General features: G+C 67.1%; 109 protein-coding genes, 1 tRNA gene and 1 pseudogene. 61 read left to right on the top strand and 50 right to left on the bottom strand.

Annotated elements, in window-relative coordinates; all coding sequences use genetic code 11:
* The first annotated feature begins 497 nt into the window (after window positions 1-497).
* Complete coding sequence (locus AB0M15_RS33775; protein WP_363827605.1) at window positions 498-800, top strand: MGMT family protein; 303 nt, start codon at window positions 498-500, stop codon at window positions 798-800.
* Here the strand turns inward: AB0M15_RS33775 and AB0M15_RS33770 are convergent, their stop codons facing one another.
* Window positions 801-1,415 (bottom strand): PIN domain-containing protein, encoded by a 615-nt coding sequence (locus AB0M15_RS33770; protein WP_363827602.1) that lies wholly within the window; start codon window positions 1,413-1,415, stop codon window positions 801-803.
* Between the two features lie 3 nt (window positions 1,416-1,418).
* Window positions 1,419-2,051, bottom strand: coding sequence for a helix-turn-helix domain-containing protein (locus tag AB0M15_RS33765; RefSeq protein WP_363827599.1), 633 nt, complete (start codon window positions 2,049-2,051; stop codon window positions 1,419-1,421).
* A gap of 126 nt (window positions 2,052-2,177) precedes the next feature.
* Between AB0M15_RS33765 and AB0M15_RS33760 the strand changes: the two genes are divergently transcribed.
* From AB0M15_RS33760 to AB0M15_RS33750, 3 genes are all read left to right on the top strand, one after another.
* Window positions 2,178-5,402 carry an ATP-dependent DNA helicase gene (locus AB0M15_RS33760; protein ID WP_363827596.1) on the top strand — a complete coding sequence of 1,075 codons (3,225 nt, stop codon included), beginning with the start codon at window positions 2,178-2,180 and terminating at the stop codon, window positions 5,400-5,402.
* Window positions 5,402-8,623, top strand: coding sequence for an ATP-dependent DNA helicase (locus tag AB0M15_RS33755; protein WP_363827593.1), 3,222 nt, complete (start codon window positions 5,402-5,404; stop codon window positions 8,621-8,623). The genes AB0M15_RS33760 and AB0M15_RS33755 overlap by 1 nt, the downstream gene beginning before the upstream one ends.
* Window positions 8,624-8,711: 88 nt before the next feature.
* Window positions 8,712-9,089 (top strand): peptidase inhibitor family I36 protein, encoded by a 378-nt coding sequence (locus AB0M15_RS33750; RefSeq protein WP_363827590.1) that lies wholly within the window; start codon window positions 8,712-8,714, stop codon window positions 9,087-9,089.
* Between the two features lie 42 nt (window positions 9,090-9,131).
* Here the strand turns inward: AB0M15_RS33750 and AB0M15_RS33745 are convergent, their stop codons facing one another.
* From AB0M15_RS33745 to AB0M15_RS33735, 3 genes are all read right to left on the bottom strand, one after another.
* Entirely contained in the window at window positions 9,132-9,257 is a 126-nt protein-coding gene (locus AB0M15_RS33745) for a hypothetical protein (protein WP_363827587.1), read from the bottom strand.
* A gap of 33 nt (window positions 9,258-9,290) precedes the next feature.
* Window positions 9,291-9,854, bottom strand: a complete 564-nt coding sequence (locus AB0M15_RS33740) for a Uma2 family endonuclease (protein WP_363827584.1) — start codon at window positions 9,852-9,854, stop codon at window positions 9,291-9,293.
* A gap of 282 nt (window positions 9,855-10,136) precedes the next feature.
* Window positions 10,137-10,634, bottom strand: a complete 498-nt coding sequence (locus AB0M15_RS33735) for a hypothetical protein (protein ID WP_363827581.1) — start codon at window positions 10,632-10,634, stop codon at window positions 10,137-10,139.
* Between the two features lie 253 nt (window positions 10,635-10,887).
* Between AB0M15_RS33735 and AB0M15_RS33730 the strand changes: the two genes are divergently transcribed.
* Entirely contained in the window at window positions 10,888-11,484 is a 597-nt protein-coding gene (locus tag AB0M15_RS33730) for a helix-turn-helix domain-containing protein (RefSeq protein ID WP_363827578.1), read from the top strand.
* On the opposite strand, the gene AB0M15_RS33725 is transcribed toward AB0M15_RS33730, so the two are convergent.
* Both AB0M15_RS33725 and AB0M15_RS33720 read right to left on the bottom strand, forming a co-directional pair.
* Window positions 11,481-13,232 (bottom strand): IucA/IucC family siderophore biosynthesis protein, encoded by a 1,752-nt coding sequence (locus tag AB0M15_RS33725; protein WP_363827575.1) that lies wholly within the window; start codon window positions 13,230-13,232, stop codon window positions 11,481-11,483. The genes AB0M15_RS33730 and AB0M15_RS33725 overlap by 4 nt on opposite strands.
* 2 nt (window positions 13,233-13,234) lie before the next feature.
* Entirely contained in the window at window positions 13,235-13,825 is a 591-nt protein-coding gene (locus tag AB0M15_RS33720) for a GNAT family N-acetyltransferase (RefSeq protein ID WP_363827572.1), read from the bottom strand.
* A 139-nt stretch (window positions 13,826-13,964) separates the two neighbouring features.
* On the opposite strand from AB0M15_RS33720, the gene AB0M15_RS33715 reads away from it, so the two are divergent.
* A complete protein-coding gene (locus AB0M15_RS33715; protein ID WP_363827569.1) occupies window positions 13,965-14,645 on the top strand; it encodes a GPP34 family phosphoprotein in 681 nt (226 codons plus the stop codon).
* A 48-nt stretch (window positions 14,646-14,693) separates the two neighbouring features.
* Here AB0M15_RS33715 and AB0M15_RS33710 read toward each other — a convergent pair whose 3' ends face one another.
* Both AB0M15_RS33710 and deoD read right to left on the bottom strand, forming a co-directional pair.
* Entirely contained in the window at window positions 14,694-15,254 is a 561-nt protein-coding gene (locus AB0M15_RS33710) for a hypothetical protein (protein ID WP_363827567.1), read from the bottom strand.
* Between the two features lie 20 nt (window positions 15,255-15,274).
* Entirely contained in the window at window positions 15,275-15,988 is a 714-nt protein-coding gene (deoD, locus tag AB0M15_RS33705) for a purine-nucleoside phosphorylase (RefSeq protein ID WP_343982980.1), read from the bottom strand.
* 43 nt (window positions 15,989-16,031) lie between these two features.
* On the opposite strand from deoD, the gene nudC reads away from it, so the two are divergent.
* A complete protein-coding gene (gene nudC, locus AB0M15_RS33700) occupies window positions 16,032-16,955 on the top strand; it encodes an NAD(+) diphosphatase (RefSeq protein WP_363827564.1) in 924 nt (307 codons plus the stop codon).
* A gap of 4 nt (window positions 16,956-16,959) precedes the next feature.
* Here nudC and AB0M15_RS33695 read toward each other — a convergent pair whose 3' ends face one another.
* Window positions 16,960-17,199, bottom strand: coding sequence for a mycoredoxin (locus AB0M15_RS33695; RefSeq protein WP_363827561.1), 240 nt, complete (start codon window positions 17,197-17,199; stop codon window positions 16,960-16,962).
* A gap of 110 nt (window positions 17,200-17,309) precedes the next feature.
* On the opposite strand from AB0M15_RS33695, the gene AB0M15_RS33690 reads away from it, so the two are divergent.
* The 4 genes from AB0M15_RS33690 (at window position 17,310) to AB0M15_RS33675 (ending at window position 20,751) form a co-directional block, all read left to right on the top strand.
* Window positions 17,310-19,430 (top strand): ATP-dependent DNA helicase UvrD2, encoded by a 2,121-nt coding sequence (locus AB0M15_RS33690; RefSeq protein ID WP_363827556.1) that lies wholly within the window; start codon window positions 17,310-17,312, stop codon window positions 19,428-19,430.
* A gap of 396 nt (window positions 19,431-19,826) precedes the next feature.
* Window positions 19,827-20,045, top strand: a complete 219-nt coding sequence (locus AB0M15_RS33685; RefSeq protein ID WP_363827553.1) for a hypothetical protein — start codon at window positions 19,827-19,829, stop codon at window positions 20,043-20,045.
* Between the two features lie 151 nt (window positions 20,046-20,196).
* Window positions 20,197-20,484 (top strand): WhiB family transcriptional regulator, encoded by a 288-nt coding sequence (locus AB0M15_RS33680; RefSeq protein WP_343982990.1) that lies wholly within the window; start codon window positions 20,197-20,199, stop codon window positions 20,482-20,484.
* Between the two features lie 48 nt (window positions 20,485-20,532).
* On the top strand, window positions 20,533-20,751 hold the full coding sequence (locus AB0M15_RS33675) for a hypothetical protein (RefSeq protein WP_363827548.1): 219 nt from the start codon (window positions 20,533-20,535) through the stop codon (window positions 20,749-20,751).
* 124 nt (window positions 20,752-20,875) lie between these two features.
* Here the strand turns inward: AB0M15_RS33675 and AB0M15_RS33670 are convergent, their stop codons facing one another.
* Window positions 20,876-21,787 (bottom strand): LysR family transcriptional regulator, encoded by a 912-nt coding sequence (locus AB0M15_RS33670; protein WP_363828245.1) that lies wholly within the window; start codon window positions 21,785-21,787, stop codon window positions 20,876-20,878.
* Window positions 21,788-21,915: 128 nt separating this feature from the next.
* On the opposite strand from AB0M15_RS33670, the gene AB0M15_RS33665 reads away from it, so the two are divergent.
* Window positions 21,916-22,659, top strand: a complete 744-nt coding sequence (locus tag AB0M15_RS33665; protein WP_363827545.1) for a glucose 1-dehydrogenase — start codon at window positions 21,916-21,918, stop codon at window positions 22,657-22,659.
* 14 nt (window positions 22,660-22,673) lie between these two features.
* Window positions 22,674-23,687, top strand: a complete 1,014-nt coding sequence (locus AB0M15_RS33660) for an alcohol dehydrogenase catalytic domain-containing protein (protein WP_363827540.1) — start codon at window positions 22,674-22,676, stop codon at window positions 23,685-23,687.
* 1 nt (window position 23,688) lies between these two features.
* On the opposite strand, the gene AB0M15_RS33655 is transcribed toward AB0M15_RS33660, so the two are convergent.
* Window positions 23,689-24,213: an NUDIX hydrolase gene (locus AB0M15_RS33655; protein ID WP_363827537.1), complete on the bottom strand. Its 525-nt coding sequence runs from the start codon at window positions 24,211-24,213 to the stop codon at window positions 23,689-23,691.
* Window positions 24,214-24,223: 10 nt separating this feature from the next.
* Window positions 24,224-24,955 carry a hypothetical protein gene (locus AB0M15_RS33650; RefSeq protein ID WP_363827535.1) on the bottom strand — a complete coding sequence of 244 codons (732 nt, stop codon included), beginning with the start codon at window positions 24,953-24,955 and terminating at the stop codon, window positions 24,224-24,226.
* A 104-nt stretch (window positions 24,956-25,059) separates the two neighbouring features.
* Here AB0M15_RS33650 and AB0M15_RS33645 point away from each other — a divergent pair, with 104 nt between their 5' ends.
* The gene (locus AB0M15_RS33645) at window positions 25,060-25,227 is read left to right on the top strand and encodes a hypothetical protein (protein ID WP_363827532.1); all 168 of its coding nucleotides are present in this window, start codon (window positions 25,060-25,062) and stop codon (window positions 25,225-25,227) included.
* Between the two features lie 6 nt (window positions 25,228-25,233).
* On the opposite strand, the gene AB0M15_RS33640 is transcribed toward AB0M15_RS33645, so the two are convergent.
* Together AB0M15_RS33640 and AB0M15_RS33635 are read right to left on the bottom strand one after the other, a co-directional pair.
* A complete protein-coding gene (locus AB0M15_RS33640) occupies window positions 25,234-26,553 on the bottom strand; it encodes an AarF/ABC1/UbiB kinase family protein (RefSeq protein WP_363827525.1) in 1,320 nt (439 codons plus the stop codon).
* 122 nt (window positions 26,554-26,675) lie between these two features.
* Entirely contained in the window at window positions 26,676-26,834 is a 159-nt protein-coding gene (locus tag AB0M15_RS33635) for a DUF5679 domain-containing protein (protein ID WP_012922897.1), read from the bottom strand.
* 505 nt (window positions 26,835-27,339) lie between these two features.
* Between AB0M15_RS33635 and AB0M15_RS33630 the strand changes: the two genes are divergently transcribed.
* From AB0M15_RS33630 to AB0M15_RS33615, 4 genes are all read left to right on the top strand, one after another.
* A complete protein-coding gene (locus AB0M15_RS33630) occupies window positions 27,340-27,876 on the top strand; it encodes a M48 family metallopeptidase (protein WP_363827520.1) in 537 nt (178 codons plus the stop codon).
* 381 nt (window positions 27,877-28,257) lie between these two features.
* The gene (locus AB0M15_RS33625; RefSeq protein ID WP_363827513.1) at window positions 28,258-30,450 is read left to right on the top strand and encodes an MMPL family transporter; all 2,193 of its coding nucleotides are present in this window, start codon (window positions 28,258-28,260) and stop codon (window positions 30,448-30,450) included.
* A gap of 419 nt (window positions 30,451-30,869) precedes the next feature.
* Complete coding sequence (locus AB0M15_RS33620) at window positions 30,870-31,364, top strand: hypothetical protein (protein WP_363827507.1); 495 nt, start codon at window positions 30,870-30,872, stop codon at window positions 31,362-31,364.
* Window positions 31,365-31,443: 79 nt separating this feature from the next.
* Window positions 31,444-31,791 carry a hypothetical protein gene (locus AB0M15_RS33615; protein ID WP_363827501.1) on the top strand — a complete coding sequence of 116 codons (348 nt, stop codon included), beginning with the start codon at window positions 31,444-31,446 and terminating at the stop codon, window positions 31,789-31,791.
* A 4-nt stretch (window positions 31,792-31,795) separates the two neighbouring features.
* Here AB0M15_RS33615 and AB0M15_RS33610 read toward each other — a convergent pair whose 3' ends face one another.
* Window positions 31,796-34,051, bottom strand: coding sequence for an FdhF/YdeP family oxidoreductase (locus tag AB0M15_RS33610; RefSeq protein ID WP_363827494.1), 2,256 nt, complete (start codon window positions 34,049-34,051; stop codon window positions 31,796-31,798).
* A gap of 146 nt (window positions 34,052-34,197) precedes the next feature.
* Here AB0M15_RS33610 and AB0M15_RS33605 point away from each other — a divergent pair, with 146 nt between their 5' ends.
* The 14 genes and pseudogenes from AB0M15_RS33605 (at window position 34,198) to AB0M15_RS33540 (ending at window position 48,334) form a co-directional block, all read left to right on the top strand.
* The gene (locus AB0M15_RS33605; RefSeq protein ID WP_363827485.1) at window positions 34,198-34,932 is read left to right on the top strand and encodes an SDR family NAD(P)-dependent oxidoreductase; all 735 of its coding nucleotides are present in this window, start codon (window positions 34,198-34,200) and stop codon (window positions 34,930-34,932) included.
* A gap of 16 nt (window positions 34,933-34,948) precedes the next feature.
* Window positions 34,949-36,253, top strand: coding sequence for an MFS transporter (locus tag AB0M15_RS33600; protein WP_363827477.1), 1,305 nt, complete (start codon window positions 34,949-34,951; stop codon window positions 36,251-36,253).
* A gap of 23 nt (window positions 36,254-36,276) precedes the next feature.
* Window positions 36,277-38,124 carry a helix-turn-helix domain-containing protein gene (locus AB0M15_RS33595; RefSeq protein WP_363827469.1) on the top strand — a complete coding sequence of 616 codons (1,848 nt, stop codon included), beginning with the start codon at window positions 36,277-36,279 and terminating at the stop codon, window positions 38,122-38,124.
* Between the two features lie 177 nt (window positions 38,125-38,301).
* Complete coding sequence (locus AB0M15_RS33590; RefSeq protein WP_363827463.1) at window positions 38,302-39,084, top strand: P-loop NTPase; 783 nt, start codon at window positions 38,302-38,304, stop codon at window positions 39,082-39,084.
* A gap of 31 nt (window positions 39,085-39,115) precedes the next feature.
* Window positions 39,116-39,214 (top strand): annotated as a pseudogene (locus AB0M15_RS33585) (prepilin-type N-terminal cleavage/methylation domain-containing protein); the annotation flags it as partial.
* Between the two features lie 495 nt (window positions 39,215-39,709).
* On the top strand, window positions 39,710-40,147 hold the full coding sequence (locus AB0M15_RS33580; RefSeq protein ID WP_363828242.1) for a prepilin-type N-terminal cleavage/methylation domain-containing protein: 438 nt from the start codon (window positions 39,710-39,712) through the stop codon (window positions 40,145-40,147).
* Window positions 40,148-40,396: 249 nt separating this feature from the next.
* Window positions 40,397-41,491 (top strand): type IV pilus twitching motility protein PilT, encoded by a 1,095-nt coding sequence (locus AB0M15_RS33575; RefSeq protein WP_363827457.1) that lies wholly within the window; start codon window positions 40,397-40,399, stop codon window positions 41,489-41,491.
* Window positions 41,488-42,813: a GspE/PulE family protein gene (locus AB0M15_RS33570; protein WP_363827454.1), complete on the top strand. Its 1,326-nt coding sequence runs from the start codon at window positions 41,488-41,490 to the stop codon at window positions 42,811-42,813. Before AB0M15_RS33575 ends, AB0M15_RS33570 begins: the two co-directional genes overlap by 4 nt.
* A complete protein-coding gene (locus AB0M15_RS33565) occupies window positions 42,810-44,015 on the top strand; it encodes a type II secretion system F family protein (protein WP_363827450.1) in 1,206 nt (401 codons plus the stop codon). Before AB0M15_RS33570 ends, AB0M15_RS33565 begins: the two co-directional genes overlap by 4 nt.
* Window positions 44,015-44,458, top strand: a complete 444-nt coding sequence (locus tag AB0M15_RS33560) for a type II secretion system protein (protein ID WP_363827447.1) — start codon at window positions 44,015-44,017, stop codon at window positions 44,456-44,458. The genes AB0M15_RS33565 and AB0M15_RS33560 overlap by 1 nt, the downstream gene beginning before the upstream one ends.
* Window positions 44,449-45,081: a prepilin-type N-terminal cleavage/methylation domain-containing protein gene (locus AB0M15_RS33555; RefSeq protein WP_363827444.1), complete on the top strand. Its 633-nt coding sequence runs from the start codon at window positions 44,449-44,451 to the stop codon at window positions 45,079-45,081. Before AB0M15_RS33560 ends, AB0M15_RS33555 begins: the two co-directional genes overlap by 10 nt.
* Entirely contained in the window at window positions 45,078-47,009 is a 1,932-nt protein-coding gene (locus tag AB0M15_RS33550) for a hypothetical protein (protein ID WP_363827441.1), read from the top strand. The genes AB0M15_RS33555 and AB0M15_RS33550 overlap by 4 nt, the downstream gene beginning before the upstream one ends.
* A 50-nt stretch (window positions 47,010-47,059) precedes the next feature.
* Complete coding sequence (locus tag AB0M15_RS33545) at window positions 47,060-47,698, top strand: response regulator transcription factor (RefSeq protein WP_363827438.1); 639 nt, start codon at window positions 47,060-47,062, stop codon at window positions 47,696-47,698.
* Between the two features lie 24 nt (window positions 47,699-47,722).
* Window positions 47,723-48,334: a DUF2064 domain-containing protein gene (locus tag AB0M15_RS33540; RefSeq protein WP_363827435.1), complete on the top strand. Its 612-nt coding sequence runs from the start codon at window positions 47,723-47,725 to the stop codon at window positions 48,332-48,334.
* Window positions 48,335-48,723: 389 nt separating this feature from the next.
* Here AB0M15_RS33540 and AB0M15_RS33535 read toward each other — a convergent pair whose 3' ends face one another.
* The gene (locus AB0M15_RS33535) at window positions 48,724-49,263 is read right to left on the bottom strand and encodes an NUDIX domain-containing protein (protein ID WP_363827432.1); all 540 of its coding nucleotides are present in this window, start codon (window positions 49,261-49,263) and stop codon (window positions 48,724-48,726) included.
* Window positions 49,260-50,555 carry a zinc-dependent metalloprotease gene (locus AB0M15_RS33530; RefSeq protein ID WP_363827429.1) on the bottom strand — a complete coding sequence of 432 codons (1,296 nt, stop codon included), beginning with the start codon at window positions 50,553-50,555 and terminating at the stop codon, window positions 49,260-49,262. Before AB0M15_RS33530 ends, AB0M15_RS33535 begins: the two co-directional genes overlap by 4 nt.
* 158 nt (window positions 50,556-50,713) lie before the next feature.
* On the opposite strand from AB0M15_RS33530, the gene AB0M15_RS33525 reads away from it, so the two are divergent.
* The 6 genes from AB0M15_RS33525 (at window position 50,714) to AB0M15_RS33500 (ending at window position 56,742) form a co-directional block, all read left to right on the top strand.
* Window positions 50,714-51,139 carry a molybdenum cofactor biosynthesis protein MoaE gene (locus AB0M15_RS33525; RefSeq protein ID WP_363827426.1) on the top strand — a complete coding sequence of 142 codons (426 nt, stop codon included), beginning with the start codon at window positions 50,714-50,716 and terminating at the stop codon, window positions 51,137-51,139.
* A gap of 30 nt (window positions 51,140-51,169) precedes the next feature.
* Complete coding sequence (locus AB0M15_RS33520) at window positions 51,170-51,409, top strand: hypothetical protein (protein WP_328327667.1); 240 nt, start codon at window positions 51,170-51,172, stop codon at window positions 51,407-51,409.
* Window positions 51,406-52,443 carry a PDZ domain-containing protein gene (locus tag AB0M15_RS33515; RefSeq protein WP_363827422.1) on the top strand — a complete coding sequence of 346 codons (1,038 nt, stop codon included), beginning with the start codon at window positions 51,406-51,408 and terminating at the stop codon, window positions 52,441-52,443. The genes AB0M15_RS33520 and AB0M15_RS33515 overlap by 4 nt, the downstream gene beginning before the upstream one ends.
* Window positions 52,431-53,039: a PPA1309 family protein gene (locus tag AB0M15_RS33510; protein ID WP_363827419.1), complete on the top strand. Its 609-nt coding sequence runs from the start codon at window positions 52,431-52,433 to the stop codon at window positions 53,037-53,039. The genes AB0M15_RS33515 and AB0M15_RS33510 overlap by 13 nt, the downstream gene beginning before the upstream one ends.
* The gene (locus AB0M15_RS33505) at window positions 53,036-56,011 is read left to right on the top strand and encodes a UPF0182 family protein (RefSeq protein WP_363827416.1); all 2,976 of its coding nucleotides are present in this window, start codon (window positions 53,036-53,038) and stop codon (window positions 56,009-56,011) included. Before AB0M15_RS33510 ends, AB0M15_RS33505 begins: the two co-directional genes overlap by 4 nt.
* A 140-nt stretch (window positions 56,012-56,151) precedes the next feature.
* Window positions 56,152-56,742, top strand: a complete 591-nt coding sequence (locus AB0M15_RS33500; RefSeq protein ID WP_363827413.1) for a hypothetical protein — start codon at window positions 56,152-56,154, stop codon at window positions 56,740-56,742.
* Between the two features lie 77 nt (window positions 56,743-56,819).
* On the opposite strand, the gene AB0M15_RS33495 is transcribed toward AB0M15_RS33500, so the two are convergent.
* Together AB0M15_RS33495 and AB0M15_RS33490 are read right to left on the bottom strand one after the other, a co-directional pair.
* Window positions 56,820-57,839 carry a hypothetical protein gene (locus AB0M15_RS33495; RefSeq protein ID WP_363827410.1) on the bottom strand — a complete coding sequence of 340 codons (1,020 nt, stop codon included), beginning with the start codon at window positions 57,837-57,839 and terminating at the stop codon, window positions 56,820-56,822.
* 199 nt (window positions 57,840-58,038) lie between these two features.
* Window positions 58,039-59,004: a GNAT family N-acetyltransferase gene (locus AB0M15_RS33490; protein WP_363827407.1), complete on the bottom strand. Its 966-nt coding sequence runs from the start codon at window positions 59,002-59,004 to the stop codon at window positions 58,039-58,041.
* Between the two features lie 106 nt (window positions 59,005-59,110).
* Between AB0M15_RS33490 and AB0M15_RS33485 the strand changes: the two genes are divergently transcribed.
* Window positions 59,111-59,184 (top strand) — tRNA-Met (locus AB0M15_RS33485).
* Window positions 59,185-59,660: 476 nt separating this feature from the next.
* Here AB0M15_RS33485 and AB0M15_RS33480 read toward each other — a convergent pair.
* A complete protein-coding gene (locus AB0M15_RS33480) occupies window positions 59,661-60,062 on the bottom strand; it encodes a PPOX class F420-dependent oxidoreductase (RefSeq protein ID WP_363827404.1) in 402 nt (133 codons plus the stop codon).
* Between the two features lie 64 nt (window positions 60,063-60,126).
* On the opposite strand from AB0M15_RS33480, the gene AB0M15_RS33475 reads away from it, so the two are divergent.
* From AB0M15_RS33475 to AB0M15_RS33445, 7 genes are all read left to right on the top strand, one after another.
* Window positions 60,127-61,074 carry an alpha/beta hydrolase gene (locus AB0M15_RS33475; RefSeq protein ID WP_363827401.1) on the top strand — a complete coding sequence of 316 codons (948 nt, stop codon included), beginning with the start codon at window positions 60,127-60,129 and terminating at the stop codon, window positions 61,072-61,074.
* Window positions 61,071-61,874 carry an amidohydrolase family protein gene (locus tag AB0M15_RS33470; RefSeq protein ID WP_363827397.1) on the top strand — a complete coding sequence of 268 codons (804 nt, stop codon included), beginning with the start codon at window positions 61,071-61,073 and terminating at the stop codon, window positions 61,872-61,874. The genes AB0M15_RS33475 and AB0M15_RS33470 overlap by 4 nt, the downstream gene beginning before the upstream one ends.
* 88 nt (window positions 61,875-61,962) lie before the next feature.
* Window positions 61,963-62,238 carry a YggT family protein gene (locus AB0M15_RS33465; protein WP_363827388.1) on the top strand — a complete coding sequence of 92 codons (276 nt, stop codon included), beginning with the start codon at window positions 61,963-61,965 and terminating at the stop codon, window positions 62,236-62,238.
* A gap of 130 nt (window positions 62,239-62,368) precedes the next feature.
* The gene (locus AB0M15_RS33460) at window positions 62,369-63,061 is read left to right on the top strand and encodes a hypothetical protein (protein ID WP_363827380.1); all 693 of its coding nucleotides are present in this window, start codon (window positions 62,369-62,371) and stop codon (window positions 63,059-63,061) included.
* Window positions 63,058-63,810 (top strand): cobalt transporter, encoded by a 753-nt coding sequence (locus tag AB0M15_RS33455; protein ID WP_363827374.1) that lies wholly within the window; start codon window positions 63,058-63,060, stop codon window positions 63,808-63,810. Before AB0M15_RS33460 ends, AB0M15_RS33455 begins: the two co-directional genes overlap by 4 nt.
* 16 nt (window positions 63,811-63,826) lie before the next feature.
* On the top strand, window positions 63,827-65,617 hold the full coding sequence (locus AB0M15_RS33450) for a hypothetical protein (protein WP_363827366.1): 1,791 nt from the start codon (window positions 63,827-63,829) through the stop codon (window positions 65,615-65,617).
* A gap of 1,450 nt (window positions 65,618-67,067) precedes the next feature.
* Window positions 67,068-68,609, top strand: coding sequence for an Ig-like domain repeat protein (locus AB0M15_RS33445; RefSeq protein ID WP_363828239.1), 1,542 nt, complete (start codon window positions 67,068-67,070; stop codon window positions 68,607-68,609).
* Here AB0M15_RS33445 and AB0M15_RS33440 read toward each other — a convergent pair.
* A complete protein-coding gene (locus tag AB0M15_RS33440; protein WP_363827357.1) occupies window positions 68,581-69,420 on the bottom strand; it encodes an endonuclease/exonuclease/phosphatase family protein in 840 nt (279 codons plus the stop codon). The genes AB0M15_RS33445 and AB0M15_RS33440 overlap by 29 nt on opposite strands.
* On the opposite strand from AB0M15_RS33440, the gene AB0M15_RS33435 reads away from it, so the two are divergent.
* Window positions 69,419-69,592, top strand: a complete 174-nt coding sequence (locus tag AB0M15_RS33435; protein ID WP_363827350.1) for a hypothetical protein — start codon at window positions 69,419-69,421, stop codon at window positions 69,590-69,592. The genes AB0M15_RS33440 and AB0M15_RS33435 overlap by 2 nt on opposite strands.
* Window positions 69,593-69,595: 3 nt before the next feature.
* On the opposite strand, the gene AB0M15_RS33430 is transcribed toward AB0M15_RS33435, so the two are convergent.
* From AB0M15_RS33430 to AB0M15_RS33420, 3 genes are all read right to left on the bottom strand, one after another.
* Complete coding sequence (locus AB0M15_RS33430; RefSeq protein WP_363827341.1) at window positions 69,596-69,973, bottom strand: hypothetical protein; 378 nt, start codon at window positions 69,971-69,973, stop codon at window positions 69,596-69,598.
* Between the two features lie 79 nt (window positions 69,974-70,052).
* Window positions 70,053-72,275: an FUSC family protein gene (locus AB0M15_RS33425; protein WP_363827335.1), complete on the bottom strand. Its 2,223-nt coding sequence runs from the start codon at window positions 72,273-72,275 to the stop codon at window positions 70,053-70,055.
* 57 nt (window positions 72,276-72,332) lie between these two features.
* Window positions 72,333-73,223 (bottom strand): LysR family transcriptional regulator, encoded by an 891-nt coding sequence (locus tag AB0M15_RS33420; protein ID WP_363827329.1) that lies wholly within the window; start codon window positions 73,221-73,223, stop codon window positions 72,333-72,335.
* Between the two features lie 58 nt (window positions 73,224-73,281).
* Here AB0M15_RS33420 and AB0M15_RS33415 point away from each other — a divergent pair, with 58 nt between their 5' ends.
* The 3 genes from AB0M15_RS33415 (at window position 73,282) to AB0M15_RS33405 (ending at window position 75,223) form a co-directional block, all read left to right on the top strand.
* Entirely contained in the window at window positions 73,282-74,169 is an 888-nt protein-coding gene (locus tag AB0M15_RS33415; RefSeq protein WP_363827325.1) for an NAD(P)-dependent oxidoreductase, read from the top strand.
* Between the two features lie 23 nt (window positions 74,170-74,192).
* Window positions 74,193-74,618, top strand: coding sequence for an SgcJ/EcaC family oxidoreductase (locus tag AB0M15_RS33410; protein ID WP_363827317.1), 426 nt, complete (start codon window positions 74,193-74,195; stop codon window positions 74,616-74,618).
* Window positions 74,619-74,776: 158 nt separating this feature from the next.
* Complete coding sequence (locus tag AB0M15_RS33405) at window positions 74,777-75,223, top strand: excalibur calcium-binding domain-containing protein (RefSeq protein WP_363827310.1); 447 nt, start codon at window positions 74,777-74,779, stop codon at window positions 75,221-75,223.
* 18 nt (window positions 75,224-75,241) lie between these two features.
* Here the strand turns inward: AB0M15_RS33405 and AB0M15_RS33400 are convergent, their stop codons facing one another.
* Window positions 75,242-75,568: a putative quinol monooxygenase gene (locus AB0M15_RS33400; protein ID WP_363827302.1), complete on the bottom strand. Its 327-nt coding sequence runs from the start codon at window positions 75,566-75,568 to the stop codon at window positions 75,242-75,244.
* A gap of 57 nt (window positions 75,569-75,625) precedes the next feature.
* The gene (locus AB0M15_RS33395; protein ID WP_363827295.1) at window positions 75,626-77,836 is read right to left on the bottom strand and encodes an RICIN domain-containing protein; all 2,211 of its coding nucleotides are present in this window, start codon (window positions 77,834-77,836) and stop codon (window positions 75,626-75,628) included.
* Between the two features lie 140 nt (window positions 77,837-77,976).
* Between AB0M15_RS33395 and AB0M15_RS33390 the strand changes: the two genes are divergently transcribed.
* Window positions 77,977-78,966 carry a LacI family DNA-binding transcriptional regulator gene (locus tag AB0M15_RS33390; protein ID WP_363828236.1) on the top strand — a complete coding sequence of 330 codons (990 nt, stop codon included), beginning with the start codon at window positions 77,977-77,979 and terminating at the stop codon, window positions 78,964-78,966.
* Between the two features lie 5 nt (window positions 78,967-78,971).
* Here the strand turns inward: AB0M15_RS33390 and AB0M15_RS33385 are convergent, their stop codons facing one another.
* The 3 genes from AB0M15_RS33385 to AB0M15_RS33375 all read right to left on the bottom strand — a co-directional run bounded on the left by AB0M15_RS33385 (window position 78,972) and on the right by AB0M15_RS33375 (window position 81,148).
* Window positions 78,972-79,166 (bottom strand): hypothetical protein, encoded by a 195-nt coding sequence (locus AB0M15_RS33385; RefSeq protein WP_363827288.1) that lies wholly within the window; start codon window positions 79,164-79,166, stop codon window positions 78,972-78,974.
* Window positions 79,167-79,461: 295 nt separating this feature from the next.
* A complete protein-coding gene (locus tag AB0M15_RS33380) occupies window positions 79,462-80,238 on the bottom strand; it encodes an ABC transporter permease (RefSeq protein WP_363827285.1) in 777 nt (258 codons plus the stop codon).
* Between the two features lie 10 nt (window positions 80,239-80,248).
* The gene (locus AB0M15_RS33375) at window positions 80,249-81,148 is read right to left on the bottom strand and encodes an ATP-binding cassette domain-containing protein (protein ID WP_363827282.1); all 900 of its coding nucleotides are present in this window, start codon (window positions 81,146-81,148) and stop codon (window positions 80,249-80,251) included.
* A 96-nt stretch (window positions 81,149-81,244) separates the two neighbouring features.
* Between AB0M15_RS33375 and AB0M15_RS33370 the strand changes: the two genes are divergently transcribed.
* Together AB0M15_RS33370 and AB0M15_RS33365 are read left to right on the top strand one after the other, a co-directional pair.
* Complete coding sequence (locus AB0M15_RS33370; protein ID WP_363827279.1) at window positions 81,245-81,982, top strand: TetR/AcrR family transcriptional regulator; 738 nt, start codon at window positions 81,245-81,247, stop codon at window positions 81,980-81,982.
* Entirely contained in the window at window positions 81,951-82,484 is a 534-nt protein-coding gene (locus tag AB0M15_RS33365; RefSeq protein WP_363827276.1) for a helix-turn-helix domain-containing protein, read from the top strand. The genes AB0M15_RS33370 and AB0M15_RS33365 overlap by 32 nt, the downstream gene beginning before the upstream one ends.
* Before the next feature lie 4 nt (window positions 82,485-82,488).
* Here AB0M15_RS33365 and AB0M15_RS33360 read toward each other — a convergent pair whose 3' ends face one another.
* The 10 genes from AB0M15_RS33360 to AB0M15_RS33315 all read right to left on the bottom strand — a co-directional run bounded on the left by AB0M15_RS33360 (window position 82,489) and on the right by AB0M15_RS33315 (window position 90,169).
* Window positions 82,489-83,118 (bottom strand): nucleoside/nucleotide kinase family protein, encoded by a 630-nt coding sequence (locus tag AB0M15_RS33360; protein WP_363827273.1) that lies wholly within the window; start codon window positions 83,116-83,118, stop codon window positions 82,489-82,491.
* Window positions 83,109-83,885 (bottom strand): urease accessory protein UreD, encoded by a 777-nt coding sequence (locus AB0M15_RS33355; protein WP_363827271.1) that lies wholly within the window; start codon window positions 83,883-83,885, stop codon window positions 83,109-83,111. The genes AB0M15_RS33360 and AB0M15_RS33355 overlap by 10 nt, the downstream gene beginning before the upstream one ends.
* Window positions 83,869-84,585, bottom strand: coding sequence for an urease accessory protein UreG (gene ureG / locus AB0M15_RS33350; protein ID WP_363827268.1), 717 nt, complete (start codon window positions 84,583-84,585; stop codon window positions 83,869-83,871). The genes AB0M15_RS33355 and ureG overlap by 17 nt, the downstream gene beginning before the upstream one ends.
* Entirely contained in the window at window positions 84,578-85,228 is a 651-nt protein-coding gene (locus tag AB0M15_RS33345; RefSeq protein WP_363828233.1) for an urease accessory UreF family protein, read from the bottom strand. The genes ureG and AB0M15_RS33345 overlap by 8 nt, the downstream gene beginning before the upstream one ends.
* Complete coding sequence (locus AB0M15_RS33340; protein ID WP_363827265.1) at window positions 85,225-85,434, bottom strand: hypothetical protein; 210 nt, start codon at window positions 85,432-85,434, stop codon at window positions 85,225-85,227. The genes AB0M15_RS33345 and AB0M15_RS33340 overlap by 4 nt, the downstream gene beginning before the upstream one ends.
* A 162-nt stretch (window positions 85,435-85,596) precedes the next feature.
* Complete coding sequence (locus tag AB0M15_RS33335) at window positions 85,597-87,300, bottom strand: urease subunit alpha (RefSeq protein WP_363827262.1); 1,704 nt, start codon at window positions 87,298-87,300, stop codon at window positions 85,597-85,599.
* Window positions 87,293-87,571: an urease subunit beta gene (ureB, locus tag AB0M15_RS33330; RefSeq protein ID WP_363828230.1), complete on the bottom strand. Its 279-nt coding sequence runs from the start codon at window positions 87,569-87,571 to the stop codon at window positions 87,293-87,295. The genes AB0M15_RS33335 and ureB overlap by 8 nt, the downstream gene beginning before the upstream one ends.
* Before the next feature lie 145 nt (window positions 87,572-87,716).
* Window positions 87,717-88,019 (bottom strand): urease subunit gamma, encoded by a 303-nt coding sequence (locus tag AB0M15_RS33325; RefSeq protein WP_363827259.1) that lies wholly within the window; start codon window positions 88,017-88,019, stop codon window positions 87,717-87,719.
* Window positions 88,016-89,668 (bottom strand): hypothetical protein, encoded by a 1,653-nt coding sequence (locus tag AB0M15_RS33320; protein WP_363827256.1) that lies wholly within the window; start codon window positions 89,666-89,668, stop codon window positions 88,016-88,018. Before AB0M15_RS33320 ends, AB0M15_RS33325 begins: the two co-directional genes overlap by 4 nt.
* A gap of 99 nt (window positions 89,669-89,767) precedes the next feature.
* On the bottom strand, window positions 89,768-90,169 hold the full coding sequence (locus AB0M15_RS33315; protein ID WP_363827253.1) for a MarR family transcriptional regulator: 402 nt from the start codon (window positions 90,167-90,169) through the stop codon (window positions 89,768-89,770).
* A gap of 100 nt (window positions 90,170-90,269) precedes the next feature.
* Here AB0M15_RS33315 and AB0M15_RS33310 point away from each other — a divergent pair, with 100 nt between their 5' ends.
* Both AB0M15_RS33310 and AB0M15_RS33305 read left to right on the top strand, forming a co-directional pair.
* Window positions 90,270-91,331, top strand: coding sequence for a substrate-binding domain-containing protein (locus AB0M15_RS33310; RefSeq protein ID WP_363827251.1), 1,062 nt, complete (start codon window positions 90,270-90,272; stop codon window positions 91,329-91,331).
* A gap of 40 nt (window positions 91,332-91,371) precedes the next feature.
* On the top strand, window positions 91,372-91,746 hold the full coding sequence (locus AB0M15_RS33305) for a hypothetical protein (protein ID WP_363827248.1): 375 nt from the start codon (window positions 91,372-91,374) through the stop codon (window positions 91,744-91,746).
* On the opposite strand, the gene AB0M15_RS33300 is transcribed toward AB0M15_RS33305, so the two are convergent.
* Entirely contained in the window at window positions 91,743-93,038 is a 1,296-nt protein-coding gene (locus AB0M15_RS33300; RefSeq protein ID WP_363827245.1) for a hypothetical protein, read from the bottom strand. The two genes, AB0M15_RS33305 and AB0M15_RS33300, sit on opposite strands and share 4 nt — an antisense overlap.
* A 94-nt stretch (window positions 93,039-93,132) precedes the next feature.
* Complete coding sequence (locus AB0M15_RS33295) at window positions 93,133-94,506, bottom strand: FAD-dependent monooxygenase (RefSeq protein ID WP_363827242.1); 1,374 nt, start codon at window positions 94,504-94,506, stop codon at window positions 93,133-93,135.
* 92 nt (window positions 94,507-94,598) lie between these two features.
* Between AB0M15_RS33295 and AB0M15_RS33290 the strand changes: the two genes are divergently transcribed.
* Complete coding sequence (locus tag AB0M15_RS33290) at window positions 94,599-95,219, top strand: TetR/AcrR family transcriptional regulator (RefSeq protein WP_363827240.1); 621 nt, start codon at window positions 94,599-94,601, stop codon at window positions 95,217-95,219.
* Window positions 95,220-95,293: 74 nt separating this feature from the next.
* Here AB0M15_RS33290 and ligD read toward each other — a convergent pair whose 3' ends face one another.
* On the bottom strand, window positions 95,294-96,274 hold the full coding sequence (ligD, locus tag AB0M15_RS33285) for a non-homologous end-joining DNA ligase (RefSeq protein ID WP_363827238.1): 981 nt from the start codon (window positions 96,272-96,274) through the stop codon (window positions 95,294-95,296).
* 85 nt (window positions 96,275-96,359) lie between these two features.
* Between ligD and AB0M15_RS33280 the strand changes: the two genes are divergently transcribed.
* Entirely contained in the window at window positions 96,360-96,725 is a 366-nt protein-coding gene (locus AB0M15_RS33280; protein WP_363827231.1) for a hypothetical protein, read from the top strand.
* On the opposite strand, the gene AB0M15_RS33275 is transcribed toward AB0M15_RS33280, so the two are convergent.
* Both AB0M15_RS33275 and AB0M15_RS33270 read right to left on the bottom strand, forming a co-directional pair.
* Window positions 96,722-97,867 (bottom strand): branched-chain amino acid aminotransferase, encoded by a 1,146-nt coding sequence (locus AB0M15_RS33275; protein ID WP_363827228.1) that lies wholly within the window; start codon window positions 97,865-97,867, stop codon window positions 96,722-96,724. The two genes, AB0M15_RS33280 and AB0M15_RS33275, sit on opposite strands and share 4 nt — an antisense overlap.
* Before the next feature lies 1 nt (window position 97,868).
* Window positions 97,869-99,164, bottom strand: a complete 1,296-nt coding sequence (locus AB0M15_RS33270; protein ID WP_363827225.1) for a helix-turn-helix transcriptional regulator — start codon at window positions 99,162-99,164, stop codon at window positions 97,869-97,871.
* Between the two features lie 796 nt (window positions 99,165-99,960).
* On the opposite strand from AB0M15_RS33270, the gene AB0M15_RS33265 reads away from it, so the two are divergent.
* Complete coding sequence (locus tag AB0M15_RS33265) at window positions 99,961-100,746, top strand: helix-turn-helix transcriptional regulator (protein WP_363827223.1); 786 nt, start codon at window positions 99,961-99,963, stop codon at window positions 100,744-100,746.
* Between the two features lie 169 nt (window positions 100,747-100,915).
* Here AB0M15_RS33265 and AB0M15_RS33260 read toward each other — a convergent pair whose 3' ends face one another.
* Together AB0M15_RS33260 and AB0M15_RS33255 are read right to left on the bottom strand one after the other, a co-directional pair.
* Window positions 100,916-102,253, bottom strand: coding sequence for a S8 family serine peptidase (locus AB0M15_RS33260; protein ID WP_363828227.1), 1,338 nt, complete (start codon window positions 102,251-102,253; stop codon window positions 100,916-100,918).
* Entirely contained in the window at window positions 102,250-103,866 is a 1,617-nt protein-coding gene (locus AB0M15_RS33255; RefSeq protein WP_363827221.1) for a S8 family serine peptidase, read from the bottom strand. The genes AB0M15_RS33260 and AB0M15_RS33255 overlap by 4 nt, the downstream gene beginning before the upstream one ends.
* Window positions 103,867-104,005: 139 nt before the next feature.
* On the opposite strand from AB0M15_RS33255, the gene AB0M15_RS33250 reads away from it, so the two are divergent.
* From AB0M15_RS33250 to AB0M15_RS33240, 3 genes are read left to right on the top strand one after another with little or no spacing between them, the layout of a single operon-like run.
* Complete coding sequence (locus AB0M15_RS33250) at window positions 104,006-105,787, top strand: glycoside hydrolase family 18 protein (RefSeq protein WP_363827214.1); 1,782 nt, start codon at window positions 104,006-104,008, stop codon at window positions 105,785-105,787.
* Window positions 105,788-105,842: 55 nt separating this feature from the next.
* Window positions 105,843-107,504, top strand: a complete 1,662-nt coding sequence (locus tag AB0M15_RS33245) for an FAD-dependent oxidoreductase (protein ID WP_363827211.1) — start codon at window positions 105,843-105,845, stop codon at window positions 107,502-107,504.
* Window positions 107,504-108,976: an ATP-binding protein gene (locus AB0M15_RS33240; protein WP_363827208.1), complete on the top strand. Its 1,473-nt coding sequence runs from the start codon at window positions 107,504-107,506 to the stop codon at window positions 108,974-108,976. Before AB0M15_RS33245 ends, AB0M15_RS33240 begins: the two co-directional genes overlap by 1 nt.
* Here AB0M15_RS33240 and AB0M15_RS33235 read toward each other — a convergent pair.
* The 3 genes from AB0M15_RS33235 to AB0M15_RS33225 are packed head-to-tail and all read right to left on the bottom strand — an operon-like array spanning window position 108,973 to window position 110,370.
* On the bottom strand, window positions 108,973-109,380 hold the full coding sequence (locus AB0M15_RS33235) for a VOC family protein (RefSeq protein ID WP_363827205.1): 408 nt from the start codon (window positions 109,378-109,380) through the stop codon (window positions 108,973-108,975). The genes AB0M15_RS33240 and AB0M15_RS33235 overlap by 4 nt on opposite strands.
* Window positions 109,381-109,424: 44 nt before the next feature.
* Window positions 109,425-110,192, bottom strand: a complete 768-nt coding sequence (locus AB0M15_RS33230; RefSeq protein ID WP_363827202.1) for a phosphotransferase — start codon at window positions 110,190-110,192, stop codon at window positions 109,425-109,427.
* Between the two features lie 25 nt (window positions 110,193-110,217).
* Window positions 110,218-110,370, bottom strand: a complete 153-nt coding sequence (locus tag AB0M15_RS33225; protein WP_363827199.1) for a hypothetical protein — start codon at window positions 110,368-110,370, stop codon at window positions 110,218-110,220.
* Window positions 110,371-110,581 lie beyond the last annotated feature (211 nt).

The raw sequence follows: 110,581 nt of genomic DNA, 5'->3' as shown, positions 1-110,581 counted from the left end.
AACAGACGGTCCCGGCTGCCGCGGTGGTTCACGCGGTGCCGGGCGCCAGGTTTCTCTGGCGGGCGCCGAGGCAGCTCCGCACAACGCCTCAGTTGGCGGCTTCGCGACCACGGCTTGTGGGTGCGAGACCGCTCCAAGAACATCCGCACCGTCGGCTGTGAAGTGGCTGTCAGGTGCGGCTGTGGAGGGTTATGTGGCCGCCGTCCGAGTCAGTGCGGGTTCGGCCGATGGGGCCGTCGGTAGGGCGGAACGATGGGGTGGCCGTCGGCGACGAGGGGATGGCCTGGGCGTCTGTGGCGCGGAGCCGGATCACCGCGCCGATGCGGTTAGCTCGCATTCGGACCAGTGGAACGATGCTGCAGCAGCGGATGCAGTGGGTGTGCACCACGGAGCGGCGCTGGCATGCCGGCATCCGGCACTGGATGTGCTCGGAGGTCCTGCGTCGTCGGCATGTGGTGGAGTGGGACTTTGTCGGAGCTGGTGGATAACGTAGGCGCGTGGATCGGGAGGAGTACGTGGAGGCCGTGCTGGTGGCGGTTGAGTCGATCCCGGCCGGCCGGGTCGCGACGTACGGCGACATCGCCGAGTACGTCGGGCAGGGCGGCCCCCGCCAGGTCGGCGCCGTCATGCGCGAGTACGGCGGAGCCGTCGGCTGGTGGCGAGTCATCCGCGCCAGCGGCATTCCCGCCGACGAGGTAGTAGACCAACAAATCCAACTCCTCCGCGGCGACGGAGTCCGAGTAACCAACGGCAAGGTAAACCTCCGCGAAGTCCGCTGGAATCCCGAAGAGCGGCCGTAGTTACGGCCTCCCGTCCGTGAGGATCCTGCCCAGCTCATCCCCGAAGCCGGGGATGTACCGACCTTTGGCCATCTGCTCCGCCAGTTCGATGGCTGTCTTCTTCGGCTGCCGAAAGCGGCTCGACATCCTCTCCATCGCATCCACGACCCGTTCGGGGACTGCGGTCAGCAGATCCAGCAGAAACCTGTCGGGCGGTACGACGGCGAGCCCGGACGGTACTGATCTAGGTCGGAAATCGCGCGCGTTACTGGTCACCAGATGGGTGGCCTTGACGCCGATCGCGACGGCGAGCACATGACGGTCCTTCTCGTCGCAGGTGAGGCCCGGTACCAGCGGGATCCACTCGTCGCCAGGCCGGCAGGCAGCCGGGAACGTTCTACGCATCTGGCCGATCAGCCGGGGCGCGGCGGCTGTGGCTTCGTCGTCTGTCAGGCCGGCGCGATCTCTCAGCAGCCGTACCGAGTTGCGCAGGACTTCGTCGAGGATCTCGTCCTGCCAGATGGGCCGGAATGCCGATTCGTTCGCGCAGGAGAGCAGCACATCGCGAAGGCTGGGTGGAATCAGTACACAAGCATCGAGGACGCCGATCGCGCGATCCGGACAAGCCGCGGACATCGGTCAGAAGTCCCCGTCCGCATAGCCGCCTTCGGGCATCATCTCAGCCAGCAGCCTTTCACGTTCGTGGTACTGGGCTCGCTCGAGGGCGCGCACGTCGGACAGCAGGAACCGGTGCCGATTCCCGACCAGCCTGTGCGCGAGCCGACCCTCGCGGGCGAGCTTGACGACATAAGGACGCGACACATTGAGTAGATCGGCAGCCTCCTGGCTGGTGATCTCGGTGTCAGGGTTCTCGATGAGCAGGTTGAGTGGGCCGGCATTGAGCGCGGTGATGAACTGGCGCAGCGCGGTCAGTGTCGTGCCGCTCACCTTCACGCTGGTCTTTCCCTGAGTGATCGTGATCTCGTTGCCCCGGTGGATGATCGACTCGACTTCGCCCAGCTGACCAAGACTCGGCCTGTCCACTGACACGACCGACTGCTCCGGCTCGGAAGATGGCCGGCCTGCCAGGGGTGCCGGCCTGCGGACCGGCCGATGGGTCGCCCTCTTGCCGGCGACGGACTTTGCCGTGCCGGTTGGGGTTCTTCTGGTGCGGTTCGGTTGGTCGGGGGATGCGTCGTGTTTGCGCGCGCCCGCTGTTTTTGCTTTGGGGGTGGTGCCGGAGTTGGTCTTTCCGCTCTTGCTGATGGCCATGATGCGCTCCTCTCACCGAGATGCTATCCGAAACATCCGAAACAATCGAAACAGGCGAGCCGCGCTGATCGGAGCGCCGGTGAGTGCCGACTCGGATTTGTCGGTGGGGTCTGATGGGATGGGGGGATGGTCAGTAGAACTGGGTCCAGGTATCGCCTGGTGCGGGGTGACGGGCAGCGGGCTCGGGTCACCGAGGCGCCGGTGCTGGATGCTGATCAGCGCGCTGTGGTGGAGCATCGGGGTGGGCCGTTGCTGGTGCTGGCGGGGCCGGGGACGGGGAAGACGACGACGTTGGTCGAGGCTGTCGTCGACCGGGTGGGGAACCGTGGACTGAAGCCTGATGAGGTGCTGGTGCTGACCTTCGGGCGGAAGGCGGCGACCGAGCTCCGGGATCGGATCACGGCGCGGCTCGGGCGGACGACCCGGGCGATGCCGTCGATGACTTTTCACTCGTTCTGTTATGCGTTGCTGAGGAGGTTCACGCCGGCTGATGCGTTCGACGTACCGCTGCGGCTGCCGTCCGGGCCTGAACAGACGGTCCGGCTGAGCGAGTCGCTCGAGGGTAGTCGTGAGGTCGGGGTGACGAAGTGGCCGGCCAGTTTGCATCCGGCGCTGAAGACGCGTGGGTTCACCGAGGAAGTACAAGCCGTGATCGGCAAGGCGCGGCAGCTCGGGCTCGACCCGGAGGATCTGTCCGCGATCGGGCATTCGGCCAGCCGGCCGGAGTGGGTCGCGGTCGGCGACTTCTTCGAGGAGTACCTGCAGATCCTCGACGCCGAGCAGGTGCTGGACTACTCCGAGCTGATCCACCGCGCGGTCATCCTGGCTGAGCAGCCGCATGTGAAGGCGCGGCTCCGCGAGGAGTTCAAGGCCGTCTTCGTCGACGAGTACCAGGACACCGACCCCGGCCAGACCAAGCTCCTCCAGGCGATCGCCGGCGACGGCCGCGACCTCGTGGTGGTCGGCGACCCGGACCAGTCCATCTACACGTTTCGCGGCGCCGACGTCCGCGGCCTGCTCCGCTTCACCGACGAGTTCCGTACTACGGAAGGCGCCGAAGCCGCCCAGATCGCGCTGGCCACCACCCGCCGGTTCGGCACGACCCTGCAGCGCGTCTCCCGCAACGTCGTCAACCGCCTCGGCGTCCCCGGCACGCTCGACCGCGACACCTTCGAGCGCTTCCGCAACCCCGACGCGAGCTCCTGCGTCTACGGCCCCGGCAAGGTCGAGGCCAACCTGTACTCGACCAGCGGCGCCGAATTGGAGCACATCGCCGACCTCCTCCGCCGCGCCCATGTGCAAGACGGCGTCGGCTGGCACGAGATGGCGGTGCTGGTCAGATCGGGCAGCTGGTCGATCCCGCCCTTGCGTCGCGCCCTGGCTGCGGCGGGCATTCCCGTCGACGTCGCCGGCGACGAGTTGCCGCTGTCACGCGAGCCCGCGGTACGGCCGATGCTGCTGGCACTAAGAGCAGTCGCCGACCCGGCCACGTTGACGGTCGACGTCGTCCGCGCGCTCGCCTTGTCACCGCTCGGCGCGATGGACGCCGGCCAGCTGCGCCGCCTCGCCCGCGTACTCCGCAAGCGTGACCGCGAAGCAGCCGGTGGCCAGCGTCTGCCGCGATCGTCCGACGACCTGCTCCGCGAAGCACTGCTGAACCCGTTGCTGCTCGACGAGCAGGCCTCACCCGCCGAAGCGCGATTCGTCGCCCTCGGCGAAAGGTTGCTGAAGGCAAGAAACATCGTCACGGCAGGTGCCGCCCCCGACGAAGTCATGTGGTCGCTGTGGTCGGAGTCGCCCTGGCTCAGACGGCTGAGAGGCCAGGCGAACAGCGGCGGCGAAGTAGCCCGTGCCGCGAACCGCGACCTCGACTCGCTCTGTGCCCTGTTCGACACCGCGAGCCGGGCCGAGGAGCAGATCGGGTTCAAGGGCGTATCGACGTTCCTCGCCGAGTTGGAGGCGCTGGACATCGCCGGCGACAACCGTTTCGACGCGACGTACCGGGAGGCCGGGGTCCAGCTGATGACCGCGCACCGGTCGAAGGGACTGCAGTGGCGGCTCGTCGTCGTGGCGAGCGTGCAGGAAGGGCAGTGGCCCGATCTGCGCCGACGCGGTTCGTTGCTGGAGCCGGATCGACTCGGGCCGGACGGACTGGTGGAGCCGCTGTCGGCCGGCGCGTTGCTGGCCGAGGAGAGACGGCTCTTCTACGTGGCGATCACGAGAGCCCGGGAGCGGCTGATCGTGACAGCCGTACAGGCGCCCGAGGCCGACGGCGATCAGCCTTCCCGATTACTTGCTGAGCTCGACATTCCTTTGAAGTTGGTGGCCGGAAGACCGCGTCGCCCCTTGTCGCTGCCCGGCCTGGTGGCCGACCTGCGCTGCGTACTGGCCGACCCGGCCTCATCGCCTGCCTTGAAGCGCGTTGCCGCCGACCGGTTGGCGCAGCTCGCCGATGCCGTGGACGACCGGGAGTACGCGCTGGTCCCGACGGCCGACCCACAACGCTGGTGGGGTGTGCGCGAGCGGACCAAGTCGGAGCGCCCGATCACCGATCCCGAGCTGCCGGTGCCGTTGTCGGGGAGCGCGCTGACGACGATCGTCGACTGCCCGCTGCGCTGGTTCCTGCAGCGACGCGCGGGTGGCGAGACGCCCAGTACTTCGGCCATCGGCTTCGGCATGGTGCTGCACACGCTTGCCGACGCCGTCGCGACCGGGACGCTGCCGCCCGACATCGACGAGCTGAACGGCTGGCTCGACAAGGTGTGGACGCAGCTCGAGTTCGAGTCGTCCTGGATCTCCGACCGCGAGCGGGTGGAGGCGGAGCAGGCGTTGCGGCGGTTCGTCGCGTGGCATCAGGGGCGGCCGGATCGGACCCTGCTCGGCACCGAGGTGGAGTTCGACGTACTGCTGCCGGATGAGGACAAGCCCGCGGTCCGGGTGAAGGGCCGGATGGACCGGTTGGAGCAGGACGGCGACGGCGCGATCCGCGTGATCGATCTGAAGACCGGCCGCAACGTGCCGACCAAGCCGGCGCTGGAGCGGCACGTCCAGCTGGCGATCTACCAGCGCGCGATCGAGTCCCGGCAGATGAAGAAGCTGGGCGAGGAGCCGCGGAGTGGTGGTGCTGAGTTGGTTCAGCTCCGGCATGACGACATCGGGCTTCCGAAGGTCCAAGGCCAGGCTCCGTTGGAGACTGACGAGGACGGTCGTACTTGGCTGGACGAGGCGGTCGAGGACGCCGAGTCGATGGTTCGGTCGGAGGAGTTCATCGCCAAGCGCAACTCGAGCTGCGACCGCTGCGACGTCCGCGGCCTCTGCCCCATCCAGCCCGAAGGCCGGGAGATCGTCTGATGAGAGCCAAGCTTGAGACGACGGCCGAGCTGTGTGATCTGCTGGGGATTCCGTTCAGCGATCAGCAACTGCAGGCGATCACTGCGCCGCTCGCGCCGGGCGTGATCGTCGCCGGCGCCGGGTCGGGCAAGACGACGGCGATGGCGGCTCGCGTGGTCTGGCTGATCTGCACCGGGCAGGTCCAGCCGGAGGAGGTCCTGGGTCTCACATTCACCAAGAAGGCGGCCAACGAGCTCGACGTACGGATCCGCGACGACCTCACCAAGGCCGGCGTGCTCGGCTCCACCCTGCCGCGCGACCAGCACCCGATCCTCGCCGCACACCTCCGCAGCAACATCCCCAACTGGGAGCCCGAGGAGCCGGGCGAGCCCGTCGTCTCGACCTACCACGCCTTCGCCGGCACGCTCATCGCCGAGCACGGGCTGCGGCTCGGTCTCGAGCCCGACGTCCGGGTGCTTGCCGACGCGACCAGGTTCCAGCTCGCAGGCCGGGTCGTACGCCGGTCCAACGGGCCGATCCGGTTCGCCTCCCATCACGTGCCGACGCTGGTCAACAGCCTGCTCGCCCTCGACGGGGAGCTCGCCGACCACCTGCTCGGAGCGAACGAAGTACGGGCTCATGACGAGGCCGTGCGGGTTGAGGTCGCCGCCGCGCGCAAGCAGACGGTCGAGGTGAAGAAGCTTGCCGAGACGGCGCTGAAGCGTGGCGAGATCCTGCAACTCGTCGAGGAGTACCAGGCGTACAAGGGCGAGCGTGGTGTCGTCGACTTCGCCGACCAGATGGCGCTCGGTGCCCGGCTGGCCGAGGAGTGCCCAGAGGTTCCGGTGATCGAGCGAGGACGGTACAAGGTCGTCCTGCTCGACGAGTACCAGGACACCTCGGTCTCGCAGCGGCGGATGCTGACCGCGCTGTTCGGCGTCGACGGGCATCCGGTCACCGCGGTCGGCGACCCGTGCCAGGCGATCTATGGCTGGCGCGGCGCCTCCGTCGCGAACCTGGACGAGTTCCCCGAACACTTCAAGAACGCGGACGGTACGCCGGCGCAGCGGTACGTCCTGAGTGTGAACCGGCGGTGTGGCAGCCGGATCCTCGCGGCGGCCAACCAACATGCGGCTGAGCTCTACCAGCAGCACCCGGGCGTGATCCCGCTGGAGGCGCCGCCCGAAGCGCCTGAGGGCGCGATCACGGTCGGCCTGTTCGAGACGCGCTCGAAGGAGATCGAGTGGGTCGCGGACGCGATCGTCGCGGCGCACAAGATGCCGAACCGCCGGTGGAAGGACATCGGCATCCTGATGCGCACGAACACCGACCTCAGCGCGGTCCATGAGGCGTTGATCGCGCGCAAGGTCCCGGTCGAGGTGGTCGGTCTGGGCGGGCTGCTCGCGCTGCCCGAGGTGGTCGACGTCGTCGCCACCCTGCAAGCCGTCAACGATCTGACCGCGAACGCGGCGATGCTCCGCATCCTCACCGGTCCGCGCTACCGGATCGGCCATCGCGACCTCGCCTTGCTGGCCAACCGTTCCCGCGCGCTCGCCGACGCCGGTGATCGCCCGGCCGCGGATGATCTGGTCGCTGCCCTCGACGCGGCGGTGGCGGGGATGGACTCGACCGAGGTCATCTCGCTGGCCGAAGCCGTGGACGATCCGGGGCCGGTCGGATGGGGCTATTCCGCTGAGGCTTTGGAGCGGTTCCGGGAGTTGTCGACCGAGCTGCGTGAGTTGCGTGCGCACTCGGGCGAGCCGTTGCTCGACCTGGTACGCCGGGTGATCAGCACCATCGGCCTCGACGTCGAGCTCACCGCGACGCCCGATCACGTCGACTCCGGCCGGCGCGATCACCTGGCCGCGTTTTTGGATGCCGTGGGCAACTTCGTGTCGACGGAATCGACTGGATCGCTGGACGGGTTGCTGGCGTATCTGGCGGCGGAAGAGGAGTACGCGGCGGGCCTCGACCTCGCCGTACCGAGCGAAGCGGACTCGGTGAAGTTGCTGACCACGCACCGGTCGAAGGGGCTCGAGTGGCCGATCGTGTTCGTACCGACGCTGGTGAACAAGGTGTTCCCGTCGGATCGCGGCCGGAACAAGTGGACGACCAACGCGAAGGTGCTGCCGTGGCCGTTGCGCGGTGACGCCGACACGCTGCCGGACTTCCACGACCTGTCGAACGCGGGGTTGAAGGCCTTCGCCGACGAGTGCAAGGACGTCAACGCGCTGGAGGAGAGGCGTCTCGGGTACGTCGCCTTCACGCGCGCCAAGGAGATCTTGGTCGCCACCGGCCACTGGTGGGGGCCGACGCAGAAGCGGCCGCGCGGGCCTTCGTCGTACCTCGAAACGCTGAAGCAGCACGCGGGAGAGCGGGTCATCGACTGGGCTCCGCAGCCGGATCTGAACGAGGAGAACCCCGAGCTCGCCGAGCAGACGCTCGCGCCATGGCCTGCGCCGTACGACGCAGCGGCGTACCAGCGGCGGCTCGAATCGGTGGCGCTGGTCGAGCAGTCACGCGCGGAAGGTCCGTCGCAGGAGGCGGAGGATTCGCTGCTGCTGGACGAGCAGGCGACGGTCGCGCGCTGGGACTCCGAGCTGGAGCGATTGTTGTCGGAGGCAAAGGAAAGCCGGAGCCGGAAGGCGTACGACGTCGCGCTGCCCGCGTCGTTGTCGGCGACCCAGGTGATGCGGCTGGCGAAGGACCCGGACGGTTTGGCGGCGGACCTGGCGCGCCCGATGCCGCGGAAACCCAACCGGGCGGCGCGATTCGGCACCCGCTTCCATGCCTGGGTGGAGAGCTACTTCGGTCAGCAGTTCCTGCTGGACCCGGACGATCTGCCGGGCGCCGCCGACGAGGGCATCGTCGACGACACCGACCTGACCGAGCTGATGGACGCCTTCCGCGTCGGACCGTACGGCGAGCAGATGCCGTACGAGATCGAAGCCCCCTTCGCCCTGGCGATCGGCGGCCGGATGGTCCGCGGCCGGATCGACGCCGTCTACCAGGTGATCCGCCCCGACGGCTCCCGCGGGTACGACGTAGTCGACTGGAAAACCAGCCGCAGCGAGACCGCCGACCCACTCCAGCTAGCCATCTACCGAGTCGCCTGGGCCGAACTCCTCGGCATCCCCGTCGACCAGGTCGGCGCCGCCTTCTACTACGTCCGCACCGGCGACATCATCCGCCCGGAAAACCTCCCCGACCGCCCCGCCCTGATCACCCTCCTCAACGGCTGACCCTTTCCAGCAGTCTCGAAAGGGTTTGTCCCGCTCGCCGGCTCTCCTACGTTTGAAGCTCAAACAAACGATTGAAGGAGTCATTGTCGTGCGAGCGTTCCTGAAACTTGCCCTGGGCACCGTACTGATCGCGACCGCGCTGACTGCCGCCGTCACCGGCCCGGCACGGGCGACCACCACGTCAGGTACCTGCGGCGCCAACTTCGTCTGCATGTGGGAGGACCCGGGCTTCAACGGCACGAAGTACGTCGACGTCGTCGGCCAGCCCGGCTTCATCGACATCGACTGGTGGGAAGGCGACAACGAGATCAGCAGCGTGAACAACCGCACCGGCTACTGGGTCCGGATGTACGCCAACGACGACGCCACCGGCTTCTTCGGCTGCGTAGCCCCCAACCAGTCCATCGCCGCCCTGACCTTCGACAACGAAATGGAAAGCTTCAGCCTCAACACCACCTGCAACTGACAAGCCGCGTCTGGGCCCGCCGTCCCACTCGGTCGGCGGGCACTACCCAACAAGCTCCCCCGGAACCACCCGCACCGCAAGCGGCAACTCCGCCTCGAACACGTCGTCACCCATCACGACGGCTTGCTCGACATACTGCTCGTCCTTCAACTCCAGCACGGTGAGCATCTGCCCGCACGGTGTCCCGAACTGCCCCGGCCATCATCCGACTAGTTGGGCTGGGGAGAGCGTGACGGGGAAGGGGGAGGTGGTGGTGAAGGCTTCCTCGCCTTGGATGACGGCCTCGCAGACGTAGTGGTCGTCGGCCAGGCGCAGCACGGTGAGCTCCTGGGCGGCGGGATCCAGGAGCCAGTACGCCGGCACGCCGTGCGCCGCGTACAGGCCGCGTTTTGTTACCACGTCGGTGACTCTCGTGGTGGGGGAGAGGACCTCGACGGCGAGGACTGCCTTCTGGGCGTATTGCGGGCCGGCCTCAGCGCGTGACGTGACCAGGATGTCGGGGCGGAGGGAGAGTCTGCGGGTTGGGCGGAAGTCCAGGGAGCCGACGGAGACGAGCAGGTCTGGTGGGCAGGCGTGTTTGAGCGTGACCATCAACGCGACGACGGCCGCTTGGTGTGCTGGTGGTTGCACGCCGGTCACCACCAGCCGCCCGTCGATCACCTCGTACCGCCGGGCGTCCGGCGGCCGAACCGAACTACCGGGCAGCCCGGCGGGTACGGCGTACGTAAGGCCGGCTGCTTCGAGTCTCGCCGCTCTGTCGCTCACCCGACCAGCATCGCGGAAACGGCACGACCCTCGCGAAAGTTATCCACAGCCCCCAACCCAACTACTGAATCACACACCCAGATCTCGAGCCCTACCCCTCTGCCTGGCACACCACCCATCCCGCCTATCCCAGTGACCCTCCCTCCACCGCCCCGGCGGAGGCCGGATGGTTGTGGCGACCTTGAACACTTTGTGGTTGCCGTGAACAAGTAATTTCATGTCCCAGCTCACCGGTTGGTGTTCAAGCTGACCGGTTGGTGTTGGTGTAGGTGCAGCTGACTGTCAGTTGAAGGCGGGCATCGGGCGGTTGTCGGTGGCGATGGCTACGAAGGCCGGCTCCTTCGACGCGGTGTTGACTGCGTCCCACAGGTCCAGGCCGGCTGTAGGTGAGAGGGGCGCCGAGACGATGGCGCCGGTGAAGATGATGCGACGGGGTGCGTAGCAGGCGAGTGGCTGGGCGGGGGTGTCTCCGACCAGCGTCGGTACGAGCGGTTCCGGACCGGCGAGGGCGGCAAGCTTCGCCGTCGACGCCTCGAGGGCGGCGTCCCAGTACGCGTCGTCGGCGGCCGCCAGGAACCCCTCCAGCCCGGCGGCCGCGAGCAGCTCCTCGATCAAAACCGGCGACGGCGCGGCAGGCGGCCCCGGCTGGAAGACGCGCGAACCCCAAGCCAGGTACAGCGGCTCGATCTCACCAGCTCGTCCCTGCGCCCGCAGCGCCTCGAAGACCCGCAGCAGCCGCAGCGACTGCTTGCTCGTGGCAACGGCCAGCTCGCGGAACATCGGCGGCATCCCCACCGCCTGCTCGTCCCCGGACCGCCAGCCAAAGACTGAGCGACCGCAACCTCAACGGCAGCTCCCGCTCGGCCGCGACCCCGATCAGCCAGCGCGCGGCCAGCCAGCTCCACGGGCAGGCGGGATCGACGTACAACTCGTACTCCGGCGCACGGGCCGGACCCTGGCGACGCGTATTCATCAAAGCTCAACTCTCTTCGTCATAGTAGGACTATGATTAAGAGAGTGCTAGATTCCCATCGTGGCTGTCAAGGGAAATCCGGGGCATCGGGAGCGCCAGGCGCTGGCGACGAAGGCGCAGGTCGCGGCTGCCGCGCGACGGCTGTTCGCCGAGCAGGGCTACGTCGCCACCACGATCACGGCGATCTCCGCCGCCGCCGAGATCCCGGCGCAGACGATCTACTCAGCGTTCGGGAACAAGGCCGCCATCCTGGGCGAGATCTCCAGGACCTGGATGCGCGACGCCGAGACCCGGCGGCTGTCGGACGACGCCCTCACCGCCGAGGACCCGATCGATCGCCTCCGCCAGACCGCGCATTGGCACCGGCGCCAGTTCGAGGCCGGGTACGACGTGATCGTCATCTACCAGGAGGCCGCGCGAGCCGATCCGGCGATGGCCGAGGAGATGCGCCGGGTCTGGGCGGCCAGGGAGCACGAGCTCACGAAGTACCTGGCTGCCTTCGAGGGGGAGTTGAAGGTGACCGCGGATCGCGCGCTCGACATCCTGCTCGCCTGTACGGTGCCCGAGGCCTACCGGACCCTCGTCGTCGAGCGAGGCTGGTCGCTCGACGAGTACGAGGTCTGGCTGGGCGATGCCCTCATCGCCCAGCTGCTCTAGAGCCCGGCCAGCGGATTCCGCAGCGTCCCCACGAACTGCAACGAGCCGGCCATGTCCGCCAGGTCGACCATGCTCTGGTTGTTCTTGAGCTGCAGCCGATTCAAGCAGGACAAGGCGAATTCAGGACTGAACAGGTCGTACTTCGCGAACGCCGCCGCCAATTCCGGCGTCGCCTCCTGATAATCCCGCACCGCTGACGCGACCACCGCCCAGAACTCCTCCGGCGACAACCCCTCACCGGCGAGCAAAGGCGACAGGAACCGGAAGATGCAGTCGAAGACATCGGTGAAGATGCTCAACAACTTCTCGTCATCCGGCACGTTGGTGACGCGAACCCTCTCGATCTCTTCGGGAAGCGCGGTCGATGTGCCCAACACCGCGATCTCCTCCGCGATGTCCTTCATCAGGACGCGAACCGGCACACCGTCACGCAGTACCAGGATCAGGTTCTCGCCATGCGGCATGAACACCAGTTCATACGCATAGAAGCAATGCAGCAACGGCACCAGATACGCATCGAGATAAGACCGCAGCCATTCGCGAGCACTCAATCCGGACGACTTGATCAACGCCCCAGCAAGTGACGATCCATGCCGATCGACATGCAGCAACGACGCCATCGTCGCCAGCCGCTCACCCGGAGCCAGCGTCGGTACGGGGCTCTCGCGCCACAGGGCCGACAGCATCTTCCGGTACGCCGAACCCGGGCTCGTCGCCGCTTCGTAGTACCGGTTGTGATACCCGACCGCCGCGATCTCGCGCAGCACGGAAAACCCGTAGCGCTTGAGGATCGCGTCGTTCTCGACCAGGTCGTACACCCAGTCGTTGATCGCCGGCGTCTTCGCCATGTACGCCGGGGAAAGCCCGCGCATGAAACCCATGTTGAGCACCGACAACGCCGTTTTCACGTAGTTGCGCGACGGCTGGGTCCGATTGAAGAACGTCCGGATCGACTGCTGTGCCTGGTACTCGTCGTCACTGGTGCCGAGAAAGACGATGTGCCGCTGAGCGATATCCGCGGCGAACGTGATCGTGGTCTTGTTCTCCCATTGCCACGGATGCAGCGGCATCAGGTGGTAGTCGGCCGGATCGCCGCCGACCGCCCGGATGCGCTCGCTGAACCGTTGCAGCACAGGCGTTCCGAGCTCGTCGCGCAGCAGGTCGTCATAGTTGATCGTCTTGCTGTGCGAGACCGTCGAGCGATCCCGTCGTACCGCGATCCAGACCAGCCGGACTGCCGCGCCGGCCTCGGGCGCGAAGGCGCGATAGTCCTCGACTCCGAACCCGAGCCGTCCGTTGTTCGCCACGAAACAAGGGTGTCCCTCGGTCATCGCGGACTCGGTCGTCTGGAAGTCCGCGCCGGCCAGGTCGGCCGCGGTCAGGTCGTCCTTCGCCAGCTTGTACGCCGAACTGGCGAGCGTACTGCTGATCTCCTCGAGGTAGACCGGGAGCATCTCGGTGCCGATGCCCAGCCGCTCGTGGAACTCGGTGATGAAGTCCAGCGCGTCGATCGGCGCGTCGACGCCGGCCCGCGTCCGGGTGATGCTCGATGCGTCGACTTCCCAATGGTTCAAGGGATAGAGGTCGGCCTCGAAGTAGTACGAGCTCGCGTCGTTCGCGACCGTGTAGCCGTCGCCCGAGGTGGCGGGTTCGAAGAGGCGCTCGTGGGTGAACTCGGCGAGTGCCTTGCGGACCAGGGCTCGGTTCGCGACGGCCCAGGTGTCCGGCTGGAGGTGGGTGGTCGTCATGGTCAGCCTGCCTCGTTCATCCGGGTCGCTTCGGCGTACTGGTCGCGGGTGCAGAAGCTCAGCCAGGCCTGCTTGTCCGGCAGCGTCACGATGCTGTGCTTGCGGAAACCCATGCGCTGGTTGAGTTCCTGGATCTTGGTGTTGCGGACGTCGGGCTCGACCACGACACGATCGACCTGCGGATCGCTGAACAGGTAGTCGAGGATCGTCTCGAACACCGCTCCGGTGAAGCCCCGCACGCGCTGCTCAGGCGGAGCCACCAGCACGTGCATCCCGACATCGCCCGGCGCCGGCTGGTACACCTCGCCGACCGGATCGTGAGCAGGCAGATACCGCTCCATCAGAAACGCCGGCCGCCCGTCATGCATCCCCAGGAGCGCCTGGTGATAGCCGGTTCGCTCGATCCGCTCGTACTCCGCACGTACCTCGTCGAGGGTGGCGGTCAGCAACCCCCAGTACTGCGCATAGGGCTGAGTGACCCAGCTGTGCAGGGTGGGCACATCCTGGTCGAGGTCGAACGCTCTCAGGCTGAGCGTCCCGACGCCGGCGGCGAATCGGCGGAAGCTGGGCACGAAGAACTCCAGTCGCTGCATCAGATGGCGGTTGATTAGCTAAGGCTTACCTTACTAGATATTTGAGTGGGCGCGGAAAGGGGCCCGCCTTGCGGTGGACGCGGAAGGTCGTTCGCGCGGCGGATGTCCGGGTGGGACGAGGCGACCTAGGTTGGATGGCATGTTGATCGCAGAGGACCTCGCGCTGCTCCTGTACGACGACGAGAGCGGGAAGCCCGTCACTGGGTCGCCCGGGCTCGACTATGCGCTCGGTGGAGCCGTGCTGATCGAGTTGACGCTGCTCGGCAAGGTGGACATCGCGGAGACGGGTGACACGGTCAAGGCGGGGCGGCTGAAGGTACTGGACACCACGCCGACCGGGGACGCCGTACTGGACGAGCGGCTCACCTTCCTGGCGGGCAAGCCGGGTGCCCGGCCGAAGGATCTGATGAAGAAGCTGTCGAACAACCTGCGCCGCCAGGTGCTCACCAGGCTGGCCGAGCGGGGTGTGCTCGAGGCGGACAAGGGCAAGGTGCTGGGCCTGTTCCCAGTTACCCGCTGGCCGGCCAAGGACGCACGGCACGAGGCCGAGGTGCGCGCCGGCCTGGAGAACGTCCTGAAGCTGGGCACCCAGCCCGACGAACGCACCGCCGCCCTGATCGCCCTCCTGAGCGCCCTCAACGTCGTCCCCAAGGTCATCACCGACGCCGTCGACAAGAAGGCCCTCAAGAAGCGGGCAAAGGAAATTGCCGAATCCGACTGGGCCGCCACCGCAGTCCGCAAAGCAGTCCAGGAAATGCAAGCAGCAGTAACCGCAGCCATAGTCGTAGCCAGCTCAGCCGGCGCCGCCGGCAGCTCCTGATACGCAAGAACCGCCGTCGAGAGAGCCGACGGCGGTTCTGCGCAGGAACTACTCCGCTTGGCAGTTTGTCTTGCAGGTGCTGTCGACCAGGGTTAGGTGGGCGCCTGGGTCCTCGGTGTCGACCGTCTCGGTGGACCAGTCGACCTGCCAGTCGCCGGCCTTCGTCGTGCGTTCGACGGTGCCGAGTGCGCCGAACCAGTCGGTGATCGGCGTCCGCGGGTTGATGTGCGCGATCTCCAGCACCTTCGGCAGTTGCTTGCCGATCTCTGCCCGCACGTCGGCGATCTTCGCGCCCTTGGCGTGCAGCGACACGACCGGCGGCCGCGGGTGGGCGCCGGTCAGCACCCAGACCGCCACCGTGCCCGAAGTACAGATCGCGTACGTGCCGTCAGCCCCGCACTTGTACCCGCCCTTGGCCAGCCCCGCGACCACCTGAGCAGCGGTGAGGTTCGGCAGTACCGGGTCGTCGGCCTTGGTACTGGTCTCCGACGCCGGCTGCTGGCCGGTCGTGGAGCCTGCTGTCGTGTCCCCGGACGTAGGCGCGTCGGAGGACTTCTTGTCGTCTGATCCGGAGCAGGCCGTAGTACCGATGAGCAGTGCAGCGCTCACCAGTGCGACGGCGACCCGCTTCAGACCGGCACCTCGATCGCAGCATCGAGGGCGATCGTGATCATCTCGGAGAAGGTGGTCTGCCGCTCCTCGGCCGACGTCTCCTCCTTGGTGATCAGGTGGTCCGACACCGTCATGATGCCGAGCGCCCGGCGACCGAACTTGGCGGCCAGCGTGTAGAGCGCCGCCGCCTCCATCTCGATCCCCAGTACGCCGTACTCGGCCGTGCGCGACACCAGGTCCGGCCGGTCGTTGTAGAACAGGTCGCCCGAGAACACCTGGCCGACATGCACGTTCAGCCCGGCCGCCTCAGCCGCGTCCACTGCAGCGCGGAGCAGCTTGTAGTCGGCAGTCGGCGCGTAGTCGATGCCGTGGAAGCGCAGCCGGTTCATCTGCGAGTCGGTGCTCGCGGACATCGCCACGATCACGTCCCGGACCCGGACGGCCTCGGTCAGTGCGCCACAGGTGCCGACCCGGATCAGGGTCTGTACGTCGTACTCGGCGAACAGCTCGTTCGCGTAGATCGAGGCCGACGCCTGACCCATGCCGGAGCCCTGCACGGAGATGCGCTCACCCTTGTAGGTGCCGGTGAACCCGAACATGTTCCGGATCTCGGTGTAGCAGGTGACGTCGGACAGGTAGGTCTCGGCGATCCACTTGGCTCTCAGTGGATCCCCGGGGAACAGCACACGCGGTGCGATCTGTCCCTTCTCGGCAGCGATGTGAATACTCATGCCGGGATGCTCTCATGATCGCCGGGCGAGATACGTTGAAGCCGTGGCCTATTCGATCGTTCCCGGTTCCCTGTCGCTGTCCCGTTCCGTGCTGGACCGAGCTGCCGACCGACGGCGCGACCTGGAGTGGCTGGAGAAGGCATGGGCCGCTGCGGACACCCAGGTGGCCCTGGTGGCCGGTGACAAGCTGGCAGTAGTCGAGGACCGTACGGCGCTCCGCCTGGTACCGCCCGCTGCTGCCCCTGATGGCATCCGCATCTTCCTGGGCGTCGACCGCGTCGCCGGAGCCGGTATGACGGCCGACGGGCGCGCCGTGTTCGCAGTACTGGTCAGCGAAGAGCCAGACGAGTCGTATGCCGGCCTGCGCGAGGTAGGCGGAGTACTGGACGACCGGGAGGCCGGGATCGCGGTCAACGTGGTCGGGCTGGCCAACTGGCACGCAGTACACACCCACTGCGCCAACTGCGGAGCTCATACCGAGGTGATCGACGCAGGCCACGTCCGGCACTGCCCGAACTGCGGCCTCAACCACTTTCCCCGCAGCGACCCGGCGATCATCGTCCTGGTCACCGACGACCAGGACCGCGCACTACTCGGCCGCAACGAGGCCTGGCCCGAGGGCCGCTACTCCACCCTCGCCGGCTTCGTGGAGCCCGGTGAGTCGCTAGAGGCCGCAGTACGCCGAGAGGTCTTCGAGGAGACCGGCGTAGTCATCGGCGAGGAGATCGAGTACGCCGGCAGCCAGCCGTGGCCGCTCCCGTCCAGCCTCATGCTCGGCTTCTACGCCAAGGCCACCGGCTACGCGATCAACGTCGACCAGGACGAGATCGCCGAAGCCAAGTGGTTCAGCCGCGACGACCTCCGCGTCCTGGTCGAGAACGGCTCGATGGCCCTCCCCGGCAACATCTCCATCTCCCGCCGCCTGATCGAAGGCTGGTACGGCGAAGAACTAACCGGCAGCTGGTAGCTGCTCAGGCGACGAGCTTGTCGGCGATCTGGGCTATCGACGGGTTGGTCATCGCGGTGCCGTCGGGGAAGACGATGGTTGGGACGGTCTGGTTGCCGTGGTTTGCCTTCTCGACGATCTTGGCGGCGTCCGGGACCTGCTCGATGTCGACCTCGGTGAACTCGATGCCCGCCCGCTTCAGCTGGCCCTTCAGGCGGTGGCAGTAACCGCACCAGGGGGTCGAGTACATCGTGAATGCCGCCATCGTGGCTTGCTCCGTCTCTGCGTGGGGGCGGGCGACGGAAACTGTCCGGGCACCCGCATAAGGTGGCTCTACTTGTAGCCAAACCCCGTCGGTCGGAGTGCTGTTCCCGCATGTCTCAGTCCGTGAGCAACATCACGCAGGCCGTCGTCGGCCGGTCCGCCGACGAGCTGCTCGCTGCCCTCGACCCCGAGCAGCGCGAGGTCGCGACAGCCTTGCACGGCCCGGTCGTCGTGATGGCGGGCGCGGGCACCGGCAAGACCCGCGCGATCACCCACCGGATCGCGTACGGCGTCAGCATCGGCACCTACGACCCGGCCCGCGTGCTGGCCGTCACCTTCACCCAGCGCGCCGCCGGCGAGATGCGTGGCCGGCTCGCCCAGCTCGGCACCAACGGCGTCCAGGCCCGGACCTTCCACTCGGCCGCCCTCAGACAAGCCAGGTACTTCTGGCCGAAGGTGTTCGGCGGCGAGCTGCCACCGATCATCGACCGCAAGTTCCCGCTGCTGACCGAGGCGGCCTCCCGCTGTCGCGTCCGCGTCGACACCCCGGCCCTGCGCGACCTGGCCGGCGAGGTGGAGTGGGCCAAGGTCAGCAACGTCCGCCCCGACGACTACGTCAAGCTCGCCCCGCAATCCGCCCGCGCTCTGGCGTCCTTCGACCCGGCCACGATCGCGCGCGTCTTCGCGGCGTACGAGGACGTCAAGCTCGAGCGCGGCCGGATCGATCTGGAGGACGTACTCCTCTGCGCCGTCGCCCTCCTCGCGGAAGACGAGCGGGTGGCAGCCGAGATCCGCAGGCAGTACCGCACCTTCGTAGTAGATGAGTACCAGGACGTCAGCCCGCTGCAGCAGAGCCTGCTCGACCTGTGGCTCGGCGGCCGCGAGGACGTCTGCGTGGTCGGCGACCCGGCCCAGACCATCTACTCCTGGGCAGGAGCCGACCCGGCAAACCTGGTCCACTTCGCCCAGCGCCACCCGACCGCCCAGGTGATCAAGCTCGTCCGCGACTACCGCTCGACCCCGCAGATCGTCGACGTAGCCAACAAGGTCCTCGACGCAGCGGGCCCGTCCGGGCTCCCCGGCCGTGTCACCCTCCGCTCCCAGCGCGACCCCGGCCCCACGCCGACCTACCGGGAGTACTCCGACGAGGTCGCCGAGGCCGACGCGGTCGCCCGAGCGGTCAGCCGCCTCCAAGACTCCGGTACTGCGCTGCGCGACATCGCGATCCTGTTCCGTACCAACGCCCAGTCGGAGAATTTCGAGCAGGCCCTCGCCGAGCGCAAGCTCCCGGCGATGCTCAAGGGCGCCGAGCGGTTCTTCGAGCGAGCCGAGATCCGGCAGGCCGCCGTACTGCTGCGTGGTCAGGCCAAGGCCGGTGACGGCGGGGGAGACCTCGTGGAGACCGTCCGCGCGATCCTCGGCGGCGCGGGCTGGAAGCCGGAGCCGCCGTCGGGAGCCGGTGCGGTCCGGGACCGCTGGGAGTCGCTGGCCGCCCTCGTCACGATGGCCTCCGACTTCAAGGCGACCCATCCCGAGGCGGGGATCGTCGAGCTGGTCGCCGAGCTCGACCGGCGCGCCTCGATCCAGCACGCGCCGCTGGCCGAGGGCGTCACCCTGGCGACGCTGCACGCGGCGAAGGGCCTGGAGTGGGGCTGTGTGTTCATCGTCGGCGCCCACGAGGGCACGCTGCCGATCACGTACGCCCAGACGCCGGCCCAGGTCGAGGAGGAGCGGCGGCTGTTCTATGTGGGCGTGACCCGGGCGAAGGACCAGCTCGCGATCAGCTGGTCGACCTCCCGCTCACCCGGCGGCCGCGCCAGCCGCGGCCCGACCCGCTTCCTCGACCCGATCGGAGTCCGTACTCCGCGCTCTGGCGAGCGAGAGTCGTCCCCCCGAGCCCGTGCTCAACGGACCGACCGCTCAGACCTGCCGATCCCGAAGTGCCGGGTCTGCGGCCGCGGGCTGACCGAGCCGGCCGCCCGCAAGCTCGGCCGCTGCGAGGACTGCCCGTCGACGATGGACCAGGCGCTGTACGACGCGCTGTTCGAGTGGCGCGCCGACAAGGCGGCCGAGGAGTCGATGCCCGCCTTCGTCATCTTCACCGACGCCACCCTGACCGCGATCGCCGAGGCCCGGCCGATGGACGAGCGCGAGTTGCTCCGGATCACCGGCATCGGCCGGACCAAGGTGATGAAGTACGGCGAGTCCGTGCTGAACATCTGCACCCGCTGACCGTCCAGCCTTCAACTACCTGCCCTTTCAGGCAGTGCGGACTGCAACTTGTGGAAAAGCCGTTGCAGGCTTGGCCGAACCCGGGCGACACTCAAGGAGCAGGTTTTCTGCTGCTGGCAGACAACGGGTCGGGCGGTGGCATCTAGTGGCCACAGGCAACGATCTCGGAGGGTGCCGGGAGCACGCCGGAGCGTGCCGGACCGGTGGCTGGGCAGCGAGTTTCCGCCGGACAGGCGGCAACTTCCGGCCAACTTCGAAAACCTGGATTAAATAGTTTGCGGCCTCCGGTGAGGTCGGCGTACTGTTCTTTCTGCGGTCGAGGGCTGGCCGAAAACTTCAAACCATAGCGATGAGCTTGCCGCTCACTTCGCCACAACGAGAGGAGGTGCCTTGGAAATGGTCAACATCACGATGAAGCCGAACGGCGTCAGCGTCGCGCTGCCGTGCGCCCAGATCCAGGGTGCCGCCCTGTCGTCGCGTCTGCACGTCGAGACCGTTGTGGTGCTCGCCAATGCCAACACCCAGATCAAGGGAAGCACCCCGATCAAGGGCGGAGCTGTCGGCGATGCGAAGTACGGCGGTCAGGGTTCTCGAGCATGGAGTCCACCGGTCTGACGACACAAGTCAGCCGGCACCTCCAAGGCCGCGGAACCCTAACCAGGGTCCGCGGCCCTTTTGTTTGTCCCAGAGTTTGGCGGCACCAACCGGTGGCCGTCGAAGACAGCAAGAGAACTACCAGCAAGACAGTCACTAGGAGGTGACCGGAATGAGCGTTAGCTTCCTCGATGCCTTCACCGAGGTTGCGACGTCGCAGGACCTGCCCTGTCGGTCCTACGCGCCAGAACTCTTCTTCGCCGAATCGCCGGCGGACGTCGAGTACGCAAAGTCTCTGTGCAACACCTGCCCACTCGTGGCCGAGTGCCTGGCCGGAGCGCTCGAGCGCGCCGAGCCGTGGGGAGTGTGGGGCGGACAGCTGTTCGTCCAGGGTGCTGTGGTCGCCCGGAAGCGGCCCCGCGGCCGTCCACGCAAGTGCGACACCGTCACCGCAGCCTGACCAGTCCCTGACAGACGACTCCATCCACCCGAATCGAGACACACAGCCATGAAGACCCAGACTTCACCCAGGAGAGTTGAAATGCATTTACTTCAAGAAGATCTCGCTCGTGCTCATTGTCGTTCCATCCTGATCGACGCCGAGCAGAACCGGCGCTTCCGTCTGGCGAGCCAGTTCGCCAAGGCTCAGAAGCAGGCCGAGCGGGCCACCCGTCGCGCGGAGAGGGCCAGTGCAAAGGCACGCCTCACCCTCGCACGGATGGTCTGATCCACCCCCGGTCGCCGGCGCGCCAGGAGCCAATCTCCGACCACAGCGCGCCGGCCCCGAACTGAAACACCGAAGCTGACACCCCGAGAGGCGGCATCTAGCGGATGCCGCCTCTCGGCGCGTTCTAGTGCTCCGAGGAGCAGGGGACGGTCGCCCGCCGGGTCTCCTGAAGGAGGAGATCCAGGTACGGGTGAGTACTGTGCCGCGGCCAGACGAGCGCCAACTCGTTCGGCTCGGCATCGAGCAGCGGTAGCCACACCAGGCGCGGGTGGGCGAAGTACGTGACCGTCGAGGCGGGCGCGATCCAGCACCCGTGCCCGGCCGCGACCAGGTGCAGGCACTCCTCCGGCGTACGGGCCTGTGGCCCGAACAGCGCCCGGCTGCCGTCCGGCCGCGGATCGATGAACCAGAAGTCGACGACCGCCGCCGGCATTCCGTCACGCGGACCGACGACGGGCACGTCGGCCAGATCATCGATCCTCAGGGAGTCCCGGTCGGACAGCGGATGCCCCGGCGGCAGCGCGACCCAGCGCTTCTCGGCCAGCAGTGGATGGACGGTGAACCGCGGGTCGTCGCCGATCGGCAGCCAGAGGAAGGCGGCGTCGGCCCGCCCGTCGAGCAACGCGTCCAGTTCGTCGGGCAGCGTGTGCACGGCGAGCGGCCGGACCTCCAGATCCGGCATCTGGGCCCGGATCGCCGCCTCGACGCCGGGCATGAAGTGCGCCGTACTCTGCGCCTTGAACGCGACCCGCAGCGGCTGTGGCCGCTCCGCACCGACCTCCCGGGCCTCGGCCATCATCGCGCGGGCCGACAGCAACAAGTTCTCGCCCTGCTTGAGGACGACCCGGCCGGCCGCGGTCAGTTCGATTCCGGTCGGTAGCCGCTCGACCAACGGACAGCCAACAACCTTCTCCAGTTGACGAATCTGGCTGCTGACCGCCTGCTGCGTGAGGTTGAGTTGCCGCCCCGCGCGAGTCATGCTGCCTTCCTGGGCAACCGCCGCAAGTGCCTGGAGCAACCTCAAGCTGAGATCCACACCGTGTTGGGTCACTCAGCCATCGTGCCACAACGGTCTGTTGTGGCCCCGCCAACAAGTCTCTGTTTCCGTTCCGCCCGAGGAGGCCGGACGATCGGACCAGGGCCACTTGATGGGAGAAAGTAAGCATGACGCTGCAAGGAAAAACGGCGCTGGTCACCGGGTCGTCCAAGGGGCTCGGGCGAGCGATCCTGCTCCGGCTGGCCGCACAGGGCGCCAACGTCGTCGTCAACTACTCGCGCGACGAGTCCGCCGCGAACGAGGTCCAGGTCGCCGCCGAGGCGCTCGGGGTCAAGGCCATCACGGTCGCCGCCGACGTGTCCCAGGTGGACGGGATCACCAAGGTCTACGACGCCGCGGTCGAGGCGTTCGGCCAGATCGACATCGTGGTCGCCAACGCCGGGATGGAGAAGGTGAACATCCCGGTCACCGACGTCACCGAGGAGGACTTCGACCTGCTCTTCCGGGTCAACACGAAGGGCCCGTACTTCGTACTGCGCGAAGCGGCCCGCCGGATCGCGGACAACGGCCGGATCATCACCATCTCCTCGAACACCACCACTGTCCCGCAGGTCGGCGTCGGCCTGTACGGCACCAGCAAGGTCGCGACCGGCTACCTGGCCCGGGTGCTCGCGCTCGAACTCGGCCCGCGCGGCATCACGGTGAACACCATCGTGCCCGGCCCGATCGACGGGGCCGGCATCTTCACCGACCCGGCCAACGACGAGTACAAGAAGAGCCTGATCGCGATGGTGCCGATCGGCCGGCTGGGCACCACCGAGGACGTAGCAGGCGTGGCGGCCTTCCTGGCCAGCGACGACGCAGGTTTGATCACCGGCCAGCAACTGGTCGCCGACGGCGGAATGCACTGAGGGAGACGACAGAGATGACAGCGACAATGCGTGCGGCCCAGGTCCAGCAGGCCGGCGGCCCCTTCGTGGTGACCGACATGCCCATCCCCGAGCCCAAGGCCGGCCAGATCCGGGTGAAGGTGTACGCCTGCGGGATCTGCGGCGGCGACGCGATTCCCCGCAACGCCCTCTTCGGTACGGTCCTGCCGCGGGTTCCCGGCCATGAGATCGCCGGCGTGGTCGATGCGGTCGGTGACGGTGTGACGGTGTGGGAGGTCGGCCAGCGGGTCGGCGTCGGCTGGTCCGGTGGCGTCGACTTCACCTGTGAGTTCTGCCGTCGCGGTGACTTCACCAACTGCGTCCAGCACACGATCGTCGGTACGTCGTACGACGGCGGCTATGCGGAGTACATGGTGGCTCCGCAGGACGCGGTCGCCCGGATCCCCGAGGGGCTGACCTTCGAGGACGCCGCGCCGCTGATGTGTGGCGGCATCACGGCTTTCAATGCGCTCCGGCACGCGCACGCGGGGCCGGGCGACACGGTCGCAGTACAGGGTGTCGGTGGGGTCGGGCACCTGGCGATCCAGTTCGCGAACAAGATGGGCTTCCGGACCGTCGCGATCAACCGTGGGCGCGACAAGGAGAAGCTGGCCCGTGAGCTCGGCGCGGACGAGTACATCGACAGCAACGAAGGCGATGCCGGTGAGGCGCTGAAGGCGCTCGGTGGCGCGGCGACCGTACTGGCGACGGTGTCTCGTGCGGAGTTGCAGTCCGACCTGGTCAAGGGCCTGCGCCCGAACGGCCAGCTGATCGTGCTCGAGGGCGGCGACCCCATCCAGGTCACCGGCCACGACCTCGCCGACTCTCGACTGTCGGTCTCCGGTTGGTACAGCGGCGTCGCCCAGGACAGCGAAGACACCCTCAACTTCGCCGTCCTGAAGGGAATCCGCCCCATCATCGAGACCTACCCGCTCGAGGAAGCCGAAGAGGCCTGGCAGCACCAGCCGAAGGCCAACCTCCGCATCGTCTTGAAGACCCAACCGGCCTGAGTCAGCCCTGAAGCAGAGCTTGCTGTAATCCAACGAGAGTGATCCCGCTGACGATCTCCCGCCGACCAATCATCCCCGGCACATCGCTCAGCGGGATCCACTCGATCCGATCCGACTCATTCACCTCAGTAGGCTCTCCAACCCACACCGCCGAGGTAGCGCGGAACACGTGGTGCTCGGAGTCCATGATCCCCGCGGCCGGTTCGGAGTACACAAGCTCCTGCATCTCCCCAACCCGCCACCCGGTCTCTTCCTCAACCTCCCGCGCAGCCGCCTCAGCCGGCGACTCACCCGGCTCAATCAGCCCCATCGGGAGTTCCCACGCCCACCGGTCGGTCAGGAACCGGTGCCGCCACATCAACAGCACCCGCTGCTCGTTGTCGAGGACCACCGCGGCCGCCACATGCCTCAACCGCACCGCGTGATAGTCGAACCGCCGCCCATCAGGCTGCTCGACATCAAGCCGCCGCACACTCAGCCACGGGTTCCCCCAGGCCTCACTCTCTCCATGGATCTGCCATCGCATATCCGCGACCTTAAGGCGCCGAGCGTTTCCTCAGGCGAGACGGCCTCCAGCCGAACGCTCGCACCCACTCGCCCACAGGAGTCGACAACAACTCCGCGAGCAGTTCCCCCGCAGCTTCGTCGGGATCCTGGTGCCGGCTGGTGAGTTTCAGCAACCGGTCGCCGTCGAAGGCCAGCACAATGCCGTCGTCGGTCCATCCCGGGGCAACCCATCGCAGTGTGAGGTCCGGAGACAGCTGCAGCAGATCCAGCCGCTCCCTGATCAGCCGCGCGGTCTTTCGCCGGGGCGTCTCCCACGAACGATCGGCTGTTGCCCGGGCGACCTCGGCCTCGTACTGCCCGCGGTCGAAATGAAGGTCGGGAAGGGGCCACGGGCGACCGTCGTACGGCACGACTCCGTCGTACGTGGGCCCGCAGAAGACACCCACATAGTCCGAGAAATCGACCCACGAGACCAGTCGTCCGTCGGGTGAGCCGACGATTACCGGCGCGATGACCCCACACCCGGGTTCCCCGCAGGAACACCGATGGACCGCAACTCGGCGCCCAGCCGGCTCGCGGGGGACCAGCGGTTGCTGCGCACCGAGGAGGTCGTCCGGATCGAAGCCTTGCCAGGTGGAAGCGACACCGGCGAACGGCTTCTCACCGTCGACCAGGATCGTGACGACTGGCCGGTCCGGGCGGTTGTCGAGGACCTCGACAGTCAGGGCCAGCTGCGACGTACCGGAGTACTGCTTGTTCATAGATGCGGCGTTTGGCGGTACGCCGGGACCATCGAAGAGCCGGCCAGGAGCCGGCGGAAGGACCTAGTTTAGGTCGGCGCATGGGTTGGAGGAGAATGAGTTTTATGCCGAATGCGACTTGTTCACTCTGCGGTAGTCAGGCGGAGACCGAGGATGCGCCGCTGACCTGGGTGACCTCGGTCGAGAACGGGCGCAAGCTGCTGTACTGCGATCGCTGCGCCCGCGAGAACGTCCGCAGCATCGAGGGGAAGCTCGACAGCGCCTGGTGGTGAGGTGGGTCAGTCAGTGAAGCCGGGGAGGAACTCTTCGAGGACCGCCCGGAACGGGGCCTCGGTGTCGAGTTGGGACAGGACGGCGATGCCGCCGATCCAGACTCGGTGGATCAGCAGGTACGACGGCGGCAGGTTGATCTTGAGCGCCATCGTGGCGTTCGGGGAACGGAAGTCGCTGGTCCGGGTCGCCTGCTCGCGCATCCACGCCCGGCTGAAATGGAACGTCTCCGAACGGGCCGGCTCGGCGAACGGCGCCAGGTAGGCCATCAGCTGCTCGGGGTCGATGTCCATCCGGGGCTTGATGAAGCCTTCGGCGCGCAACCCGGCCAGTACGGCGTCGCCGTCGCCCTCCAGCGAGATGCGCAGCAACCGCCCGACAGCGGGTGGCAGCCCATCAGGGAGCCGCGCGCAGAGCCCGAAGTCGACCACGCCGAGCCGCCCGTCGGCCATCACCCGGAAGTTGCCGGGGTGCGGGTCGGAGTGCAGCAGCCCGGCCAGTCGCGGGCCGCTGAACATGAACCGGACGTACTTCAGCCCGATCTCGTCGCGCTCTTCCTTCGTACCCTCGGTGATCACCTTCGAGAGCGGCTTGCCCTCGATCCATTCGGACACGATGACCGTGGGGGAGTGCTTGATGACGCGCGGCACCACGAACTCGTGATGGTCCTTGAAGGCATCGGCGTACTGCTGCTGCGCCTGCGCCTCGCGGTCGTAGTCGAGCTCCTCGCCGATCCGCTCCTGCAACTCCGCGACCAGCGGCTTCATGTCGACGCCGGGGACGAGCGCGCCGAAGGTCCGGGCGAAGCGCCCGAGTTGCTTGAGATCCGCCCGCAACGCCTCGGCGGCACCCGGGTACTGGAGTTTGACCGCGACCTCACGGCCGTCCTTCAGGATGCCGCGATGCACCTGCCCGATCGACGCGGCCGCCGCCGGCAGATCGTCGAACTCCTGGAACCGATCCCGCCAGCGCTTGCCCAGCTCGCGGGACAGGATCGTATGCACGGTCGACGCCGGCATCGGTGGCGCGGAGTCCTGCAGCTTGGTCAGCGTCGCCCGGTACGGTGCCGCGAACTCCTCCGGCATCGCCGACTCCATCAGGCTCAGCATCTGCCCGAACTTCATCGCGCCGCCCTTGAGCTCACCCAGGACGGAGAACAACTGGTCGGCCGTACGGCGCTGGAACTCGGCCATCACCGTCTCGGCCGGCGCACCGCCGATCCGCTTGCCCAGTCCGACGGTCGCGCGCCCGGCGGCACCGAGTGGCAGGCTGGCCAGCTTGGCGGTGCGGCTGAGTGCTTTGCGGGGGAGGTCGGACACGCTCCCCATTCTGTCCGGTCACCCAAGCGGAGCCCCCGCCGGGGCACCGCGAGTTGGATCACAGGTTGCTTAACGACGGAGGGGCGGAGGTGGATCCGAAGATCGCACCGCCGCCCCCACGACTTGGTGCGTCAGGCCTTGCCGAGGATCCGGTTCAGGTTCGTACCGCACTCGGGGCACTTGGCCTTGGCCATGCGCGTGCCCTTGTCGTTGACCTTGACCTCGCCGTCGGCGGTGCGCTTGGCCTTGCACTTGACGCAGTAGAACTCGCCGCTCCAGGTCTCTGCCATGAGGGCCCTCTCCTTGCTTGATACCAGCCGAGGCTTTGCCCGGCCGTCGTGGATGCTTTCGGCAGACCGTCCTGCCGTAGGCCGTTCGGCCCAATCGGGATTCACCCTACGGCAGGCTGAGAGTGGCTCAAGTCCATCTCCCGCTCCGCGCGCCGCTTGGAAATCGCTTTCCGTGGTCGACGGTCACGCGGAACAGGCTCCCGGTTGTCCGCCTTCGGAACCACTCGGCTTCCCCTCCGAATGGCCCCGGAGGCGGTCCGGGAGCCTGCTGGACCTGACGCTAGGAGTTGCCGGCCGCGCTGACAAGTCCGGGTTGTCCACCCCTGTGGATAAACCTGTGTGCAAGCTGTGGGGCGCGCCGGTCGACACTGTGGACGAGCGGGGGAACAGGATGTGAACAACCAGCGTCCACCGATTCGACAACTGGCGTCTGACCTGCGGAAACGTCAATTCACAGGATGTGGACAGAAGAAAGTTGGGGGATTCAGGCGGTACGGTCTGAGTCATGGCCGACTCTCCACCGCGCCCGATCCCGCCGTATGTGGACATCCGCCGCAGCAAGCGGCGCAAGCGGACCGTCAGCGCCTACCGGGACGGCGAGCGGGTGATCGTGCTGATGCCCGATCGGCTGTCCGCCACCGAGGAGGCGCGCTGGGTCGAAACCATGCTCCAGCGGCTCGAGAAGCAGCGCAGCAGATCCCGCGTGTCGGACGAAAAATTGTTGGCCAGAGCACACGATCTCGCGTGTCGTCACCTCCCAGAAGTGCCCGAACCTGCGTCTGTGAGGTGGGTTTCGAACCAGAATCGACGGTGGGGATCCTGCACTCCGGCCGACCGGTCGATCCGGTTGTCGACCCGTTTGCAGTCGATGCCGGCCTGGGTCGTGGACTACGTCCTGGTCCACGAACTCGCTCACCTGGTGGAACCGTCCCACAACGCAGCGTTCTGGAACCTGGTCCACCGCTACCCCAAAGCCGAACGCGCCGAGGGCTACCTGGAGGGCATCTCCGCCGCCTCCACCCTCGACCTCGAGGACTTCTGACCACCCGTACGCCGCTCCGCCAGGCGCCCCGGTAGGGGATGCCCTGAGGGGTGCACCCCCACGGCACACCAACCCCTGCCGCGCACAGCCCGCCACGCTCAGTGAGCCTGCTGTCGTCGGTCCAGCCGGGACGTTGCTGTTCGATGGCGCTCCGCCCTCACCGGCCACCCTTCGCGCCGGCCACCCGTACGTAGTACGGGAAAGTTCCCCGGGTGGTTTCCCCCAGGGTGGGGTGGGGCTGGCACCAGGGTGGACTCGGTGGCTTCCTGCATGGTGGCGGATGGCCGGCTTAACGAATGCTGAGACGCGTAGCCAGCAGTCGGCGTCGGGCCGGGCTGGGAGGGTGCGTCCAGAGGCGGGCGCAGAGGGGTAGGAACCACCATGTCCACTTCCAGGGGACAACTCACGGTGCGGGCCGCACGCTGGAGTGCCACCCATCCGTGGCGCGCGATCGCCATGTGGGTGGTCGTAGTCGTGGCGTGTTTCGCGCTCGGCAATATGACGGGGACCAAGGAGTCCAGCAACGAGGGCGACATCGGCGAGGTCACCCGCGCCGACAACATCGTCAAGTCCGGTAACTTCCCCGACCACGACGTCGAGAGCGTGCTGATCACGCCGCGCTCGGGTCAGCTGGACCAGGCCGAGGCCAACAAGGTCGCGGCCGTGGTGACTGAGCGGATGCGCGCCCTCGGTGGGGTCGCGGAGGTCGCCAAGCCCACCCTGTCGCCGAAGAAGGACGCGCTGATCGTCCAGGTCACGCTGAAGGACGGCGACGACGACAACCGGGTCCAGCCGCTGCTCGACACGACCGCGAAGGTCCAGCAGGACTTCCCGGGGCTTCGGGTCGAGGAGGTCGGTGGCGAGTCCATCGACAAGGCGCTCAACGAGACACTCGGCAAGGACTTCCAGCGCGCCGAGATCTTCAGCCTGCCGGTCACTCTGATCATCCTGCTGATCGCCTTCGGTGCCCTGATTGCAGCTGCGGTGCCGCTCCTGCTCGCACTGTCAGCCGTCGCCGCCGCGATCGGCTTAGCCGCAGCAGCGTCTCAACTCGTGCCAGCGGTCGACGCGGTCAACAGCGTCATCCTGCTGATCGGTATGGCGGTCGGCGTCGACTACTCACTCTTCTACCTCCGCCGCGAACGAGAGGAACGCGCCAAGGGCCGCGGCCACGTCGACGCGGTCGAGATCGCGGCGGCAACCTCCGGGCACGCAGTCGTCGTCTCCGGTACTGCGGTCATCATCTCGATGGCGGGACTCTTCCTGGCCCGCGACGCTGTCTTCTCTTCCTTCGCCGTCGGCTCGATCCTCGTGGTCGCCGTCGCGGTGGTCGGCTCGCTGACCGTGCTCCCCGCGATCCTCGCCAAGCTGGGTCGCTGGGTCGACCGGCCGCGCATCCCGCTGCTGTGGCGCCTGACCGCGAACAAGTCTCAGCCCCGCTTCTGGCCGACCGTGCTCAAGCCGGCCCTGAAGCACCCGATCGCCACGCTGCTGGTTTCCGTTACCGCGCTGCTCGCGGTGGCCTCACCTGCGCTCGGTATGACGCTGAAGTTCCCTGGTACGGAGGATCTGCCGCGCGACACCGCGGTGATGAAGGCGTACGACCGGTTGACCGCGTCCTTCCCGAGCACGGGGACCAGCCACGAGGTCGCAGTACGGGCTCCTGCCAATGAACAGCCGGCAGTGAAGGCCGCGTTCGCCGACCTGATCAAGCGGACGCAGTCGGACAAGCTGTTCGCGCAGGACGGACTCGAGGAGCCGAAGGTGTCGGCCGACGGTCGCGTGACGGTGTTCGAGGTCGCGACGCCGTACGAGGGTGGTAGCCAGGAGGCGCGTGACTCGCTGACCAAGCTGCGCAAGGAACTCATGCCGGAAACCTTCGGCAAGGTGCCAGGCGTCGAGTACGCGGTCGGCGGGTTCGTGGCGGCCGATGTCGACTATGCCGCCCACACCCGGGCGAAACTCCCGCTGGTGATCGGCTTCGTCCTCCTGCTGACGATGATCGTCATGATGATCACCTTCCGCTCGGTGGTCGTCGCTGTGACCGCCATCGGCCTCAACCTACTGAGCGCCGGCGCGGCGTACGGCGTAGTAACCGCCGTCTTCCAAAACACCTGGGCCGAGGGCATCCTCGACTTCCGCTCCAACGGAGCAGTCGTCTCCTGGCTCCCTTTGTTCCTCTTCGTAGTCCTCTTCGGCCTCTCCATGGACTACCACGTCTTCGTAGTCAGCCGAATCCGCGAAGCCGTCCTCCGAGGAGTCCCCACCAAACAAGCAGTAGCCGAAGGCATCACCGGCTCCGCAGGCGTGGTGACCAGCGCGGCCGCCGTCATGATCGGCGTCTTCGCAGTCTTCGCCACCCTGAGCACCCTCGACATGAAGCAGCTGGGAGTCGGCCTGGCGGTGGCAATCCTCATCGACGCCACCATCATCCGGGCAGTAGTCCTCCCCGCCATCATGACCCTCCTAGGCGACGCCAACTGGTGGGCCCCCAAGTGGCTCCGCGGCAAACAAGCCAAGCACACCACCACCACCACCCCAACCCCCGACCGAGAACTAACCCCAGTCGGCTAACCCCCACCACCCAAGAAGTCCCGCTCGCCACCCGGCGAGCGGGACTTCTTGCCAAGAGCAACAGCCAAGAGCAACAGATGGTCCCGGCTTCTACTGTGGTTCACGCGGTGCCGGGCGTCGGGTTTGTCTGGGGGATGTGTCCGGCTCGACAGGAGGTAGTCGACTGTGGGGCTGGTGTCGGGCGTTGGCTGAGCGTGGGCGGGGTGCAGGTTGGCGACTACCTCCTGTCGAGCCGGACACAGCGGGGCCTGCAGTGGGGTGCGGGCGGCGGCGCGGGGAGGGTGGGCTTGTGAGTTGGCGGGACGTGGGTGCTCGGGTTGAGGTCGGCTTTTCGGTTTGTGTTTCAGGGGTTTTGGGTGGGGGTGGGGTGGTCTACGGTTCCAGTGCTCGGAAATCCGCCCCTCAGGAAGAGAATTGTCATGATCAAACGTCTGTACGCCGGGGTGCTGGCCGCCTCGTCGGTTGTTGTGCTGCTTGTGTCCGGTGTCAGCCCGGCGGCCGCGGCCGACAGTGGGCCGGAGACTGTCGCGCCGGTCGCCAACGCGGTGGCTGTGGCGGAGCCGTCCACCTCGCCTGCTGTCGAGCGGACCTGGGTCGGGCACGTGGGGCTGGAGCTGTGCTCGACCGGCTACTTCTGCGCCTTCGTTCAGTCCAACGACCCGAACAAGCGGTTCACCGGCTGGTGGCGGTTCAAGTTCTACACCTGCACCACCTACTCGCTGAGCAACTGGTTCGACTACACCGACGGTGCCTGGAGTGAGGTGCTCGACTATCAGACCGGCGGCGTGGCTACCGGCATCCTCGGCGCCAGTGGGAACACGTTGCAGACCGTCCGCCCGAACACCGGGGCGATTCAGCCGATCCTGGAGCACCGCGGCGGCTGGAACACCGTCTACAAGATCAAGAGCTGCTAGTACCGATCGTTGCGCGCCTGCGGGAACGCTTCGTGATGCGGGATGCTGGTCTTCTGGTCGGACGAGTCGAGGAGGCTGGATGTTCGAGCGATGGCGGCGCGGGCCGGGGCTGAGCAAGAAGGATCTCCGGGATCTCAAGCACCTGCGGGCGTACAACGAGAAGGAAGAGCAGCTTCGGCGGGCCCGGCGGGCTCCGCTGGAGGATCTGCCGCCGCTGGTGCGCGAACTGGTCGGACTCGGGCAGGCGACATCCTTCCGGGAAGGGACCGCCGGAGACCGCCGGGCCCGGGCGATCGGCGAGATCCTCCACGAGGCCGGCGGCATCGAAGCGATGCGCGACGCGTACGAACTGGCCGCCGACTGGATCCCGCAGGAAGTCCTCACCCTGCAGAACACCTGGAACAACATCGGCGACTGGCAGGCATAACCCGCTACTTGGTGCGCTCCAGGCGGACGGTCAGGCCCTTGGCGACGGGCGTGTTGCTGCCCTTCGCCAGGTCGTCGGCTGACATCAGGACGTTGGTCTCGGGGTAGTACGCCGCAACGCACCCGCGCGCCGTCGGGTAGGAAACAAGCCGGAAGCCTGCCGCCCGCCGCTCGACACCCCTGAACTCGCTGACGATGTCGACCCGCTGCCCATCCTCCAGCCCAAGCTCCGCGAGGTCGGCAGGGTTGACGAAGACGACCTCCCGCGTCCCATGCACACCCCGGTACCGATCCTCCAACCCATAGATCGTCGTATTGAACTGGTCATGGCTGCGCATAGTCTGCAACAACAGCCGCCCGGGCTCAGTAGGCAACCAAGACAGGTCGTTGGCGCTGAACTGCGCCCGCGCGTCCGACGTCTTGAAGACCCGCTTGTCCCGCGCCGCATGCGCAAGCAGGAACCCACCCGTCGCCTGCAGCCGCTGCTCGAAGTCCTCGTACCCATCGCAGACCCGCCCGATCCGCTGCCGGATCAAGCTGTAGTCATCAGCGAAATCGGCCCACGGAATCTCCCCGATCTCAGGCACGACCAGCGAAGCGATCCCGCAGACGATCGCCACCTCGGACTTCAATTCAGGTGCTGGAGGCAACAAATTCCCAGTCGACAGGTGCACAGCACCCTGCGAGTCCTCGACCGTCACCGACTGCGGCCCAGCAGCAGTGTGGTCATGATCCGTCCGCCCCAGCGTCGGCAGGATCAACGCCTCCCGCCCGACGATCGTGTGCGACCGATTCAGCTTCGTCGACACATGCACCGTCAGATCACACCGCCGCAACCCCTCGGCCACAACCTCAGTATCCGGAGTGGCCGAAGCGAAATTCCCGCCCATCGCAAAGAACACCCGCACCGCGCCCTCACGCAACCGGTGCACGGTCTCCGCCGCATCGATCCCGTGCTCCCGCGGCGAGGTGAACGAGAACTCATGATCCAGCCGATCCAGGAACGCGTCCGGCATCCTCTCCCAGATGCCCATCGATCGATCACCCTGTACGTTCGAATGCCCCCGAACAGGACAAGGCCCGGCGCCCGGCTTGCCGATATTCCCCTGCAGCAGCAACACGTTCACGATCTCGGTGATGGTGGCAACCGCCTCGCGATGCTGGGTCAGTCCCATCGCCCAGCAGATCACCGTCGCCTTCGACTTGACGAACCGCGCAGTGAACTCCTCGATCTCGGCCCGGGTCAGCCCGCTCGCCTGCTCGACCGCCGCCCAGTCCAGCTCCGCATTGTGCTTCGCGTACAACTCGTACCCGCTGGTGTGGCTCTCGATGAACGACTTGTCCAGCACCGTCCCCGGCGCAGCCGCCTCGGCCTCCAGCAGCAAGTGGCCGACGGCAAGGAACAGCGCCTGGTCGCCACCGATCCGGATCTGCAGGTGCTGGTCGGCCAGCGCCGTCCCCTTGCCCACCCAGCCGGACGGCCGCTGCGGGTTCTTGAAGTTCATCAGCCCCGGCTCGGGCAGCGGGTTCACCGAGACGATGTCCGCGCCGTTCTTCTTCGCGATCTCCAGATGGCTGAGCATCCGCGGCGCGTTGGTGCCCGGGTTCTGGCCGACCACGACGATCAGCTCGGCTTCCTCGAGCATGTCCAGCGTGACGGCGCCCTTGCCGCTGCCGATCACCCGCGACAGCGCAGTACCGGATGATTCGTGGCACATGTTGGAGCAGTCGGGCAGGTTGTTCGTGCCGTATGCGCGGACGAAGGTCTGGTACAGGAAGGCGGCCTCGTTGCTGGTCCGGCCGGACGTATAGAAGACGGCGTCGTTCGGGTCGACGAGCGCCTTGAGGTGCCGGGCCACGACGTGGAACGCCTCGTCCCAGCCGACCGGCTCGTAGTGCGTCGCGCCGGCCCGCAGCAGCATCGGCTCGGTGATCCGGCCGAGCTTGCCCAGCTCGAACTCGGAGATCTTGCCCAGGTCGTCGATCGAGTGCTCGGCGTAGAAGGACCGCGGCACCCGCTTGCGGGTCGCCTCCCAGGCGACCGCCTTGGCGCCGTTCTCGCAGAACTCGGCCGCGTGTTTGCGCTTGCTGTCCGGGTCCGGCCACGCGCAGGACGGGCAGTCGAAGCCGCGATCCTGGTTCATCTTCAAGAACACCTTGCCGGTCCGCGCCGGTCCCATCTCGCGCAGACCGAACTTGAACGACGAGAGCACGGCGGGCACGCCGGCGGCCTTCTTCTTCGGCTGTTCGATGTCGACCATGGTTCAACTGTAAATCGTCCTATCACTACAAGCAGGTTTGATAGGTCACGGTGTGGCTGGGTGGGGTGCGCCACCATGACCGAAGGCCGCACTGTGTGACGTCACGCCATAGTGCGCGGCGGCGCGGATTTCTAGAGTCCTCGGCCATGGAGACCCGTCGAGCCCTCGTCACCGGAGCCGCGTCCGGCATCGGCGCCGCCTGCGTCCACCGGCTGGTCGCGGACGGCGTACAGGTCGTCGCGGTCGACCACGACGCCGCAGCGCTCGGCGAGCTGGCCGCCGACGGCATCGAGACCTTCACCGCTGATCTGACCGATCTGGACGGACTCAAGGACCTGCCGACCGACATCGACATCCTGGTGAACAGCGCCGGGGTTCAGCAGGTGGCGCCGATCGAGCAGTTCCCGCCTGACCGGTTCGGCTACCTGCTGCGCCTGATGCTGGAGTCCCCGTTCCGCCTGATCAGGCAGACCCTTCCGCACATGTACGGCCGCGGCTGGGGCCGGATCGTCAACATCTCATCCGTGCACGGCCTCCGGGGCAGCCCGTTCAAGGCGGCGTACGTCGCGGCCAAGCACGGGCTCGAGGGCCTCAGCAAGGTGGTCGCCCTCGAAGGCGCCCCGCACGGGGTCACCAGCAACTGCGTCAATCCGGCGTACGTCCGTACGCCGCTCGTCACCGCCCAACTGGCCGACCAGGCGCTCGTCCACGGTCTGACCGAGGCCGAAGTACTCGACAAGGTCCTGCTCGAACCGGTAGCCGTGAAGCGCCTGATCGAGCCGGAAGAGGTGGCCGAACTGGTCGCACTCCTGTGCGGACCGGCCTCGGCCTCACTCACGGGGAGCTCGCTAGTCCTCGACGGCGGCTGGACCGCCCACTAAGAAGGAGTCCGCCCAAATGGCAACATCAACCGAACCAACCCGGACGAGGACCCCGATCGCGCGGGTCGTCGGCGCGAGCCTGATCGGCACGACGGTCGAGTGGTACGACTTCTTCCTGTACGGCGTCGCGGCATCCGTCGTCTTCGGCGACCTGTTCTTCCCCAAGGGCGAACAGCTCACCGGCACGCTGCTCAGCTTCGCCACCTTCGCCGTCGGCTTCTTCGCCCGGCCGATCGGTGGCGTCGTGTTCGGCCACTTCGGCGACCGGCTGGGCCGCAAGAACCTGCTGGTGCTGTCGCTGCTGATGATGGGCATGGCGACGTTCGCGATCGGCCTGCTGCCGACGTACGCGCAGGTGGGAGCACTGGCGCCGATCCTGCTGACCGTCCTGCGGCTCATCCAGGGCTTCGCGCTCGGCGGCGAGTGGGGTGGCGCGGTACTGATCGTGTCGGAGCACGGTGATCCCAAGCGGCGTGGGTTCTGGTCGTCCTGGCCGCAGGCCGGCGCACCGGCCGGGCAGCTGATCGCCAACGGGGTGCTGGCCGGGTTGGCGGCGTTCCAGAGTGATGCGGCGTTCGACAAGTGGGGCTGGCGGATCCCGTTCCTGCTGTCGGCGGTACTGGTCCTGGTCGGCCTGTGGGTACGGCTGCGGATCGAGGAGTCGCCGGTGTTCCGCGAGGCGCGGGCCAAGCAGGAGCCGGCCGACAAGCTGCCGTTCGTCGAGGTGATCACCAAGTACCCGCGTGAGGTGCTGACCGCGATGGGCGCGCGGATGGCGGAGAACGTCAGCTACTACATCTTCACCATCGTGATCGCGACGTACGCGAAGGAGCATCTCGGGCTGGGCAAGTCGTTCGCGCTGAACGCCGTGTTGATCGCCGCCGCGGTGCACTTCTGCGCGATCCCGCTCTGGGGCGCGTTGTCGGACCGGGTCGGGCGCAAGCCGGTCTACCTGTTCGGCGCGATCGGGGTCGGTGTCTGGGGCTTCGTCTTCATCGCGCTGGTGGACACGAAGAACTTCGGGCTCGCGGTCCTCGCGGTCACCATCGGGCTGGTCCTGCACGGTGCGATGTACGGGCCGCAGGCATCCTTCTTCACCGAGCTGTTCGGTACCAGGGTCCGGTACTCCGGTGTCTCGGTCGGCTACCAGCTGGCCTCCATCATCGCCGGTGGCTTGGCGCCGTTCATCGCGATCGCGCTCCTGAAGGCCTATGACTCCGGCTTCGCCATCTCCGTGTACGTCGCGGTCTGCGCGGTGATCTCGATCGTCGCGGTGCTCAGCTACGGCGAGACCCGCGAACGCGACCTCTCCACGCTCTGAGTGGACGGTGACATGATCCGCTGATGGAGGAGTTGCTGCGACTGCTGGCCGATGACGCACCAGGAAGCGAGCTCGCGCGGGCGGCCGGGTCGAACCAGGCCGCCCGCGATCTCGCGCTCCGGATCCGTGCCGGGATGGACGCGAGCAAGAAGCGCGAGACGGAGCTGTCGGCGCTGGTCGACGTCGCCCGCGAACTAGCCTCCGCCCGCGACCCCGGCGGCGTCCTCGACACCATCGTCCACCGCGCCCGCACGCTGATCGGTACCGACGTCGCCTACCTCACCCTGTACGACGCTACGCAGGGCGACACCTACATGCGGGCAACCGACGGGTCTGTCTCCGCCGCCTTCCAGCAACTCCGGGTGCCGCTCGGCGCCGGGCTCGGCGGCCTGGTCGCCGAGACCCATAAGCCGTACTGGACGGCGGACTACCCAAGCGACCAGCGCTTCAGGCACACCACCCGGATCGACGACGCGGTCGGCGAGGAGGGGCTGGTGGCCATCCTCGGTACTCCGCTGACGGTGGACGGCGCCTTCGTCGGCGTACTGTTCGCCTCCAACCGCACCCGCCGACCGTTCAGCCGCGAAGAGGTCTCGCTGCTTGGATCGCTCGCGACCCTGGCAGCGGTGACGCTGGTTCAGGTCCGGGCGACCGCGGAGACCGCCGCTGCACTAGAGCAGCTCTCGGTCGCTCACGCCGGTGTCGAGCACGCCGCTGCTGCGCACGACCGGTTTGCTGAGATCGTCCTGTCCGGCGGGGACGTGGACGCCATCGCGGCCGCGCTGGCCGAGCTACTGGCCGTCTGGGTCGTCCTGGTCGATGCCACCGGCAACGAACTCGCCCGAGCCGGCCAGGTGGGCTCTGAACCTCTCGCCGGAGCCGGAGCCGGAGCCGGAGCCGGAGCGGGAGCGGGAGCGGGAGCCGGAGCGGGAGTGATGCCTTGGGCCGAGTCGCCGGCCTCGGGGCGGTTGACCCGGACCGGCGACTGCTGGGTGGTTGCTGCCACTGCCAAAGGGGAGCGCCTGGGCGCCTTGGTGATCGGGGGAGTCGACGAACTGTCCGGAGCCGACCAGCGGATCGTCGAGCGTGCTGCGGTGGTCACAGCGCTCGTCCTGCTCTTCCGTCGTCAAGCAGCCGAGCAGTCCCGGCGTGCTCAAGCAGACATCCTCGCCGACACACTCAGCGGTACCACCGACCTGCGAGCACTGGCCGACCGCTTTCGCCTGCTGGGCAAGCAGAAGGAGCTCCCGAAGCAGGTAGTCGTCGCGGTCTGCAGGGGCGACCACTCCGGAGTACTGGCCCGCCTGACGGCTCCACTCGAGGAACGGCTCGTACTGGTAGGCCCGTACGCCGGTGACCTCGTCCTCCTCATCGCCGACTCAGACCCCGTGACGGTGGCGCAGGAGTTGACCGACGTGGCCCGGCGTACCGGCGTGACCATCGCAGTGACCGGCCCAGCAGCCTGGGGGAGCGACGTCATCACCGTGCACCGCGAGGCGGCCCGGCTCGTCGCCACGATGCTGCGCCTCGGCAAGGCCCGGCAGGCCGCAACCCCGAACGACCTCGGCCTCGCAGGCCTCGTCGGCGCCGCCCATGTCGACGTCGCCACCCACGTGAACCACGTACTGGGTGAAGTCATCCAGTACGACAGGCAGCGCGGTACCGACCTGATCGGCACCCTCCGCGCGTATTTCGCGTCCGGCCAAAGCCCCACCCGTGCCGCAGAGGTACTCCATGTCCACCCCAACACAGTCCAGCAACGCCTGGACAGAGTGACGGTCCTCCTGGGCCAAGGCTGGCTCGACCCCGACCACGCCCTGAACGTCCAGGTCGCCCTCCAACTCCTTGCAACACTCCCTGACCCCAGCTAGTTGTCTGTAGGTCATTCGACCGACAAGGGTCGGACAGATGGTCCCCCGGTCGTCACCCCTCTGTCACCCGTTCACCGACTGTGACGAAGGCGCCCCAGGATTCACTCTTTAGGCGGGAGCGGCGCCAAAAGCAGTGACACAGAGTGCCGATCCCGTCGATGCGACGGGGGATGTGAGATGGCGGACGGGCGGATCATCACGGTCTTCGCGGCCAAGGGCGGCTGCGGCAAGACGACAGTGGCGACAAACCTGGCCACGGTCCTGCACGACCGTGGCGCCCACCGCGTCTGCCTGCTCGACCTCGATCTCGAGTTCGGCGATGCCGCCGGAATGCTCGGTCTCCGGCCCGAGCGCAGCATGGTCGACGCGCTCCCGGCGGCCGATCAGCTGACCCCGGAGACGGTCGCCTCGCTGATGACCACCTACCTGCCCGGTTTCGACTGCCTGCTGGCGCCGACCCGGCCGGGCGACGCCCAACGGATCCCAGCCTCGCTGGTGAGCCGCCTCCTGGCCGTCCTCCCTCTCGTCTACGACTTCGTAGTCGTGGACACCCCAAGCAGTTTCGGCGCGAACGTCCTCGCCGCGCTCGATCTCGCCGACCACCAGATCCTGGTCACCACACCAGAGCGACCCGCCCTGAAGAACCTCCGGGTCACCCTCGACATGCTCGACCTACTCCCGTACGACCGCACCGCCCGCTCGATCGTCGTCAACCGCTCCGACGCCCGATCGGACCTACCTACCCTGCTCCTCGACGAGTTGGTCAGAAGCCCCATCGCCGGCCACCTCCCAACCTGGGACGGCGTCCCCGCCTCGATCAACCGCGGCGAACCACTAGCCGCAGCCCAACCCGACCACGAAGTCAGCCGGGCAATCCGCCAACTGGCCGCCACCGTCCTCCCCAGCGACGGGAGGTGCAGCCGCGACCCACCGCCCGGCCAGAACCAGCCTTCGACCTAACTCAAACCCTTTGAAAGAAAGCGAAATCATCATGCTCCAGCAACTACGCCAGTCCCGCAAAAACGAATCCGGCTTCACCCTGATCGAACTCCTGATCGTCATCGTCATCCTCGGCGTCCTGTCAGGCATCGTCGTCTTCGCGGTCCAGGGCATCAACGACCGCGGCAACGCGGCGGCCTGCAAGACGGACAAGTCGTCCGTCATCACCGCCGTCGAGGCCTCGCCCGGTCGATGTTCGTCAGCCCTCGACAGCCAAGACCTATGTGGCGAGGCTCTACGAGAAGCTCGGCGCCTGCAATCGTGCCCAGGCCATCATGTCCGCCCTGCGACTCGGCCTGATCGAGCAGAGCCTGTCTGTACCCGCCTGACCTTCACCTGTCGGCCGAAAGGCCGACAGCGTGTCGGGCGAGTGGCCGGGAAAGTCAGGCGTTCACCCGCTGTGACGCGGGCCTTGCAGAGACGAGTGTTTGACGCGGCAGCTAGCGGCATCTGGGGGGCCGACGCCGGCTTCGCGTGCCGGGTCCAGGGGTCGGACCCATCGATAGGCCGGTCGATCCGTCGCGCGTTGCCGCGCCTGAAAGACCCTGTCTCCGTCGCCTGCCGGAGCATTCGCAAAGGAAGCACCATGGAACACCGCCTTCGGGCCACCATCCTGGCCGCCCGAACCGTCCACCGCGCCTCGAACCATCGACCCACCCGCCGCGTCCACCGCCGAGCCCAAGAGCTGACGCAGCGGAAGAAGAACGAATCCGGCTTCACCCTGATCGAGCTGCTGATCGTGATCGTCATCCTCGGTGTGCTGTCCGGCATCGTGGTCTTCGCCGTCAGCGGAATCCAGGATCGTGGCAACGCTGCCGCATGCAAGACCGACAAGAAGACCACGCTGGTCGCCGTCGAGGCGTTCTACGCCAAGAACGGCACCTACCCGGCCGCTGGTGACGCCGGCTGGCTCCAGCTGACCGTCGGCGTCGACCAGCTGCTGCGGGACCGGCCGACCGGTACCGGCTACACGATCACCCTCGGCGCCAACGGCCTGGTCACCGCGACCGGCGCCTGTACCTGATCGATACTCCGCCCCTCCCGCGCACCTCACGGCGCGGCGCGGGTGGACCGGCTCGGAGGAGGGCCGGTCCACCCCGTTGAGGGAGCGCACCGCAGTACCGCCGACAGGAAGCTGCCCGACCCCGGGTAGCGCCACCCGAGAAAGCTGGCGATCCGGACCGTCGTACCGGATCGCCATCGGTCTACCGGTTGTCCTCGCAACCGGTAGGCCATCTCGGAGCGGCGGTCCGATCGACCAGGAAGGGATTCGATGAAAGTTCCCGCGCCAGGCAGCCGGGTGGACCTGCTGCTCGAAGAACTCTGGAACGCCGGCGGCACCGACCTGCTTCTGACAGTGGGGATGGCGCCGCAGTTGCGCGTTCACGGCGTACTGCGCCCGGTCGCCGACCGCACCCCGTTGACCCGGACCGACACCGACAGCCTGCTGGCCGAGATGCTCAACCCGCACCGGTCGAACGTCTGGCAGACCACGTACGAGCACGACTTCTCGTTCTCCTGGCGGCAGAGTGCCCGGATCAGAGCGAACGCGTTCACCCAGCGAGGTGACACCGCCCTCGCGCTGCGGATCATCCCGCGCAGCATCCCGACCATGTCGGAGCTCGGCCTGCCGGCGGCGGTCGGCAAGTTCGCCCAGTTGCACCAAGGGCTCGTTCTGGTCACCGGCCCGACCGGTTCGGGCAAGTCGACGACGCTCGCCTCGGTGATCCACCAGATCAACACCGACCGGGCCTGCCACATCATCACCATCGAGGACCCGATCGAGTACGTGCACGAGCATCGCCGCTCGGCGGTCAACCAGCGCGAAGTGGGTAGTGACACGGCATCGTTCCCAGACGCGCTCCGGGCAGCGCTACGGGAGGACCCGGATGTCTTGCTGGTGGGCGAGATGCGCGACCTGGAGTCGATCCGGTTCGCGCTGACGATCGCCGAGACCGGCCACCTCGTCTTCGCGACTCTGCACACCAACGACACCGCGCAATCGCTTGCCCGGATCATCGATGTCTTCCCGGCGGAGCAGCAGTCCCAGGTACGGGTTCAGCTGAGCGCCGCGTTGAGCGGAGTCGTGCATCAGCGGCTGATCCCGCGGACCAGCGGCGGCATGGTCGCCGCCTTCGAGGTGATGATCGCCAACGCGGGCATCCGCAATCTGATCAAGGAAGGCAAGACGCACCAGTTGCGCAACGCGCTCGTCACCGGGCGTCGCGAGGGCATGATCACCCTCGAGCAGTCGCTGTCGGCGCTGCTCCAGGCCGGCGAGATCTCGTACGCCGATGCCGTCTCGCGCTGCGCGCATCCGAAAGAGCTCGAAGTCCGGCCGAGGACAGGAGTGGGTACCAGACCATGAAGCATCGCGGACGGGGAACCGCGCCACTGGCGCAGCAGGCCGCAGACAACCAGTATCCGGAACAGAACGCGCTCGCCGGCGTCGCCGAGCGGGTGAAAGCGTTCCAGGCAAGACATCTGACGCCGGACGACGTCGCCGTCGAGAACGAGGACGCGCCGGTCGTCCAAGTGGTCCAGCTGATCATTACCCAGGGCCTGCGCGACCGCGCCTCCGACATCCACATCGAGCCGCACGACGACCGAGTGCGGGTGAGGTACCGGGTGGACGGGGCATTGCGGGACAAGATCGAATTGCCGGGCGCGATCGGGCCGGCCGTGGTCAGCCGGATCAAGGTGCTCGCCGACCTCAACATCATCGAGCGCCGCCGCTCCCAGGACGGCCAGATCCGGATGCGGATCGAGGAACGCGACGTCGACATCCGCGTCTCCACCACGGCCGTGGTCGGTGGCGAGAAGGCGGTACTGCGCTTGCTCGACAAGAGCCGGCCACTGTTCCGGCTGGAGCAGTTGGGGATGCCGCCGGATCTCGCCGAGCGCTATTCGGCGCTGCTGCGTACGCCGTACGGGATGGTCATCTGTGCCGGGCCGACCGGGAGTGGCAAGACGACAACGCTGTACGGCTCGCTGAGCGAGATCGACACCCCCGAGCGCAACATCATGACGATCGAGGATCCGGTCGAGTACTCGTACGCCTCGATCAACCAGATCCAGATCAACGAGGCCGCCGGGATCACCTTCGCCACCGGGCTGAAGTCGATCCTGCGGCAGGACCCCGACGTGATCCTGGTCGGCGAGATGCGTGACGCCGAGACCGCCCGGATCGCCGTACAGTCCGCGCTGACCGGGCATTTCGTGCTGTCGTCGGTGCACGCGACCGATACCGCGACGGCGCTGCATCGCCTGCTGGACATGGGGATCGAGACGTTCCTGGTCGCCTCGTCGGTGAGCGCGGTGATCTCGCAGCGATTGATCCGGCGGATCTGCCTCAATTGCCGCTCGTACTACGAACCGCCCGCGCCCGAGGTCGCGTTCCTGCGAAGTACCGGCGTCGCTGTGCCGGTGGGCGGCCTCGTCCGTGGCGCCGGCTGCGAGCAATGCGCCGGGACCGGCTACCTGGAACGCACCGGCGTGTACGAGCTGATGCCGGTCACCGACGCGATCCGCGAGCTCGTGGTGGAACGCGCGCCGCTCGCCGAGATCCGCAAAACCGCTTGCTACGAAGGGATGCGGACGCTTCAGGAGGAGGGCGCGCGGCTGGTCCAGGCCGGCGTGACGACCGTCGCCGAAGTGGTCCGCTCGATCTACACGGTGGGGATGCAATGACGCGGTACTCGTACGTCGCGGTCGAACCCGGCGGCAAGACCAAGCACGGTACTACCCGCGCCGACAGCCGCGAGGACGCCGAGCTGGCCCTCTACGAGCGCGAGTTGCGCAACATCCGGCTGACCGAGAAGCCCGGGTTGCTGAAGATCGAGCTGACCGCCAAGCGGGTCAAACGCGAGGAGGTGATGCACCTGACCAGGCAGCTCGGCGCGTTCGTGTCGGCCGGGATGCCGTTGACGGAATCGGTGCACAGCCTCGGACGCGAGTCGGACAACCTGACCGTGCGGCGGATGATGTACGAGGTCGAGGACGGGCTGCGGGACGGGGAGACGCTGTCGGACTGTTTCGACCGGCATCCGCGGATCTTTCCGGAGTACTACCGCGGCATCCTGCGCTCGGCCGAGTCGAGTGGCCGACTCGATACGGTGCTGGCCCAGCTCGCGCGGTATCTGGAGCGTGATCTGGAGGCGCGCCGGCGGATCAAGCAGGCGTTGATCTATCCGTCGGTGGTCGCGGGGATGTCGCTGGTGACGATGATCGTGCTGGCGGGCTTCGTGCTGCCGCGCTTCAAGGAGTTCTTCGACAGCCTGGGCGCCGAGTTGCCGTTGCCGACGCGGATCCTGATGGGGATCACCGACTTTCTCACCCAGTTCTGGTGGGCGCTGATGATCGGCGCGGGGTTGATCATCCTGGCTCTGGTCTACGTGTTGAGCACGCCACCTGGCCGGTATCTGCGGGATCGGTTGTTCCTCGCGTTGCCGGTGATCGGGGCGACTGTCCGGTTCGCGTTGGTGGAGCGGTTCTGCCGGATCCTCTCGTCGATGGTCGCGGCCGGAGTGCAACTGCCGCAGGCTCTGCGGATCGCGACCGGGTCCTTGCCCAACCGGGTCTTCCGGCGTGCGCTGGCCGGGGTGATGGCCTCGATGCTCGCGGGCGATGGGCTGGCACGGCCGCTGGCTGCGACCGGATTGTTCCCCGGTACCGCTGCGCAGATGCTGCGGGTGGGGGAGGAGACGGGGACGCTGGATCGGCAGTTGGAGGTGACTGCGCAGTACTACGAGGGCGAGCTCGACTACAAGCTGAAGAAGCTGATCGGGCTGTTCGAGCCGTTGGTGATCGTCGTGATGGGCGTGGTCGTCGGGTTCGTCGCGATCGCCCTCGTCTCAGCCATGTACGGCGTCTTCCGGCAGGTGCAGGGCTGATGCGTGCGCAGCGGGGTGAGAGTCTGCTGGAGTTGGTGGTGGCGATCGCGTTGATGGGAGTGGCGATCGTGGCGGTGATGTCCGGGCTGACCACGACGGTGTTGCTGTCCGACGTTCAGCGCAAGGAGGCGACGGCGGCCGCCACCGTGCGCAACTACGCCGAGGCGCTTCAGCAGTTTGTTGCCGATGGCCACTACATTGCGTGCGCCAACGCCGGCTCCTACGCGGTACCGGGCTTCGCGCCGCCAACTGGGTTCACCGCTCGGATCGTGCCCGGGTCCGTCCTGTACTGGACAGGCGCGCTGTGGCTCCCCCTCTGCCTCCCCGATCGGGGACTCCAGAAGTTGCGGGTCAAGGTGGACAGTACGGACGGCCGCGCCTCGGAGTACCTGGATGTCGTACTCCGGAAGTCTTGTGGGGTGGATGATCCGCCGTGTTCTTGAAACGTGATGAGCGGGGCTTCACGTTGATCGAGCTGTTGATCACGATCACGTTGATGGGTGTCGTCGGACTCGCGCTATCCGACCTTGTCATCAGTGCGCTCAAGGAGATGAGCGCGACGTCGGACCGGCTCGACGTGTCGCAGGACGAGCAACTCGGCGCGGTCTACTTCGCCCGAGACGTTGCCGGGTTCGGAGTGCGGGACTACGGTGCGGCGATCGCTGGGGGATCCCTGCCGTTCCAGCCGTCGGTCCAGCTGAATGCGGCCGACGACGCCGGCGGCACGACCTGCGGCCCGGTACCCGTCTCGGCCCTGCGCCTGCTCTCGGACGACTGGGACCTGTCCGTTGTCCCACCAGTACGCCGTACCGCTGTGGTCGCGTACTACCTCAAGCCCGTCGACGGGGTGCTCGAGCTGCACCGAGCGAGGTGTGTCGGCTCGGGTACTCCGTCGTCGGATGTCCGGCTGTCTGCGAGCGTCAAACCGGGGAGCCTGTCCGTGAGCTGCTCGACACCGTGTACCGCGGTAGTCGCGCCCCTGTCGGTGACACTGCGGTACACAGCGACCAAACCGTCCAACGGCGACCAGGTCGTCGTCTTGAGCGGCCTCCGGAGACAGTCGTGAGGCGCCGGGACGAGCGCGGGTCCTCGCTGCTCATGGTGCTGGTAGTGATCACCGTGGTGGCACTGGCTCTCTCTGCACTCCTGACAAGGTCAGATGCGGCGCAGAAGGTGACCGACACCCTGCGGAAGGAGGCGGCCGCGTCCTACACCGCAGACGGTGCCATGCAGGCGGCGATCAACAACCTGCGCAACAGCACCTACAACGGCAACCCCGGCCAGCACTGCTTCGGCCTCTCGGACACCCTGTCGCTACTGGCCTTCGACGGCCTCAGTCCGGTCGCGGTGAAGTGCCAGCCGGACCCCAAGCAAGCAGTAGTTCAATGCCAGACAGCATCCGACTGCAACCGCCCCGACAACGCCATCCTCGCCCTCAGCACCATCCCCGGCGAGACATCCATCTCCGTAGCCCAGCCGGCCGCCTCCACCTTCCGTATCCACGGCAAGGTCTTCGCCAACTCCAGCATCGACGTCACCGCAGGCACCCTCTCAGCCACCGGCACCCTCTCAGCCCGAGGCCTCTGCTCCGCCGGCGTCCTAGCCCCCCTCTGCGGCCTTGGTGGCGCCGTCCAGGCGGCCCCCGCCTACGACCCCGCAGCAACCACCGTCCCCGCCCACCGCTCCCCACCGCCCTGCACCACCCCCAACTCCCTAGTCACCTTCACCCCCGGCTACTACGACGACGCAGACAGCCTCACGCAGATGATGAGCGGCACCAGCGCTTGCCATGGCAGTACTTGGTGGTTCAAGCCAGGTGTCTACTACTTCGACTTCCACAATGCGACCAACCCGCTTCTGTCCGGTACCAGCACCTGGACGATGAAGGACGGCACTCTGGTCGCCGGCACTCAAGCGGCTGGTGGTTGTGCGAGTCCGCTCGGCTCAGGGGTACCTGGCGTGCAGTTCGTCTTCGGCGGTAGCAGCCAGTTGGCAGTAGATGGCGGCAAGGCGGACATCTGCGGCACCTACTCCGCCAGCAAGCCGCCGATAGCCGTCTACGGACTCACCAGCGGGGTGGAGACGGCCAGGGACGTAGTACTGAAGCCGACTGCGGTCAGTTTGTTGAGCAAGTTCGGGTTGTCGGCGACACCGGGGCGCCTGGGTGTGGTGGACGGGGTTGCGGCGAGTTGGAAGAGCAGTGTGGCGAGCGAGAGTGCCGGCGTCACCTTGAGCGGCTACAACCAGGCCGGTGCGATTCCAGTCGGCTCCGTGCTCGAATCCGCCGACCTGAAGATCACCCACCGGCACAGCGACCCGCTCACGACCGACAAGCTCGACCTCTCGGTCGACGTCGGCCCCGGCGCACCGATCACCGCATCGGTGACCGGTCGGCCGGGCGGATCGGCGTACGGGGTGACAACGATTCCACTCGACGCCTCCAGAACGGGCCAATTGGCGCGCGCAATCTACGGCGGAACGTTCACCAACGCCTCGATCGCGCTCACCGTCGGCCTCACCTCGAAGGACGACATCGAAGACATCGATGCCATCCAGATCGAGCTCAACTACCGGGAACCCTCATTCCGCAAGGGAAGCGGCTGCGTGACCGACGGCCCGTACCCGACGACCGGTTGCGCCCTGATCTCCGGCAACGTTGCCGTAAACGGCACGATTTTCGCCCCGGAAGCGGCGCTCGATCTCACCTCCACCGGCGGAAATCGCCCACTGATCGAAGCCGGTGTGGTGATTCGTGCTTTGCGGGTTTCGATAACGGGAAGTCTCAGTGGTGTGGCGATCGATTTGCCGGACGTTTCACCCGGGTTCACCTTCGGGCTGCACCTGTCCGTCTATCTCTGCCCGGGCGCGCTGGTCTGCGTGCCCAGCGGGCGACCGGCACTGCAGGCCAAGATCGGGCTCGTCGACGCCGATCCCTCGTCGCCCGATGCCGGGCGGCGGAAGGTGACCGTGCTCGGCTGGTGGCGGCCTGGCTGATGGGAGTACTGACGCAGTCGTGGGTGGAATCGGTGGCCGGGGGAGAAGCAATGAGTGAGCAGGTCAAGGTCGTCGTCGTGGACGGCCACACACTGGTCAGGTTCGGCCTGACCGGGCTGGCCGGGCAGGAGCCGGACCTGGAGATCGTCGGTGCGACCGGCCTCGGCGCGGAGGCGATGGCGATCGTGGCGACCACCAGGCCCGACGTACTGGTCGTCGACTCCGTACTACCGGACGTCGACGGCCTCCAGGTGGCCCGCGAGATCCGGGACCAGTACTCCGAGCTCGGCATCGTCCTGCTCGCTTCCGACGGCCGGGACGACGTCCTCTTCCAAGCGCTCGAAACAGGGGTCTCCGCCTTCGTCACCAACACGGCACCGATCGAGGAAGTGCTCGCAGCGATCCGCCACGCGGCAGTGGCCGCAACCAGCTTCACCGCGACCGGCCTGGCGCCGGCGATGGCCAGGCGCGACCAACCCCAGGCCCAGCCGCTCCTGAGTCCCCGTGAGGCCGAGGTGCTCTCCTTGCTCGGCGAGGGGCTCTCTGTCCGCGCGATAGCCACCAAGCTGTGCGTCAGCCTCTCGACGGCCAAGACCTACGTAGCGCGGCTCTACGAGAAGCTCGGCGCCTCCAATCGTGCTCAGGCGATCATGAACGCCCTGAGGCTCGGCCTGATCGAGTCGTCCTAGCTGTGGAGAGCTACTCTCAGCCGGGTGGATGACCGGCGCGTAGTCGTACTAGTCGTTCCGGCTGCCGGTACCTGGGCACCGCCGGGGCGCACAGCCGACGCTTGGCGGTTGGCGCTGGCCGAGGACACGTACGAAGTACTGGCCTCCCTTGATCGTGTTGACGTCGCAGTAGCCGTCGTGGGCGGAGACGACGCTGCACTGGCCGAGGTAGCTGCGCTGACCTGGCCGGGCACTCCCGTGTACTCCGTCGACCCTGCGCGGCCCGTATTGGACGCAGTGGAGCAGGCCGGCCCCGCAGCAGCGGTGGTAGCCGTCAGCTTCGACGTACCGGATCTTCCTGGACTCCTGATCGGCAAGCTGTTCCGCGCACTCGGCTCGGCCGACCTGGCCGTCACACCTGCCGAAGACGGCTCGATGGCCGCGATCGGCATCAAGCTCCCGACGGCCTCCTGGGTCACGGAGGCCGCACCGACCTTCGACACTCCGCTGGCGGAGCTGGAGAACCTCAAGCCTCGCCGCCATGCGATCGGCATCGGTCCTGGATGGCACCGTCTGCGGTCGAATGCTGACTTAGCGCGACTGGATCCGGGCCTCGAAGGCTGGGACGCGACCAGATCTCTACTCCGAGGTGCTTGAGCCGTCACCTTCTGGCGGTTGGCTCGTTTCTCCAAGCAGCGGGGACATGGGGGATTTCCACGGGGACCTTAGTGGCCGTCGTCGCAACCGACTGTCGGTGCCGTTCAGGGGCGGTGCTACCGGCAGCCGGGGGAGGGGGGAGCGACGACGGCCCACACCCAGACAGACGTGTGCGGGCCGGCCTACAGGGACCGGCCCGCACACCCTGAACTCAAACGAACGCTGGGGTTCGCGGCCAAACGAGCGCTCGGCGCAGCCGCCACGACGGCCAGTTGCGGGGACCTTGAACACCTTGTGGTGGGCGTGAACACGTTATTACTTGTTCACGGTCGCCGTTAGGTGTCCCAGCCCACCACTGGCGGGCTGGTACAGCGTCGGTCCGACGACAACTAGCTGGTCGGGTATGCCCGACCGACCAAGTCGGAAACCGCCTGATCGATACCGTCGGGCAGTGCGTCGGCAGCGAACCAGGCCAGGTCGTGGGACTCGTCGCTCACCACGTACGCCGTGCCCGCCGCGGCCGTCACCCGGAACTGAACATCCAGGTGGAAGGTCCCTCGGCAACCGCCGGCCGTGATCTCGTGGCGCGACAACTGCAGTGGTTGCGGATCGATCAGCAGCCCGGTCAGGCCGGACTCCTCGGTTGCCTCGCGTAATGCCGCGCCCGGCAGGGTCGTGTCGCCAGGCTCGCAGTGCCCACCGAGCTGCAGCCAGCGGTTCACGACGCCGTGCAGTGTCAGCAGCACGCTGGGGGTGACCGGATCCACCACCAGGGCACTGGCTGTCAGATGTTCCGGGCGCGAGGACCGCCACATCCCGTCCTCGTGCCCGGCCAGGTACTTCAGATAGTGCTCCCGCAGTTCCGCCTGCTCGGCATCCGGTGGATCCCAGCCGGTCAGTACCGCGGTCGCATCAGCATGCAAGCTCACTTGTCGTCTGAACCGGTACCCGAGCCACCCTCGTCTTCACCCAGGAAGTCGCTGATGTCGATGTCGGCCAGCTCGCCCGCGTGCTGCGCGAACCCGATCGGGTCGTCCAGGTCAGACGCGCTCGGCAGCAGGTCCGGGTGCGACCACAGCTCGTCGCGTCCATCCACCCCACGGGCATCCCGCACTGCCGCCCACAGGTTCGCCGCATCGCGCAGGCGCCGGGGCCGGAGCTGCAGCCCGACCAGGGTGGCGAAGGTCTGCTCCGCCGGACCGCCGGCCGCGCGACGCCGGCGTACGGTCTCTGAAAGCTGTACTGCCGAGGGCATCCGGTCCTTGGTCGCCTCTCGGACGACGTCGTCGACCCAGCCCTCGACCAGCGCGAGCGCGGTCTCCAGCCGGACCAGCGCCGCCTTCTGCGCCTCGGAGTCCTCGGGCTCGAACAGGCCACCCTGGAGAGCCTCCTGGATCGCCTCCGGGTTCTGCGGGTCGATCTCGGACATCGCGCGCTCGATCTTGCCGCTGTCGACCTCGATCCCCGACGCGTAGTCGGCGACCGCGGCGAACAGATGCTGGCGCAGCCACGGCACCCCGGCGAACAGCCGCTGGTGCGCGCACTCGCGCAGGGCGAGGTACAGGCGAACGTCCTCGTCGGTGAGCCCCAGACCCTCGGCGAACTTCGCCACGTTGTCCGGGATCAGTACCGCCTGGCCCGCGGGCCCGAGCGGCAGACCGATGTCGGAGGAGCTGACCACCTCTCCGGCCAGCTCGCCCAGCGCCTGCCCGACCTGGGCACCGAAGATCGAGCCGCCGAGCTGGCGGAGCATGCCGCCCATCGGTCCGGCCATCTGCTGCGCCTCAGCAGGCAGGGCGCCGCCCATCGCCCCGGCCACGTGCTCCGCGACCGGGTCGACGACCGTCTGCCAGACCGGCAGGGTGTTCTCGACCCACTCCGCCCGGCTCCAGGCCGCTGACGTGGCCGATGCCTCGGGCAGGGTGGTCGCGGGGTCCAGCCAGTGCTCTGCCAGCCGTACTGCGTCCGCGACCCGCTCGTTGTCCGTCGGAGTGACCGAACGGTCCCCGGCAGCCGAGACGGTCTTGCGGGCGATGTCCTTGGCCAGGTCCCAGTTCACCGGCTTGCCGTCGCCCGAACCGCTGAGCAACTGCTGGACCTGCGCGAAGATCGCGTTGAGGTCCATGCCTTCAGCGCCACCCGGGCCGGTCGCACCGGAGAACTGCTGGAACATGGCCTCGAACGGAGTTCCCTTGAACGGGTTGTCCGGTTCGTCGCTCATCGGAGTGGGCCTTCCTGTGCAGGTGGGGCGTACTACTCCAACGTACTGGTTCCCCGGTTCCGTTCCTCCGGAGGCGAACGGATTACCTTTGTCACGCTGCTGTCAGACTGGTGCGACGGTGTAGACAGTATGGTGCGCGCAGAGAGTAAGGACCGATCATGACCGAGACCATCAGGCTGCTGGACATCCGCGACACCGTGTTGTCCAGCGACGAGGTGCTGGCCGCGATCGCCGACCCGACAGCCGGCGGCACGGCGCTGTTCCTCGGTACCGTCCGCAACCACGACCACAACCTCGCGGTCGAGGAGCTGACCTACGAGGCCCACCCGGAGGCGCTCAAGCACCTCCGCGTGGTCGCCGAACGGGTCTGCGAGAACCCTGCCGTGACCGCCCTGGCCGCCGTGCACCGCACCGGCGTACTGGCCGTCGGGGACATCGCCGTCATCGTCGCCGTGGCCGCCGCGCACCGCGATGTCGCCTTCGCCGCCTGCCGTCAGCTGATCGACGAGCTGAAGGCAGAGGTCCCGATTTGGAAACAGCAACGCTTCGCCGACGGGGCAAGCGAGTGGGTCGGCGCTTGCTGACCCGTACGCTGGGCGCATGAAGGTGGCCGGATGAAGGTCTTGGCGTGGCTGGCGTTCCCGCTGGTCGCCACCGCCCTGGCGATGTGCTGGGCGGCTTGGCGCGGTCGGAGTCGCGGACCCCGCCGGTCTTCTGGCGCCTTCGCGTCGGTGGAGGACTTCCGCCGCTTCAACGAGGCGGTGGCAGCACCGAGTCCTCGATCCACCCCAGAGCCGCGCCGCGGGCTGCGCGGTCTCTTCCGGAAACTCAAGATCGCAGGGCAGGGTTCGTGACACGTCGTACCGCCACGCTGGTCACCTCGATCGTCGTGCTCCTCCTCACCCTCGGACTGGTCACCGTCTTCCCGGTGCCGTTCGTCTCCTTCAGCCCGGGGCCGGTCAAGAACACGCTGGGCGAGGCGAAGGGCAAGCCGGTGATCGAGATCACCGGCCACGAGACCTTCCCGACCACCGGCGAGCTGGACCTCACCACGGTGAGCGTCACCTCGCCGGACCGTGAGCTGACCCTGCCGCAGGCGATGCGCAACTGGCTCGACCCGCACCACGACCTGTTCCCGCGCGACATCATCTACCCGCCGGAGCAGAGCGCCGACGAGGTCGAGCAGCAGAACACCGCCGAGATGACCGGCTCGCAGGACAGCGCCGTCGCGGCCGCCCTGCAAGAGGCCGGCGTGCCGTTCAAGCCGAAGGTCTCGACGGTGTCGGAGAAGAGCCCCGCCGACGGCAAGCTCAAGCCCGGCGACATCGTGCTGAAGGTCGACGGCACGACGCCGACCCAGGTCCCCCAGGTCGGCGAGCTGGTCCGCAAGCACAAGGTCGGCGACGACGTCAGCTTCCTGATCAGCCGTGGCGGCAAGGAGCAGACCGTCGTCCTGAAGACCGCCGCCACCCCGGGCGACAAGACCCGGCCGATGGTCGGCATCACGATCGGCGTCGAGTCGCCGGTCAAGGTGACGGTGAACCTCGGCCAGGACATCGGCGGGCCGAGCGCCGGTACCGCGTTCGCGCTGGCCATCTACGACAAGCTGACCGACGGCGACCTGCTGGCCGGCAAGCACATCGCCGGTACCGGCACCATCGACGCACTCGGCCAGGTCGGCGCGATCGGTGGCATCCAGCAGAAGATCGCCGGCGCCAAGAACGACGGCGCGACCGTCTTCCTGGTCCCGGAACCGAACTGTGAAGCCGCCCTGCACGCCGACGTGGACGGCATCCGCCTGGTGAAGATCACCACCCTGCACGAGGCGATCGGCGCATTGAAAGCACTGGCCAGTGGAACTGGAGACGTCCCGGCATGCACGAAGTAGGTCCTGACAGCAGCATCCCTTCAGACGCGCTCGGCCGGGCGGTGATCGAGATCGAGCGGCACGTCAGCAGCGCGGGCTGGGATCAGCCGGCGCAGCTGTTCGCGCTGGTCCCGACCTCCGAGCTGCTCGCCGCCGAGCCGCAGCTGGCCGCCGAGCTGGGTGCGGACGACGCGTCCCAGCCGCTCACCCCGGTCGCTCAAGGTGAGTTGCCGGGTGGCGACGACGAGCACCTGGCCGACGCGCTGGCCCGGATCGAGTGGCCGGACGGAGTGAGCGGTTGCGCCGTCGCGGTCGAGCGGATCGTGTTGCCGGCGTCGGCCGAGTCGGGCGCTGACACGGATGCCGAACTGGCCCGCCTGGCGGGGTCTGATCCGCGGCGTCACGAAGTACGGATGGTGGCCGCTGTCCTGCGGGACGGGGACCGGTTCGGCGCCGTCCGGTTGCGCACCCACGACGAGGACAGCGCGGTACTCACCGGCGTCGACTTGGTCCCTACGCTTTGCCAAGTACTGTCATTGACATTCGAGCCGACGACCGCGGGCGGTCCCGGCTCTGTGCTCGGCGGTACGAGTGACAACGAGGAGAAGCTGCCATGAGTGACGGCGTCTACGACATGCCGGAGGAGCCGAGGCGGTCGCGGCGCACGCCCGGCCAGCGCCCGCGGGCTCTGCTGCCCACGATCGCCACCTTGATCGTGCTGCTCATCCTGTTCAGCGTCTTCACCGACGTCTGGACCCAGCGACTCTGGTACCGGTCCCTCGAGCTCGGGTCGGTGTTCGGCACTGTGCTCGGCACCCGGGTGCTGTTGTTCGTCGTGGTCGGCCTGCTGATGGCCGGCGCCGTGGTGGCGAACGTGATCGTCGCCTTCCGGACCCGGCCCCGGGTCGCCCTCGCGCCGTCACCCAGCCCGGGCTTCGAGCGATACGGCGACCTCCTGCAGCAGCGCGGCAAGATCGCCGTCGGCGTGCTCGCCACGCTGATGCTGGTCTTCGGCGGCTCAGCGGCGTCGGGGGAGTGGAAGGTCTTCCTGGCCTGGCGGAACCGGACCCCCTTCGGTGTCGCCGACAAGCACTTCGGCAAGGACATCTCGTTCTTCGTCTTCGACTACCCGTGGATGCGGGTCCTGCTCGGCTTCGGCTACTCGATCGTCCTGCTCTCGCTCGTCGCCGCGATCATCACGCACTACCTGTACGGCGGCTTCCGCCCGTCGGCGAAGGGGCAGAAGGCCTCCGGTGCCGCGCAGGTGCAGTTCTCCGTGCTGCTCGGACTGCTGGTGCTGCTGAAGGCGTTCAGCTACTGGCTCGACCGCTTCGGGCTGGCCACCTCCGACAGCAGACTCTTCACCGGTATCTCCTACACCGGAGACAACGCGGTCCTGCCCAGCAAGGAGATCCTGGCCGTCATCGCGGTGATCTGTGCCGGGCTCTTCTTCGCCAACGTGGTGCGCAAGACGTGGCTGCTGCCGGGCGTCGGCACCGTAGTACTGGTGCTGTCGGCGATCCTGCTCGGTGCGCTGTGGCCGGCTGCTCTGCAGCAGCTGCGGGTGCGTCCTAGCGAGCCGGTGAAGGAAGCGTCGTACATCACCAAGAACATCGAGGCGACCCGCCAGGCCTACGGTCTGGAGAAGACCAAGGTCATCAACTACGAGGCCAAGACGCAGGCCACCTCGGAGCAGTTGGTGGCGGACGCCGGCGTACTGCCGGGCATCCGGTTGATCGACCCGAGCGTCGTCGGGCCGACCTTCGAGCAGCTCCAGCAGGTCCGTGGCTTCTACGCCTTCCCGACCGACCTGGACGTCGACCGGTACAAGATCGGCAAGGAAGTCCGCGACACCGTGATCGCGGTCCGCGAGGTCGAGATCGACCGGCTGCCGGCCGGGCAGCGCAACTGGAACAACGACCACACCGTCTACACCCACGGCTACGGCGTCGTCGCCGCGAACGGCAACCAGCGCAAGTCGGACGGCACCCCGGTCTGGTCCGAGCAGGACCTGCCCCCGGTCGGTTCGCTGGGCGACTACGAGCCGCGGATCTACTTCGGTGAGCAGTCCCCGAACTACTCGATCGTCGGCGGCGCGAAGGGCTCCTCGGCGGTCGAGCTGGACACCCCGGAGGGCAAGGACGGCGGCCCGCCCACGCTGAACACCTACGAGGGCAAGGGCGGCGTCTCGCTCGGCTCGTTCGGCAACAAGTTGCTCTACGCCACCAAGTTCCGGGACGCGAACATCCTGCTGTCCAGCCGGGTGAACAGCGACTCCAAGATCCTGTACGACCGCAGCCCGCGCGAGCGGGTCCAGAAGGCCGCCCCGTGGCTGACCCTGGACGGCGACCCGTACCCGGCCATCGTCGACGGCCAGGTGGTCTGGATCGTCGACGGCTACACCACCTCGGGCAACTACCCGTACTCGCAGAAGGTCGCGCTGGACGACAGCACCCGCGACACCACCACGGGCCGCGGTACGGTCGCGTCGCAGCCGAGCGAGGAGATCAACTACATCCGCAACTCGGTCAAGGCCGTCGTGAACGCTTACGACGGTTCGGTCGACCTGTACGCGTGGGACGAGAGCGACCCGCTGCTGAAGACCTGGATGAAGGCCTTCCCCAACACGGTCAAGCCGCGCTCGGACATCTCGCCCGCGCTGATGTCGCACCTGCGTTACCCCGAGGACATGTTCAAGGTGCAGCGCGACCTGCTCGCGAAGTACCACGTCACGGACTCCACCACCTGGTACCAGAACAGCGACCTGTGGCGGGTGCCGGCCGACCCGACCGTCGGCCCGGCCTCCGGCTCGGACTCGCCGACGCCGGACCAGCCGCCGTTCTACCTGTCGCTGCGGATGCCGGACCAGACCGACACGAGGTTCTCGCTGACCTCGGTCTACGTGCCGAACGCCAACCGGGAGAACCTGACCGGCTTCCTGGCGGTCGATGCCGAGGCCTCGTCACCGGACTACGGTCAGTTCCGGATCCTCAAACTGCCCGGCAACGTGCAGATCCCAGGTCCGGGCCAGGTCGCGAACAAGTTCCAGACCGACGAAACGATCAGACAGGCGCTGCTGCCGTTCACCCAGGGCACCAGTGGCGCCAGAGCCCAGTTCGGCAACCTGCTGACGCTGCCGTTGGGTGGGGGTCTGCTCTATGTGCAGCCGGTCTACTCGAGCCGGACGAGCGGTCAGGGTAGCTATCCGGTACTGCGGTACGTGCTGGTCGGCTTCGGTGACCGGGTCGCTTACGGCACGACTCTGAAGGAAGCCCTGGACAAGGTCTTCAACGCCAACGTCGACACCGGCGAGCAGCCACCGGGCGAGACCCCGACGACCCCACCGGCCAACCAGACGGTGAAGCAAGCCCTGGCAGAGGCCCAAACCGCTTGGGCCGCGGCCCAGACAGCCCTGAAGGCCGGAAACCTCGGTGAGTACCAGAAGCAGCTCGACCTGGTGAAGGTAGCCCTCGACCGAGCGGTGGCGGCAGGCAACGCCGTCCCGACCACCACCCCGACGACCAAGCCATCAGGAACCCCGTCCACCCCGACAACCCCAACCAGCCCGCCAACCTCCCCAACAGGCTGATGAAGAACTTCTGATCCGGGCGGCGACACCTCATGGTGTCGCCGCCCGTTTCTTTTCCACAGCCTTAGAACTCGTCTCCGATTTCGGCAGAAGCTGCTGCACCTTCTCTGACAAGGAACCCCGCGCCTGAGGAGGCAGCAATGTCGTTTTCGATGTCCTGGTCCGTCGTCCGCCCCGCCACCCGCCGTATCGTGATCGGCGGCGCGATCACCGCCACCGCACTGGGCACCCTGCTCCCGACCGCCACCGCAGCAACCCCAGCCGCACCAGCGACACCGTCCGGCCTGCACCGGACGACTCCATCGACCCAGCAGAGGGCGTGCATCTTGGACGGATTCGCCATCGATCACCTGCCCGGCGGCATCGGCACGCCGAGCGACTTCGAGTACGAGTGGGAGGACGTCGTCTTCCACAGCCGGGTCTGGGAGACCGGTCCCGACCCCGAGGGCGCCACCAAGGTCGACCTCACGGTCAAGACCATCCGCGGCGAGAAGGTGATCGACCTCGAGGCCCTGCGTACCTTCCTCACCGAGTACCACGAGCAGGACCCGGCAACCTGGGAGCTGACCGCCGTCGACGTCGCCGGCTACGGCGGCTACCGCGCCGACGACCAGGTCTTCTTCTTCATTTCACCCGGGATAGCGGCCGAGGTCTCGATCGACCGCACCCGCTTCACCGAGGACGACCTGCTCACCACGGCAATGGGCTTCCACCCGGAGGACACCGCCTGACCTGGCTCGGGCCCCACACCGAGCGTTGTCGGTGTGGGGCCCTGGCCATCGCTCTCGCGTTCGCGGTTCCCGTCAGCTCAGAGGATCGAGTTGGCGCCGACCGTGAAGCCGGTATTGACCAATGCTCCGGCGTTGGTGAAGCAGTTGACGTCCCGCACGATCAGATCCGGACCCGAGGTGCTGTTGGTCCAGAACGTGTTCAATCCGCAGAAGTTCGAGTTCGACCCGTACGCGGTCACCTGCACCGTGTTCTGGGTGAAGGCGATCCTCGGGAAGATCACCATCGACAGCCCGAGACCTGCCGGCGTGATCGTGTTCGCGCCGAGCCCGAGGACCGAGTTCATGTTGGTGCTCGGCGGTCCGGCCGGCGGCTGGTTGAGGAAGAAGCCGAAGTACTTCGGCGGGAAGGCAGCTCCGTACAGGGAGGCCTTGTACTGGTAGGTGAGCGTGAACCGCGTGTTCAGCAAGGCGCCGGCCGCGTCGAAGCAGAGCACCCGCACGTCTTGACCCGCACCGCTGGAGCTCCAGACGCGAACCTTGCAGCGTGCTCCTTGCTGCGGGTTGACGGCCGTGGCTTGCAGACTGCCGTCGAGAGTCCCGCCGGCAACCAGCCCGGGGAACTTCACCTGCCACTGTCCGACACCGAGTGGCGTCGAGGTGTTCGGAGCGCCGGCCGAGTTGTACTGGCTGACGAGTGCGCCGTTCGGTTGCGAATCGACGTACCCGAACAGCCCTGGCGCCGGACCGCCGGACGCACTGACGAAGAACGCACTGAAGCTCGTCACGTCGAGCGCACCGCCGACGCGGTAGCAGCGAATGTTGACGATCTCGTCCGGCCCGGACTGGAACCAGTTCTCGGCCTGGCACCAGTGCGGCGCGTTGTTGATGGCCGTGACGTGCACGACCCCACCGGGCGCACCCTGCCCGGGGAACTTGAGCTGGTACCGACCGGGCGCCAGCGGGATGACACTGCTCGGCGCCGGCCAAGTGCCGGTCGGAACGATGGTGCCAGCAGTCTGGTTCCACAGCACCCAGGCCTTACGGTCCGGGACGGCGGCATTCGCAGGCTGGATGATCGTGAGGGCCGCCGCCAGCATCAAGACACATGCTAGGAGGCGGGCAAGCAGGGACAGTCGTGGCATCGGATTCCCCCCTTTAAGGAAACGATCCTTAGGAACGATTACTGGGGGAATGCAAGCATGCGCGCTCAGCGCATGGCAATAGCTCACCGTGATGCCTTGTATACAGAGCGTTTGATTGATCAGCGGTCGTTGCGCGATGCAAACGATGGCTTGATCAGCGCCCGATCATCCGATGCAAACGATGGAATGTCTGCACGAATCCGAGCCGCGGCCAGGCCCTGGAGGAGAGCAGATTCGTCACCCGCCAGTCCGTCACCACGGAGGTGTACCCGACTCCCGCAGCCCAGTTGATCACCGCCTCGCCGAGCGCCCTCCCGGCCCCCGCGCCACGTGCCTGCGGGAACACCGCCGCATAGGCAAGGAACCCGGCGTTGTCAGGCTGCGCCAGCCCACTGTGCGCGCTCGACTTCTCCAGCGAGCACCCGATCGACGACCCGATCACCTTTCCGTTGCTCTCAGCAACAAAGGTGGCGTAGTCCTGGTCATCGATAGACTCTTCCCAGTCCGCGAGCGCCTCCTCCAGCGTCGGCAGCTCCCCGGAGCTGAACGTCGGCGGCAGCCCTTGATGCTTCGGCAACACGAGATCCAACTCGGCCAGCACCTGGATATCCCCACGCCCAGCCCGCCGCACCGTCACCCCCGGTCGCGCCGGCAACGGCTCAGCCGGCGCCGGCATCACCGCATGCGCGTGCTGACCCCCGAACCCCAACCGGAACCAGGCATCCAGCAACTCTGCATCATCAGGCACCAACGCGTACTGCGCCGTCTTCCCGTCCGCCACCCACTTCGTTGCCGCGACAGCATAAAGATCCCGAATCTTCTCCGGCTCCCTCACTGCATGCCCCGCCCGCTCAACCCAAACGTTGTCGCCCCAGGTCGGCGAACTCTTAGGGGCCCCCAGCAAATACCCAGTGACCTCCCCGCCCTCCAGGAGCACAGCCCCCGAAGCCTCCTCGCTCTCCCAGGCGGCGGTCACCTCGCCCAGCGCAACCTTCGGATCCTCATACTCCGCCGGCAACAACGGATGCCTACCCCGATGCCGCCCTTGCCGCTCCGCCAGCAACAGCGCAGCCGCCCACAGATCCCCACCCCGGAACTCGCGAATCACCCCATCACCCATCCCCAAAAGCTACGCCGCCCCCACTCACCCGCGACACACCTTTTCCCTCCCGCCCCTCGATTTGGACTCTCAGCCCACATCCCCTAAACTAAACACATCAAGGCGGCGCGGGGTGGAGCAGCTCGGTAGCTCGCTGGGCTCATAACCCAGAGGTCGCAGGTTCAAATCCTGCCCCCGCTACTTTGGAAGGCCCGGACCATTGGTCCGGGCCTTCGTCTTTCCCCAGGCAACTGTCATCCCCCACGCCAGCCGCACGCTCGCTCCTACGTCGCTCACCCGCCGCAGGCTCCCACCCACCCTGGGTGCGCGTGCTCCTACGTTGCCCGCTTAGGCGAGAGCACCGGATCGTCGAGTGCTCCAGCTCACAAGCCAACTCCACCCACGCGGCAACGATCGTCCTCGCCGTCCCGCGCAAAGAACTCGTCTCCCCACGCCTGCCACCCGCTCGCTCCTTCGTCGCTCACTCCGCGGCTAGCTCCCACCCACCCGATGCGCGCTCCTCCGTCGCGCTTCTGCGAGAACCCCGTGGCTCACGAGTGCCCTACCTCACAACCAACTCCGGTTGCGCACCACCGCCCGCGCCACCGCCCGCGCCGCCGTCCGCGCCGCCATCCGGTCGAGGAGGATCCATCAAACCGTTCAAGGAGAGCCACCCCTCAGGCCCAGGGGGCGTGGATGACCTTGTCGACGGTGATGGTGAGGATTACCCGGACCTGGTCTCGGCCTCCGTGCCAGGAGTAGGGGGCTCCCTCGTATTTTTGGGAGAGTTTTTCGATGCTTTCGGCGCCGCCGGCTGTTGTGGTGTGGGTGACCCGGCCGCGGATGGAGTAGTAGCGACCGGGCACGTCGGGGTCGGAGATGGTGACTGCTACCCGGGGGTCGCGCTCGATGTTGCGGAGTTTTTGGTGGCCCTGGACGGTGTTGATGAGGATGTGGTCGCCGTCGGTGTCGACCCAGGTCTGGGTGAGGTGGGGGGAGCCGTCGGGGAGGGTGGTGGCGAGGAAGCAGGGGCTGGGTTGGTGGAGGAGTTGCACGAGGCCCGCGGGGAGGTCGGTCATAGGGCCAGTTTGCCTGGTGGTGTGAGCCGGACCTTCTGCCCTCTCGCCCGGTTAGAGTCGGTGGGTGGCTGAGGAAGTGGGGTTTCGGCGGCGGGTGGTGCTTGGGGGGTTTGCGCAGGAGGTTTCTGTGCGGGGGGATGACCTCGGGAATCCGCTGTTGCTGGTGCTGCATGGTGGGCCGGGATTGGCTGAGATGCCGTTGTTTGCGGCGTACAACTCTGGGCTCGAGCGGCACTTTCTGGTGGCGCACTGGGATCAGCGGGGCGCCGGGCGGTCGTACGACGCTGGGATTCCGGCTGAGTCGATGACGTTGCGGCAGTTTGTCGATGACGCGGTCGAGTTGATCGACGTGCTGACTGCGGAGTTCGGGCAGAAGAAGGTTTATCTGGTCGCGCACTCGTGGGGGACACTGCTCGGCGCGATGATCGCCAGCGAGTACCCGGAGAAGCTGCACGCGTACATCGGGGCCGGGCAGCTCGTGTCTGGGCGCCGGGCCGCGCGGACGGCGTACGAGTTCGCGTTGCGGAAGGCGACCGAGCAGCAGCACGAGGAGGCCATCTCCGCTCTCCAAAAGATGCAGCAGTCGGCCGCCGATGGGGGTCCGACGTTCGCCAATGCGGTCGTCCATCGTGCCTGGGTGCAGTACTTCGGCGGTACGGTCAACGGCAGTCATGAAGCGTTGTTCGCGCGGATCGAGCCGGCTCTCCTGCGCGAGTACTTCGGGAAGCTCCGGGATATCGCCCAGGAGTTCTCGTTCCGGCATCTGATGCCGGAGACCCTCGAGACCGACCTGCTGCACACCGCCCGCAGGTTCGAGATCCCCATCCACCTCTTCGTCGGCCGGTACGACCAGGTCACTCCCGCCGAGCAGGCGGTCGAGTACTTCGAGGCGATCGAAGCGCCGTCCAAACAGCTGCACTGGTTCGAGAACTCGGCCCACTTCCTGCCGTTCGAAGAAGCCGACAAGTTCAACACCCTGCTGACCGCTATCGCGCTGGAGGAGAGACCGTGATCATCGACGCCTGGGCTCAGCATTCGACGACCAGACATCTGGCTGATCCGATGCTGGATTCGTTGCGGCGGTGGCAGCCGGGGATTCCGCTCGAGGAGCAGCCGGTTGCCGCGACGGTCGAGGCGATGGACGAGGCGGGTGTGGACAAGTCGCTGATCTCGGCCTGGGTTGCGCCGGGGAACGTGATGATCTCCAACGATGAGGTCGCCGGGTTCGTCGAGCAGGCGCCTGACCGGTTGGCGGGGGTTGGATCGGTCGACATCAGGAAGCCGATGGAGGCGGTCAGGGAGATCCGCAGGTGTGTCGAGGAGCTTGGTTTCAAGGGGATCCGGGTCCTGCCGTGGCTTTGGGAGGTACCGCCGACGGACCGCAGGTTCTATCCCGTGTACGTCGCTTGCTGCGAAGCCGATGTCCCGTTCTGTACCCAGATCGGCCACACCGGGCCGCTGATGCCGTCCGAGGTCGGGCGGCCGATCTACCTCGACCAGGTCGCCCTCGATTTCCCGGAGCTGAGGATCGTTGGCGGCCACATCGGCTACCCGTGGACCGACGAGGCGATCGCCGTCGCCACCAAACACGAGAACGTCTACATCGACACCTCGGCGTACACCACGAAGCGCTACCCGCCCGCCCTGGTCGAGTACGTCCGTGCGCACGGTCGTCGCAAAGTGTTGTTCGGCAGCAATTACCCGATGATCACCCCGGCCAAGGCGTTGCAGGACCTCGAGAGCCTCGAACTCGACGAAGAGGCGACCGACCTGTTCCTCGGCGGCAACGCCCAGCGGGTCTTCGGGCTGTAACTGATAGTCAGCTAAGAAGTCTGGTTGGGGGACATTTCAGGGTTGGCTGCTTCGTTGTTCCTGGCAAGATGGAACAAAGGAGTTGGTCATGAGCTTGCTTGGAGCGCTTGTCGGGTACGCGTTGTCGGCGTTCCTACTGGTACTGGTTGCCAGGATGTTGCTGGACTGGGGCGGCGTGGTCGGACGCGGGCCGGCCTGGGCCGTGAGGGCGCGGACGTTGACGCACGCCTGGACGGAGCCGGTGCTCGAGCCGGTACGTCGCCGGGTGCGACCGGTGCGCGCGGGTGGGATCGCGTTCGATCTGGCGTTCACGATCGTGTTCGTGGCGGCGCTGATCGTGCGGTCAATCGCCTTCAGCTTGTAGGCGCTGCTGGGTTAATCGTTCACCAATGCGTCTCTTGGGGATCACCAAAAGGCGCATTGGTGTTTCCGGGGCGGCGGGAAGGTCCGGGAGTTGCGTTGATCGACGCGCTCGGGGCTGAGGGGTGGGGGCGTTGGTGCTTCATCTGCTGTGCCCGGTACTACGTACGCTCGCCGTCGTCGCCGCGATCGGATTGGGTGTGGGGGTCACGGCTGTGCCGGCGCAGGCGCATCCGTTCGGCGATCCGCAGACCGTCGCGGTCAGCCTTGATCCGGCGCGGAGCGATGTGGTGCGGGTGCGTTGGAAGGTCGGCGGCCTTGACGATCTGACGCTGCTCGGTGTCGCGCTCGGAGTACTGCCGCAGAGCCGCAAACTGCTCGATGGAGCAACTTTCTTCGAGCCGGCTGATGCGATGGCGATCGGTGCGTCGGCGGAGTTCAGCGGGTACTTGTTGCGGCAGATCCAGGTGAGCACCGACGGCCTAAGCTGCGCCGGGATCGTCGAGGCGCCGAAGGAACTGGCCAGGACCGGCGTCGACCTCGCGTTCACCTGTCCGGAGCCGATCGCCAAGGCGGACATCACCGTCCGGACGCTGACCGACCTCAATCCCGCCTATCGCACCCTGGCCACCGGTCCGAACGGCGACCGCACGGTCTACTCCGCCGGCAAAGACACCCACGGCTGGTCTCTCGGCAGCGTCACCCGAGCGCATGCCGGTCGGAGTGCGGCGATCCAGCTCTCGGCGGTGGCTGGGGGAGTGGTGCTTGTCGGCGCAGCAGGCCTGGTCGTAGTACGCCGCAGGCGGCGGCAGGAGGTGACCGCGTGATCGCGCTTGCGCTCTCCGATCAGTTGCAGAACTTTGTGAACTCGCCTGGAGTACCGCCGGTTGCGTTTGGGTTCGCATTCCTTGCAGGGGCAGGGCATGCGGTGATGCCTGGGCATGGGAAGAGCCTCGCGGCCGCCTATCTCGTCGGCTCCCAGGGGAAGATCAAAGACGCGGCCTGGCTGGGTGGGTCGGTGGCAGTCATGCACACCATCTCCGTGCTGGTGATTGCGCTCGCCTGGACCTTCCTGTCGCTGGCCGATGTGATTCAGATGCAGCAACTCACCACAGCACTGCAGTTGATCGCAGGGCTCTTGGTAGCTGCCACTGGGCTGTACCTGGCCCGCCGCCACCTTCAAGCTGCAGCCCACGGCCACGGGCATGGCCACGGACATGGTCATGGTCACGGGCATGGGGAAGCCAAGCGGCCGGGTTTGATGATGCTGGGGATCTCCGGCGGCCTCACCCCTTCCCCAGCAGCGTTTCTGGTGCTGGTGGCTGGGTTGTTCATCGGGCGAGCCGGGTTCGCCCTGCTGCTGGTGATCACCTTCGGCGTCGGTATGGCCGTAGTCCTCTTCGGCGTCGGACTGCTGGCCATCGCGGGCAGCTCCGTGGTCATCCGAGGCGCCCAGACCCAGTCAGTACTACGCCTGGCCACCCGGGTAGCCCCCGTACTAGCCGCCGCCGGCCTAACGATCGCCGGACTCGGCATGACCGTCCTAGCTGCTCTCCACCTCACCGCTGTTCTCTGAAGGAGACACCGAACCGATGACACCCCGACTGCGCCCAGGCCGGCGATCTCGCGTCCTGATTGCACTAGCAGCGACAGCGCTGATAGCCGGCTCCGGTGCCGCGATCGTCCCGTCCACCGCCGGAGCCGAGGACGCACCACCGAGCACCAGCGCCCCGACCCTCAACCTGCGCGCGGGCCAGACGCTGGAAGGCACGGTCAAGGTCAAGGCCGAGCCGGCTACCGAGAACGACTCGGTCGACTCGATCACCGTCGACGGCACCAAGCTCGACGCCGACAAGACGGCCGGTACCGCGCACCTCAGCTTCGACATGGGCGGCAACGGTACCGAGGCCCGGTACCACAACTACATCACCGTCAACGGCCACACCGCAGATGCCGACCGCATCTTCTTCCCCGACATTCCCGGCGGCCGGGCGGGCACCCTTGACCTGGACGGCGACTGGCTCAAGACCGGCGTCAACACGGTCACCGTCCACGCCGGCGCGAACTGGGTCGACACGACCAACACCGCCGCGGTCGGGTACGAAGTACTGCCGAACGGTGAAGGCGCGCGCTGCCCGAACTACGACGACTTCCCGTTGACGAGCCTCAGCCTGAGCCTGCTCGGCGTGGTCATCGACGGTGAGCAGAACGCCTTCAGCTACAGCTTCGGCGACGGTACCTGCGGCAGCTCGAAGCACCTGCTCACCCAAGACCTCACCTTCGTCCTCTCCGGCGAACCGGGCAGCACAGCCGGTCTGAGCAAGGACCTCGACACCACAACGCTTGCCAACGGCACCCATACCGTCACGGCGACCAGCAAGTCGGGCAAGGCGCAGAGCGTCGAGATCGCGGTCAACAACTCCCCGGCCGGCGCCGCCAAGCTGACCCCGCCCGATGGCGCGCTGCTCAAGAGCACCCAGCCGATCATCGCGGCCCTCCCCAACGGCAGCGCGGACCACGTCGAGTCGCTCGCGATCGACGACCAGCCCGCCCAGAACGCGGAAACCCTGGCCCAGGGGACCGCAACCCTCGACCTCGCGATCGAGGCGGGCAACTCCGCCGAAGCGAAATACCACAACTATTTGCTTGTCAACGGCAACCGTGTCGACCTCGGTGGCGACTACGGCGTCAACGGCGCGGAAGCAATCAGCCTCAAGCTCCCGCAGCGGTTCCTCAAGCCCGGCGACAATACGGTTCAGGTCAAGACCGGCGACTACAACGGCACGGCCGCGGGCGCGACCTGCGCGAACCACGACGACTTCAAGCTCACCCGTACCGACGCGGCGCTCGCGTTGAGCACCGCAGGCACGGTCACCGCCGGTACGACATACCTGGTGACTACCACCGGATCGACGGTCACCAAGACGCCGACCACGGATGCGTCGCTCGCACTGGGTGATGGAACCTGCGGCCCCAACAAGGAGGCCGAGTTCCACTTCACGATCGCCGATGCCCCGACGACGCGGACGATCGAGACGCTTCATCGGCGGCAACGGTTCCGACAACGGCTACGACAACCTCGTGCTGATCAACGGCATCCCGCTGAAGCTCGGTATCTGGGAGAAGGAGACCGCCGACCTCAGCTTCCCGAACGAGTGGCTCGTGCCGGGCGTCAACACGATCGAGTTCGTCGCCGGCAACGACCACGGCAGTGCGACCGCCGGTGGTTGCGACAACTACGACGACTTCACGATCAGAAATCTGGAGCTTCGACCAACGGCCGCGACAGCGACCCAGCTGACCAAGCTGATCGCCGGTTCCACCGTCACGATCGGCTCGGCGAGCTACCCGGCCGGTACGCCGGTCACCACGTACATCGGTGATGGCACCTGCGGCAACAGCTACAACGCCGTACTGGACAAGACGTTCCTGTTCGACATCGGCCTGCCTGCCACGCCGCTCGGCCTCCGCGCGGACGTCGACACCAAGACGATCGCGGACGGCGCGCACACGCTCGAGGCGGTTGTCGGCGACAAGACCTCCACCCGTCGCTTCACCGTCGACAACACCGCGCCGGAGATCCAGAGCAGCGTCCCGGCCGAGGGGCAGAAGCTGACCTCGACCGTCGCGCTCACCGTCAAGGTCAAGGACGCTTCGGCCATCGTCGGTACGCCGGCCATCACGCTCGACGGCAAGGCGGTCAAGCAAGGCGACCAGATCGGCCATGGGCTGCCGGCCGGCGCGCATACGATCGCCGTCACGGCGACGGACTCGCTCGGCAACACGGCGACGAGGCAGGTGCAGTTCACCAGCGCGAGCATCCCGGACGTACCGACTGATCTGAAGGCGACGATCGCCGGCCGCAATGCTCCGTCGGCCACCCTCGCCGCCAAGATCCCTGGCGAGGACGGTGTTTCGCTGAAGGCGACGTTCACCAAGGCAGAGGTGCTAATCCCATCCAGCGGGTACCAAGGCATCGCCAGCGCGGTACCGACCACGCTCGACATCACCCATGACGGGTCGGTCGCTGTTGACTCGTTGCGGCCGCTCGACGGCAAGACGATCGACACGCAGTCCGCGCGGGACGTCGTCTTCCAGCGGTACGACCTGAACCTCGGCACCACTGCGAAGACCCCGACCCTGCGGTGGGAAGGCACGATCGACCCGGCCCGCGTCGCTGCCCTGAGAGTTTGGGACAAGGCGACCCAGAAGTGGGTCGCCCTGACCAGTTCCCGCGGTCAGACCGGCAAGTCGACGGTGCTCACGGCGCAGGTCGAGACCCAGTATCGCGACGGTGACCTCGTACATGTCTTGGTCACTGGTGAAGACCCGTTCGCCGATGATCTGTCGCCCCGGGATGCCTCGGCGCAGAACGGCAAGGACCATTTCGAGGACCCCAGCACGTATGACTTCTCGATCGCGCACTTCACCGACACGCAGTACCTGACCGAGGGTGCCGCCGGTGGCACGTACGACGACTGGGACGGCCAGAGTGAGGCGTCGGACGTCGAGACCGCCGAGGAGCAGGCGATCTGGGCGGCGGCGTACCGTGACGAGACGCAGTGGATCGCCGACAATGCGGCCGGTCGCAAGATCGCGTACGCCGCGCACACCGGCGACATCATCGAGAACGACTACTACGACCCGCTGGCCAAGAACCCGGACGGCTCGCTGCAGCGGCCCGGTCTCAACGCGGAAGTCGACAAAGAGCTTGCGGCCGCGTCGAGCTACCAGAAGATCCTGGACGACAACGGCGTGGTCAACCAGGTCATCGCCGGCAACCACGACAACCAGCTGGGCGCCGAGACCGGACCGGACTCGCGGTTCAGCAAGATGTTCAGCGCGGATCGGTACAACGCGCTGGCCAAGACCTGGCCGGCCGGCACCGAGTACCACGCGTGGGACGAGAAGGTGAACCCCGACGGCAGCATCACGCCGGGCAAGGACAACCAGAACAACTACGTCCTCTACTCCGCCGGCGGACTCGACTTCGTCGCCGTCGGCCTCTCGTACGGCGTGACGCCCGACGAGGCCAAGTGGGCCGACTCGATCTTCAAGCGGTACAAGGATCGCAACGGCATCCTGCTGTCCCACGACTACCTCAAGCCGTCGCCCAACCCCGACGGCCGCGGCGCCGACTTCTCCGCACCGGATGGGTCGCCGCTGTACAAGCAGGTCGTCGAGAGCAACCCGAACGTCTTCCTGGTGCTGGCCGGTCACGAGCATGGCGTCGGTACCAACCTGAAGACCAAGGTCGGCGTGACGGTCGCGCACGACGTCGTCGAGCTGCTCGCGGACTACCAGTTCTACACGGTCCCGGCCGGTGAGCTGTGGCCGAAGCTGGTCGATGCCGCAGGCAACATCGATGTCAACGGTGACGGCAAGCCGGATCACAAGGCGACGGACCGGCTGCAGTTCGGCGCGAGCTTCCTGCGGCTGCTGCAGTTCGACGTCAAGCGGGCCGAGCTGCACATCGACACGTACTCGCCGTTCCTCGGGAATTTCGGGGCGACCGAGTACGACGTACGCCAGGACGGCAGCCAGACCAAGCCGCGCTACAACGGCGCCGAGGACAACCTGACGATCCCTGTCGACCTGACGACGCGCAAGACGTCCTTCTCGACGGACTCGCTCGCGGCGTACGTACCGACTGCCGAGATCGGGTCGGACGACGTACTGGCCAACGGCACCGCCTCGGTGACCTGGACGGGCCTGCAGCCGGCCACGTCGTACGGGTGGATCGTCTCGGCGGTCAGCGCAGACGCTGGTACTGCGGTAGCGCAGCCGGCCGTGTTCCGCACAGTCAAGGGCGAGGCGACCGTCACCGCGACCTCTGCTCCGATGGACTGGGGTACTGCGGCCAAGGTGGCGGTCAAGGTGACCGCTGACGACCTACCGGTGACCGGCACGGTCGAACTGCGCGAAGGCGACAAGGTACGCGGCACAGGCACTCTCAACGCCGGTACTGCGAGCTTCCCGCTGCCCGTGGGTCTCGCACCCGGCGCCCACCCGCTGACGGTCTCGTACTCCGGCAGCGATTCGCTCGACGCGGCTACCGGCGCCGTCACGGCCACGGTGAACCTGCCGCCGGCCTGGAGCCCCACTGCGTCGTACAAGGCCGGTACCAGGGTCAGCCTCGACGGCAAGATCTACTTGGCGTCCTGGGCGAGCAAGAACCAGAAGCCGGGTGCGCCGTACGGTGCCTGGGAAGAGCTGGCGATGACCGAGGACGGCACGACGATCTGGACCGCCTCGCGGGTCTTCCGGACCGGCGACCGGGCGTTGTACGAGGGGCACCTGTACGAAGCCAAGTGGTTCAACAACAACCAGCCGCCGAGCGCCGCGCCTAGCGGTCCTTGGAAGCCGATCGGCTGAGCCGGGCCTGCAGGCCGAGGTGGTCGGAGAGGTAGCCGAGTGACGGCGACTCCTCCTCGAAGACCACCTCGGCCGACTCGGTCGTCAGCCCGGCGGTCAGGATGAAGTCGATGCACTGGGACTTCATCCCGGCCGGCAGATAGGCCTGCTGGAACGTCGGCGGGCACTCGCCACCGAACACGTCGGTCAGCCCGGTCGTGCTCAGAAAGTCTTGTACCAAAGGCTTCTGGCGCGGGATGTTGAAGTCTCCCGTCACCACACTGGGCAGACCGAGGCTACCGACCAGCGCAGCGAGCTCGGTCAGCTGCTGACGGTGGATCGGATGAAACCTGTTCGACGCCGACCAGGTCCCGTCGGTGTTGGCGAGCAGATGCACGTTCACGACCGACACGCCGGCCACCCGGGTCACCAACGCGCCCTTCAGGAGTCCCCGCCAGCGAAGGGACGTTTCGGTACTCCGGGGCGCCGGCAGCCGCCGATAACGGATCGACTCGACCGGCAGTCGTGAGAAGGTCACCACACCACCGGCCGGTCCGGCGAGCGACGGGCGGTACGCGGCCCGGAACGACGGCATGCCCTTCGCGAGCCGGCGTAGATGGTAGTAGGTCAAGACCTCCTGGACGTTGACGACATGCAGCGGTGACGCCTCGAAGGTTGATGCGATTTCGGCGTACCGGACCGTGAGGTTCGAGCCCTTGACCGGCATCCCGCGGGTGTTGAGAGTGGCGACCAGAAGCTGTCCGTTAGCTGAGTGCCCGGTTCGGGTACCTGAGCGCTTCCCCGCCCGGAATTTCGACAGGAGAAACACCATGTTCGCCATTATCGCCGCAGTGATCTTCGGACTCGCGCTCATCCTCGACTGGGCCGACGCGACCGTCAGTGACGCGTTCACCCCGCAGACCCTGCTGATGGCCGGCCTGCTCTGCATGGCCCTGCACCTCGCCGGCATCGGCGCCTCCGCCAAGTGGGGCCGCCGCCGCTGATCGTCAGGTCGTCGCAGCGACGACGAGGAGGACGAGGTTCGGGACGGCTTCCATCACGGAGTTGAGCCAGAGCTTCGGCTGCGTGGCCAGCATGACGACCGCAAGGAAGACGTGCTGGCACGCGGTGAACAGGATCAATGCCTGCCCGGCGTCCGGGTGACTCGTGTGCAGCAGGTAGGTGCCGATGAAGAGCGCGGCCGCCGTCGTGAGGTTGAAGTACGCGATGGAGATCCGCCACAGCCGGACGGCATCGTAGTCGGCAGGCTTGATCAGGAACATGAAGTACAGCCGCCGGTTCTTGTAGAACCACAGCTCCATCGCCCAGACCGACACCAGGATCACGCCGATCACGACGGCGAGGACTTGCACCGCCGTACTCATCAGAGACCCACCCCCTGAGCATCAGGATGGTACGAGTCTCTGACTAATTCAAGTCCTCATCCGGTCTGCGCGAAGAGGGTCAGACCTCGAGGGCGCGTTGCAGGCGGCGCAATCCGTCGAGGTGATCAGCCGTCCAGAGCATCCGTACCGCGGTCGCGGTCCAGCTCCCGTCGTCTGCGGTGAGGTCCGTGCGGACTGCGTTGACCAGCCGGTCCTCCGCGTCGCCGTCACGCTCGATCGGCGTCGGTACCTCGCCTGCTCCGGCCAACGCGAGAGCGGTCTCCTGGTACCAGTCCACGAGCACACCGGTGGAGTCGATGAGCTCCATCCGGGCAGCTGTGCGGTCGCCGCTGGGGGTGTCGCCGCGACTCCACAGCTCGAGGATCGCGTCGACAGTTATGCGCAGTACCGCGACGCCTGTCACCAGTGTCGTCACATTGGCCAGGGGGAGCTGCTTGCCGCCGCGCTCGGCCAAGTACGTCCGGAAGGCGTCGTCTAGCCGGCGTGCAGCGGCCGCGGCCTTCCTGGAGGCTTCATCCGGTACTGCGGCAGGCCCGGCTCGCCCGTCGCAGCGGGTCACCGCATAGGCGATCGCTTGGCGCAGGTAGTGCGCGCTGTCGGAGTACCCCTCGGCTAGCGCCTGCTGGAGAGCGGCTGTCGCGCCACGCGGCCAGAGGAGGAGTCCGACGAGCAGGCTCACCGCTGAGCCGATGGCGACGTCCTCGATGCGTACTAGTCCGATCTCCCAGCCTGCCGGCGAGATGATGTCGAAAAGGATCAGCAGTACGCCGGTGAACGCGGCCTGGCCTGCTGCGAAGGAGAACGCTGCTGGGGCTAGTCCTGCGAGAAGTACCGCTATCGGCAGCAGGAACCAGGCGACGGTGGTGTTGGAGCCGATGGCCAGCACTACGGCGCCACCGATGATGATGCCGGCCACTGTGCCGGCCAGCCCGCGGAGGGCGTTCTGGCCGGTGCTCAAGGCGTTCGAGCGCAGTACGGCGAGGGTTCCGAAGACGACCCAGAACGAGTGCTGTACGCCGGTGAGGTCGGCGATCAGGACGGCCAGCGCGAGGCCTACCGCTCCGCGGATGCTGTTGTGGAGCCAGACCGAGTGGAGTTCCAGGTGGGCGCCCGCTCGCTCCTTGACGGATGCCAGGGGTGAGCCGGGGCCGGTGGGGCCGCGGCCGAGGAGGTGACCCCACCAGCTGCGGCCGCGGGCTGCTACTGCGAGCTCGATGTTCTCCGCGATGGCGGCTACGGCGAAGCTCATCTCCTGGGCCCGGAAGGTTGGTTCGAGTGCGCTGACGAAGGCTTTCACCAGGCTGTCGTCCTTGCCGGGTGATGGCGGTAGTTCGGTGACGGCTTGTTCCAGGGCGAGACGTGCCTGGTGGAGCCGGCCGAGGGTTTCCTCGAAGCCGGTGAGGTTGCCGTCGTCGTTGTCGAGCACGTTCGCGGCCCGGTCGAGGAGGTCGGCGGCTGCTTCGTAGACGGCGATCAGGTAGGGGGCGGCAGGGCCTGGGTTCGGCATCCGGGCGTGGGGTTCGAGGACGGAGTTGAGCCAGATGACTTCGTCGACCACCCGGACGAGGGTTCTTGCGGAGGTTGAGAGGCCGGTGGGGCGGTACGGCGTACCGAAGAAGGTCTTGCGGAGTTCGGCTACTGCGGCGGAGGCTTCGCCGGCTTGGTAGATCAGGGCGGCTTTGCTCTCGGTGTCGGCTGGGTTGCGGAGGCAGTCGAGGCCGGCTTGGAGGCGTCTGGCGAGCAGGGTGCAGGCGTGCGCGGTGGGGCCGCGGAGGGGTTCTCGCGTTGGGGCGGGCCAGAGGAACGTGATGGCGATGAGGGAGGCGGCGCCTGCCAGTAGCCAGCCGATGAGGCGGTCGGGGAGCGTGGTCATGCCGCCGGGGAGGCTGACGGGGAGGATGAAGCTGGCCAGGAGAGCGGTCGTCGCGCTGGCCAGTACTGAGCTGATGACGCCGACGAACAAGATGACGAAGGCAACGATCAGGGTCGCCGCGGCGGCGAGCCAGACGGAGCTGGAGGCAACGGTACCGATCGAGATCAGGATCAGACCGGCGGCGATCAGGCTCAGCTGGGCCTGGATCCGCTCGAGCTTGCTGCCACTGAAGTCGACGAACAGCACGGTCGACATCGACCCGAACGATGCGAAGATCGCGATCACCGGATCGTCCAGCACCAGATAGGCGAACGCGAACGCCAACGGCATCACCACCGCGGCCCGCGCCGCCCGCCGAGTCGCAGACAACCCCGCATACTTGGCCCTGAGCCACTCGAGCAACCTCACCGAACACTCCCCGGACCAGACACGGCTCCGAGCGTACGCCGGTACGCCCGCCCGCAGCTAGGCGTGTAGTACCTCGAGGAAGGCGCGGGTGGCCGGGGAGGGGGTGAGGCCGGAGATGGTGGCGGTGTAGATCTGTCGGGGTGGCATGTCGTCGGGGTGGATGCGGACCAACTTGATGTCGGGGCGGACTGCTTCGGCGGCGAGGGAGGGGACGAGGGTGATTCCGGTGCCTGCGGCAACGAAGCCTTGTTTTGCCATCCAGTCGCGGGCGACGAAACCGATGTGTGGCTGGAAGCCGGTTCGGAGGCAGGCGCTGATCAGGGTGTCTTCGGGGCGGGAGCTGCCTGCGATCCACTGCTCGTCCTGCAGATCGGTGAGCCGGACCTGGCGGCGGCGCGCCAGGCGGTGGGTCGGTGGCAAAGCGACGTACATGAAATCGTCGCGGAGTTTGCGGAGATCGAAGCCGTCGAGGTGCTGCACGGTCGGGTAGCTGACGACGGCGACGTCCGCTTCGCCGGCGCCGAGTAGTTCGAGCAGGCCGGAGGTGAAGCCTTCGCGGAGGGTGATCCGCACGTCGGGGTAGCGGCGTTGGAAGGTGGCGATGGCCTGCGGGATCAGCGCGGCGTCGGCGGTGGCGAAGGCGGCGACTCGGAGTCGGCCGGTGGCCAGTTCGCTGAGGTCGGTGAGTTCTTGGCGGGCCGCGTCGAGGCGGTCGAGGACGGCCTGGGCGTGGGGGAGTAGGCGGCGGCCGGGTTCGGTGAGCCGGACGCCTCGGGGGAGGCGGTCGAAGAGCGTCGTACCGGCTTCGTCTTCGAGGGTTGAGATCTGCCGGGAGACCGCGGACTGGGTGTAGCCGAGGATCGGGGCTGCGGCGGTGAAGGATCCGCGCGCGGCGACGGCGACGAAAACCCGGAGCAGCGGGGTGGAGAAGTCATGCGGGGTCGGCATGGCTTCCATGCTAGACATTCGCTACTCACATTGCTGACTGCTCGTTAGATTTGGGGGCATGGAGAAGAACACGAAGATCGCTTTCCTCGGACTCGGCTCGATGGGCGCCCCGATGGCCCGCCGCGTCCTGGCCGCCGGCTACCCCCTGACCGTCTGGAACCGCACCACCACCCGAGCCATCGCCTTCGCCGGAGCAGCCGTCGGCTCCGGCGCAGCACCTGATGCCGGTGTCGCAGCGGCAGGGTGGGCTGGGTCCAACGGCACTACGGTGAAGGTTGTGGACTCACCGGCCGAGGCGGTGCGGGATGCCGACGTGGTGATCACGATGCTGGCGGACCCGACGGCGGTGCGCGAGGTGGTGGGAGCCTTCGCGAGCTCACTGAAGCCCGGCACCGTGCTGATCGACGCGTCCACGATCGGCCCGGAGGTCGTCGGCGAACTGGCCGGCCTCCTCCCGCCGGACGTCCACCTGATCGACGCCCCGGTGATGGGCAGCGTGGATCGCGCGGCCAGCGGCGAGCTCCTCCTGATGGTCGGCGGCGACGCAGACCCGGTACTTCCGTTGCTCGAGCTCTTCGGCACGGTCAACCGCACCGGCGCCGTCGGCACCGGCGCCGCCCTGAAACTCGTCCTGATCAACGCCGTCATCAACGGCGTCGCCGTAGTAGCCGAAGCGATGGCCCTGGCCGGCTCCCTCGGCCTCCCCGAAACCCAGGTCAAAGCCGCCCTAGCCTCATCACCCCTGGCAGGGCTCGCCGGACGTGCATTCGCCGAAGGCGCCTACTTCCCGGTTCGCCTAGCCGCCAAGGACGTCGCCCTCGCCACCGCAGCCGCGGACCTTCCGATAGCGCAGGCAGTACACAGCCGCCTGACCGCCTACCCCGAGGTCGCCGACGAAGACCTCGGCCAGATCGTCAAGTCCTTCGGCTCCTTGACTTCAAGTTAGCTTCAACTAAGACGATGTCGGGCATGGACATCTCCGGACAGATCCCCAGCCAAGCCGACGTCGACGCGATCATCGCCCTGGTGGCGACCGTCGAGGAGGCGCAGAGCAAAGAGGATGCTGACGCGTTCCTTGCGTTGTTCCGTGAAGATGCGTTGTGGGTGACGGGACACGGCAAGCGTCTCTATGGGAGCGAGACGATTGCCGAGTTCACCCGGCGCGTACTGCCCGGGGCGACGACCGAGTCGTATGCGACCTACACGCCCGACCACCTGCTGTTCGTCCGGCCCGATATCGCGGTCGTCAACGTCAACCAGAAGTACGCCCTCCGCCCCGGCTCCACCAGCGAGCTGCCCGTCGATACCGGCAGTCCGGTGTACCTCCTCGCCAAGGATGACGGCGAATGGCGGATCGCGGCCGCGCAGAACACCGTCGTAGTACCCGAGCCCTGATTGCGCTAGGTAACGAAACAGGACCGACTTCCCAGTATGGCCGCTTGCCCGTCGCGGAGTGTGATGAACCACTGGTAGGCATGGGGTCGCTCGGACCGTCAGCGCCCGAGCGACAACGATCCCGTCCCGGGGGGAACCGAGGACGGGTTGGGGGAGCAATGACGAAATTCCAGCCTGCCCTGAAAGCCTTAGCAGGCCTCATCACCGCAACCGCGTTGGCCACCGGCTGCGGCGCCGCCACCACCACCGAAAACCAAGCCGCGTCCCAGACCACAGTCACCACGACGGTCACCACCACGCCGTCCGCCAAACCCACCATGCCGGCCCCGCTGGCCTCGATCCCACCCAAGAAGCCGGCCACCGCCGTACCGTTGGCCAAACCACCGAAGAAGACCACCGCCCCCAAGCCGACCAGAAAACCAACCGTCCACCGAACCACCAAACCAAAGCCGAAACCCAAGCCGACAGCCACCAAAACAACCCAGAACGCCTACTACGCCAACTGCACCGAGGTCCGAGCCGCCGGCGCCGCCCCCATCCACCGAGGCGAACCCGGCTACTCCAGCAAACTCGACCGAGACGGCGACGGCATCGCCTGCGAGTAGTTGGTGCGCAACCAGCCGTCAGCGGTTGACGGCTAGTTCGCCCAGGTCTGACCAGTTGGACTGGTCGAGTTTGAAGTTGACGATTTTGGGGGTTTCGACGAGGTGGGGTGGGAGGGTGGATTGGGCCGACTTGAAGTGGTCGGAGTTGACGTGGGCGCCGGCGGCTTCGTCGTCGGCGAAAGCCTCGACCAGGACGTATTCGGTGGGGTCGTCGAGGCTGCGGGACCAGTCGAACCAGAGGTTGCCGGGTTCGGCGCGGGTGGCCGCGGTGAAGTCGGCGGTGATGGTGGGCCAGTTGTCGGCGTCTTCGGGCAGGACCTTGAACTTTGCGGTGATGAAGATCATTTGCCGATGGTATCGGCGGGTGTCGGGGGTGGAGGTGTCAAAACGAGACAGTGGCGTTCAGCTGACGGACCATTGCTGGCCGGCTGCGCCGGTGAGGGGCTCCTGGGTGACCTTGCTGCCGTCTGTGGTGGAGGCAGTGGTCATCGGCAGACCGCTGTGCGCGTTGATGATCAAGTAACCCGAAGTGGTCGGGGTGACGAGCCAGCGCTGGTTCGATCGGCCGGTGCACGTCCACTGGATCACCTTCGTACCGGCCGTGGTGGACCCGCCTTCGGCGTCGGCGCACAGTTGCGAGTAGCCGTTGGTGATCGTGTACGTGCCATCGGTCTGCTGGGCGAAAGTCCAGGACTGGTTCTGCTGTCCGGACGATGACCAGGTGATGAGCTGGGTGCCAGTGGCCGTCGACCAGTCGGGATCGTCCAGGGCCTTGCCGTTGGCTTTCAGCGTGTGTACGCCGTTGAGGTTCGCCGCGACACCAACCGCTGTCATGGACAGCGTCTGCTCGGCAGCGGTCCGCGACCCGCCGACGGCATCACCCGTGCTGTTGGTCCAGTGCCGTACCGGGGTGCTCTCCGTCAGCCGGCCGGACTGCGACGACATCCCGAGCACGAGCCCGCTGTACCGATTGACGAGTCTGAAGCCGGCGCTGGCTGGCGAGGTGTTGGGGATGACGAACCACTGCTGCCCAGCCGTCGGACCCGTCGTACCGGGAGCAGTGACTGACAAGGCCGCACCCCATGCACGGCCAGCGTTGCCGGTCGAGTCCGTGCCGAGCAGTCGCCCGGTGGAGGCGTTCGCGATCCGGTACGACCCGTCGCCGTTGGGAGCGAAGGACCAGGCCTCGAGGGTCGAACCGGTGGCGGTGGCGAGTGACGTCGTCGACGTGCTGCCGGACACCTGCGCGAGCACCCGGCCGTTGCCATTGGCAACTCGATAGGTCTTGGCCGGGTCGAGCGGCGGCGCGGCCGGCGTGGTCGAGTCGATCGCGACATCGGCGTACTCGCCGGAGGAGGTGGCGCAGGCGATCGAGCAGTACGAACGGAAGGAGCGGCCGATGATGGTCGAGCTCGTCTTGTTCACCGGGTCGAGGAACCAGCGGTACCAGGAGCCGGACTTGTAGCTGCCCGAGTCGCCGATCAGGTACCACTTCTGGGTGGCGAGGTTGTCGGTGACGTAGAAGCGCTGGATCTGGACGCCCGAGACGACCTCGGGCTCGCCGAGATACAGGCCCAGGTACGCGTTGTAGGTGATGTTCATAATGAACAGATCCGACTTGGCCGGCAGTTGGCCGGCCGCCACCTGCTCGTCCACGTTGCCGGTGTTGGCCGGGCTGTAGTCGTCAGCGGTGGGCGTGTAGCCGTTCGAGTTCGACGCGGTCACCGGGACCATGTTGCTTTCCAGTCCGCCGACGCCCGGCTGGGACCAAGCTCCGTCGTACCACTTCGACCACGAGCCGGTCGCCATCTTGCCCGACAGGGGTGCGCGGGCGACGTGGGCGAGTCCGCCGTTGCCACCGCCCTCGCCGGCCTTGGGGATGATGCGCGATCCGTAGTACACGTAGAAATAGCCGGATGCGGTGTCGACGAAGAGCCGCTGGTCGCCGTCGCCGTAGTCGTAGGTCTCGTGCGGGAAGGCGGTGTTGTCGCCGCGCTTGATGCTGTACGGCGAGGTGATCGCGTGACCCTTGATGGTCCAGACCTTGCCCTGGTTGGTCGAGACGGCGTAGTCGATCGAGTCGTAGTGCAGGCCGTCGCCGAACGGCTGCGGCGTGAACTCGTTGTGGACCAGGCCGATCCAGTTGCCCGTGTCCGGATCGACCCAGGTGCCGATCAGGTCGCAGTAGTTGCGTTGCGAGTACGAGCCGGCGCCGCCGTTGACGTAGGTGGACTCCAGACCGGTCGGGCTGTTGTTGCAGCGCCAGGTCGTGTCGCTGTTCTTGTCGCGGCTGTCGGCCGGATTGACTGCGCCGCTGATGGCGGTCGACTTCGTCGCAGTGTCGAAGTTGGTACCCGTGTAGAAGTTCCACTGACGCGAGGCGGTCGCTTCGTACAAGGCGTGCGACTGCTGGAAGTAGAACGTGCCGTCCTTGTCGATGTACGGACTGGCCGGCGAGTCATCGGGGAACCGGTACGCCGTCGTGCTCGATCCGATCGACACCGTGTAGCTGGTCGCCGGCGGGACAGGTGGCGTGGCGGCTGCCTGCAGGCCGCTGCCGGCGAGCGCGGCGGCGGTCATGATCGCGACGGAGACTCTCAGAGATGTCGACATCGCTGCACCATAGAATCCATTTGACCGGTAAACAAGACCTCGATGCGCACAACAATGCATTGACGTAGCGCCCGGGCCGCCCAATACTGCAGAGAAGTAGTTGACCGGTCCAACAATCTTTGGGGTCGCCTGTGGTGACGATGCAGGACGTGGCGAACCGGGCGGGCGTCACCAAGCAGACCGTGTCGAATGTCGTGAACGGCCGCGCTGCCGTCCGGCCGGATACGGAGGCGCGAGTCCGGGCGGCGATCGCTGACCTCGGGTACGAGCCGAACCTGGTGGCGCGTTCGCTGGCGACCGGTTCGACGATGACCGTCGGGCTGATCGTGCCGACCGTCGCCAGCCCGTTCTACTCCGAGATCGTCGAGGAGGTGGAGAACGTGCTCGACCAGCACGGGTACCACCTCGTGCTCTGTACGACCCGCGCCGACGGCGATCGGGCCAAACGCCAACTGGCCGGGCTGTCGAGCCGGCTGGTCGATGCTCTGCTCATCGCAGGCGATCGTGATCTGACCGATCCGCTCGCGCTGCTGCCGGATGCGCGGTTCCCGATCGCGTTGTGTGCTTGGGAGACGCAGATCCCCGATTCACTGCCCGTGGTGACGATCGACTACGAGCATGCCGGCTTCCTCGCCGGCGAACATCTGAGGAGCCTCGGGCATCGGCGGATTGCCGCTGTGGTCGAGCTGCCGACGCATGAACTACGGCTGGCTGGTCTCAGGCGTGCATTTGGGCAGGACAAGTTGAGCGACGACCACGTGTTCGTGCCGACGAAGCCGACGCCGGCCGGTGGGTTCGCGGCGGCGCAGGCTGCGCTGGCGGCCGATCCGGAGCTGACGGCGATCTTCGCGTCACACGATCTGCTCGCGCTCGGGGTGCTCGAAGCGGTGAAGGAGTCGGGGCGATCGGTACCGGGCGATGTCTCGGTGATCGGCTTCGACGACACGGCGCCGGTGGCCCTGACCCATCCGGCGCTCACCGCGGTCGCGATCCCCAGCCGCGAGATGGCTCGCCAGGCGACTGCACTGCTCTTGCGTGCCATCGACGACGGCACCCAGCCGGTCAACTCGGCTCAGCTGCTGCGAACCTCGCTGGTTATCCGCGACAGCACCGGACCGGCTCCTCGGTAGGTAGGTCAGGCGGCGAGCTGCTGGGCGTTCTTACGGGCCCACACTGCGCGGCGGAGCTTGGCCTTGTCGGGGTAACCGGCGGCACGGCCGATCATGTACACGTCGTGGCTGCGCATGTTGACCATCGCTGCGACGTACCAGACCGGGTTCCCCTCGGCCAGCATGGTGACGATCATCTGCTGCGCGCTGTTCTCGGACATCCTGACCCTCTCCTCGATCCGTGGTTCCTGCTCTCACTGATACGTCGGAGCGGGGCCGCCGATTTCGACATCGGGCCAGAACTTTCCAGGAAAAAAACGAATGCCCCGATCGATGATCGGGGCATTCGTCCGTGCGGGTCCCGGGGGGAGTGGGACCTCCACACGTGGGGGGACTTCGAATTTATCCCCGATCGAGGGTCAGGGTCGCACCTTCGCGGCGATTCCCGAATCACCAAAAGCCGAGCGGTTCGAACCGTGCGCCCAACGGTCGGATCAAAGGCTTGTTCGTTGAGGCTCATCGAGTGGTCCGGCGGCGATACAGCAGCGTCGCGAGAGCCGTCGAAAAGACGAGCAGACCGCCACACCAGGCGAGTGCGATCCAGCCGTTCGAGCCTAGCGGAGTACCGGTGAGGAAGCTGCGGACGGCCTCGATCACCGGCGTGATCGGCTGGTGTTTGCTGATCGGCCGGAGGAAGGCCGGCATCGTCTCGGTCCGCACGAACGCGCTGCTCAGGTACGGCACGAACAACATGAAGAAGCCCAGTGCGCTGGCCGACTCGACCGACTTCGCGATCACGCCGAGCGCGGCGGCGAGCCAGGACAACGCGACCACATAGAGCAGCAGCAGACCGATGGCCGCGAGCCAGTCGACCACGCCGGCGTTCGGGCGGAATCCCATCGCGAGCGAGGCGAGGATGACGATCCCGGTGGACACGGCGTTGCGGACGACACTCGCGGTGACGTGCCCGGTCAGCAGGGCGAAGCTGCGGATCGGCAGTGACCGCAGGCGGTCGATCATGCCCCTCGTCATGTCGTCGGCGACGGCCATCGCAGTACTGGCGGCGCCGTACCCGGTGGTCAGCAGCAGGATGCCGGGCACCACATAGTTGATGTACTGCGTACCGGTATCGATCGCGCCGCCGAAGACGTACACGAACAGTGCCATCATCATCAGCGGCAACAGGATCGCCACGAACAGCGTGTCCACGTTGCGCCGGCTCAACCGCACGCTGCGATCGACCATCGTCGTCACGTCGCTGACGGCGGCGCCGAATCCTTGGTGAGTACTCATCAGCTCGCTCCTACGCGGTCAGGGTGAGGAAGACGTCGTCGAGCGTCGGGCGATGCGACGACACTCGAGCCGGCGGCAGGTTCTGGTCCCGGAGCAGATCCAGTACTTGCAACAGGTGACCGGCCGAGCCGTCGGACGGCAGGTTGACCAGTCGTCCGTCGGTGAGGCCGCCGAGGAGGTCGTTCGCCTTGGCCGCGGTGTACTCGTCGTCGAAGTACAGCTCGATGCGTTCGCCGCCGACCTGGGCCTTGAGGGAGTCGGCGGTGCCGGACGCGGTGATCCGGCCGTCGTCGAGCAACACGATCCGGTCGGCCAGGCGGTCGGCCTCGTCGAGGTACTGGGTGGTGAGCAGGATCGTCGTACCGTCGCGGACCAGCTCGCCGATCGCGTCCCACATGGTCAGCCGGCTGGCCGGGTCGAGGCCGGTGGTCGGCTCGTCGAGGAAGATCACCCGCGGTCGCGCGATCAGGCTCATGGCGAGATCGAGCCGGCGCATCATGCCGCCGGAGTAGGTCTTGGCTCGGCGGTTCATCGCGTCGGTGAGCTCGAAGCGCTCGAGCAGTTCGTCTGCCCGCCTGGTGGCGGCGGTCCGGCCCAGGTGCGTCAGACGGCCGATCATGACGAGGTTCTCGCGGCCGGTCTGGTTGTCGTCGACCGCGGCGTACTGGCCGGTGAGGCTGATGACGCCGCGGACCTTGGTGGGCTCGCGGACCACGTCGTACCCGTCGATGGTCGCGGCGCCGGCGTCCGGGCGGGTCAGCGTGGTCAGGATCCGCACGATGGTGGTCTTGCCGGCTCCGTTCGGGCCGAGCAGGGCCAGTACGGAGCCTTCCTGGATTGCCAGGTCGATGCCTCGCAGCACCTCGGTGGTGCCGTACGACTTCTTCAGGCCAGTCGCTTCGATGATCATGGTCCTCCCCTTACTGCGTACTTGCTACGCTAATTAGCGTAGATGCTACGCAGTACGGATGTCCAGGGTGAAGGTTCCTAGACTGAGGCGGTGGAGATGAGCGAGCAGCCCAAGCTGCCGGCCGACGTCGCGCTGATGTGGGGGCTGCGAGACGTCACCAAGCGCGGGCCGAAACCGTCGTTGTCGGTCGGGGACATCACCCGGGCGGCGATCGAGCTCGCTGATGCCGAGGGGCTGGCTGCCGTGTCGATGGCGCGGGTCGCCGAGCGGCTCGGGAACTCGACGATGGCGCTCTACCGGCATGTGAAGAGCAAGGACGAGCTTCTTGTGCTGATGTCGGATGCGGCGTTGGAGCGGCCTGAGCCGTTGCCTGCCGGCTCTGACTGGCGGGCCGGGCTGACGTTCTGGGCGAAGGGGGTGCTGACGGCCGTACGCCGGCATCGCTGGTACTCGAAGCTGCCGATCTCGGGGCCGCCTGCGGGGCCGAACAACCTTGCGTGGTTCGACTCGGCTCTCGGTGCGCTGAAGGACACCGGGCTGAGCGAGGAGAGCAAGGTCGGGATCGTGATGGGGCTGATGACGTACGTGCAGGGCGAGATCCGGCTGAGCATGGACCTCGCGACCGGCTTCGACGAGAACCCGGACGCCTTCACCCGGTACGGCGCAACGCTGGCGCGCGTCGTCGATCCGCGGGAGCTGCCTGCCTTGGCCAAGGTGCTGGCCGCGGGCGTCTTCGACCAGGTCGATGCCTTTGAGGTGACCGAAGAGGCCGACTTCGACTTCGGGCTCCAGCTCTACCTGAATGGCGTGGCCGGCTTCATTGACCGCGCCTGACTTCCGCGATGGCGGGATCAAGCTGACGCTGGCCTCGGTGGCGCTGGAGGCGGGGGTCAGCAAGGGCGGATTGCTGTATCACTTTGCGTCGAAACAGGCGCTGGTCGATCGCTTGGTGGGTGAGTTCGACGCCGCGATCATCGGCGCCGGTGACACCCCAGGCGCCGCGACCCTGGCCTACCTCGACAACACCGTCGGAGACGGTCCCGCGGCGGGAGATACGGGCGGGGCCGCTCGCCGCCCTCACCACAATGCTCCGCCGAACCCAAGCGCTGCCCGCCTGACCTCACGGGTTCCTCAGTTCTGCAGTGTGCGCTCGGTGTGGCTGGGAGTTGTGTCCCGCTCGACAGGAGGTAGTCGGTGGTGGCGCGGGTGTCGGTTGCCGGCTGAGCGTGGGGAGGGCGCAGATCGGCGACTACCTCCTGTCGAGCGGCACACACCCTGGACCGGCGCTACGGGCGGCGCCGGCGATTGCTGTCAGTTGAGTCGGGCCGGCTCGTGAGATTTCAGGTCAGGGTGATGATCGCGTCGGCGTGGGGCTTTGTCGCGGCGATGAGTTTGGCGTTGGTCTCGTCGGAGCCGTAGGTGCGGTCGTGGGCTTCCTGGGGTGAGCGGCCGAATCTCTGGTGGCGCGCTTCCAGCCTGTCGTGTCTGAGGTCGTCGTCCAGGTCGATGTACCAGCACTCGTCGAGGAGTTGGCGGCCTGTTGCCCAGGGTTGCTGGTCGAAGAGCAGGTAGTTGCCTTCGGTCACGATCAGCGTCGTCTCCGGCGGTACTTCGATGGTGGCCGCGATCGAGTCTTCGATGGAGCGGTCGAATCTCGGCGCCCAGATCGTCTCGGTCGGTGAGTCTTTGAGGCGCTTGAGCAGGGCGACGAAGCCGTAGCCGTCGAAGGTCTGCGGGGCACCTTTGACGGCTGCGAGCCCACGGTCGTCGAGGGCCGACTGGGCGAGGTGGTAGCCGTCCATCGGAACGAGCGCCACCTTGTGGCCGTGGGCAACCAAGTCTGCGGTCAGCTGCTCGGCGTACGTCGACTTGCCGGCCGCGGGTGCTCCGGTGATACCGAGGATCGCCCGTTGTCCTTGGGTGGCTAGCGCGACGGCTCTTGCGAACGCGCTCTCTCGATTCAGCTGCACTCGGAGATCTTGTCAGCTTGCTTCAACGCTGCCCAGCTTTGCGCAAGATCACTTTGGTGCTGGTCCTGTACCAACCGTCGGGCCATCGAACCGACACCCTCCAATTGCAGGGTGTCGGGCTCGTCCGGGAGACGGCGGCCGAGCGTGGTGACCGAGTCGAGGCAGCGCGCGTCCCCGAGGATTGCCCAGCCGCGTCTTGAAGTCGGTGAGAGGTCCAGATCCTCGGCAAGGAGCAACTCGCCGTCGAGGTGGGCTCGTTGCGATGAATGCAGGGTGCCGCCGATCTCACCATGGCGACCGAAGACGAGTGACTCGCGGATTGCCAGCTCGCAGCCGGACTCCAGCTCGACCGTCATCGACCTGGCGACGTCGGCACCCTCCGACACGACGAACGGCTCACCGTGCCATGCGAGGCTGGCGCCGTCGCTGAGCTGGATGGTGACGTCCCAGCGCGCGGAGCCACCACGCATCGCATAGGCGACGGTGCCTGCCGTCTCGATGATCTCCACCCGCACCGGTCCGCTGACCACGACTTGGATCTCCACGTGGTCGCCGGCCAGCAGCAGAGCCGAGGCGGCGACCAGCGCGACCCGGACAACTCCCTCTGGCGCCCGCAGCCGCCGCGGCGACAACAACCCGGTGGTGAGCAGACACCGATCACGAATAGGATCCGCAACGACCTCAATCCGGGCGATCGGCCGCAAGCCGGGCACCTCCGCCATCCCGGGGTCGGCCGGGTGGTGGTGCTGGCTAGTGGGAGTGGGCATGGGTGTGGGAGATGAGTTGGCCGGTTTCGTCGATGTGGGAGTGGGGGGCCATGGGACCTGGGTCGACGGGGGTGTGGGTGCCGGTCCGGACTAGTTGGGTCATCTCGAGGACCCAGTCCTTCAAGCGGCTTACTGAGTCGGCGTCGGTGCGGGACAACGCCAGTACCGGCTTGCCTTGGCGTGCTGCTTCGGCGTCGGCGACCATTTGGGGGACGTCGACTCCGACGTACGGGGCCAGGTCGGTTTTGTTGACGATCAGGAGGTCGGCGCGGGCGATACCGGGACCGCCTTTGCGGGCGACGTCGCCACCGCCGGCGACGTCCAGTACGAAGATCTGCGCGTCGACCAGTGCGGGGGAGAAGGTTGCGGTGAGGTTGTCGCCGCCTGACTCGACCAATACGACGTCGAGTGGGGCGAAGTCGCGTTCCAGGTCCTCGACGGCGATCAGGTTCGGGGTGACGTCGTCGCGGATCGCCGTGTGCGGGCAGGCGCCGGTCTCGACGGCGCGGATGCGTTCGGGATCGAGTACGCCGGCCGCGCGCAGCAGCCGGGCGTCCTCGTCGGTGTAGATGTCGTTGGTGATGACGCCGAGCTGCAGCTCCGAGGCGAGCTCGCGGCAGACCATCGCGATCAGCGAACTCTTGCCGGTACCGACCGGCCCGGCGACGCCGAGACGGAACGAACGATTCGTACTAGGCATGGAACAACCTCATTCTCTCGACAGCATGAGCTTGCGCGAACACGTCGACCAACGGAGCCCCGTACGCCGGAATCCCGGCTGGTGTGGTCGTCTGGCTGACCGCGGTGACGAGTTCCTCGATCGCGGGATGGAGCTTGAGCAACCAACTCGCCGCATCGGCCGGATCCACCGGCAACAACTTGAGCGAAGCAGCCACGACCGTCTGCGCGTCGTCGTACCCGATCAACCGCGCGGTCTGCTCCGCTGAAAGGTTTGTCACGGCGGCGACGACACCGACCACGACCGGCCGCGCGATCTCCGCATCAGCCTTCAAATACTCAGTAGTCCTCGGCCAAACCCGCGCCGCCAACCGCAGATAGGCACGCCCCTGCCGCCGAGACGCCGCCCGCAACGCCTGACTAGGAGTCCGAGCCGCCCAAGCAGCCTCCGCCTGCTCGACCAGTTCCCCCTCAAGCGCCAACCGCCGCGCCACCACCGCAGTAGCAGCCTCGACCCTCACCACCGTGCGCAACCGATCCGCCGCATACCCAGCAACATCTCCAAGCCGCGCCCCATCCGCCCCCAACCCCGCCCGAACAGCCGCCTCCAACCCACCCGACTGCGTATGCCCACCCGTCGGCAACCGCGCATCCGCCAACATCATCGCCACCAACTCCGGCGCCCCTCCGCCAACTCGTCCCACCGCGGCGGCCTCCCCATCGGCCGTACCCGCTCCAGCTCCGGCCGTACCGGCTTCGGCTCCGGCCGTACCGGCTTCGGCTCCGGCCGTACCGGCTTCGGCTCCGGCCGTACCTGCTTCGGCTCCGGCCGTACCTGCTTCGGCTCCGGCCGTACCTGCTTCGCCCGCACCGGGCGTACCCGAAGCAGGGCTCTGTGCCCGTGATGGTGACGGCGTCTGGTGGGTGTGAACACCTTCCGGAGACCTTGAACAAGTTATTTCGTGTTCACGGTCGCCAGAGGGTGTTCGAGGTCGCCGCAGATCACCGCGGGACGCTTCGTCGGAGGTGTTCATCAGAAGAGGTTGTAGAGCTGGGCTAGGGGGAGTTCGGTGGCGGGGGAGGGTTCGATCAGGTCGCCGTCGACTTTGATGGCGAAGGTCTCTGGGTCGATGTCGATGGTGGGTAGGGCGTTGTTGTTTTTCATCTGGGCCTTGCCGACCTCGCGGGTGGGGCGGACGCCTTCGAGTCGGCGTCTGAGTTGCAGGCGGTCGGCCAGGCCGTCGTCCAGGGCGGCGGGGGAGACGAAGGTGATGGAGAGGTCGGCGCCGATCGCGTCGCCGAATGCGGGGCGCATGAGGACTGGTTGGGGAGTTGGGATGGAGGCGTTCGGGTCGCCGAGGGCGGCCCAGGCGATTGCGCCGCCTTTGATTACGAGCTTCGGTCGCACTCCGAAGTACGCGGGATCCCAGAGGGCGAGGTCGGCCAGCTTGCCGACCTCGACCGACCCGACCAGGTGATCGATGCCGTGGGCAACGGCCGGGTTGATCGTGTACTTCGCGACGTACCGGCGGGCGCGTTCGTTGTCGGCGGGGAGGCTGGTGCCGAGGGTGCCGCGGCGCGCCTTCATGACGTGGGCGACTTGCCACGTTCGGGTGATGACCTCGCCGATTCGGCCCATTGCCTGCGCGTCCGACGAGGTCACCGACAGGGCGCCGAGGTCGTGGAGGATGTCCTCGGCGGCGATCGTGGTCGCGCGGATCCGCGACTCGGCGAACGCCAGATCCTCCGGTACGTCCGGGCTGAGGTGATGGCAGACCATCAGCATGTCGAGATGCTCGGCGACCGTGTTGACCGTGTGCGGCAAAGTCGGGTTGGTCGAGCCGGGGATGACGTGCGGATGACTCGCGATCGACAGAATGTCCGGCGCGTGCCCACCGCCGGCGCCCTCGACATGGAACGCGTGGATCGACCGGCCGTCGATCGCCTTCAGCGTCGATTCAACGAACCCAGCCTCGTTCAAGCTGTCCGCATGCAGCGCGACCTGCAGCCCCCAAGCGTCGGCCGCCTTCAACGCCGCATCGATCGCCGCGGGCGTCGAACCCCAATCCTCATGCACCTTGTAGCCGGCCGCTCCTGCAAGCGCCTGCTCCGCCAGCCCTTCAGCGCTGACCGTGTTTCCCTTGCCCAGCAGGAGAATGTTGAGCGGCAACGCATCAAGCGCCCGATGCATCTGCGCCAGATGCCAGGCCCCCGGCGTCACCGTCGTAGCCTTCGACCCCTCACTCGGCCCCGTCCCACCACCCACGATCGTGGTGATCCCCGTCGCCGACGCCTCGTGCAACTGCGAAGGCGACAGCAAATGCACATGCGAGTCGATAGCCCCCGCCGTCAAAATCCGCCCCTCGCCCGCGATCACATCCGTCGACGGCCCGATCCGCAACTCCGGATGCACCCCATCCGCGATATCCGGATTACCCGCCTTGCCCAGCGCAACAATCAGCCCATCCCGAATTCCCACATCAGCCCGAACCACACCCCACCAGTCGAGCACCAGCACGTTGGTGATGACGGTGTCGGGCGCCCCTTCCCTGCGGGTCGTCGTCCCCTGAGCCATCGACTCCCGAATCGACTTCCCACCCCCGAAGATCGCCTCCTCGCCCCCGACGGTCCGATCCTCTTCCACCTCGATCCACAGATCCGTATCCCCCAACCGAACCTGATCCCCAACCGTCGGCCCATACAACGCCGCGTACGCAGCCCGCGAAATCTCAACCATCGGTCTTCACCTGGATCCCTGGTACCAACCGCCGGCCGGCCAGCGCGACGGCGACGACCTCGCGGGAGGCGCCGGGTTCGAAGCGTTGCGACGTACCGGAGGGGATGTCGAGGCGGAAGCCGTGGGCTGCCTCGCGGTCGAAGGCGAGGGCGGTGTTGGCGTCCGGGAGGTGGAGGTGGGAGCCGATCTGGACCGGGCGGTCGCCGGTGTTGACGATCACCAGCGTCAACTTCTCGCGGCCGACGTTGAGTTCGATCGTTCCGGGCTGCACTCGCACCGCGCCGGGCCCCGCTGATCCTGCTCCGGCTGTCACTGCGCTGCTCCGGGCGTTGGGCCGGCTGGGGGCGGCGTTGCTTGGTTGCCCGCCCCCTGTCCTTCATTGCTAAGTCTAATCTGGTTGCTCATCAGATCCCCGATCAGATTATGGGGCTGTGGATAGTGACCAGTTTTCGGCCGTCGGGGAAGGTTGCTTCGACCTGGACGTCCGTCAGGAGTTCGGCGACGCCCTCCATCACCTGGTCTCGGGTGAGGACGGTGCGGCCGCGTTCCATCAGGTCGGCGACGAGGGCGCCTTCGCGGGCGCGTTCGATCACCCAGGTGCTGAGGAGGGCTACCGATTCGGGGTGGTTGAGCCGGACTCCCCGGGCCAGGCGGTCGCGGGCGACCATCCCGGCCACGGAGAGCAGCAGCTTCTCGATCTCGGACGGGGTGAAGTTCACGCCTGGGCCGCCAGTACGTGGTCGGCGACCTTGTCCGTGCTCAGACAGAGCGAACAGACGTACGCATCGTGGGTCTCGCAGGCGGTCATGTCCGGGCGCTCATAATCCTGTCGGCATACATGACAGGACAGTACTGCGCCCGACGGGTTGCCGTGCTCGTCGAACATCGGCAGGTCGATGCCGTCGTCGGAACGACGCAGGTAGTACTTCCCGCGAGTCGCGATCGCCAGCACCGGCGGCAGGACGAGGGCAAGCACGATCGCGACCAACGGCGAGTACGGCTTGATCCCGTCGCCGAGACCGCCGAAGAACACCAGGATCGAGACGCCCGCCGCGACCGCCATCGACACGAAGCCGACCGGGTTGATCGCGTAGAGCATGCCGCGACGGAACTCGGGCACCTTCGGCGACAGCTTCAGCAGGTACTTGTTGAAGACGATGTCAGAGGCAACGACCACGATCCACGCCATCCCGCAGTTGGCGTAGAAGCCGAGAATGGTGTTCAGGAAGTCGAACATGTTGGCTTCCATCAGAACCAGCGCGATCACCAGGTTGAAGCCGAGGAAGACGAGTCGCCCGGGGTAGTGCTTCGTCAGCCGGGTGTACGAGTTGGTCCACGCGAGCGACCCGGAGTACGCGTTCGTCACGTTGATCTTCACCTGACTGATCACCACCAGTACTACGGCCAGCGTCATCGCCAGCCACCCCGGCAGGAACCCACGGTAGATCTCCAGGAACTGATGCACTGGCTCGTTGGCGACCGAAGCCCCGTCAGTCACGGAGGCGATGATGTAGACCGCCAGGAACAGCCCGATCACCTGCTTGATCGCACCGAAGATCACCCACCCCGGCCCGGCCAGCAGCATATGCGTCCACCAGCGTCGCGAGTTCTCCGGCGTCTTCGGCGGCATGAACCGCAGGTAGTCGATCTGCTCGGCGATCTGTGCGATCAGCGAGAGACAGACGCCGGCTGCGAGCAGCATCGAGCCGACGTCCGTCGCGCCCTTGCCGTCCTCGCCCTGGTAGTCGAAGAACGAGCCCACCGATTCCGGGTGCGAGACGACCAGGTAGACGAACGGCAGCACCATCAGCAGCAACCACAGCGGCGTCGTCCACACCTGCAGCGTGGACAGTACTTTCATCCCGTAGATCACCAGCGGGAAGATCACCAGCGTCGACACGGCGTACCCGAGGGCGAGTGGGACATGGAGCCCCAACTTCAACCCCTGCGCCATGATCGAGCCTTCGAGTGCGAAGAAGATGAAGGTGAAGGACGCGAAGATCACGTTCGTCACCACCGACCCGTAGTACCCGAAGCCGCTGCCGCGGGTGATCAGGTCGAGGTCGATGTTGTAGCGCGCGGCGTAGTACGCGAGCGGCAGGCCCGTCGCGAAGATGACGACGGCGAAGATCCCGATGCCCCACAGGGCGTTCGTGGTGCCGTACGAGATGCCGATGTTCGCGCCGATCGCGAAGTCGGCCAGGTAGGCGATGCCGCCGAGTGCGGAGACGGCGACGACGCCGGTCGACCACTTGCGGTACGACCGCGGCGCGAACCGCAGTGTGTAGTCCTCGAGCGTCTCGCGGGTGGCGGCGGTGGGCTCCGACGGGGGAGCGGTGCGGTGGTCGATGGAGGGTTCAACGGTCATGGCGAACTCCTGCGGCACCTTCGGGCGGGGACGGTGCAGGGCGCCCGGCGACGCTGCCGGACTGATGCACCCGAATGGAAGGAACCTAGGAACGCCGCGTTACACCGGTGTTTCGGACTCACTAAGGTCTTGTATTTCCATCTGGAAGAGTTCCGTGAGGGGGATCGTGGACTCGATCCGGAGCTCCTCGGCCCGCAGCCGCTCGGCGACCGTGGTGCCGACCGGGGAGAGCGCGGTGACGACGCGTCGGCGGTCGTCGGCGTGGATCCGGCGTACGACCAAGCCGCGCTCGACCAGCTTGTCGACGTGCCGGGTGAGGCTCGCGTTCGGAAGTACCGCCTGGATCGCGAGCGTGGACATCGGCTGACCCGGCTCGTCGGCCAGTGCCGACATCACCCGCCACTGCTCCAGGGACAGGTCGAAGTCGGCCAGGATCGGCCGCAACTGGTGCTCGATCCGGCGTTCGGCCTGCTTGAGCAGCAGGAGCAGACTGGCGGTCATCGTCCCTCCCCGTGTCTCACGTTCTGGTGAATATAGCTCAGAGCTCGGAGTACCGAGCAGGACTGAGCCACACTGTCCGAAAGGCTGAAGGAGGTCCGGCGTGCGCGAGCAGCTGTCGATCGCCTTCGTCGTGCCGTTGCAAGGACCGACCGGCATCTATGGTCCGTCCTGCCTGGCCTGCGCCCAGCTCGCGGTCGAGCAACTCAACGCCGGCCGAGGGATCGCCGGCCGCCAGGTCGAGCTGGTCCAGGTCGACGCCGGCCGCGCGCCGTCCGCAGTCGCCGAGGAGGTCGGAAGGCTGGTGGACAGTGGTCGTGTCGACGCGGTGGCGGGCTGGCACATCTCCGCCGTACGGGTCGCCCTCACCCGGCGGATCGGCGGCAAGGTGGTCTACGCGTTCGCCGCGATGCATGAGGGCGGCGACGATACGCCGGGCGTGTTCATGCTGGGCGAGCGGCCGGTCAATCAGTTGCTTCCGGCAACACATTGGATCGGTGCGCAGCACGGCGTACGGCGCTGGGCGGTGGTCGGGAACGACTACATCTACCCGCGGGTGACCGCCACGACCACGACGAAAGCCTTACAGGGTTCGGCCTCCTCGATCGTGCAGTCGGACTTCGTTCCGCTCGGCACCTCCGACTTCAGCAGCGTGATCCAAGGACTGGAGCAGGCCGACGTCGAAGGCGTGATCATGCTCCTGATGGGGCAGGACGCGGTCCACTTCAACCGCCAGTTCGCCAAGGCCGGCTTGAGCGAACGCTTGCTCCGCCTCAGCCCGGCCATCGAGGAGAACACCCTGCTGGCCGCCGGACCCACCGCAAACAAAGGCTTGTATGCCGCCGCCGCGTACTTCGACGGGCTAGCCACCACCGAGAGCGGCGAGTTCGCCCGCGACTACTACGCCCGGTTCGGTACCTGGGCGCCGGCCCTCAACGCGGTCGGCGAATCCTGCTACGAGGCCGTCCGCTTCCTTGCCCGGCTGGGCGAAATGGCCGGTTCGATCAGCATCGACGCGGTGTCCGCGCTGCCGACCGGCCACTTCTACGACAGTCCGCGCGGGTTGCTGCGGCTGGACGGAAACCTCGTGGACCAAGACGTCTACCTGGCTTCGGCGAACGGCCTCGAGTTCACCGTCGAAGACCAGATCGCCAGGACCGGCTGAACCATCCACAACCGGTGAGATCTCGGCTACTCTCGGTCGGATGTTGCAAGAACTCGCCAACTTGCTCATCCCCGCACCGGAGTTCTCGATCCGTCCGAACACGGTGCACGGAGACGAGATCGTCCTGCGCGGACAGCCGTTCACAGAGGATGACGGGGAGTGGCTCGACCGCACCGTCGTCGAGGGGTTGCTGCGCGATCCCGACGTCCAGCCGGTCCTGATCGGCCGGTTCGAGGATCGGGGCGTAGGCGCCCACCGTTTCGACGGCCGGAGCCGGGTGTGGCGGCCGTTTGTGCTGGCCAACTACATCCGTGACGACGGATCTCCACCGGCTGGATCGGACGAGTGCCTGGTCGCGTACCGGTGGACCTCGCCGACCGGCAAAGCCTTGCTGGTGTTCGAGTTCGACTGCTAGCGGTTCTGGAGGTCTTTGAAGATCTGGGCCTCGGTGCGGCCGAGCTGCGCGGTGAAGATCAGGTCGCGCTGGTTCTGGCTGAACCCCTGCCGGGCCAGCTCCTTATAGACCTTGGCGAGCTTGGTCGTGCCGTACTTGCCGGCGATGTAGTCGACGACGTACCAGCCGATCGGGTAGGAGCTCTTCACCGTCGCGTAGAACTGCTGGTCGGTCGGCAGTGCCTTGATCTTGTCGAAGTACTTCGAGCGCACCATGCCGCGGTAGCGATCCAGGTCGAGGTCGCGCTCGCCCTGCATCGGCAGTTGCTCGATGTACTCGGCCGTGCCCTCGACCAGCCAGACCGGCGCGTCGACCCCGTACTGCGCGGTCGCGACATGGGTGAACTCGTGCGCCAGTACCCGCGCATCCAGTTCGTCGCGGTAGCGCGGGTTGACCACCACATAGGCGCCACCGAACGTGCCTTCGCTCTGGACCTCGCCGGGCAGCGTCCGGTACACGTTCGTCGCGGTCGCCAGGAAGTCCTCGGCGTCCTTCGGCTTGGTGTAGTCGGCGATCCGGACCTTGCGGTCGTCCAGGGCGATGACCAGCCCGCCGCCGCGCCAATTGGCCGACCAGAGCTTGTTGACCGCGCGCACGGCGGATTCGGCATCGGTCAGGATCGATTCGGCCAGCTTCGCCTTGCCTCGTTCGACAACCACCAGGGCGCGGGCTCCCCGGCGTACCAGCACGGGACCGACGTCCCAGGCCTCTTTGTGAGCCCCGAACGGCAGGGAGCTGTCCATGTACTTGTCGTCGATCAGCAGGTACCGGCCGCCGCGCTGGACGAACATGTACCCCAGCGGCGCCTTCACCAGCCCGTCGTCGATGCCGCCGATCTGGTACGACATCACCACGCTGACCAGGTAGGTCGTCGGCCCGTACTTGTCGATCAGCGCCTGGTCGAACTGCGGCCGATCCTGCAGATAGTTGAGCTTCACGAACCCGAACTGCACCAGATTCCCGAACAACACCTTCTGGCTTGCGACCAACTTTGTGTTCTTCGGATCGACATCAGCCAGGAACTGCGCCTCGTTCTTGTTGAGCACGGCCGCCGCCCGCCGCTTCAGAATCGCATCCACAGCAGCACTCTGAGCAGTCACATCAACCTGTACTGCGGTAGGCCGCGGCGCACTGACCACCGCCACCGGCGCAGCATCCCCGTTCCCCCGCGAGTGCAGCGCCACCCCACCCGCAGCGCTGCCACCTGCCAGAACCACCGCCCCAACAGCCGCCAGCCACCCACGCCGACCCATGATTTCCCCTCCCCAGGCCCCCCGGCCACGCTAAAAGCAAGCGCTTATCTGTATCACGAAGCCCGCGCCGGAGCACCATGCCTGAGGTCAAGCTTCAGCCTAGGTAGCCGTCCGGGCGGATCAGGAACTCGTCGCCGTCCTGGGCGTGGTAGATCGCGAACGCCTCGGGGGAAGTGTGGGCGCCGGGCTGCGGGGTGCGGGTGATGGTGACTGTGTGGGGGTGGGTGGTCGGCGTGGTGGGGGTGAAGCGTAGGAGGGTTTCGTGGGGGCCTTGGAAGAGGGTGAAGAGGCGGGTTTGGTTGCCGTCGGCATCGGTGAGGGGGGAGTCGGGGGCACGGTCGCCGGTGGTGAGGGGGGCGGTGTCGGTTGGTGAGCGGTAGCTGACGTCTAGTTGGCGGACGTTCTCGCCGCGGTCCATCGCGGTCTCGTCGCCGTCGAGGTGCTTTTGCATCAGGTCTTCGCTGATGCCGAGCACGCGCAGGGCGTTGGTGCGACGCTCGGTCTCGTACGTCGCCAGGACCTCCTCGCGGCCGTCGGCGAGTTTCCAGCCGAGGTTGTACGCGTCCTGTACGCCGGTGTTCAGCCCCTGACCGCCCGTCGGTGGGTGGACGTGGGCCGCGTCCCCGGCGATGAACACTCGGCCGACCCGGAAGCGCTCGGCCAGCCGGATGTTGGGCCGCCAGACGGTCGACCAGGTGAGGTCGCGGAGCTTGGCGACGCCCTCGCCGGCGTACCGATCGACCAAGCCCTGCAGGCCTTCCAGAGTCGTGTCGGCGTCGGGGGAAGCGAGCGGAGCGCCGAACTGGAACTGGTCGCCACCGGACAGCGGCGTCAGGGCGATGCCTTCCATCGGATTGTCCGGGCCGGCGAACCAGTACCCGTAGTCGTGGTCCAGCCCGTCGGCCGAGACGTCGCCGAGCAGCATCCGGATCGAGTCGTCGGTGGTGCCCTCGAAGGCGATCCCGAGTTGCTTGCGGACGACGCTTTTGCCGCCGTCGGCGCCGATCAGGTAGTCCGCCTCGACCGTCTCGCCGCTGGAGAGCTCGGCGACCACGCGGTCGTCGTACTGGGTGAAGGTCACCAGGGCGGTGCTGAGCTCGACGCTGACCCCGAAATCGGCGAGGCGGTTGCGGAGGATCGCCTCGGTGCGGGACTGGCCGAGCATCCAGGCGTTCGGGTACGGGCGGTCGGGGGTGGGGTCGATCGGGTCGGCCATCCGGCGTTCGCCGACGGGATGGCCGCCGATGGTGATCTTCATGACCGGCATCGGGATGCCTTGGGCGAGCACCTGGTCCAGTACGCCGAGGTCTTCGAAGACCTCGAGCGTCCGCGGCTGGAGCCCGTCGCCGCGGGAGCCCTGGAAGAACTCGTCGGCCTTGTCGATCACCCGGACGGCGATGTCGCGGCGGGCGAGCTCGATGGCGAGGGTCAGTCCGGTCGGTCCGGCACCGGCGATCAGAACGGTCATGATGCTTCCTCGTTTCACTGAATTGTGATTCACTGAATATTGATTCAGCATGCACTTGACTAGGGTTCGCTGTCAAGGAGGAGGTGTCGCGGGTGACGAGCACACGCAAGGAGCAGGCGGCCGGGACCGAGGCGGCGCTGAAGCAGGCGGCCCGGGAGGTGTTCGCCGAGCGCGGCTACCTGAACACCAAGATCACCGACATCACCGCGGCGGCCGGGCGCGCGACGGGTTCCTTCTACAACCACTTCGCCGGCAAGGAGGAGCTGCTCGAGGCGCTGCTCGTCGACATGCTGGCGACGGCCGACCTCGCAGTACTGGGCGATCTCGCGCACGACGAGGACTTCAGCAAGATCTCGTCGGTCCGCTGGCACGTGGCCGCGTTCTGGAACTTCTACAAGGCGCATCTGCCGGAGATGATCGCCATCAAGCAGGCGGCGATGGTCGATCCGGAGCTGGGTCAGCGCCTGCAGCGGATCATGGCGGACGACGACACGCACATGATCAGGCACCTCTCGTACCTGCCGGAGCCGCAGCCGGATCCGCTACTCCAGATCTCCGCGATGAACTCGTTGCTGGAAGGCTTCGCCTATACCTGGCTGGTAGCCAACCCACCCTCCGGCCGCACGATCCCCGACGAGGAAGCCATCGACCTCCTCACCAACCTCCTCCACCACGGCCTCGCCGGTCACCAACCGGCGACCTTGAACACCTAATGGCGACCTCGGACAAGTAATTTCATGTCCAAGGTCGCCATTAGTTGTTCAAGGTGCTCAGGAGTTGCCGGTGCCTACTCGTCTGGGGGAGGCGGCTCTTCGGCGCCTTCGGCCTCGTCGCGAGCTGCCCACTCCAGCAGGGTGTCGAGGGAGTAGGCGGAGTCGTCGATGGTGGCATGCAGGTCGCCGAGCTCGGCGAAGCGGGCGGGGACGGTGGCGATGGTGAAGGCCTTCGGGTCGACGTCGTCGATCTCGTCCCAGTGGATCGGGGTGGAGACGGTGCCTTCGGGGTTGCCGCGGACGGAGTACGCGCTGGCGATCGTGTGGTCGCGGGCGTTCTGGTTGTAGTCGACGAACAGCTTCTTCGGGTCGCGGTCCTTGCGCCACCAGGTCGTCGTGACGTCGTCGGGGGCGCGGCGCTCGACCTCGCGGGCGAAGGCGAGCGCGGCCCGGCGTACGTCGGAGAAGCCGTGCTCGGGCTTGATCCGCACGTAGATGTGGATGCCGGAGCCGCCCGAGGTCTTGGGGTAGCCGGTCGCGCCCAGATCATCGAGTACTTCGTGCGCGACGTGCGCCACCCGGCGTACCCGGTCGAACGGGCAGTCCGGCATCGGGTCGAGGTCGATCCGCCACTCGTCGGGCTTCTCGGTGTCGGCGCGACGCGAGTTCCACGGGTGGAACTCGACCGTCGACATCTGCACCGCCCAGGCGACGTGGGCGATCTCGGTGACGCAGAGCTCGTCGGCGGTCCGGTTGTACCGCGGGAAGGTGACCTGGACTGTCTCCATCCACGGCGGGGCACCGTGCGGCAGCCGCTTCTGATGCACCTTCTCGCCGGCCACACCCGACGGGAACCGGTGCATCATGCACGGCCGCTCCCGCAGCGCGCGCACGATCCCGTCGCCGACGGACAGGTAGTACTTCACCAGGTCGAGCTTGGTCTCCCCGCGGGCCGGGAAGTAGACCCGGTCCGGATTGGAGATCCGCACCGTCCGCTCACCGACCTCCAACTCGATCGCCGGGGTCTTCGCTTTCGCCGACTTCGACTCCGCCATACCGTCAACCTAACTGCCGGAACGGACATCAAGCATCATCATCGTCAGAAGTATTCGTTCCCGATCCATCCAGGAGACCACCGCCATGGCTCAACTCGTCGTCGAGATCCACATCCCGCTGGTCGAGACCCGCGTCCGGTTAGTCGACGACCCGGGCTCCGAAGTCGCCCCCGAGCCCGGCCTGGAGGTCGAGTTCGGCTGGGTCGCCGTGGTCGAGGACTACCTCGCCAAGCGAGAGCAATCCGGCGAGTTCGAGCTCTACGCCGACGGCGAGGAGCTAGGTGGCGACTACCTCTTCTTCCTGACTGGCGCCGACGAGCAAACCCTGCTGGCGATCGCCGCAGACGTGGCCCGGCTCCCGGGCATCCCACCTGGCGCCTACGCCATCGTCACCACCGACGAATCCGACGAAACCGGCGTAGGCCGCCACGAACCTCTCCCGCAGGTCTAGGCCAGGCGGGTCAGCCAGTTGTGGGGGTCGGGGGAGCGACCGTGCTGGAGGTCGAGGAGGGACTTGCGGAGGGTGGCGGTGACCGGGCCTACGCCGTGGTCGACGGAGTGATCGCCGATCGTCACCTCACCGCCGTCCCAGGCCAGGCGGCCGATGGGCGTGATGACTGCGGCAGTACCGGAGGCGAAGACCTCGGTGATCTCGCCGCTGCGTACGCCGTCACGCCAGTCGTCGGCCGAGATGCGCCGCTCCTCGACCTTGTGCCCCAGATCGGCCGCCATCTGCAGTACTGAGTCCCGGGTGACGCCCTCGAGGATCGACCCCGACAGCTCCGGCGTGGCGATGCGCCCATCGGAGTACACGAAGAAGAGGTTCATGCTGCCGCTCTCCTCGATCCAGCGGCGCTCCACTGCATCGAGGTAGGCAACCTGGTCACACCCATTGGCCACCGCCTCGGCCAGAGCCGCCAGGCTGGCCGCATAGTTGCCCCCGCACTTGGCAGCGCCCGTCCCGCCCGGGGTAGCCCGGATCGAGGTGCTGGACAGCCAGATGGAGACCGGCTTGGGTCCGGTATCGAAGTACGCGCCGGCAGGTGAGGCGATGACGCCGAACAGCACCTCCCGCGCAGGCCGCACGCTCAGTGCAGCCTCTGTAGCGATCATGTAGGGCCGCAAGTACAGGCTGGTCTCACCAGTACCAGCCGGCGGCACCCACACCTCGTCCACAGTCACCAGTGCGCGCAGTGCAGCAATGAACGCCTCCTCCGGTACCTCCGGCAGCGCAAGCCGCTGCGCGCTCCGCTTGAACCGGGCCGCGTTGACCTCCGGCCGGAACGCCCACACCGACCCATCCTCATGCCGGTACGCCTTCAGTCCCTCGAAGATCTCCTGCGCATAGTGCAGCACCGCAGCAGCCGGGCTGACCTTCAGCGGCGCATACGCCGTCACCTTCGCGTCATGCCACCCAAGCTCACTAGTCCAGGCTGCAAGCACCATGTGGTCAGTGAAGGCCTGCCCGAACCCAGGCTTGGCCAACACCCCAGCACGGACCTCCGCCGTCGCCGGGTCAGCCCGCAGCTCAACCGGAAAATCCCACACATCTGCCAACGCCGCCGCCCGATTTTCAGCCGTCATCCTCCGCACGCTACCCCTGCCGCCCACCGGAACTCGACCCGATGCCCACAGTGCGGCTGTCATACGGCCGACGCCTCAACAACTCCCGGTAGTCCCGCACTGCCACTCGCACGAGATCACTGCCCCGTACTGCGGTCAGCACGTGGCCGGCGGTGTCGTACAAGTGGTGGGTGTGCCACTGGTCGGGCAGCTCAACCAGGACTCGCATCGCCACCGCCAATCCGGCCGCGGTGTCGCCGTCCAGCACCAGGCACTGGGCGACCACCAACTCCAACTCGGCCCGCTCGGTGGTCCCGGCCGAACCCGCGCCCAATGCCTGGTCGAGAGCCAAATAGCCCCCGATCGTGTCCCCGAGCGCCGCGCACACCCGCCCCTCGACAGCACTGGCCTCGAAATCAACCCACCCGAACGGCCCGCCCACCGCCGAGCGGCCGGGTAGGTCGGCCGTCACTGCCTGGAGATCGCGCAGCGTCTGCCGTGCCGGGGCTGACTCACCCAGTGCGGCCAGCACGCGGGCGCGTGCAGCCAGAGCGCGGGCAACTTCGGCTGGCTGATCGGCCAACGTCAGCGCGTCATCGGCCAGCTCGAGAAGCCCAGGCAAGGAGCGGTGCTCGGCCAAGCCACTCGCCGCCTCCCAACTGCGGGCCATGCTGGCAATCCGCCGCTCGGGGCAGCCGTCCGCGGTCGCCCGAGCAGTACGCCACCATCGCTCGGCCGAGCGGAGCCTGCCCAGCTCAGCGAGTGTCAAAGCGATCAGCACAGCCAACTCGGCCGCCGGTCCAGCGAGCGCCGCCGAACCAGAGGCGGCCCCGGTCCGCAGCAACTGCAGATCCGCCGTGAGCTCAGGCAACCGCTCGGCCGATGGAGTCGTGGCGAACTCCTCCGCGTGGCCGGCCACCACCGCCCGCCACTCAGCCACCTCCCGCCCCGGCCCGAACGCCCCAGCCAACTCATGCCTGACCACCTCCAACAACTCCACCCCGCCAGACCCGGCCACCCCACCGGCCGCGGGCACCCCGGCCGCCGGCTCGGCGTCGGGGGTTGTCCAGGAGGCGGACTCGGGGGCGGGAGCACTGGCGGCGATCGGCCGGGATGAGGGGTAGGCACCTTCGTAGGCGGCCGACAAGGCTGGGGTGGTGCCTAGCTCGCGGTCGCACAGTGTGGCGAGGTGGGCTGAGCCGGGACGGCGGCCTCGCTCGACTTGGGACAGGTAGCTGTGGTCGTAGCCAACCCGGCTGGCAAGCTGCCGCAAGCTCAGGGCGGCTGCCTGGCGGGACTGCCTCAACTGCACGCCGAACTCAGCCACAGGATCCTCCTCCTGTCGAGTTGCCGGGCTAGCCGGCCCACTGGTCACGCTTGGTGGTTGCGGTGCGTAGCGCGAACCTACAAGGGCCTACCGACAGAACCGGCTGCGACGCTGTCCGAAGCCCAACCCTGTAAGGCGTTGCAGGCCCTTAGTCGGGCTGCTGGGTGTGGGCGGCGGCGGTGACTGTGGGCTGTTGGACAGCCCACAGCTCACACCTGGTGACCACACCCCCGCACCAACGAATCTTGGACCATGAGCACCGCGCAGCCAGAGCCAAGGCTCTTCCACCTGGTTCGCCCGTCCGGCGCCTCGCCGATGACGGGGGCTGTGGCCGGAGCATCAACTGGTACGCCGGCGCTGGTCACCGTCGCTGAGGGAGTCGAGTGGTCCGACGGCACGGTGACGCTGCGCTGGCGGGGGCGTTGGCCGGCGACGTCAGCCTGGGAGGGCGGAATCGCCGCCGTCCTCGCAGTCCACGGCCACCACGGGACCACCAAGCTCCGTTGGCTCCCGACTGCCAGTAGTACGAACTCACCATCCGGGACTACGCCCGTCCCCACCCCGCCACCAGGTGCCACACCCGACTCCGCTCCGGCGTCTGAGCCGAGCCTCACCGCGCTCAGTGGGTTGCGGTTGGCCGCGGCAGGGGTAGATGGGAGATGTGTCAGCTGTGGGGGTGTCTGGCCTTGTCTTGGTTGTGGGCCGTGACGAGACAACGCTGTCAACCGGGTGCAGGCCGGTCTAGTCTGTGGTTCATCGTTGGAGATGGAACGTTCGAAGAGGTCGCAGTTGGTAGATGAAGTCGAGGACCAGGGCGGGCCGTCCCCCGCGGCAGGCTATCCTCACCGACCCGCTGGACGAGCTGGATGCTCAGCTCAACCGGCTGCGCAGCGTTGCTGATGAGCTGCGCGGGTCGCGGGGGAAGCCCGTGCTGGCGGGCGACCAGGTCGAGCTGATCGAGGACGGGCCGACGCTGCTTCGCACCTATGAGCGGCTGCAGGAGGATGCGAAGCGCGAAGTACGGGTGCTGGATCGGCCGCCGTATGTGACTCCGCCGTCGTCCCAGCAGCAGTTGGAGCTGGATCGGCTGCAGGCGGGCGTGGGCTACCGGGCGATCTACGGGACCGAGGTGTTCGAGAGCCAGGACATCATGGGGGTGCTGCCCGAGCTGCAGTCGGCCGGTGAGGTCAGCCGCGTGCTCGCGCAGGTCCCGATGAAGATGGCGATCGCCGACGACGACACAGCACTCATCGGGCTGACCAAGCGGGCAGCGGGCGACTACCACCTGCTGATCCGCTCGTCCGGACTACTGGACGGCCTGATCGCCACCTGCGAGATGCTGTGGGCCTTAGCCATCCCCATGCCGGCCCTACCCTTCAACGGCGACATAGCCGGCCTACGCCCCGCCGACCGCGACATCCTTCTCCTCCTGGCCGGCGGAGCCACCGACGACAAGATCAGCCGCCACCTGCGTATTAGTCCCCGTACTACGCAACGCCGGGTCCGCGCGCTGATGGAATCCCTCGGCGCGCAGACCCGATTCCAGGCCGGCGTGCAAGCTGCACGCCGGCGCTGGATCTAGTGCGCCGTGCCGGGAGTTCCGTTGCGCTACCGGCGCCCAGGCACGCACCTCGCGGCAGCGGAGGAAAGGCCACGATGGAAAAACATCGAGGCCTTCCCTCCGCCACCACGAGGCACGCACCTGACCACCGCTATCGCTAACGCAACTCCCGGCACGGCGCACTAGGCGACTAGTTGACGGTTACTACTGTTCCTGCGCGGTTGGGGAACTCGACGAAGCCGGTCGAGCGCTGACCGGTCGGCAGGCCGGACCAGGAAGCCGTTACCTGGAAGGGCTTGCCTGCCGCGGGTGCTGTCGTCGGCGTGACCTTCAGCGAGCCACCACCGGTCACGATGTTTGTTTGCATCGTGTACTTCGTGGTGTCGGCGCCTGGTGGGTTGGAGAGTGTGATTGCTAGTACGCCCCACACACCCGGCGAAGGAGCGGCCACGGTTGCCGAGGCCTCGTTGGCGCCGGTGCCCTCGAAGGAGAGCAGCTGCATCTGACCGTTGACGACCTTGTAGAGGACCATCCAGATGCTGCCGGCCGGGTCGACCGTCTTGATGTTCCACTGGACTGCCTTGGTGGCTGCAGTCACGGTGACCGGGTAGTTCGGGAGGTCGGCGTCAGCGGCACCAGCGGGTACCTCACCCGGCACCTGCGGCGCAGAGGTGAACCCGTAGGCCCGGATCGGTACGCCGGCCTTGCCGACCGTCGCGTCGAAGGAGACTGAGCCGGAGGCACCCGAGCCAGTGACGTTGGTCGGAGCGATGACCGAGGTCGGGACGACCACGATCGGGCTGCGTACCGACGTACCGGCGCCTTGCCAGGTGAGCCAGCCGCTGGTCGTCTCGTGCGACGGAGCGGTGTCCTGGGTGAGCTTGACGGTGAAGGACTTCGTCTGGCCGGTCTGCAAGTTCAGGATCGACGGCGTGACGACCGCCTTCATGCCAGGCACGGACACGGTGGCCCGGTAGAGCCCACCGGTCACCGCAGTCACCCGACGCGTGATGGTCTGCGTGCCGACCAGTTCCCCGACAGCGATCGACGGAGCGTTGTAGTTGCTCGGATCGATCGCCGGTACGCCGGTACCGGTGTCAACACCGTTCCCCTCGAGGTACCCGAGCCAGTCAGCGTCGCCCGAGTCATACACGAGCCCAGGGTCGAGCATGCGCGACGGCTGGACCTCACCAGCGCCCCGAGCGAACGGGTCGTTGTCGACGGCGCCAGTAGCGGTCTTCACGTCACTAGTGGTCGTCATGAGAGCCGACTTGACCATCATCGGCGTCCAGTCGGGGTGCTTGCCCAGGTAGAGGGCGGCCAGGCCGGCAATGTGCGGCGCGGCCATCGAAGTACCGGAGTAGAAGGCGTAGCTGTGTCCGGCGTTGCTGGGCGGGGCTACTGCGGCCAGGACGTTCACACCGGGGGCAGCGAGGTCCGGCTTGAGCAGGTCGCCGTGGCTCGACAGTGACGGCCCACGCGACGAGAAATCGGCCATCTGCGGGTACGGCGTGACGGTGGAGGTCAGGTTGCCAGCACCAGTTGCGCCGTGGCGCCCGCAGTACCGGCGTAGGCCTTCACTGACAGGGATCCGGGGGTGTTGAGGTGCACGGTCGGTACTGAGTGAGAGTCGGCCACCATGTCCTGGCCGGTGAGGTTGAGCAGGACCATGCCGACGCCACCGGCTCGCTTGACCTCAGCCGACTTGTCGACTCGCGCACCGACGCCCCGGTCGCACACCACGATCTTCCCGGCCACCTGCGCCGAGTCGAGCGTGTTGGGCAGACACTGCGATCCGTCGTACTCCGTAGCGCTGGTCACCCGGGCAGCAGCCCCGGTGACGAGTGCCTTGGCGCCTACCGTGGAAGCGATCGACGTGCTCAGCCCGGCGTACTTCACGCCGTTGCCAAGAACCACTGTCCCCTCGTACGGCGCCACTGTGCTCGCGCCGACCGTAGTGACCCACGGCGAGGTGTTGTCGAGTGAGGACGGCTCCGGGCCCGAGTTGCCGCCAGCGGCCGAGACGAAGATCCCCGCGGACGCAGCAGACAGGAAGGCGAGCTGCACTGGGTCCGTGTGCGCGGACTCGAAGATGGAGCCCACGGAGTAGTTGATGACGTCGACGCCATCAGCGACAGCCTGGTCGATGGCGGCCAGGATGTCGGACGTGTAGCCGCCGGAGCCGACTCCGTCCTTCCCGGTCCACAACGCCTTGTAGACGGCGACCTTGGCGGCCGGGGCGACACCGGAGATCGTGCCGAAGTTGATGCCGCTCTCGGAGACGTCCACACCCGCACGGCCGGCCGCAGTGGTCGCAGTGTGCGTGCCATGGCCTTCACCGTCGCGCGGGGAGGCGTAGTCGGCCCGGGCCTCGGGTGGGGTGGCGCCGAGCCACGCGTCGCCGAAGTACTTGGCACTGATGAGCTTGGTGTTGCACAGGTCGGCAGTGAAGTCCTCACCTGCCTGGCAGGAGCCAGTGAAGTCGTTGCCGTCCGCCTTGTGCATGACGATGCTGTCGCCGACCCGGTAGGGGGTGGTGTCCGACGGCTTGGTCCCGAGCTTGGGGCCAGACAGAGAGGCGCTCTCCGGCCAGATGCCCGTGTCGACGACACCGACCACTACGCCCTTACCTGCTTCGGCGTTGCCACCCAGCGCCTTCCAGACCCCGGTGTTTCCGGAGAGCTTGAGGAAGTCAGTGGGCTTCTTGTCGTCCAGCGCCTGGTGTAGCTGGTCCGGGGTCACCGCGACCACACCGGGGGTCTTGCTCAGCGCGGAAACCTGCTGGCTGGTCAGTGAGGCAGCGAAGGCGTTGACAGCGGTCGAGTAGTGCCGGGTCGCCTTGGCGCCAACTGCGGCGGCGACCGTGTTCTGGCGGCTCCCGAGCCAGTTGCTGTAGCGCTTCGAGTCCGGGGCCGTGGTGTCGACCTTCTTACCCTTGGCCGGCTTGGTGGCCTTGAGTCCGGCTACACCGCCCTGGTAGGTCGCAAGGGGCTTGTCCGCCAGCGTGACGACGTACCGACCGGGGGCGAAGTGGGGGAGCTGCAGGGCGCCGGCCAGGTTGTCCGGCTGGGGCGAGCCGGCTGGCGGCTCGGTGAGCGCCGCGTTCCCCGCGGTTGCGGTGAAAGCGGCGGTGGTGAGCACAGCGGCCGCGATTCCGCTGGCGAAAAACTGCCACCCCCGGCGGATTTCCCACAGCGGCGGCTTTCCGACACCGCGATGCCTTGACGGTGAGTTTTGAAGGCTCTCTACTTAATGCACTCTCACCGCTGGAGGTCCGCCCATGCGTTCACGGCTCTCTGCCGCTGTCGTCGGTTTCCTGCTCGTTGTCGCCGGCCTGGTCGGCGTCGCCCAGACCGCGCAGGCGGCGAACCTGCTGACCAACCCCGGCTTCGAGGCGGGCTCGTTGAGCGGCTGGACCTGCTCCGGCGGCTCGGTGATCACCAGCCCGACGCACAGCGGGGGCTTCGCGCTCAACGGAGCGGTGTCCGGGTCGGACTTCGCCCAGTGCAGCCAGACGGTCGCGGTGCAGCCCAATACGGCGTACACGTTGTCTGCTTGGGTGCGCGGCTCATACGTCTACCTGGGGGTGACAGGCGGCGCCTCCACTTGGACGCCCTCCGCGAGCGGCTACACGCAACTGACGGTCGCCTTCACGAGTGGGGCGAGTCAGACGTCGGCGCAGATCTACCTGCACGGGTGGTACGGCCAACCGGCGTACCAGGCCGATGACGTGAACCTCGATGGCCCTGGCGGCACCCCACCGACCGGCGGCGCTCCCGGAGTACCGGGGACTCCTTCTGTGACCGGTACTACTAGCAGCGCGATCTCCCTGAACTGGGGCGCTTCGACGGGGACAGTGACTGGCTACCGCGTCTACGAGGGCTCCAACGTGGTCAAGACGGTCACCGGCACCTCCACCAGCGTCGACGGACTAGCGGCCTGCACTAGCCACAGCTACACAGTCGCGGCGTACAACAGCAACGGTGAGTCCGCCAAGAGCGCAGCAGCCTCCGGTACCACCTCAGGCTGCACCAGTACCGGCCTCCCGAAGCACGCGCTGATCGGCTACCTCCACGCAAGCTTCGCCAACGGCTCCGGCTACGTCCGGATGGCCGACATCCCGTCGCAGTGGAACATCATCAACCTGTCCTTCGGCGAACCGACCTCTGTCACGTCAGGCGACATCCGCTTCAACCGCTGCCCGGCCAGCGAGTGCGCGAACGTGGAGAGCGACGCCGACTTCCTTGCGGCCATCAAGGCCAAGCAGGCCCAGGGTAAGAAGGTGCTGCTCTCGATCGGCGGCCAGAACGGTCAGGTGCAGCTCACCACCGCGGCAGCCCGCGATGCCTTCGTCAACTCGGTCAGCGCGATCATCGACCGCTGGGGCCTCGACGGGCTCGACGTCGACTTCGAGGGCCACTCGCTCTACCTCAACCCCGGCGACACCGATTTCCGCAACCCGACGACGCCGGTGGTCGTCAATCTGATCAGCGCGCTCAAGACGCTCAAGGCGAAGTACGGGACGAGGTTCGTCCTGACGATGGCGCCCGAGACGTTCTTCGTGCAGATCAGCTACCAGTTCTACGGCGACGGTGGCAACGGTGGTGACAACCGGCGCGGCTCGTACCTGCCGGTGATCCACGCGCTGCGCGACTCGCTCACCGTGCTGCACGTCCAGGACTACAACTCCGGGCCCGTGATGGGGCTCGACAACCAGTACCACACGATGGGCGGCGCCGATTTCCACATCGCGATGACCGACATGATCAAGGCCGGCTTCCCGGTCGGCACCACCGGCCAGACCTTCCCCGGGCTCCGCGAGGACCAGATCGCCTTCGGGCTCCCGGCGGCCACCAGCGCAGGGAACGGCTACACCGCCCCGGCAGCCGTTCATACCGCGCTCGACTGCCTGGTGAAGGGCCAGAACTGCGGTGGATACAGCCTTCGCGGCGGTTCTTCGCCGTCGTTCCGCGGTTTGATGACGTGGTCGATCAACTGGGACAAGTACTACAACTGGGAGTTCCAGAACAGCCACGCCCCGTACCTCGCCGCCCTGCCGTAATAAGCCTGTGGATGAACGGCGCCCGGAATTCGCCGGGCGCTTGTATAAAAGAGGCATGCCAACGTCAACAACCCGCCCGGTGATCCTGACCGTGGACGACGACCCGGGGGTCTCCCGGTCGATCGCCCGCGACCTGCGCCGCCGGTACGCCGAGGAGAACCGGATCGTCCGGGCCGAGTCCCCGGACCAAGCTCTTGAGGCGCTCAAGGAGCTCAAGCTGCGGGGCGAGCCCGTCGCCCTGCTGCTCGCGGACTACCGGATGCCCGGGATGTCCGGCATCGACTTCCTCGAAGCGGCGATGGACCTGTTCCCGCTCGCCCGCCGAGTCCTGCTGACCGCGTACGCCGACACCGACGCCGCCATCCAGGCGATCAACGTGGTCGACCTCGACCACTACCTGCTGAAGCCGTGGAACCCGCCGGAGGAGAAGCTCTACCCGGTGGTCGACTCGATGCTCGACCTGTGGAAGTCCACCCCGGACGTGCCCTCCGACGAGACCCGGGTGATCGGCCACCGCTGGTCAGCCCCGTCCTTCGTTGCCCGCGACTTCCTCGCCCGCAACGCCGTGCCGTACCGCTGGATGGGCGTCGACGACGAGGAGAGCCAACGGCTGCTCGCGGCCGCCGAGATCGACGGTACGACGCTGCCGGTCATCATCACCCCGGACGGCACGGTCCTGGTCGCGCCGTCCGAGGCCGACCTGGCCGACAAGGTCGGCCTGTCGACCCACCCGGCCGAGGAGTTCTACGACCTCGTGGTGGTCGGTGGCGGGCCGGCGGGCCTCGGTGCCGCCGTGTATGGCGCTAGTGAGGGCCTGAGGACAGTACTGGTCGAGCAAGTGGCGACTGGTGGCCAAGCGGGTCAATCGAGCCGCATCGAGAACTATCTGGGCTTCCCTGACGGGGTGTCCGGGGCACAGCTGACCGATCGGGCCCGGCGGCAGGCGATCCGCTTCGGCGCCGAGCTGCTGACTGCCCGCGAGGTGGTCAAGCTCGAGACGAACGGGTCTGCCCGGCGGCTGGAGTTCTCCGACGGCAGCGAGATCGCCGCACACTCGGTGATCCTGGCGACCGGCGTCTCGTACCGGACGCTGCAAGCGCCCGGCGTCGACGACCTCAGCGGCCGCGGGATCTACTACGGATCCGCGACGACCGAGGGGCCGGCCTGCGCCGGCCAGGAGGTCTACATCATCGGCGGGGCGAACTCCGCCGGTCAGGCCGCGGTCTATTTCTCCCGGCATGCGAAACGCGTGCATATGCTGGTAAGAGGTCCCTCACTCGAGGCGACCATGTCGTCGTACCTGATCGATCAGATCGGCGGCATCGACAACATCGAGGTGCACACCTGTACGCAGGTGGTGTCCTGCAAGGGTTCTGATCACTTGGAGTGCGTGACGCTCACCAACAGCACCACCGGGGAGAGCTGGGAGGTGGACACGGAGTGGATGTTCGTGTTCATCGGCGCGGCGCCCCGGACCGACTGGCTGCCGGGTGACCTGTTGCGCGACGAGAGAGGGTTCGTACTGACCGGACCGGACCTGCGCGGGCGACCACCGGGCTGGGCCCTGGACCGGGATCCGTACCACCTGGAGACGAGCATGCCGGGCGTCTTCGCGGCGGGCGACGTCCGGGCGGAGTCGGTCAAGCGGGTCGCCTCGGCAGTCGGTGACGGCGCGATGGCCGTGACCTTGGTGCACCGATACCTGGAGATGCTCTGATGACCGTGTCCGAGGCTGTGACAGAGACCGAAGAACCGCGCCGGATCACCCGGGACGAGCTGCGCACGCTGTTCCTGTTCGAGTCGCTGACCGACGAGCAGCTCGACTGGCTGGTCCGGGCCGGCCATGTCGAGGCGGTCGAGGAGGGTCGCGTCTTCGCCGAGGGCGACGAGGCGACCTGCTGCTACGTGCTGATGACTGGCGGCCTGCGGATGTGCAAGCTGCTCCAGGGCGAAGAGGTCGAGATCAACCGCTCGACCCAGCGCGGCGTGTATGCCGGTGCGTTCAACGCCTTCTTCGGCGCCGACGACCGCAAGGGCTACACCGCGTCGATGTACGTGCTGGAGCCGTCGGAGTTCTTCGTCGTCGACGCGGCCGCGATGGCCGAGATGATGAACACCTGGTTCCCGATGGCGGTGCACCTGATCGAGGGCTTCGTGATGGGCATGCAGCGCACCAACGAGACGATGGGGCAGCGCGAGCGGTTGCTTGCCCTGGGCTCCTTGTCGGCCGGCCTCACCCACGAGCTGAACAACCCTGCCGCTGCGGCGGTTCGGGCCGCGGCGACGTTGCGCCAGCGGGTCGCCGGGATGCGGTCCAAGCTCGCGATGCTTGCCGACGGCACCCTTGACTCGACCAAGCTGCACAAGATCGTCGCGATCCAGGAGGACGCCGTCGAGCGGGTGGCGAAGGCGCGCGAGCTGTCGCCGATGGAGTTGTCCGACGCCGAGGACTCGCTGTCGGACTGGCTCGATGACCACGACGTACGGAACAGCTGGGATGTCGCGCCGGTGCTGGCCGCGGTCGGGCTGGATGTGCCTTGGATGGAGGAGGTGCTGACGGCGGTCGGCCCGGAGTACCTGGAAGGTGCCGTTCGCTGGCTGATGTACACGATCGACACCGAGTCGCTGATGAACGAGATCGACGACTCGGTGACCCGGATCTCGACGCTGGTCGGTGCGGCCAAGCAGTACTCGCAGATCGACCGGGCGCCGTACCAGATCGTCGACCTGCGTGAGCTGCTGAAGTCGACGATGGTGATGATGTCGGGCAAGTTCGAGGGACTCACCGTGGTGAAGGATCTCGACCCGGAGCTGCCGCCGATTCCGGCGTACGCGGCCGAGCTGAACCAGGTCTGGACCAATATCATCGACAACGCCGTCTCCGCGATGAACGGGTCCGGCACGCTGACGATCCGGACCAAGCGCGACGGCGCCTACGCCGTGGTGATGATCGGCGACACCGGCCCGGGCATCCCGGCCGACATCAAGAACCGCATCTTCGAACCGTTCTTCACCACCAAGCCGATCGGCGAGGGCACCGGCCTCGGCCTCGACATCTCCTGGCGGATCGTGGTCAAGAAGCACCACGGCGACCTGCGGGTCGACTCCAAGCCCGGCGAGACGTGGTTCAAGATCGTCCTCCCGCTCAATCCCGAGGCAGAGATCCAGGCGCAGGGCGACCTGACCTAGACCTTGGCGACCATGATGCAGAAGGGGTGACCCGCCGGGTCCGCGAGGACGTACAGCGGCTCACCCTCCTCCTCGGTGCGATCGAGCAACACGGTCGCACCGAGATCCTCTGCTCTTTGCTTGTGGCGCTGCAGGTCATCGAGCGTCGGCACAGCGAAGTCCAGGTGCAGTTGCATCGGTACGTCGTCCGCCGGCCAGGTCGAGCGGGGAAGCGCGTCGACCTGCTGGAACGCCAGCTTCCGCTTGCCGTTGGTGTCGACAAGCACCAGCCAGTCGTCGTCCTCCGACGGACGCTCGTCACCCGGCCTGTACTGCAACCCAAGCAACTGCCGATAGAACTCCGCCAACGCGCGAACATCGGTCGTGTCGAGCGCGGTATGCATCAACTCCGGATACCCAGCCACACAGCCCTTTATACGCTCCACCCCGGACAAGTCGGCAGAGCGCGCTAAGCGCCGCCCAGCATGAGCGCTGCGCCGTCCAGCCGCCTTCCCCAAGCGATCGCCTCAGCGCTTCCGACCGGGTGGTCATTGAGGCTGAGCAGTCCCTGGACGAGCGCCGACGGCAGTACGGCGTACAGGCCTTCGTCATCCCCGTACGCCGAGATCGTGGCCGGCCAGTCGGTGGGTTCGACCGACGAGAGCAGGAACCAGGCAAGGTCTACCGCTCCCGGTGCTGCCGTCACGTCTTCCCAGTCGAGCAAGGCGATCTCGCCCGTCGGACTCGTCCGGAGATTCTGCGCGGACAGGTCACCGTGTACCAACGTCAGCTCGCCCGCGGTCGCGATCTGACGCTCGGCCGCCACCACGTTGCCGACAAGTTCTCGCCCGAGCTTCCGCGCCTGCTCGGAAAGCTCCGGCCGGTCAGCAAGCAGGGGCCAAGCCTCGTCGTACAGGCGCTCGATCAGTCCCGCTTCCTCAGCAACCGCCCTCAGCCACGGCCACCGCTCGCTCACTTTGCCGCGCCAGCGCGTATGCAACTCCCGCATGAGCTCGCCGACCGCGGCAGGCGCGGCACCAGGGGTCCACTCGGACAGATCCTCGAGCTCGAGGAGCGTGCCGTCCGGCCCGTCCTCGGCGCGATAACAGGCCGGCACGCGGATCCCGATCACCGGCGCGATCTCCCGGTAGAACCGCACCTCCGCCTGAAACATCCCCAACGCTGCCGCCACCGATCCAGCCGCCGCGATACCCCGACGCTTCACGAAGACTCCCATGGGCCGATCCTCGCGGACTCGCGGGCTAGCCGTCACCTTGTTTCCGGGTGAAGGCGAGCAGGTCGTCGTAGGTCTGGCCGGTGGGGCGGTAGAACTCGTTGTCCTGCTGGCCGAGAGCCTCGCCGACCAGTCCCGAGATGGTGAGCGCGGCCGCCGATCCCCAGCCTTGCATCTTCATATCTATGGTGGCGGGAGTAGACATTGGGATGTGGCGTGTGTAGAGTTCCTCGTGTTGACAGAGAAGAACAGCGAAGCTGACGTGGACAGCTAACGATCTGTCCAAAGTTGTTCAGAAGGTACGACGGCGGACTCCGCCGGGCCGATCAGTGAAGGGGCCCGGGTTTCACGCCAAGGTCAGAGCCTGTGGAGCCAGTGGTTGGAAAGGGTTC

Source organism: Kribbella sp. NPDC051718, assembly GCF_040681515.1.
Taxonomy (GTDB): Bacteria; Actinomycetota; Actinomycetes; order Propionibacteriales; family Kribbellaceae; genus Kribbella.
Note: the sequence above shows the minus strand (reverse complement) of the source record. Positions and strands in the feature narration are given on the sequence as shown.

Bases quoted from the DNA above. Each gene is read 5' to 3' on its own strand.
- AB0M15_RS33770 (WP_363827602.1), bottom strand. From the start codon at position 1,415: ATGTCCGCGGCTTGTCCGGATCGCGCGATCGGCGTCCTCGATGCTTGT.
- AB0M15_RS33765 (WP_363827599.1), bottom strand. From the start codon at position 2,051: ATGGCCATCAGCAAGAGCGGAAAGACCAACTCCGGCACCACCCCCAAA.
- AB0M15_RS33760 (WP_363827596.1), top strand. From the start codon at position 2,178: ATGGTCAGTAGAACTGGGTCCAGGTATCGCCTGGTGCGGGGTGACGGG.
- AB0M15_RS33755 (WP_363827593.1), top strand. From the start codon at position 5,402: ATGAGAGCCAAGCTTGAGACGACGGCCGAGCTGTGTGATCTGCTGGGG.
- AB0M15_RS33745 (WP_363827587.1), bottom strand. From the start codon at position 9,257: ATGCTCACCGTGCTGGAGTTGAAGGACGAGCAGTATGTCGAGCAAGCC.
- AB0M15_RS33735 (WP_363827581.1), bottom strand. From the start codon at position 10,634: ATGTTCCGCGAGCTGGCCGTTGCCACGAGCAAGCAGTCGCTGCGGCTG.
- AB0M15_RS33725 (WP_363827575.1), bottom strand. From the start codon at position 13,232: ATGACGACCACCCACCTCCAGCCGGACACCTGGGCCGTCGCGAACCGA.
- AB0M15_RS33720 (WP_363827572.1), bottom strand. From the start codon at position 13,825: ATGCAGCGACTGGAGTTCTTCGTGCCCAGCTTCCGCCGATTCGCCGCC.
- AB0M15_RS33715 (WP_363827569.1), top strand. From the start codon at position 13,965: ATGTTGATCGCAGAGGACCTCGCGCTGCTCCTGTACGACGACGAGAGC.
- deoD (WP_343982980.1), bottom strand. From the start codon at position 15,988: ATGAGTATTCACATCGCTGCCGAGAAGGGACAGATCGCACCGCGTGTG.
- AB0M15_RS33695 (WP_363827561.1), bottom strand. From the start codon at position 17,199: ATGGCGGCATTCACGATGTACTCGACCCCCTGGTGCGGTTACTGCCAC.
- AB0M15_RS33690 (WP_363827556.1), top strand. From the start codon at position 17,310: ATGTCTCAGTCCGTGAGCAACATCACGCAGGCCGTCGTCGGCCGGTCC.
- AB0M15_RS33685 (WP_363827553.1), top strand. From the start codon at position 19,827: ATGGTCAACATCACGATGAAGCCGAACGGCGTCAGCGTCGCGCTGCCG.
- AB0M15_RS33680 (WP_343982990.1), top strand. From the start codon at position 20,197: ATGAGCGTTAGCTTCCTCGATGCCTTCACCGAGGTTGCGACGTCGCAG.
- AB0M15_RS33675 (WP_363827548.1), top strand. From the start codon at position 20,533: ATGAAGACCCAGACTTCACCCAGGAGAGTTGAAATGCATTTACTTCAA.
- AB0M15_RS33665 (WP_363827545.1), top strand. From the start codon at position 21,916: ATGACGCTGCAAGGAAAAACGGCGCTGGTCACCGGGTCGTCCAAGGGG.
- AB0M15_RS33660 (WP_363827540.1), top strand. From the start codon at position 22,674: ATGACAGCGACAATGCGTGCGGCCCAGGTCCAGCAGGCCGGCGGCCCC.
- AB0M15_RS33655 (WP_363827537.1), bottom strand. From the start codon at position 24,213: ATGCGATGGCAGATCCATGGAGAGAGTGAGGCCTGGGGGAACCCGTGG.
- AB0M15_RS33650 (WP_363827535.1), bottom strand. From the start codon at position 24,955: ATGAACAAGCAGTACTCCGGTACGTCGCAGCTGGCCCTGACTGTCGAG.
- AB0M15_RS33645 (WP_363827532.1), top strand. From the start codon at position 25,060: ATGCCGAATGCGACTTGTTCACTCTGCGGTAGTCAGGCGGAGACCGAG.
- AB0M15_RS33640 (WP_363827525.1), bottom strand. From the start codon at position 26,553: ATGGGGAGCGTGTCCGACCTCCCCCGCAAAGCACTCAGCCGCACCGCC.
- AB0M15_RS33635 (WP_012922897.1), bottom strand. From the start codon at position 26,834: ATGGCAGAGACCTGGAGCGGCGAGTTCTACTGCGTCAAGTGCAAGGCC.
- AB0M15_RS33630 (WP_363827520.1), top strand. From the start codon at position 27,340: ATGGCCGACTCTCCACCGCGCCCGATCCCGCCGTATGTGGACATCCGC.
- AB0M15_RS33625 (WP_363827513.1), top strand. From the start codon at position 28,258: ATGTCCACTTCCAGGGGACAACTCACGGTGCGGGCCGCACGCTGGAGT.
- AB0M15_RS33620 (WP_363827507.1), top strand. From the start codon at position 30,870: ATGATCAAACGTCTGTACGCCGGGGTGCTGGCCGCCTCGTCGGTTGTT.
- AB0M15_RS33615 (WP_363827501.1), top strand. From the start codon at position 31,444: ATGTTCGAGCGATGGCGGCGCGGGCCGGGGCTGAGCAAGAAGGATCTC.
- AB0M15_RS33610 (WP_363827494.1), bottom strand. From the start codon at position 34,051: ATGGTCGACATCGAACAGCCGAAGAAGAAGGCCGCCGGCGTGCCCGCC.
- AB0M15_RS33605 (WP_363827485.1), top strand. From the start codon at position 34,198: ATGGAGACCCGTCGAGCCCTCGTCACCGGAGCCGCGTCCGGCATCGGC.
- AB0M15_RS33600 (WP_363827477.1), top strand. From the start codon at position 34,949: ATGGCAACATCAACCGAACCAACCCGGACGAGGACCCCGATCGCGCGG.
- AB0M15_RS33595 (WP_363827469.1), top strand. From the start codon at position 36,277: ATGGAGGAGTTGCTGCGACTGCTGGCCGATGACGCACCAGGAAGCGAG.
- AB0M15_RS33590 (WP_363827463.1), top strand. From the start codon at position 38,302: ATGGCGGACGGGCGGATCATCACGGTCTTCGCGGCCAAGGGCGGCTGC.
- AB0M15_RS33580 (WP_363828242.1), top strand. From the start codon at position 39,710: ATGGAACACCGCCTTCGGGCCACCATCCTGGCCGCCCGAACCGTCCAC.
- AB0M15_RS33575 (WP_363827457.1), top strand. From the start codon at position 40,397: ATGAAAGTTCCCGCGCCAGGCAGCCGGGTGGACCTGCTGCTCGAAGAA.
- AB0M15_RS33570 (WP_363827454.1), top strand. From the start codon at position 41,488: ATGAAGCATCGCGGACGGGGAACCGCGCCACTGGCGCAGCAGGCCGCA.
- AB0M15_RS33565 (WP_363827450.1), top strand. From the start codon at position 42,810: ATGACGCGGTACTCGTACGTCGCGGTCGAACCCGGCGGCAAGACCAAG.
- AB0M15_RS33560 (WP_363827447.1), top strand. From the start codon at position 44,015: ATGCGTGCGCAGCGGGGTGAGAGTCTGCTGGAGTTGGTGGTGGCGATC.
- AB0M15_RS33545 (WP_363827438.1), top strand. From the start codon at position 47,060: ATGAGTGAGCAGGTCAAGGTCGTCGTCGTGGACGGCCACACACTGGTC.
- AB0M15_RS33530 (WP_363827429.1), bottom strand. From the start codon at position 50,555: ATGAGCGACGAACCGGACAACCCGTTCAAGGGAACTCCGTTCGAGGCC.
- AB0M15_RS33525 (WP_363827426.1), top strand. From the start codon at position 50,714: ATGACCGAGACCATCAGGCTGCTGGACATCCGCGACACCGTGTTGTCC.
- AB0M15_RS33520 (WP_328327667.1), top strand. From the start codon at position 51,170: ATGAAGGTCTTGGCGTGGCTGGCGTTCCCGCTGGTCGCCACCGCCCTG.
- AB0M15_RS33510 (WP_363827419.1), top strand. From the start codon at position 52,431: ATGCACGAAGTAGGTCCTGACAGCAGCATCCCTTCAGACGCGCTCGGC.
- AB0M15_RS33505 (WP_363827416.1), top strand. From the start codon at position 53,036: ATGAGTGACGGCGTCTACGACATGCCGGAGGAGCCGAGGCGGTCGCGG.
- AB0M15_RS33500 (WP_363827413.1), top strand. From the start codon at position 56,152: ATGTCGTTTTCGATGTCCTGGTCCGTCGTCCGCCCCGCCACCCGCCGT.
- AB0M15_RS33495 (WP_363827410.1), bottom strand. From the start codon at position 57,839: ATGCTGGCGGCGGCCCTCACGATCATCCAGCCTGCGAATGCCGCCGTC.
- AB0M15_RS33490 (WP_363827407.1), bottom strand. From the start codon at position 59,004: ATGGGTGATGGGGTGATTCGCGAGTTCCGGGGTGGGGATCTGTGGGCG.
- AB0M15_RS33480 (WP_363827404.1), bottom strand. From the start codon at position 60,062: ATGACCGACCTCCCCGCGGGCCTCGTGCAACTCCTCCACCAACCCAGC.
- AB0M15_RS33465 (WP_363827388.1), top strand. From the start codon at position 61,963: ATGAGCTTGCTTGGAGCGCTTGTCGGGTACGCGTTGTCGGCGTTCCTA.
- AB0M15_RS33450 (WP_363827366.1), top strand. From the start codon at position 63,827: ATGACACCCCGACTGCGCCCAGGCCGGCGATCTCGCGTCCTGATTGCA.
- AB0M15_RS33445 (WP_363828239.1), top strand. From the start codon at position 67,068: ATGTTCAGCGCGGATCGGTACAACGCGCTGGCCAAGACCTGGCCGGCC.
- AB0M15_RS33435 (WP_363827350.1), top strand. From the start codon at position 69,419: ATGTTCGCCATTATCGCCGCAGTGATCTTCGGACTCGCGCTCATCCTC.
- AB0M15_RS33440 (WP_363827357.1), bottom strand. From the start codon at position 69,420: ATGGTGTTTCTCCTGTCGAAATTCCGGGCGGGGAAGCGCTCAGGTACC.
- AB0M15_RS33430 (WP_363827341.1), bottom strand. From the start codon at position 69,973: ATGAGTACGGCGGTGCAAGTCCTCGCCGTCGTGATCGGCGTGATCCTG.
- AB0M15_RS33420 (WP_363827329.1), bottom strand. From the start codon at position 73,223: ATGCCGACCCCGCATGACTTCTCCACCCCGCTGCTCCGGGTTTTCGTC.
- AB0M15_RS33415 (WP_363827325.1), top strand. From the start codon at position 73,282: ATGGAGAAGAACACGAAGATCGCTTTCCTCGGACTCGGCTCGATGGGC.
- AB0M15_RS33410 (WP_363827317.1), top strand. From the start codon at position 74,193: ATGGACATCTCCGGACAGATCCCCAGCCAAGCCGACGTCGACGCGATC.
- AB0M15_RS33405 (WP_363827310.1), top strand. From the start codon at position 74,777: ATGACGAAATTCCAGCCTGCCCTGAAAGCCTTAGCAGGCCTCATCACC.
- AB0M15_RS33400 (WP_363827302.1), bottom strand. From the start codon at position 75,568: ATGATCTTCATCACCGCAAAGTTCAAGGTCCTGCCCGAAGACGCCGAC.
- AB0M15_RS33395 (WP_363827295.1), bottom strand. From the start codon at position 77,836: ATGTCGACATCTCTGAGAGTCTCCGTCGCGATCATGACCGCCGCCGCG.
- AB0M15_RS33390 (WP_363828236.1), top strand. From the start codon at position 77,977: ATGCAGGACGTGGCGAACCGGGCGGGCGTCACCAAGCAGACCGTGTCG.
- AB0M15_RS33385 (WP_363827288.1), bottom strand. From the start codon at position 79,166: ATGTCCGAGAACAGCGCGCAGCAGATGATCGTCACCATGCTGGCCGAG.
- AB0M15_RS33380 (WP_363827285.1), bottom strand. From the start codon at position 80,238: ATGAGTACTCACCAAGGATTCGGCGCCGCCGTCAGCGACGTGACGACG.
- AB0M15_RS33375 (WP_363827282.1), bottom strand. From the start codon at position 81,148: ATGATCATCGAAGCGACTGGCCTGAAGAAGTCGTACGGCACCACCGAG.
- AB0M15_RS33370 (WP_363827279.1), top strand. From the start codon at position 81,245: ATGAGCGAGCAGCCCAAGCTGCCGGCCGACGTCGCGCTGATGTGGGGG.
- AB0M15_RS33365 (WP_363827276.1), top strand. From the start codon at position 81,951: ATGGCGTGGCCGGCTTCATTGACCGCGCCTGACTTCCGCGATGGCGGG.
- AB0M15_RS33355 (WP_363827271.1), bottom strand. From the start codon at position 83,885: ATGCCCACTCCCACTAGCCAGCACCACCACCCGGCCGACCCCGGGATG.
- ureG (WP_363827268.1), bottom strand. From the start codon at position 84,585: ATGCCTAGTACGAATCGTTCGTTCCGTCTCGGCGTCGCCGGGCCGGTC.
- AB0M15_RS33345 (WP_363828233.1), bottom strand. From the start codon at position 85,228: ATGATGTTGGCGGATGCGCGGTTGCCGACGGGTGGGCATACGCAGTCG.
- AB0M15_RS33335 (WP_363827262.1), bottom strand. From the start codon at position 87,300: ATGGTTGAGATTTCGCGGGCTGCGTACGCGGCGTTGTATGGGCCGACG.
- AB0M15_RS33320 (WP_363827256.1), bottom strand. From the start codon at position 89,668: ATGACCGTTGAACCCTCCATCGACCACCGCACCGCTCCCCCGTCGGAG.
- AB0M15_RS33315 (WP_363827253.1), bottom strand. From the start codon at position 90,169: ATGACCGCCAGTCTGCTCCTGCTGCTCAAGCAGGCCGAACGCCGGATC.
- AB0M15_RS33305 (WP_363827248.1), top strand. From the start codon at position 91,372: ATGTTGCAAGAACTCGCCAACTTGCTCATCCCCGCACCGGAGTTCTCG.
- AB0M15_RS33300 (WP_363827245.1), bottom strand. From the start codon at position 93,038: ATGGGTCGGCGTGGGTGGCTGGCGGCTGTTGGGGCGGTGGTTCTGGCA.
- AB0M15_RS33295 (WP_363827242.1), bottom strand. From the start codon at position 94,506: ATGACCGTTCTGATCGCCGGTGCCGGACCGACCGGACTGACCCTCGCC.
- ligD (WP_363827238.1), bottom strand. From the start codon at position 96,274: ATGGCGGAGTCGAAGTCGGCGAAAGCGAAGACCCCGGCGATCGAGTTG.
- AB0M15_RS33280 (WP_363827231.1), top strand. From the start codon at position 96,360: ATGGCTCAACTCGTCGTCGAGATCCACATCCCGCTGGTCGAGACCCGC.
- AB0M15_RS33265 (WP_363827223.1), top strand. From the start codon at position 99,961: ATGAAGTCGAGGACCAGGGCGGGCCGTCCCCCGCGGCAGGCTATCCTC.
- AB0M15_RS33250 (WP_363827214.1), top strand. From the start codon at position 104,006: ATGCGTTCACGGCTCTCTGCCGCTGTCGTCGGTTTCCTGCTCGTTGTC.
- AB0M15_RS33245 (WP_363827211.1), top strand. From the start codon at position 105,843: ATGCCAACGTCAACAACCCGCCCGGTGATCCTGACCGTGGACGACGAC.
- AB0M15_RS33240 (WP_363827208.1), top strand. From the start codon at position 107,504: ATGACCGTGTCCGAGGCTGTGACAGAGACCGAAGAACCGCGCCGGATC.
- AB0M15_RS33230 (WP_363827202.1), bottom strand. From the start codon at position 110,192: ATGGGAGTCTTCGTGAAGCGTCGGGGTATCGCGGCGGCTGGATCGGTG.
- AB0M15_RS33225 (WP_363827199.1), bottom strand. From the start codon at position 110,370: ATGAAGATGCAAGGCTGGGGATCGGCGGCCGCGCTCACCATCTCGGGA.